This window comes from Nostoc sp., assembly GCF_036917975.1.
Lineage (GTDB): Bacteria > Cyanobacteriota > Cyanobacteriia > Cyanobacteriales > Nostocaceae > Nostoc.
The window spans coordinates 1-110,173 of the sequence record NZ_JBALEJ010000013.1 but is presented as its reverse complement, the minus strand read 5'-3'; the positions used below and the strand labels follow the sequence as shown (position 1 = coordinate 110,173).

The 110,173-nt window shown below is 43.0% G+C and carries 101 protein-coding genes and 3 pseudogenes; 59 read left to right on the top strand and 45 right to left on the bottom strand.

Going from position 1 to position 110,173, the window contains the following annotated elements; all coding sequences use genetic code 11:
• On the bottom strand, nucleotides 1-211 hold a 211-nt coding region (locus V7K76_RS04765), incomplete at its 3' end, for a hypothetical protein (protein WP_335029696.1).
• A gap of 348 nt (nucleotides 212-559) precedes the next feature.
• Between V7K76_RS04765 and V7K76_RS04760 the strand changes: the two genes are divergently transcribed.
• Nucleotides 560-1,003, top strand: a complete 444-nt coding sequence (locus V7K76_RS04760; protein ID WP_334777326.1) for a hypothetical protein — start codon at nucleotides 560-562, stop codon at nucleotides 1,001-1,003.
• A gap of 127 nt (nucleotides 1,004-1,130) precedes the next feature.
• On the opposite strand, the gene V7K76_RS04755 is transcribed toward V7K76_RS04760, so the two are convergent.
• Both V7K76_RS04755 and V7K76_RS04750 read right to left on the bottom strand, forming a co-directional pair.
• On the bottom strand, nucleotides 1,131-1,646 hold the full coding sequence (locus V7K76_RS04755; RefSeq protein WP_334777324.1) for a general stress protein: 516 nt from the start codon (nucleotides 1,644-1,646) through the stop codon (nucleotides 1,131-1,133).
• Nucleotides 1,647-1,736: 90 nt separating this feature from the next.
• On the bottom strand, nucleotides 1,737-2,162 hold the full coding sequence (locus V7K76_RS04750) for a hypothetical protein (protein WP_334777323.1): 426 nt from the start codon (nucleotides 2,160-2,162) through the stop codon (nucleotides 1,737-1,739).
• A 798-nt stretch (nucleotides 2,163-2,960) separates the two neighbouring features.
• On the opposite strand from V7K76_RS04750, the gene V7K76_RS04745 reads away from it, so the two are divergent.
• On the top strand, nucleotides 2,961-4,106 hold the full coding sequence (locus tag V7K76_RS04745; protein ID WP_335029697.1) for a SpoIID/LytB domain-containing protein: 1,146 nt from the start codon (nucleotides 2,961-2,963) through the stop codon (nucleotides 4,104-4,106).
• A 7-nt stretch (nucleotides 4,107-4,113) separates the two neighbouring features.
• Here the strand turns inward: V7K76_RS04745 and V7K76_RS04740 are convergent, their stop codons facing one another.
• On the bottom strand, nucleotides 4,114-5,172 hold the full coding sequence (locus V7K76_RS04740) for a serine hydrolase (protein WP_335029695.1): 1,059 nt from the start codon (nucleotides 5,170-5,172) through the stop codon (nucleotides 4,114-4,116).
• Between the two features lie 502 nt (nucleotides 5,173-5,674).
• Here V7K76_RS04740 and V7K76_RS04735 point away from each other — a divergent pair.
• The 5 genes from V7K76_RS04735 to V7K76_RS04720 all read left to right on the top strand — a co-directional run bounded on the left by V7K76_RS04735 (nucleotide 5,675) and on the right by V7K76_RS04720 (nucleotide 14,012).
• Complete coding sequence (locus V7K76_RS04735) at nucleotides 5,675-6,586, top strand: polysaccharide deacetylase family protein (RefSeq protein ID WP_334777320.1); 912 nt, start codon at nucleotides 5,675-5,677, stop codon at nucleotides 6,584-6,586.
• A 487-nt stretch (nucleotides 6,587-7,073) separates the two neighbouring features.
• Complete coding sequence (locus V7K76_RS04730; protein ID WP_335029694.1) at nucleotides 7,074-8,855, top strand: SWIM zinc finger family protein; 1,782 nt, start codon at nucleotides 7,074-7,076, stop codon at nucleotides 8,853-8,855.
• 128 nt (nucleotides 8,856-8,983) lie between these two features.
• Entirely contained in the window at nucleotides 8,984-13,198 is a 4,215-nt protein-coding gene (locus tag V7K76_RS04725) for a DEAD/DEAH box helicase (protein ID WP_334777317.1), read from the top strand.
• A gap of 449 nt (nucleotides 13,199-13,647) precedes the next feature.
• Nucleotides 13,648-13,803, top strand: a complete 156-nt coding sequence (locus tag V7K76_RS34555; protein ID WP_199349854.1) for an element excision factor XisI family protein — start codon at nucleotides 13,648-13,650, stop codon at nucleotides 13,801-13,803.
• The gene (locus V7K76_RS04720) at nucleotides 13,773-14,012 is read left to right on the top strand and encodes a XisI protein (RefSeq protein WP_442936741.1); all 240 of its coding nucleotides are present in this window, start codon (nucleotides 13,773-13,775) and stop codon (nucleotides 14,010-14,012) included. Before V7K76_RS34555 ends, V7K76_RS04720 begins: the two co-directional genes overlap by 31 nt.
• A gap of 130 nt (nucleotides 14,013-14,142) precedes the next feature.
• On the opposite strand, the gene V7K76_RS04715 is transcribed toward V7K76_RS04720, so the two are convergent.
• From V7K76_RS04715 to V7K76_RS04695, 5 genes are all read right to left on the bottom strand, one after another.
• Complete coding sequence (locus tag V7K76_RS04715; RefSeq protein WP_335029693.1) at nucleotides 14,143-17,784, bottom strand: leucine-rich repeat domain-containing protein; 3,642 nt, start codon at nucleotides 17,782-17,784, stop codon at nucleotides 14,143-14,145.
• 440 nt (nucleotides 17,785-18,224) lie between these two features.
• Complete coding sequence (locus tag V7K76_RS04710) at nucleotides 18,225-18,827, bottom strand: superoxide dismutase (RefSeq protein WP_334777111.1); 603 nt, start codon at nucleotides 18,825-18,827, stop codon at nucleotides 18,225-18,227.
• A gap of 580 nt (nucleotides 18,828-19,407) precedes the next feature.
• Nucleotides 19,408-21,015, bottom strand: coding sequence for a bifunctional pantoate--beta-alanine ligase/(d)CMP kinase (locus tag V7K76_RS04705; RefSeq protein WP_334777110.1), 1,608 nt, complete (start codon nucleotides 21,013-21,015; stop codon nucleotides 19,408-19,410).
• Nucleotides 21,016-21,312: 297 nt separating this feature from the next.
• A complete protein-coding gene (locus tag V7K76_RS04700) occupies nucleotides 21,313-23,433 on the bottom strand; it encodes a serine/threonine-protein kinase (protein ID WP_334777109.1) in 2,121 nt (706 codons plus the stop codon).
• An 85-nt stretch (nucleotides 23,434-23,518) separates the two neighbouring features.
• Nucleotides 23,519-25,210: a serine/threonine-protein kinase gene (locus V7K76_RS04695; RefSeq protein WP_334777108.1), complete on the bottom strand. Its 1,692-nt coding sequence runs from the start codon at nucleotides 25,208-25,210 to the stop codon at nucleotides 23,519-23,521.
• A gap of 183 nt (nucleotides 25,211-25,393) precedes the next feature.
• Here V7K76_RS04695 and V7K76_RS04690 point away from each other — a divergent pair, with 183 nt between their 5' ends.
• The gene (locus V7K76_RS04690) at nucleotides 25,394-26,908 is read left to right on the top strand and encodes a phenylacetate--CoA ligase family protein (RefSeq protein WP_334777106.1); all 1,515 of its coding nucleotides are present in this window, start codon (nucleotides 25,394-25,396) and stop codon (nucleotides 26,906-26,908) included.
• Here the strand turns inward: V7K76_RS04690 and V7K76_RS04685 are convergent.
• Nucleotides 26,893-27,297, bottom strand: coding sequence for a hypothetical protein (locus V7K76_RS04685; RefSeq protein WP_335029692.1), 405 nt, complete (start codon nucleotides 27,295-27,297; stop codon nucleotides 26,893-26,895). The genes V7K76_RS04690 and V7K76_RS04685 overlap by 16 nt on opposite strands.
• 120 nt (nucleotides 27,298-27,417) lie before the next feature.
• Here V7K76_RS04685 and V7K76_RS04680 point away from each other — a divergent pair, with 120 nt between their 5' ends.
• Nucleotides 27,418-27,558, top strand: coding sequence for a hypothetical protein (locus V7K76_RS04680; protein WP_334951606.1), 141 nt, complete (start codon nucleotides 27,418-27,420; stop codon nucleotides 27,556-27,558).
• Between the two features lie 101 nt (nucleotides 27,559-27,659).
• On the opposite strand, the gene V7K76_RS04675 is transcribed toward V7K76_RS04680, so the two are convergent.
• The gene (locus tag V7K76_RS04675) at nucleotides 27,660-31,163 is read right to left on the bottom strand and encodes a HEAT repeat domain-containing protein (protein ID WP_334951604.1); all 3,504 of its coding nucleotides are present in this window, start codon (nucleotides 31,161-31,163) and stop codon (nucleotides 27,660-27,662) included.
• 156 nt (nucleotides 31,164-31,319) lie between these two features.
• Between V7K76_RS04675 and V7K76_RS04670 the strand changes: the two genes are divergently transcribed.
• Entirely contained in the window at nucleotides 31,320-31,580 is a 261-nt protein-coding gene (locus V7K76_RS04670) for a hypothetical protein (protein WP_334951602.1), read from the top strand.
• 438 nt (nucleotides 31,581-32,018) lie between these two features.
• Here the strand turns inward: V7K76_RS04670 and V7K76_RS04665 are convergent, their stop codons facing one another.
• Nucleotides 32,019-32,303 carry a pentapeptide repeat-containing protein gene (locus V7K76_RS04665; protein WP_334777100.1) on the bottom strand — a complete coding sequence of 95 codons (285 nt, stop codon included), beginning with the start codon at nucleotides 32,301-32,303 and terminating at the stop codon, nucleotides 32,019-32,021.
• A 371-nt stretch (nucleotides 32,304-32,674) separates the two neighbouring features.
• On the opposite strand from V7K76_RS04665, the gene V7K76_RS04660 reads away from it, so the two are divergent.
• From V7K76_RS04660 to V7K76_RS04575, 18 genes and pseudogenes are all read left to right on the top strand, one after another.
• Nucleotides 32,675-33,013 carry an ATP synthase subunit I gene (locus V7K76_RS04660; RefSeq protein WP_334951600.1) on the top strand — a complete coding sequence of 113 codons (339 nt, stop codon included), beginning with the start codon at nucleotides 32,675-32,677 and terminating at the stop codon, nucleotides 33,011-33,013.
• A 206-nt stretch (nucleotides 33,014-33,219) separates the two neighbouring features.
• Complete coding sequence (locus tag V7K76_RS04655; RefSeq protein ID WP_334777098.1) at nucleotides 33,220-33,897, top strand: F0F1 ATP synthase subunit A; 678 nt, start codon at nucleotides 33,220-33,222, stop codon at nucleotides 33,895-33,897.
• Nucleotides 33,884-34,192, top strand: coding sequence for a F0F1 ATP synthase subunit C (locus tag V7K76_RS04650; RefSeq protein ID WP_094346123.1), 309 nt, complete (start codon nucleotides 33,884-33,886; stop codon nucleotides 34,190-34,192). The genes V7K76_RS04655 and V7K76_RS04650 overlap by 14 nt, the downstream gene beginning before the upstream one ends.
• A 4-nt stretch (nucleotides 34,193-34,196) precedes the next feature.
• Nucleotides 34,197-35,009 (top strand): F0F1 ATP synthase subunit B family protein, encoded by an 813-nt coding sequence (locus V7K76_RS04645; RefSeq protein WP_334951597.1) that lies wholly within the window; start codon nucleotides 34,197-34,199, stop codon nucleotides 35,007-35,009.
• A gap of 191 nt (nucleotides 35,010-35,200) precedes the next feature.
• Nucleotides 35,201-35,623, top strand: coding sequence for a DUF6640 family protein (locus tag V7K76_RS04640; RefSeq protein WP_334777096.1), 423 nt, complete (start codon nucleotides 35,201-35,203; stop codon nucleotides 35,621-35,623).
• Nucleotides 35,624-35,872: 249 nt separating this feature from the next.
• The gene (locus V7K76_RS04635; protein ID WP_334777095.1) at nucleotides 35,873-37,651 is read left to right on the top strand and encodes an alternate F1F0 ATPase, F1 subunit alpha; all 1,779 of its coding nucleotides are present in this window, start codon (nucleotides 35,873-35,875) and stop codon (nucleotides 37,649-37,651) included.
• Between the two features lie 2 nt (nucleotides 37,652-37,653).
• Complete coding sequence (locus V7K76_RS04630; protein ID WP_334777094.1) at nucleotides 37,654-38,574, top strand: F0F1 ATP synthase subunit gamma; 921 nt, start codon at nucleotides 37,654-37,656, stop codon at nucleotides 38,572-38,574.
• Nucleotides 38,575-38,861: 287 nt separating this feature from the next.
• Complete coding sequence (atpD, locus tag V7K76_RS04625) at nucleotides 38,862-40,298, top strand: F0F1 ATP synthase subunit beta (protein WP_334777093.1); 1,437 nt, start codon at nucleotides 38,862-38,864, stop codon at nucleotides 40,296-40,298.
• Nucleotides 40,295-40,705 (top strand): F0F1 ATP synthase subunit epsilon, encoded by a 411-nt coding sequence (locus tag V7K76_RS04620; RefSeq protein ID WP_334777092.1) that lies wholly within the window; start codon nucleotides 40,295-40,297, stop codon nucleotides 40,703-40,705. The genes atpD and V7K76_RS04620 overlap by 4 nt, the downstream gene beginning before the upstream one ends.
• Nucleotides 40,702-41,064, top strand: coding sequence for an AtpZ/AtpI family protein (locus V7K76_RS04615; RefSeq protein WP_334777091.1), 363 nt, complete (start codon nucleotides 40,702-40,704; stop codon nucleotides 41,062-41,064). Before V7K76_RS04620 ends, V7K76_RS04615 begins: the two co-directional genes overlap by 4 nt.
• Before the next feature lie 804 nt (nucleotides 41,065-41,868).
• Nucleotides 41,869-42,162, top strand: a complete 294-nt coding sequence (locus tag V7K76_RS04610) for a hypothetical protein (RefSeq protein WP_334777090.1) — start codon at nucleotides 41,869-41,871, stop codon at nucleotides 42,160-42,162.
• Between the two features lie 206 nt (nucleotides 42,163-42,368).
• On the top strand, nucleotides 42,369-43,067 hold the full coding sequence (locus V7K76_RS04605) for a hypothetical protein (RefSeq protein WP_334777089.1): 699 nt from the start codon (nucleotides 42,369-42,371) through the stop codon (nucleotides 43,065-43,067).
• A gap of 445 nt (nucleotides 43,068-43,512) precedes the next feature.
• Nucleotides 43,513-43,959 (top strand): DUF1269 domain-containing protein, encoded by a 447-nt coding sequence (locus V7K76_RS04600; RefSeq protein ID WP_334777088.1) that lies wholly within the window; start codon nucleotides 43,513-43,515, stop codon nucleotides 43,957-43,959.
• A gap of 160 nt (nucleotides 43,960-44,119) precedes the next feature.
• On the top strand, nucleotides 44,120-44,542 hold the full coding sequence (locus V7K76_RS04595) for a YggT family protein (protein WP_334777087.1): 423 nt from the start codon (nucleotides 44,120-44,122) through the stop codon (nucleotides 44,540-44,542).
• A gap of 286 nt (nucleotides 44,543-44,828) precedes the next feature.
• Nucleotides 44,829-45,173 carry a hypothetical protein gene (locus V7K76_RS04590; RefSeq protein ID WP_334777085.1) on the top strand — a complete coding sequence of 115 codons (345 nt, stop codon included), beginning with the start codon at nucleotides 44,829-44,831 and terminating at the stop codon, nucleotides 45,171-45,173.
• A gap of 252 nt (nucleotides 45,174-45,425) precedes the next feature.
• On the top strand, nucleotides 45,426-45,578 hold the full coding sequence (locus V7K76_RS04585) for a hypothetical protein (protein ID WP_335029691.1): 153 nt from the start codon (nucleotides 45,426-45,428) through the stop codon (nucleotides 45,576-45,578).
• A 194-nt stretch (nucleotides 45,579-45,772) separates the two neighbouring features.
• Nucleotides 45,773-45,976 carry a hypothetical protein gene (locus tag V7K76_RS04580; RefSeq protein WP_334777084.1) on the top strand — a complete coding sequence of 68 codons (204 nt, stop codon included), beginning with the start codon at nucleotides 45,773-45,775 and terminating at the stop codon, nucleotides 45,974-45,976.
• Nucleotides 45,977-45,996: 20 nt separating this feature from the next.
• Nucleotides 45,997-47,145 (top strand): annotated as a pseudogene (locus tag V7K76_RS04575) (phosphoketolase); the annotation flags it as partial.
• 410 nt (nucleotides 47,146-47,555) lie between these two features.
• Here V7K76_RS04575 and V7K76_RS04570 read toward each other — a convergent pair.
• From V7K76_RS04570 to V7K76_RS04520, 11 genes are all read right to left on the bottom strand, one after another.
• A complete protein-coding gene (locus V7K76_RS04570) occupies nucleotides 47,556-48,395 on the bottom strand; it encodes a metal ABC transporter permease (RefSeq protein WP_334777081.1) in 840 nt (279 codons plus the stop codon).
• On the bottom strand, nucleotides 48,392-49,171 hold the full coding sequence (locus V7K76_RS04565; protein ID WP_334777080.1) for a metal ABC transporter ATP-binding protein: 780 nt from the start codon (nucleotides 49,169-49,171) through the stop codon (nucleotides 48,392-48,394). The genes V7K76_RS04570 and V7K76_RS04565 overlap by 4 nt, the downstream gene beginning before the upstream one ends.
• A 161-nt stretch (nucleotides 49,172-49,332) precedes the next feature.
• Nucleotides 49,333-50,418: a metal ABC transporter solute-binding protein, Zn/Mn family gene (locus V7K76_RS04560; RefSeq protein WP_334777079.1), complete on the bottom strand. Its 1,086-nt coding sequence runs from the start codon at nucleotides 50,416-50,418 to the stop codon at nucleotides 49,333-49,335.
• A gap of 7 nt (nucleotides 50,419-50,425) precedes the next feature.
• Nucleotides 50,426-50,746: a DUF308 domain-containing protein gene (locus tag V7K76_RS04555; RefSeq protein ID WP_334777078.1), complete on the bottom strand. Its 321-nt coding sequence runs from the start codon at nucleotides 50,744-50,746 to the stop codon at nucleotides 50,426-50,428.
• A gap of 39 nt (nucleotides 50,747-50,785) precedes the next feature.
• Complete coding sequence (locus V7K76_RS04550) at nucleotides 50,786-52,060, bottom strand: FAD-dependent oxidoreductase (protein WP_334777077.1); 1,275 nt, start codon at nucleotides 52,058-52,060, stop codon at nucleotides 50,786-50,788.
• Nucleotides 52,061-52,371: 311 nt separating this feature from the next.
• Nucleotides 52,372-53,913, bottom strand: coding sequence for a phytoene desaturase family protein (locus V7K76_RS04545; RefSeq protein ID WP_334777076.1), 1,542 nt, complete (start codon nucleotides 53,911-53,913; stop codon nucleotides 52,372-52,374).
• 39 nt (nucleotides 53,914-53,952) lie between these two features.
• Nucleotides 53,953-54,156, bottom strand: a complete 204-nt coding sequence (locus V7K76_RS04540; RefSeq protein WP_334777075.1) for a hypothetical protein — start codon at nucleotides 54,154-54,156, stop codon at nucleotides 53,953-53,955.
• Nucleotides 54,153-54,506 carry a DUF5335 family protein gene (locus V7K76_RS04535; protein ID WP_334777074.1) on the bottom strand — a complete coding sequence of 118 codons (354 nt, stop codon included), beginning with the start codon at nucleotides 54,504-54,506 and terminating at the stop codon, nucleotides 54,153-54,155. The genes V7K76_RS04540 and V7K76_RS04535 overlap by 4 nt, the downstream gene beginning before the upstream one ends.
• A gap of 132 nt (nucleotides 54,507-54,638) precedes the next feature.
• Nucleotides 54,639-55,181, bottom strand: coding sequence for a general stress protein (locus tag V7K76_RS04530; protein ID WP_334777073.1), 543 nt, complete (start codon nucleotides 55,179-55,181; stop codon nucleotides 54,639-54,641).
• Nucleotides 55,182-55,219: 38 nt separating this feature from the next.
• Nucleotides 55,220-55,645, bottom strand: a complete 426-nt coding sequence (locus V7K76_RS04525) for a hypothetical protein (RefSeq protein WP_334777072.1) — start codon at nucleotides 55,643-55,645, stop codon at nucleotides 55,220-55,222.
• 682 nt (nucleotides 55,646-56,327) lie between these two features.
• Entirely contained in the window at nucleotides 56,328-56,477 is a 150-nt protein-coding gene (locus tag V7K76_RS04520) for a hypothetical protein (RefSeq protein WP_334777071.1), read from the bottom strand.
• Here V7K76_RS04520 and V7K76_RS04515 point away from each other — a divergent pair.
• Together V7K76_RS04515 and V7K76_RS04510 are read left to right on the top strand one after the other, a co-directional pair.
• Entirely contained in the window at nucleotides 56,476-56,835 is a 360-nt protein-coding gene (locus tag V7K76_RS04515) for a hypothetical protein (RefSeq protein WP_334777070.1), read from the top strand. The genes V7K76_RS04520 and V7K76_RS04515 overlap by 2 nt on opposite strands.
• Nucleotides 56,836-56,847: 12 nt before the next feature.
• Complete coding sequence (locus V7K76_RS04510) at nucleotides 56,848-57,270, top strand: type II toxin-antitoxin system VapC family toxin (RefSeq protein ID WP_334777069.1); 423 nt, start codon at nucleotides 56,848-56,850, stop codon at nucleotides 57,268-57,270.
• 256 nt (nucleotides 57,271-57,526) lie between these two features.
• On the opposite strand, the gene V7K76_RS04505 is transcribed toward V7K76_RS04510, so the two are convergent.
• From V7K76_RS04505 to V7K76_RS04490, 4 genes are all read right to left on the bottom strand, one after another.
• Nucleotides 57,527-57,916: a helix-turn-helix domain-containing protein gene (locus tag V7K76_RS04505; protein WP_334777068.1), complete on the bottom strand. Its 390-nt coding sequence runs from the start codon at nucleotides 57,914-57,916 to the stop codon at nucleotides 57,527-57,529.
• Entirely contained in the window at nucleotides 57,882-58,172 is a 291-nt protein-coding gene (locus V7K76_RS04500; RefSeq protein WP_334777067.1) for a BrnT family toxin, read from the bottom strand. Before V7K76_RS04500 ends, V7K76_RS04505 begins: the two co-directional genes overlap by 35 nt.
• Before the next feature lie 139 nt (nucleotides 58,173-58,311).
• Nucleotides 58,312-60,564: an FUSC family protein gene (locus tag V7K76_RS04495; RefSeq protein ID WP_334777066.1), complete on the bottom strand. Its 2,253-nt coding sequence runs from the start codon at nucleotides 60,562-60,564 to the stop codon at nucleotides 58,312-58,314.
• Between the two features lie 549 nt (nucleotides 60,565-61,113).
• Nucleotides 61,114-61,683, bottom strand: a complete 570-nt coding sequence (locus V7K76_RS04490) for a Uma2 family endonuclease (RefSeq protein ID WP_334777065.1) — start codon at nucleotides 61,681-61,683, stop codon at nucleotides 61,114-61,116.
• A gap of 213 nt (nucleotides 61,684-61,896) precedes the next feature.
• Between V7K76_RS04490 and ureE the strand changes: the two genes are divergently transcribed.
• The 3 genes from ureE to ureG all read left to right on the top strand — a co-directional run bounded on the left by ureE (nucleotide 61,897) and on the right by ureG (nucleotide 63,706).
• Nucleotides 61,897-62,343 (top strand): urease accessory protein UreE, encoded by a 447-nt coding sequence (ureE, locus tag V7K76_RS04485; protein ID WP_334777064.1) that lies wholly within the window; start codon nucleotides 61,897-61,899, stop codon nucleotides 62,341-62,343.
• Nucleotides 62,318-63,010 (top strand): urease accessory protein UreF, encoded by a 693-nt coding sequence (locus tag V7K76_RS04480; protein ID WP_334777063.1) that lies wholly within the window; start codon nucleotides 62,318-62,320, stop codon nucleotides 63,008-63,010. The genes ureE and V7K76_RS04480 overlap by 26 nt, the downstream gene beginning before the upstream one ends.
• A 99-nt stretch (nucleotides 63,011-63,109) precedes the next feature.
• A complete protein-coding gene (ureG, locus tag V7K76_RS04475; protein WP_334777062.1) occupies nucleotides 63,110-63,706 on the top strand; it encodes an urease accessory protein UreG in 597 nt (198 codons plus the stop codon).
• 187 nt (nucleotides 63,707-63,893) lie between these two features.
• Here ureG and V7K76_RS04470 read toward each other — a convergent pair whose 3' ends face one another.
• The 3 genes and pseudogenes from V7K76_RS04470 to recA form a co-directional block, all read right to left on the bottom strand.
• Nucleotides 63,894-65,759, bottom strand: a complete 1,866-nt coding sequence (locus V7K76_RS04470; RefSeq protein ID WP_334777061.1) for an ABC transporter ATP-binding protein — start codon at nucleotides 65,757-65,759, stop codon at nucleotides 63,894-63,896.
• 117 nt (nucleotides 65,760-65,876) lie between these two features.
• Nucleotides 65,877-66,032 (bottom strand): annotated as a pseudogene (locus tag V7K76_RS04465) (RRXRR domain-containing protein); the annotation flags it as partial.
• A gap of 395 nt (nucleotides 66,033-66,427) precedes the next feature.
• Nucleotides 66,428-67,507 carry a recombinase RecA gene (gene recA / locus V7K76_RS04460; protein WP_012409437.1) on the bottom strand — a complete coding sequence of 360 codons (1,080 nt, stop codon included), beginning with the start codon at nucleotides 67,505-67,507 and terminating at the stop codon, nucleotides 66,428-66,430.
• Nucleotides 67,508-68,001: 494 nt separating this feature from the next.
• Here recA and V7K76_RS04455 point away from each other — a divergent pair, with 494 nt between their 5' ends.
• Complete coding sequence (locus tag V7K76_RS04455) at nucleotides 68,002-68,295, top strand: type II toxin-antitoxin system Phd/YefM family antitoxin (RefSeq protein WP_334777060.1); 294 nt, start codon at nucleotides 68,002-68,004, stop codon at nucleotides 68,293-68,295.
• 26 nt (nucleotides 68,296-68,321) lie between these two features.
• On the opposite strand, the gene V7K76_RS04450 is transcribed toward V7K76_RS04455, so the two are convergent.
• Together V7K76_RS04450 and V7K76_RS04445 are read right to left on the bottom strand one after the other, a co-directional pair.
• Nucleotides 68,322-68,675, bottom strand: a complete 354-nt coding sequence (locus V7K76_RS04450; protein ID WP_334777114.1) for a PIN domain-containing protein — start codon at nucleotides 68,673-68,675, stop codon at nucleotides 68,322-68,324.
• A gap of 46 nt (nucleotides 68,676-68,721) precedes the next feature.
• Complete coding sequence (locus V7K76_RS04445; protein WP_334777059.1) at nucleotides 68,722-68,976, bottom strand: hypothetical protein; 255 nt, start codon at nucleotides 68,974-68,976, stop codon at nucleotides 68,722-68,724.
• 141 nt (nucleotides 68,977-69,117) lie between these two features.
• On the opposite strand from V7K76_RS04445, the gene xseA reads away from it, so the two are divergent.
• From xseA to V7K76_RS04425, 4 genes are all read left to right on the top strand, one after another.
• Entirely contained in the window at nucleotides 69,118-70,386 is a 1,269-nt protein-coding gene (gene xseA / locus V7K76_RS04440; RefSeq protein WP_334777058.1) for an exodeoxyribonuclease VII large subunit, read from the top strand.
• Nucleotides 70,379-70,606, top strand: coding sequence for an exodeoxyribonuclease VII small subunit (gene xseB, locus V7K76_RS04435; RefSeq protein WP_099102361.1), 228 nt, complete (start codon nucleotides 70,379-70,381; stop codon nucleotides 70,604-70,606). Before xseA ends, xseB begins: the two co-directional genes overlap by 8 nt.
• A 228-nt stretch (nucleotides 70,607-70,834) precedes the next feature.
• Nucleotides 70,835-70,981: a hypothetical protein gene (locus V7K76_RS04430; protein WP_334777057.1), complete on the top strand. Its 147-nt coding sequence runs from the start codon at nucleotides 70,835-70,837 to the stop codon at nucleotides 70,979-70,981.
• 75 nt (nucleotides 70,982-71,056) lie between these two features.
• Nucleotides 71,057-75,211 (top strand): PAS domain-containing protein, encoded by a 4,155-nt coding sequence (locus V7K76_RS04425; protein ID WP_334777056.1) that lies wholly within the window; start codon nucleotides 71,057-71,059, stop codon nucleotides 75,209-75,211.
• Nucleotides 75,212-75,217: 6 nt separating this feature from the next.
• Here V7K76_RS04425 and V7K76_RS04420 read toward each other — a convergent pair whose 3' ends face one another.
• Entirely contained in the window at nucleotides 75,218-75,922 is a 705-nt protein-coding gene (locus tag V7K76_RS04420; RefSeq protein WP_334777055.1) for a Uma2 family endonuclease, read from the bottom strand.
• 285 nt (nucleotides 75,923-76,207) lie between these two features.
• Here V7K76_RS04420 and V7K76_RS04415 point away from each other — a divergent pair, with 285 nt between their 5' ends.
• The 3 genes from V7K76_RS04415 to bioF all read left to right on the top strand — a co-directional run bounded on the left by V7K76_RS04415 (nucleotide 76,208) and on the right by bioF (nucleotide 79,020).
• A complete protein-coding gene (locus V7K76_RS04415; protein ID WP_334777054.1) occupies nucleotides 76,208-76,969 on the top strand; it encodes a sucrose-phosphate phosphatase in 762 nt (253 codons plus the stop codon).
• Complete coding sequence (ruvA, locus tag V7K76_RS04410) at nucleotides 76,969-77,601, top strand: Holliday junction branch migration protein RuvA (protein WP_069069384.1); 633 nt, start codon at nucleotides 76,969-76,971, stop codon at nucleotides 77,599-77,601. The genes V7K76_RS04415 and ruvA overlap by 1 nt, the downstream gene beginning before the upstream one ends.
• Nucleotides 77,602-77,838: 237 nt before the next feature.
• Entirely contained in the window at nucleotides 77,839-79,020 is a 1,182-nt protein-coding gene (bioF, locus tag V7K76_RS04405) for an 8-amino-7-oxononanoate synthase (RefSeq protein ID WP_334777053.1), read from the top strand.
• Between the two features lie 624 nt (nucleotides 79,021-79,644).
• On the opposite strand, the gene V7K76_RS04400 is transcribed toward bioF, so the two are convergent.
• The 3 genes from V7K76_RS04400 to V7K76_RS04390 form a co-directional block, all read right to left on the bottom strand.
• Nucleotides 79,645-80,721: an AI-2E family transporter gene (locus V7K76_RS04400; RefSeq protein ID WP_334777052.1), complete on the bottom strand. Its 1,077-nt coding sequence runs from the start codon at nucleotides 80,719-80,721 to the stop codon at nucleotides 79,645-79,647.
• Nucleotides 80,722-81,151: 430 nt separating this feature from the next.
• Complete coding sequence (locus tag V7K76_RS04395) at nucleotides 81,152-81,988, bottom strand: LssY C-terminal domain-containing protein (protein ID WP_334777051.1); 837 nt, start codon at nucleotides 81,986-81,988, stop codon at nucleotides 81,152-81,154.
• Between the two features lie 234 nt (nucleotides 81,989-82,222).
• Nucleotides 82,223-83,215 carry an ABC transporter substrate-binding protein gene (locus V7K76_RS04390; RefSeq protein WP_334777050.1) on the bottom strand — a complete coding sequence of 331 codons (993 nt, stop codon included), beginning with the start codon at nucleotides 83,213-83,215 and terminating at the stop codon, nucleotides 82,223-82,225.
• Between the two features lie 385 nt (nucleotides 83,216-83,600).
• Between V7K76_RS04390 and V7K76_RS04385 the strand changes: the two genes are divergently transcribed.
• Nucleotides 83,601-83,990, top strand: a complete 390-nt coding sequence (locus V7K76_RS04385; RefSeq protein WP_334777049.1) for a DUF120 domain-containing protein — start codon at nucleotides 83,601-83,603, stop codon at nucleotides 83,988-83,990.
• Between the two features lie 132 nt (nucleotides 83,991-84,122).
• Here V7K76_RS04385 and pgeF read toward each other — a convergent pair whose 3' ends face one another.
• A complete protein-coding gene (pgeF, locus tag V7K76_RS04380) occupies nucleotides 84,123-84,908 on the bottom strand; it encodes a peptidoglycan editing factor PgeF (protein ID WP_334777048.1) in 786 nt (261 codons plus the stop codon).
• A 60-nt stretch (nucleotides 84,909-84,968) separates the two neighbouring features.
• Here pgeF and V7K76_RS04375 point away from each other — a divergent pair, with 60 nt between their 5' ends.
• Nucleotides 84,969-85,790 (top strand): biotin--[acetyl-CoA-carboxylase] ligase, encoded by an 822-nt coding sequence (locus tag V7K76_RS04375; protein ID WP_334777047.1) that lies wholly within the window; start codon nucleotides 84,969-84,971, stop codon nucleotides 85,788-85,790.
• Between the two features lie 90 nt (nucleotides 85,791-85,880).
• Nucleotides 85,881-87,419 (top strand): M23 family metallopeptidase, encoded by a 1,539-nt coding sequence (locus V7K76_RS04370; protein ID WP_334777046.1) that lies wholly within the window; start codon nucleotides 85,881-85,883, stop codon nucleotides 87,417-87,419.
• A 70-nt stretch (nucleotides 87,420-87,489) separates the two neighbouring features.
• Here the strand turns inward: V7K76_RS04370 and V7K76_RS04365 are convergent, their stop codons facing one another.
• The gene (locus V7K76_RS04365) at nucleotides 87,490-88,170 is read right to left on the bottom strand and encodes a riboflavin synthase (protein WP_334777045.1); all 681 of its coding nucleotides are present in this window, start codon (nucleotides 88,168-88,170) and stop codon (nucleotides 87,490-87,492) included.
• A 340-nt stretch (nucleotides 88,171-88,510) separates the two neighbouring features.
• Between V7K76_RS04365 and V7K76_RS04360 the strand changes: the two genes are divergently transcribed.
• Together V7K76_RS04360 and V7K76_RS04355 are read left to right on the top strand one after the other, a co-directional pair.
• Complete coding sequence (locus V7K76_RS04360) at nucleotides 88,511-89,008, top strand: bifunctional nuclease family protein (protein WP_012406891.1); 498 nt, start codon at nucleotides 88,511-88,513, stop codon at nucleotides 89,006-89,008.
• A 97-nt stretch (nucleotides 89,009-89,105) separates the two neighbouring features.
• Nucleotides 89,106-90,236, top strand: a complete 1,131-nt coding sequence (locus V7K76_RS04355; RefSeq protein ID WP_334777044.1) for an aldo/keto reductase — start codon at nucleotides 89,106-89,108, stop codon at nucleotides 90,234-90,236.
• A 168-nt stretch (nucleotides 90,237-90,404) separates the two neighbouring features.
• On the opposite strand, the gene V7K76_RS04350 is transcribed toward V7K76_RS04355, so the two are convergent.
• The gene (locus V7K76_RS04350) at nucleotides 90,405-90,623 is read right to left on the bottom strand and encodes a hypothetical protein (RefSeq protein WP_334777043.1); all 219 of its coding nucleotides are present in this window, start codon (nucleotides 90,621-90,623) and stop codon (nucleotides 90,405-90,407) included.
• 26 nt (nucleotides 90,624-90,649) lie between these two features.
• On the opposite strand from V7K76_RS04350, the gene V7K76_RS04345 reads away from it, so the two are divergent.
• Nucleotides 90,650-90,856, top strand: coding sequence for a hypothetical protein (locus V7K76_RS04345; protein WP_334777042.1), 207 nt, complete (start codon nucleotides 90,650-90,652; stop codon nucleotides 90,854-90,856).
• A 3-nt stretch (nucleotides 90,857-90,859) separates the two neighbouring features.
• On the opposite strand, the gene V7K76_RS04340 is transcribed toward V7K76_RS04345, so the two are convergent.
• Complete coding sequence (locus tag V7K76_RS04340; protein WP_334777041.1) at nucleotides 90,860-91,087, bottom strand: hypothetical protein; 228 nt, start codon at nucleotides 91,085-91,087, stop codon at nucleotides 90,860-90,862.
• 2 nt (nucleotides 91,088-91,089) lie between these two features.
• Complete coding sequence (locus tag V7K76_RS04335; protein ID WP_334777040.1) at nucleotides 91,090-91,563, bottom strand: type II toxin-antitoxin system VapC family toxin; 474 nt, start codon at nucleotides 91,561-91,563, stop codon at nucleotides 91,090-91,092.
• An 88-nt stretch (nucleotides 91,564-91,651) separates the two neighbouring features.
• On the opposite strand from V7K76_RS04335, the gene V7K76_RS04330 reads away from it, so the two are divergent.
• The 4 genes from V7K76_RS04330 to V7K76_RS04315 all read left to right on the top strand — a co-directional run bounded on the left by V7K76_RS04330 (nucleotide 91,652) and on the right by V7K76_RS04315 (nucleotide 96,746).
• Nucleotides 91,652-91,885, top strand: coding sequence for a hypothetical protein (locus V7K76_RS04330; RefSeq protein WP_334777039.1), 234 nt, complete (start codon nucleotides 91,652-91,654; stop codon nucleotides 91,883-91,885).
• Between the two features lie 275 nt (nucleotides 91,886-92,160).
• A complete protein-coding gene (locus V7K76_RS04325; RefSeq protein ID WP_334777113.1) occupies nucleotides 92,161-93,969 on the top strand; it encodes an ABC transporter ATP-binding protein in 1,809 nt (602 codons plus the stop codon).
• Nucleotides 93,970-94,743: 774 nt separating this feature from the next.
• Nucleotides 94,744-96,099, top strand: coding sequence for a GTP-binding protein (locus tag V7K76_RS04320; RefSeq protein WP_334777038.1), 1,356 nt, complete (start codon nucleotides 94,744-94,746; stop codon nucleotides 96,097-96,099).
• A gap of 386 nt (nucleotides 96,100-96,485) precedes the next feature.
• A complete protein-coding gene (locus V7K76_RS04315; protein WP_334777037.1) occupies nucleotides 96,486-96,746 on the top strand; it encodes a Calvin cycle protein CP12 in 261 nt (86 codons plus the stop codon).
• A gap of 114 nt (nucleotides 96,747-96,860) precedes the next feature.
• On the opposite strand, the gene V7K76_RS04310 is transcribed toward V7K76_RS04315, so the two are convergent.
• Nucleotides 96,861-97,679 carry a TlyA family RNA methyltransferase gene (locus V7K76_RS04310; protein ID WP_334777036.1) on the bottom strand — a complete coding sequence of 273 codons (819 nt, stop codon included), beginning with the start codon at nucleotides 97,677-97,679 and terminating at the stop codon, nucleotides 96,861-96,863.
• Nucleotides 97,680-98,114 (bottom strand): DUF29 family protein, encoded by a 435-nt coding sequence (locus V7K76_RS04305; protein WP_334777035.1) that lies wholly within the window; start codon nucleotides 98,112-98,114, stop codon nucleotides 97,680-97,682.
• Between the two features lie 193 nt (nucleotides 98,115-98,307).
• Between V7K76_RS04305 and V7K76_RS04300 the strand changes: the two genes are divergently transcribed.
• From V7K76_RS04300 to V7K76_RS04290, 3 genes are all read left to right on the top strand, one after another.
• Complete coding sequence (locus V7K76_RS04300) at nucleotides 98,308-98,583, top strand: hypothetical protein (protein ID WP_334777034.1); 276 nt, start codon at nucleotides 98,308-98,310, stop codon at nucleotides 98,581-98,583.
• Nucleotides 98,580-98,948 carry a clan AA aspartic protease gene (locus tag V7K76_RS04295; protein WP_334777033.1) on the top strand — a complete coding sequence of 123 codons (369 nt, stop codon included), beginning with the start codon at nucleotides 98,580-98,582 and terminating at the stop codon, nucleotides 98,946-98,948. The genes V7K76_RS04300 and V7K76_RS04295 overlap by 4 nt, the downstream gene beginning before the upstream one ends.
• A 430-nt stretch (nucleotides 98,949-99,378) precedes the next feature.
• Complete coding sequence (locus V7K76_RS04290) at nucleotides 99,379-99,501, top strand: hypothetical protein (protein WP_334777032.1); 123 nt, start codon at nucleotides 99,379-99,381, stop codon at nucleotides 99,499-99,501.
• A 27-nt stretch (nucleotides 99,502-99,528) separates the two neighbouring features.
• Here the strand turns inward: V7K76_RS04290 and V7K76_RS04285 are convergent.
• A pseudogene (locus V7K76_RS04285) lies at nucleotides 99,529-99,732 on the bottom strand (transposase); the annotation flags it as partial.
• Between the two features lie 155 nt (nucleotides 99,733-99,887).
• Complete coding sequence (hmpF, locus tag V7K76_RS04280; RefSeq protein WP_334777031.1) at nucleotides 99,888-101,651, bottom strand: pilus motility taxis protein HmpF; 1,764 nt, start codon at nucleotides 101,649-101,651, stop codon at nucleotides 99,888-99,890.
• A gap of 377 nt (nucleotides 101,652-102,028) precedes the next feature.
• Between hmpF and V7K76_RS04275 the strand changes: the two genes are divergently transcribed.
• The 5 genes from V7K76_RS04275 to V7K76_RS04255 all read left to right on the top strand — a co-directional run.
• Entirely contained in the window at nucleotides 102,029-103,207 is a 1,179-nt protein-coding gene (locus V7K76_RS04275) for a response regulator (protein ID WP_334777030.1), read from the top strand.
• Between the two features lie 324 nt (nucleotides 103,208-103,531).
• Nucleotides 103,532-103,897, top strand: a complete 366-nt coding sequence (locus V7K76_RS04270; RefSeq protein WP_069073698.1) for a response regulator transcription factor — start codon at nucleotides 103,532-103,534, stop codon at nucleotides 103,895-103,897.
• Nucleotides 103,898-103,910: 13 nt separating this feature from the next.
• Nucleotides 103,911-104,441, top strand: coding sequence for a chemotaxis protein CheW (locus tag V7K76_RS04265; RefSeq protein ID WP_179068518.1), 531 nt, complete (start codon nucleotides 103,911-103,913; stop codon nucleotides 104,439-104,441).
• 14 nt (nucleotides 104,442-104,455) lie between these two features.
• Nucleotides 104,456-107,383: a methyl-accepting chemotaxis protein gene (locus V7K76_RS04260; protein WP_334777029.1), complete on the top strand. Its 2,928-nt coding sequence runs from the start codon at nucleotides 104,456-104,458 to the stop codon at nucleotides 107,381-107,383.
• Nucleotides 107,384-107,492: 109 nt separating this feature from the next.
• Nucleotides 107,493-110,173 (top strand): Hpt domain-containing protein (locus V7K76_RS04255; protein WP_335029690.1); only part of this gene is annotated, 2,681 nt, incomplete at its 3' end.

Below are 110,173 nucleotides of genomic sequence, written 5' to 3'. Positions count from 1 at the left end.
CACGATATTTGAGTACTTCAACACGATATTTGAGTACTTCAACACGATATTTGAGTACTTCAACACGATATTTGGGTACTTCAACACGATATTTGGGTACTTCAAAACGATATTTGGGTACTTCAACACGATATTTGGGTACTTCAACACGATATTCAGACGCTTGTGGACTTGCCAACGCTTTGCTATCACCCAGTCTTATAAAATTCATAGAGACTTCAAAGAAATAAATTATCCAATCTTGTGGGGTGGGCAACATGAGCGCCTTTGGTTACTGGGCGGGCGAGACGCCCACCCCACAATAAATAGTTGGATATTTTTTTATTTGCAAGTCCCATACTGAATTCTGACTCTTGAGTTCTGAATTCTTCTTATCAAATTTTTTATACAAATAATTTTAAAGATTTCAAGTGAAATTAGGGAATAAATATCAGATTTTACCGTAAACTTCACTTTAGTTTTGGTGGTTTTTACTCAGGGGAAGAAGAATGACAAATAGCTAAAGTGGAACTACAAGTCTGTACTAATTTTCACATAAGTTTTTGCAGGAGAAGCATTCATGGCGCGACTGAAACGCAGTTCTACGGTATTGGATAAGGCAACGCTACGGATATCGGGGATGAGATCGATTAGCGAAACGCTTGAGTTTAGTGATAACTTGAATTTAGCGGAGTATGAAAAGCGGATTCAAATCTTGCAAACGAAGCTATCGAGCTACAATACAATGCTTTCCACGGTTGATGAAGCGGTAGGGCAGATTGAATTGCTAGAGCAGGATTTGAGAAGCTACTCGGAAAAAATGTTGATGAGTGTGGCAACGCGCTATGGTAAGAACAGTTTGCAGTATATACAGGCAGGGGGTAAACCACGCAAGAGTAGTAAGCGATCCGTGGGGAATACTGCACTAAAGACTACGCCAACAACGACGATCGCAGCAGTGATGACACCAAATATAGAGAATGCAACGACAAATGGTGATGGCAAGAAGGCGTTGGTAAATTAAATAAATTAAGCGAGCGCTACAAACAATGCCATCTCTGCTATTGCAAATAGAATCAGAGCGATCGCACTCATAATTTGCAGTTTAGCTATATTGTAAACTTTCCCACCCACCTACTTAGTTCAAAGCGTTAGACAGGGATCGAAATGCTTATTCCATGACTGATTCTGTCTAGCATCTGCCTTGCCTGACTGACATCTTTATTGCTGCCTGTCATAAGGATTATGAACTCGCCTGCTTGGATTTGAGTCTCGTGCTTGGGTATTCCTAACGCTCTTAAAGCACTCGCCAGTCCTCCGACAGCAGCAGCATCAACAAGCGTTCCTTCCAACCAACCCGCCAACACTCCCGCAATGGGGCCAGCAATGATGATTGGAGCGATTCCGGGAATAAACAACACTCCAGCGCTACCTAAAATGCCAAATAAGCCTCCGACGAAGCTACCCAAATAACCACCTCCTACGGCTCTAGCTTTGGCCGTATCTTTCCAAGTGAGAAATCCCTGCACATGTTCAGTGGTTTGGTAGTCTTTGCCAATGATTGAGAGCTTTTGCAGATCAAAGCCTGATTTTTGCAACTCCAATACAACCCTTTCTGCTTCTGCATAGGAGGGGAAATTAGCAACAACCCTATGTGTATATGTCACGTCGCTTCGCTCCGAATTCAAAATTCAAAATTTAAAATTCAAAATTAATGATCCCCATAAATAAATTTAGTTGCTCTGTAAACGGACTTCTTATTTCTTCGTAGTTAGGGCAGCAGCTTCAGCGTCTAGTCTGGCGGCGATCGCTTCTAAGGTTGCTTTTTCAGCCTCTTCAATGGTGGCGATCGCTAGGAAGGTTGCCGTAACTGCATGGTTTTCAGCTTTATCTGCCCGATGTTCGAGTTTCTTTACTTTGCGACTTGTTTTCCATTCTTCTACGTGGGACTTCACCTCAGATTCTTTTTCCTCGAATTGAGCTTTCAGCTTTGCCCGATACTCATCGAATTCTTGTTTCTTAGCGTCCAGCTTTGCTTTTGCTTCATCAAGTTGAGATTCAATCTCAATTTGAGTTTTCTTCGGCGCAGATTGAATACTTTCCCTCAGCGATTTTACCCGTTCTTCAACCACTTCTAAATTGTCATGCAGATTTTTGGTGAAGTTATCAATTGCAGTAGTCATGATAATTGCTCTAGTTTGTTAAATTTCTGAAATATGGCTATATTATTATCAAGTTTAGATTTACAGCAGTTTTCATGTATTTGAATCACATCTGTAGTCAGGGCACAGCATTGCTCATTAGTGTCAACTTAACGTGAAACGGGCGGTTATAAACCGCGTTTATACAAACAAAACCCACCGATGCTGGGTTTCAAACCCTTAATTTGACTTTCAGTCCGAGGAGGCGGACAATGCCAGTGTAGCCAGCAAATTCTATTCGCCAGGTCTTAGTCTTAAGTTGACACCTATCAGCATTGCTGTGCCCCTACGGCGTGGTCTATTTGAAAATAGCTGTAATCTCAACTTGAGTTTTTTAGTCACACATCTAATAGTTACAAATTTTGCTCAATATAACCTCTACCTTTTGAAGGTTTTAGTAGAAGTTATACAATTCATACACTATTTCAACCCTTACTAAAACATAACTACCCTTACCAACGATTGTAGGGTAAGCGCTTAAGATTATCGCCATCATTACTAACTTTCAAGTAAGAATTCAAGTCTAGGAATAATTAGTAATTAATTAACGCCGACGTTTCACAAGGATGAATAGAGCGATCGCACTTTGTGATTTAAAACACTGGTGATATTTGACATGATTGCACTCTGCACAGTACCTTAGTGCGATCGCCTTCCCTAAAGGTAAAAGATAAGTCCGCGATCGCCCATGTCAGCTTTGTGGGAGAAACCCTATACGCACAGAGCAGTATTAGCGATCGCATTTTTTGGAAACTGAACACTGTGGATAAAATGCTAGATATGAAATGCCAATCCTTACTAAACGCCTTGTTCGCACAGATGAAAGCAGGGCATTGGTGGATCAGTGTCTTATTATGGATAACTTTAGCTACCCCAAGCAAAGCATCTGTAATTTTGCGAATCGCAATTGAGAGGGGAGTTAATCAGGTAACAGTTGGCAGTTCTACAACTGCGTTGGTTAAAGATAGTACTGGTCATACTCTCGGAAAATTACCAGCAATGAGTTCATTTTATGCCCAAGCAGTTCCAGGCGGTGTGGCTTTAGATAAATGGCAGTCTGGTCTATTTTGGATTGAACCCACAGGCAAGGGATTCGTTTACATTGGCGAACACTGGTATCGAGGCAGAACTCTCGTTGTCCCAACAGGCACAGGACTAACTGCCGTTAACTGGGTTGATGACAAAGAATATCTCTACAGTGTTGTTGGTGGCGAAATGGATACTGAGTGGCCTGCTGAAGCTTTGAAAGCACAAGCAGTTGCCGCCCGGACTTTTGCTCTCTATGAGCGAGAAAAACAACGCAATAATCCTGTTTACGATTTAGGCGATAGTCCAGATCACTGGCAGAATTATAAAGGAGTAATCAATGAAACTCCTAGTACTTATGCCGCCGTCGATGCAACTGATAAACAAGTACTAACTTATAAAGACAGTGTTATTCTCTCAGTTTTTCATGATTGTTCTGGAGGACATACTGAAAATGTTGAAGACGTTTGGGGAAGCCACGAGCCTTACTTGCGTGCTGTTGAAGATTACGATCAAAATGTTAGCGAGTGCAAATGGGTGAAAACTTTCTCCCCTAGAGAAATTAGCGCCAGAATTTCTGATGTCGGCAACGTTAAAGACATGATTGTACAAACATACTCACCTTTTGGTAGTGTTAAAGTCTTAAAAATCGTTGGTGACAAAGCAACTAAAATACTGATTGGCGAAAAAGTACGTACAGCCCTGAAGATTAAAAGTACTCACTTTATCCTTACCAAAGCCGCAGATGGTAGTTTTGTACTTCAAGGACTTGGCTATGGTCATGCTTTAGGCATGAGTCAATGGGGCGCATACAATTTAGCTAAAAGAGGAGTAAACTACCTGCAAATTTTAGGGCATTATTATCAGGACGTAGCTTTAAGTACCATTAACGCTAAATAACATGAAATTAATACTTCTGGGATAATTTTGGTTGATCTAGATACTGATAAACTAGATGAGAAACTTGGCGTACAAACTCCCTTCCTCGCTCATCATCATGGGGTCTAATCACAAAAATACCTGCCAAGTAATGCTTCCCATTTGGCAAACTAATAATTCCTGCATCCCCAACCAAAAATCCAATATCTCCAGTTTTATGAGCAATAGTTCCACCTTTACCCACACCAGCCGCAAGTAACTTATTATTATGACAATGACGCAAGATATCTAAAACTTGTCCTTGACTACCCTCTGAAATCAATTTATGTTGGTCAACCAAGGCTGACAACCGGACTAAATCTGCCGGACTAGTGGTATTAGTGCCTTTAAAATCTCCTAACATATTACGAATGACTGTGTTTTTTAATCCCCAACTGTGGAAACGCTGATTAAGTTTTGCTTTTCCACCTAGACGATCGATAATCATGTTACTAGCAGTATTATCACTGATCGTAATCATTTTGTTAACAGTTTCTATTACACTCAGTTTGATTCCTGCTCGTTTATACTGTAAGTCACCGGAACCACTCGCTACTAAGTCACGTCGCATTACTAGCTTTTCATCGAGTTTGATGTTCCCAGCGTCTACTTGTTCAAATAAAGCAATCAAAATCGGATATTTAATAGTGCTAGCTGCGGGAAATACCTTTTCACCATCAATATTCAAATAGTTTCCTGTTTCTATATCTAAAAAAAACATTCCCGGCTTGAGAAACCTGTAATGAGCCATTAATGCTTTAACTTGAGACTTTAGCTCTGGTATTTCTTTTCCTAATGGAATAATTCCACCAAATAAAGAAGTATCGTTTGTCTTATTGAAAATTTCCGGTTTATTGAGTTGAGGAAGCAACTTTTTCTGCACAGTTCCGGGACTTTCAAAGCTAGCCAATAAATACTTCCAATTCCTTGTTGACTCTAGATAATTCTGAGTTGAGTCAATTTTTTGAGATTTTAATCTTGCTGCCAAACTGGGCGATGTTAGTAATAAAGTAGTAAGAATAGGTAGTACAAGCCAGCGTAATCTCATTGATTTATTTCCGTGATAGCTTAATTTAATTAGACAGTCTTTTGGACAATTTATGTACTGTATCTCTAATCTGACCAGATTGTAGTTATATTTATTTACAATGTCAAGATTTCTATTGATTATCTTGTTATCTAAATAATTGACAGCTATAGCAGTCCTAAATCATTCATGAACAATAAGATCCCCGACTTTTTTGAGAATTCGGGGATTTGAGTCTCTCGATTTTTACAACTCATTTAGGACTAGAATCGACAATTTAGACTCAAGATTATTACATACTTTCTTGATAAAGAAATTACAAAATTATGACAGAAGTATGTTTGATTTATCTGAATTGCACTTCCAAGCATCAACTGTGAACAATTAAGTGGCGCGGATAAGCGATCGCACTCTTGGCAATCTCTCAATAGATAGTTATACTTTCTCTAAAAGTAAGCAGATCAATACTCTAAACTTACTATCAATAGTGTGACTGATTATTTGACCATTGCAGGAAGTTGATGTGATCAATAATAAGCAGAGTCTTTGGACTCCAGGTAAATTAGTTGGGCTGCTTATCTTATTATGTGGTGGCTTTAGTCTGGGTTTAATCATCTTGAGCAAAATAAATCTGTTTCAGTTTGATTCAAAACAGACTATAAATGTAAATAATGTAGCAGCAAATGTCGGCACTCAACAGCGAGTTGAAGAATTAAAGACAGCGATGCTAAAAAGTTGGCAAGGGGAAGCACAAGTAAAGGGTTTTTCTGACTCTATTCCATCAAGTTTTCAAGGTGCGATAATTGACTCAGTAAAACTCTCTCCATCTCAGAAAGTCATTGCTCTCACCTTCGATGATGGTCCTTGGCCTGAAAGTACAGCAGAAGTGTTAGATATCCTGAAAAAAAATCAGATTAAAGGGACGTTTTTTGTAGTTGGAGAGAATGTAAAAAATTATCCCAACTTACTCAAGCAGGAAATTGCTGAAGGTCATGTTATTGGCAACCATACTTGGCATCATTGGTATCAATTCTTGAATCCACAAGCTGCTGCTTACGAAATTGACCACACCGAAGATATTATTTTTAAAACTACAGGCTTAAAAACAAATTTATTTCGACCACCTGGAGGAGTGATGCATAATGGGGTAGTTGACTATGCTAGAAATAGTAAATACGCTATTATTTTGTGGTCATCTGACTCTGTAGACTATTCCCGTCCTGCGGTTCCCAAATTAATCAGTAATATATTCAGAGAGGCCAAATCTGGTGGAATTGTGTTGATGCATGATGGTGGTGGTAATCGTTCTAGAACTGTACAAGCTTTACCAGAAATTATAGACAACTTTCGCAATCAGGGATATCGCTTTGTCACTATCCCTGAACTCTTAGAAATTCAAGATAAAAACCAAAAATTGATCGAAAATAAAAAGTAAAGTAACCCTGCTTATAGCGGTTCCCATTCAGATGCGGTACAACATTACATCACGAGGTGTAGGGGCACGGCAGTGCCGTGCCCCTACGGGTGTACCTCAGGTAAATGAGAACCGCTATAAGAAACTCCAAGAAATAAATTATTCAATATTGTCCAATATTGTGGGGTGGGCAACATGAGCGCCCAGTCCATAGATAGGGCGGGCGAGACGCCCACCCCACAAGAGTTAAATAAGAGATGAACTTATTGTGGGCCAGACTGTGACTTTATCCGTTGCGGTAGAGAGATAGTAGTTAGTGAGTCACCACCGGAGGTAGCACTGTGCTGCACTCTGAGTTGTCCCCTGTGGCGACTCCATCTGATAGGAAGTTAAAGGAAGTGAAATAATGCTTACAATAATCAGTCTTTTGTAGAGACGGCGATTTCTCTTGGGATACAGACCCAAGAGAAAATAAACCCAATTTTTCGGTAAGCTAAAAATAAAAGACTTGGGTGCTGGTACTATGTCGATTCCAGGAATTTCTGAGGCAATAATCCGCCATAACTCCAACGCTTCATCCTACAGTCGTGGTGAAGAATATTATCGCAGGGGTGCGATCGCTGATCTCAAAAAACGCGGTAATCTGATTCAAGCAGAGGTAGAGGGTGGCGAAATTACACCATATCAAGTCAGTATTCGTTTTGATGCAGGTGGAATTACCTCAGCTTGTTGTACCTGTCCTTATAATTATGATGGTTGGTGCAAACATATCGTTGCCACCTTATTAAGCTGTTCGCGTCAATCAGAGATCATTGAAGAACGTCCAACGCTAGAACAATTATTAAATCGCCTCGATATTCTTCAAACTCAGCGATTATTGCAAGAACTGGTGGAAAATAGACCAGAAATAATTGATGATATTGATGAGTTTGTCAGTTTGATAGAATTGCCGAAACCGCAAACAAAACAGCCTTCTACCCGTCAAAGCAAAATTGACACATCACCTTTTCGCTCTCATGTCAAGCGGGTTTTGCGGGATGGATTGAAAGAATTAGAGTATGGTACAGAAGATGACCCATTTACAGATGATTTGCTGGCTGTAATTGAGAAAGCGCGAGAGTTGGCAGAAAATGGAGATGGTAATAATGCGATCGCAATTCTCGAAACTATTACCGAAACTTATGCCCAAGAATGGGACGAGTTACTAGATTACGGTGGAGACAGTTATTCTATCGCAGAACCTCTTGATAGTGCGTGGACAGAAGCAATTTTGTGTGCAGAAATGTCTCAAGGAGAAATAGTAGATTTGCAGTTGATGTTGGAATCCTGGCAAGACGAAATCAGTGCAGACTTTAGTATGAGTCTAGAAGCATTGCGTCAAGGTTGGAATTATGAACCACTGCAAGAGATTATGCAAGGAGATGATACCGCAGAACTTTGGGAAAATGAACGACCAAGCTTTGCTGATGATTTAGCATTGATTCGTTTGCAAATTCTTGAACGTCAAAATCGTTACACAGAGTATTTAAATCTAGCTTTAGCAGAAGAAATGACTCTGCAATACCTGACGCAATTAGCAGCTTTGGGAAGAGTAGAAGAGGCGATGTCTGCGGCTAAAATCCTGATGGAAAAAGCAGAAGAGGGTTTTGCCTTAGCAAAAATATTGCGGGAAGATGGGTATTTAGTTGAAGCTTTAGAAATATGCCAAGCAGGTATCAATTTACCAGGTAACTGTTTACATGAATTTGCTACTTGGACGAGTGATTTAGCCCAAGGATTAGAAGATAATGCTACTGCCTTAACTGCTAGCATCATTGCTTTTAAAATCAGACCATCGTTTCGAGACTATGGTAAAATTCAAGACTATGCAGGAGAAACTTGGTTGACGCTCAAGCAAGATTTGCTGCAAACACTACGAGATCAGCCCGATTGGGGAATACGAGAAGCTCAAGTTGATATTTTCCTCCATGAAGGATTAATTGATGATGCAATTAAAACAGTAGAAAGAGATACTTACTATGATTCAAAACTAGTTCATCGAGTCATGGATGCAGCAGTTTCCCATCGTCCAAAGTGGGTGATTGATAACGCTCGCAGACGGGCAGAACCAATAATGGAACAAGGAAAAGCTGACCGTTATGACGCTGCGGTTAATTGGCTCAAAAAAGTAAAAGCTGCGTATCTTCAACTAGGACAAAAAGCTGAATGGTCTGCTTATCGCTCACAACTAGAAGCGGCTCATGGACGGAAACGTAAATTAATGGAATTATTTAAAGAACTGAATAAATAGTAGTCTGTCAAGCTAACTTTGACGGGTGAGACACTTCTTAAACATCTCTTTTTTCTCTGACTCTGTGCCCTCTGCGCCTCTGTGGTTCGTTCCTTTACCCTTCAAACTTCACTTAACAGACCAATAGTATGATTAATTTAGCAACTGATACCACAAAATTGCAAACACAACTCGCTGATAAATACTTCAAGTTACATCCTTCCATACAAAAAATTATTCAGTTATTTTCGGTAATTTATGCACCGATAGACAAAAATTCCTTCGTAAGTTGTCTTAGTAAAACTGACGCTTTAGATGAAAACAATAAACCTTGGGTTACTAAAACTCTCAGTCCCCAAATTGATAAATTGTTAAAAGTAGGCTTGTTAGTTCAGGAAAGTAGAGCGGGTGCTGAATGTCATCCGTTAGTCACAGAAATTGCCACTCGTCATGCTGTACAAACCGGACAGTTTGAAATCCTCGTCACAGCAGTAGAGGAGAAGCTACCCATACGTACTCACTGGAACAGGGATTCTCGAATTTTCTACAGTCTGCGCCAGTGTATCAGAGAAATCCGCATTGGGATTTATCGTCAAGATCCTAGTTTTATTAATCAGCAAATTGAAGATTACCAGAAGTACGCTGATAGTGAAGAAAAAATATCAATACAAAATATATTTGAGCAGATATACAATAATCCATTTGATGCAGATTGGTTTAACACCCTACCACAAGGATTGTATGAAAGTGGCATATCAAGTATTCTCTTCAATTCAGCCTTAAAATTATCTGCGTCGGAAGATGCGTTGACGCTGTTAGAAGAAGAATGTTCTACACCTGGAAAACATTGCTCAGATTATCTGCATCTGATTTTGACAGAACAACTGCTTTTACAGGGTTGTACCCAAGAAGCACAAGAAAGTCTAGAGCGAATATCGAATGAATATCAAAATAACGCTGCTATTTTTTGGGGTTGGTTAAGTTTTCTGCGGGGTGATAATGAACAAGCTATCAAATATTATAAAGATGCCCTGAAAGCCATCAAAAAGGCTACAGGCAAACGCCAAATGTATTTCAATACAATTGGGGGCTTATTTTTCATCCTTGCACTTTTAAAAGATGGTTCAGTGCAACACCTCCAAGAAGCAGAAGAGTACACCAGTTTGATGTCCCGTCAATCAGATCATTGGCTTAGGTTCACTTATGGCAGACTGGAAAAGGTACTACAAGTTCATCAAGGTGATATTATCCAAAAACAATTTGTAGTCAGTGGTCATATTTCTTCTGTGGAAGAAGACAATAGCTTACAAACATTGTTTTGTTCACTATGCCTTTACTGGATGGATACTGAGAGTGCTAAAAAACGCTTACCTAATTTATTAGAACCATTGTATCGGCGATCGCTCGCTTCCGGTTATCACTGGTTGGCAATGGAAACCGCAGAACTCCTATCCAGACTCAAACCCAGCAGTAACTATAAACAACTTGCAGAGGCACTGCGAGAAGATAGCAATATCCAAACCATCGTAGACTTAATTCGACCCCAAGAAGCTTGGGAAATGTGCCTCAATGCCCTGGCAAATCTCCAATCAAGACCACAAACACCAGGAAAACCAGAATCAGAACTGCGTTTAGCATGGTTCCTTACCTTCTATCCCAGCAGATGTGTCTTGCAACCACGAGAACAAAAAGTTAATGCCAAAGGTGAGTGGAGTAAAGGTCGCCCCATAGCCCTCAAGCGTCTGAACAGTGCATTATCTGAGTTTGATTACATTACACCCCAAGATATGCGGGTATGTAGTTGTATTGAGGTATATAATGATGGCTCATATTACGGCAAAGTTGATTATACCTTCGGTGAAAAAGCCATCTCTGCTTTAATTGGCCACCCGTTGGTTTTTTGGGAGGATACACCCACTATCCGTGTAGAAATTGTCAAGGCAGAACCGGAACTACTGGTTAAAAAAGAAAAACAAGGTCGTCTCACCTTAGAATTTTCTCCCAAACTACCAGAATCACAGAATATTCTGCATATCAAAGAAACCCCAACCCGCATCAAAGTCATTGAAATTACTACCGAACACAGACGCATTGCGGAGATTATTGGTAAAGATAACAAATTAAATGTGCCTGCGATCGCAGAGAAACAAGTTTTGGCAGCCATTAATGCCGTCTCTGGCATCGTCACCGTACATTCTGACATCGGTGGCGGTTCCGAAGGTGCAGAAGAAGTACCCGCCCTAACTCTACCCCATATTCACCTTTTACCTGCCAATGCCGGCTTGAAAATCAGTCTTTTGTCGCGCCCATTTGCCCAAGGTGGCCCCTACTATCGTCCTGGTACAGGTGGTGAAACTGTAATTGCCGAGATTGACGGTAAACGTCTCCAAACCCGACGAAATCTGTCTGAAGAGAAGCAACTTGCCAAAGAAGCTGTAGCCGCCTGCGCCACCTTGACTCAAACTGAAGAACAAGATGGTGAATGGATTATGGACGATCCAGAAAACTGTTTAGAACTGCTGCTAGAACTGCAAGCACTGGGAAATAACGTAGTCATCGAATGGCCACAAGGAGAAAAACTGCGTGTTAGCCACAATGCCGACTTGAAAGACTTTAATTTATCAATTCAACGTCAGCAAGACTGGTTTGCAGCCACAGGGGAGTTGAAATTAAATAACGACCTAGTGCTGGATATGCAGCAACTACTAGAACTATTAGAGAAAACTCCCAGCCGTTTTATCCCTCTTGGTGATGGTCAATTTCTGGCTTTAACTCAAGCTTTTCGGAAACGCCTCGACGAATTGCGGATGTTTTCGGAAAAACATAGTAAAGGTATTCGTTTTCACCCCTTAGCAACATTAGGGTTAGAGGATTTTGTCGATGAGGTAGGTAAGGTAAAAGCAGATAAACACTGGAAAACACATATCCAGCGTCTTAAGGAGGTGCAGAACCTCCAACCAGAACTGCCATCTACGTTTCAAGCAGAACTACGTGACTACCAGATGGAGGGTTTTTGTTGGCTGGCGCGTCTGGCACATTGGGGTGTGGGCGCTTGTTTAGCAGACCAAATGGGATTGGGTAAAACCGTGCAAGCATTGGCGGTCATTCTCAGAAATGCTCATGAAGGACCAACCCTAATTATTGCCCCCACTTCCGTGTGCATGAATTGGGTGAGTGAAGCGCAGAAGTTTGCCCCAACTCTCAATATTATTCAATTTTCTGGTGCTAACCGCCAAAAATTATTGGATGGGTTACAACCTTTAGATATGTTGGTATGCAGTTATGGTTTATTACAGCAAGAAGAAGTAGCACAAATGCTTTCTGCTGTACAGTGGCAAACAATTGTCCTGGATGAAGCCCAGGCGATTAAAAATATGACCACTAAACGTTCTCAGGCAGCTATGAACCTAAAATCTAATTTTAAGTTACTGACTACTGGGACTCCCATTGAGAATCACCTGGGTGAGTTGTGGAATTTATTCCGTTTTATTAATCCTGGATTATTGGGTTCTTTTGAAAGCTTCAATCAACGCTTTGCTACCCCCATTGAAAAATATCAAGATAAACTTGCACGTAATAAACTCAAAAAACTTATTCAACCATTTCTGTTGCGGCGAACAAAAAATCAGGTATTAGAAGAGTTGCCATCTCGTACCGAAATTCTCCTTCATGTAGAGTTAAGTCGAGAGGAAAAGGGATTCTATGAAGCGTTGCGTCGTCAGGCAATATCTAAACTCACTGAAAGTGATGCCGAGGCAGGAAAGAAACATTTGCAAGTTTTGGCTGAGATTATGAAACTGCGTCGCGCTTGCTGTAATCCCAGCCTCATTATGCCTGGTACTTCATTACCCAGTTCCAAGTTGCAACTTTTTGGTGAGGTGCTGGGTGAACTGCTGGAAAATCGTCATAAAGCATTAGTGTTTAGTCAATTTGTTGACCATTTGCACATCATCCGTAATTATCTGGATCAGCAAGGTATTAATTATCAATATCTAGATGGCAGCACTTCCGTGGCAGAGCGCAAAAAACGGGTAGATGCATTTCAAGCTGGTTCAGGAGATGTCTTTCTCATTAGTCTCAAGGCAGGGGGTACAGGACTCAATCTGACTGCGGCTGATTATGTCATCCATACAGACCCTTGGTGGAATCCCGCAGTGGAAGACCAAGCCTCAGACCGCGCCCATCGCATTGGGCAACAACGCCCAGTGACAATTTATCGCTTGGTAGCAAAGGATACTATTGAAGAAAAGATTGTGGAATTGCACCACCACAAGCGAGATTTGGCAGATAGCCTGTTAGAAGGTACTGAGATGAGTGGCAAGATATCAACGGAAGCCTTGTTACAGTTGATTAGTGAAGGTTAAGCTTTAATATAGCGGTTCCCACTCAAATGAAGTACAAAATTATATCGTAAAGTGTAGGGGCAATTGATGAATCATTGGTGTCAACTTAAGCTGAAAATAGCTGAACTGTTGGCTTCCATCCCCGCCCGGAAATAAATGAGTAATGAGTAATAAGTAATAAGTATTACTTATTACTTCAAAAATAAATTCTTTGGCTAATAGCTTAAGTCTACTGAAGTAGACTGGAGATTTTTGGTGATATTTAGTCATCTTCAGATGACTTTGGCTATGAGACGGGAATTTCAATTCCCGGCGGACGAGCGGTTTCACGTTAAGTTGACACCAATGGGCACTGCCGTGCCCCTACACCTTGCTGTATAATATTGTGCTTCATCTGAATGGGAACCGCTATAGCGATCGCTCAAGTTCCTCAACACAATCCATGACTTAGAAAAGGAGACGATTGAGCAATGGATAAAGTAGCTCTCTACAGGCAATATATTCAACAACTAATCCAAGCAAAAGCCGATCGCTCGATGAAATCGGCAAAAGATGTTGAGGCTCAACCTATTTTTGATACGGAGCGCGTTGGGCTTTGCCCCGCCGCAGGCATCGCTATCAATTAGTGTATGTGGGTTGGAAGCAGAATGATATTAGGGATTATGGATGTTTGCTACATTTGGATATTAAAAATGGCAAAATTTGGATTCAATATGATGCTCCGGAAGATGGGATTGCCTATGAGTTATTAAAATTGGGTGTACCACATGAAAATATAGTTTTGGGTTTTCAACCTGCTAGAGTGCGCTCTGATACTGAGTTTGCTGTAGGTTAGGTTTAAATATTGATTGATGAATAGCGATCGCTAGTTCAATTTTCATCAAGTCAAAGGCGGGTATCATTTCAACCTATGCGATGGTCGCTTTGCGAACCGGCGAAGCCATCGCCCCTAGAGTTAGAAAAGTCTATTTGCCAGGGGGAAGCTTTAGTTCTATACCTAATTTGCTTCCTATTTCCATAACATCCTTTGTAAAGCTTGTCATACTTGCAATGGGGGCAGCGACTACAGTAGCAGCAGTTAGTAAAGCTACTAGACGCTTTTTGAGTTTGGGTAAATTGCGTTCTTTTTCTGGCTTTTGAATTTCTACTTCTACATCATCAATATCGATGATAATGTCGTCGTGGGTTTCTGGTGGAAATTGGGCAGCAGTTTGGCGTAAGTTGCCGATCAGTTGCATTAGTTCTGCTACGCTTGCGCCGCTTGTTTGGTTGAAGTTAGAGGCTTGCTGACTGGCGTTGTCTTTGACTTGGTTCGCAACGTTGGCGATGTTTGCGCCTTGAAAGTTGTTTGTGAATTGAGGATTTTCTGACATAGCATTTGCCTCGGCTTTATTATTATTATTAATTTTAATTTCTCTGCTGACAGCTAGTTTAGCAATATCTCGCATATCTTCATAAGCAGTCCTATCATCTAAATCATTATCTGCTTTTTGTGATTTTCGACGCGATTCTAGTGATTCATAGCCATCTAAAAGTTGACGTAAATCGAGTTTTAATTTTAGTTTGCCGATGGTTATTATGCTTTCACCCATTGATTCGAGTCCGAGGAGTTCTTGGTAGTCGAGGGGTGGGTGGTTGGGATGGTTGGGGACAGGAACCCATTCGGTGATTTCGAGATTGGGGAGACTTTTGTGGATTTTTTGGAAGACATCGCGGAGAATGCCGAGAAATAAGCGGCGGGTTTCTTGGCGTTCGCTAATGGTGATGAAGATTTTTTTGTCTTCGGGATCGGCTTTGATCCGAGCAATGTTGTAGATTTCATTGTTTTCTTGATATTGCAGCATTACACCACTGCGCCAATAGATTTGCTTATGGATTTTTTCGTGGGTGTTGACGATGAAGCGGGAAATGATGCTTTCGGGGAGAACTTTGTAATGGTATTGAAATTCCAGGGTTTCGCCTTCTAGTTCTGTTTTGTCTGGTTGGTCTTTGGGCAAAAGTCCCGCAATCAGGAATTGTGGTGGTTTACAATCTAATTCAAAGCAAAGCTCAAATTCTTTCATTAGCCCGATCAAATAGTCGTGACGCTTGATGGGATAACGTTCTGGATTGAGGATGCGGGTGAGATCGGCGGGGGTGAAAATGCCTTTGGTTTGAGTTTTGAGGTTTTCATCGCTCAGGAGGGCGTAAATGCCTTCTGTAACCCAGTTGGGTTTGAGGACGTTGGTATCTTTGAGGATGGGATGATCGCGGAAGTTGAGAACTAAGCCAAGTCGATGCAGCAAGTCAATCAGTTGGTCATGGTTTTGTTCTTCAGGGATTTTGTTGTCGTAGCAGATGCCGATGTAGCGATTGTAGCTGATGAAGTCTTGGGGCATGGATTCGAGTTGTTGTTTAACCTCAAACCATGTCAGGGGTAGAAGGTCGTAAACTTCTTTTAGGTTGCCGACTTGCTGCAAAATGGCGGTGCGAAGTTCATCAATGCCGATATTGTCTTGGCAGGAGGTTTCGATAATCGCTTGGATGTTAGAATATTTTTCGCGTAATGCCTTGCGGTTGATGTCGAGGGGTTGTTCGTCTTTTTTGTTGCCAACGATAATTACGGGGGACTGTCCGCCGAAGCTTTCGATTAGTTTCAGCCAATATTCGATGCGGTTTTCTTCTTCGCTGGTGCGACAATTACAAACTAGGAGATAGAGGCTACGCTTAGTCAGAAAAAATTGATGGGTAGCATGATAAATTTCCTGTCCGCCAAAGTCCCAAACATTGAGGCGGATGTCTTTACTATTGACCTGCACGTTCCAAGTTTCCACATTGAGTCCGTCAGTTTGGGATTGATTTTTATCATATTTATTGCGGATTAGTCGCTCGATGAGGGATGTTTTACCGACGCTGCCTTGTCCGATGAGCAACAGTTTGGCTTCGTGTAATGGTCGAGTTTCAGTTGTGCGAATTTGCCTCAAGTAATTAAAAATCTTTTTTACATCTTTTGAATTAAGAATTTCTAATGGAATCTGGGTAATTTGGTTGTAACTGAGGTCAAGCTGCCTCAGATTGGTTAATTTAGCGATCGCCTCTGGAATCTGGGTTATTTTGTTGACACTGAGGGAAAGCTGCGTCAGATTAGTTAATTTAGCGATCGCCTCTGGAATCTGGGTTATTTGGTTGTAAACGAGGTAAAGCTGCGTTAGATTGGTTAATTTAGCGATCGCCTCTGGAATCTGGGTTATTTGGTTGCTATTGAGGTGAAGCTGCGTCAGATTGGTTAAATTAGCGATCGCCTCTGGAATCTGGGTTATTTGGTTGCTATTGAGGTGAAGCTGCGTCAGATTGGTTAATTTAGCGATCGCCTCTGGAATCTGGGTTATTTGGTTGCCACGGAGGTTAAGCTGCGTCAGATTGGTTAATTTAGCGATCGCATCTGGAATCTGGATTATTTGGTTGCCACCGAGGTTAAGCTGCGTCAGATTGGTTAATTTAGCGATCGCCTCTGGAATCTGGGTTATTTGGTTGTAACTGAGGTGAAGCTGCGTCAGATTGGTTAATTTAGCGATCGCCTCTGGTATCTGGGTTATTTGGTTGTAACTGAGGTAAAGCCCCGTCAGATTAGTTAATTTAGCGATCGCATCTGGAATCTGGATTATTTGGTTGCCACCGAGGTTAAGCTGCGTCAGATTGGTTAATTTAGCGATCGCATCTGGAATCTGGATTATTTGGTTGCCACCGAGGTTAAGCTGCGTCAGATTGGTTAATTTAGCGATCGCCTCTGGAATCTGGGTTATTTGGTTGTAACTGAGGTGAAGCTGCGTCAGATTGGTTAATTTAGCGATCGCCTCTGGTATCTGGGTTATTTGGTTGTAACTGAGGTAAAGCCCCGTCAGATTAGTTAATTTAGCGATCGCATCTGGAATCTGGATTATTTGGTTGCCACCGAGGTTAAGCTGCGTCAGATTGGTTAATTTAGCGATCGCATCTGGAATCTGGATTATTTGGTTGGAACTGAGGTCAAGCTGCGTCAGATTGGTTAATTTAGCGATCGCCTCTGGTATCTCGGTTATTTGGTTGTGATAGAGGAAAAGCAAATTCAGATTGGTTAATTTAGCGATCGCCTCTGGAATCTGGGTTATTTGGTTGCGACTGAGGGCAAGGTGCGTCAGATTGGTTAATTTAGCGATCGCCTCTGGAATCTGGGTTATTTTGTTGGAACTGAGGTGAAGCTGCGTCAGATTGGTTAATTTAGCGATCAGATCAGGTATTTCAGTTAGCTCTACTCGAATTAAGGTAAGTTCCTCTAGATGTAGTATTTGCGTTACCACATCGGGAATGCTCTCTAAAGGATTACCACTAATATCCAACTTACGCAAATTAGGCAAACCCAATAGTTCGAGTGGAAGCGTTTTTAAATTGTTGCCTGAAACCTTTTCGAGATGGCGGTTTCCTACTTCTTCATAACCTTCAACCTTCTTTCCCAAAATCAAAGACTCAAGCTGCTGCAACTTACCAATTTCCACAGGTAACTCAGTCAACTGTTGCCCCGACAAGTCTAACTCTCGCCAACCCTCAGCCACGGCGCGATCTATCAGTTGCAATAACTCATCCTGCGTCATAATTCCAAGGAGAAGGGTAAAAGGAAAGAAGATTGATGAAGATTATCTTAACTGATTAGGGAAAATGCTAGACCATCATTTTTTGGCGATCTGTCAGTTCGCTGTTTGGGATATTGCGGATTTAGGCGATGCCTGGGTTGGGCTACGCCAACGCGCCTTGAGATGATGGGAAAAGGCGATCGCATAACTTTAAATCTGGTTTATGGCTATCTCTGTTATTATACCTGCGATCAATTTTTGGCATTCTTTACAAAATTTACTATTACGTTTCATCGTCATCAAAACAAACATTAGGACTTGCACAGTCCCTTACCCAGATAATTAAAAGCAGCCACGACACTAGTCATGACTGCTATCATTATTGATAAATTAACTGGTTGTCTCCGCTTTACATATTTATTAAAAGCTACTGTTACAACCAATTTAAGATTGACAGATGATTAAGCTTTAGCAAAGTTTTCAGCAGCAAAGTCCCAGTTAGCCACTTTGTCTAGGAAATTCTTGATGAACGCTGGACGGGCATTTCTGTAGTCAATGTAGTAGGCGTGTTCCCAAACATCTAAGGTTAGGAGTGCTTTTTGTCCATGAGCTAGTGGATTTTCTGCATTTGGTGTTTTAATCACTTTCAGCGTACCACCATCATCAATTAACCAAGACCATCCGCTACCGAACTGAGTTGTAGCAGCGTTAGAGAACTCTTCTTTGAATTTATCAAAGCTACCGAAGTCTTTATCAATTTTGGCTGCAAGTTCACCAGTGGGTGCGCCGCCACCGCCTGGCTTTAAGGAATTCCAGAAGAAGGTGTGGTTCCAAACTTGGGCGCTGTTGTTGAAGATTCCCGCCTTAGAGGAGTCTTTGAAGGAAATTTGGATTACCTCTTCCAAAGATTTATTGGCAAGTTCTGTACCTTCAAGCAGCTTATTCAGGTTGTCTACATAAGTTTTGTGATGCTTGCCATGATGATACTCTAAGGTTTCGCCTGATATACCAAAAGGCTCTAAAGCATTCAATTCGTAGGGTAGGGCGGGTAGTGTAAATGTCATTTTATGAAATCCTCTCTTTACCGGTTTCCAGTTGAAAGCTATTGCAGAAGCTTAGGAAATTAGCAGCTTTTGTTTTTGACAGTTTTATGCTTTTTATGGTGAAACATAAAACTTAACATCGTTATTCTACTACCAAAGTGAAGATGAAAACAAAGTACTTTTGTGATAAGTTAAATCGCTAGTAATTGCTGACTATAAATAAAAATGGCTAATATTTCACAAATTCTAGAGACTAATAAGTAATTAGCATTTAGCAATTCAGGCTTTCATACTTCCATCTTTGGTACGATTATGGCGATGTGAAAAATCAGTCTAAAGCTAGATGATTTAATACTTAATAAATCTAAAGAATGTAGAGACGTAGCACTGCTACGTCTCTACAAGGGTTCTGGATAACGCATATTTAGTTTCTGGAGATGTCTAATATTTTTAGTACAAGGCTCAAAGCTTGATTTTCAATCAAGATAGCCAATTCTCAAATTAGCTATTTTGTTTTTAAATGCAGTTTTGAGGATGGTAAGTGAATAATCATTCACCCACCACCTTTTGAAATTAAACAACTAACAGCAAACAACGGTGATTACCACCCAGATAAACGCTGCTGGTAATAGCTAACGATTTGTGCTGTGACTTCAGACACGTCTAAACCATCGGTTTGAACTTCGATCGCATCTGCTGCTTTTTGCAAAGGAGAAACTTTGCGAGTGCTATCTTTCCAGTCACGTTCGGCGATGTCGTGTTCTAGCTGCTCTAAACTCACTTCGGGTTGACCTTGTTTGTTAAAGTCTTGCTGGCGACGACGGGCGCGTTCGCTGACTGAAGCGGTTAAGAAGATTTTCACTTCGGCATCGGGGAACACGTGAGTACCGATATCCCGACCTTCAGCGACTAAACCACCTCTTTTACCCCAGTTTTGCTGTTGTTTAACCAGTGCTTGACGGACAGCGCTTTGTGCTGCGATCGCCGATACAAGAGAAGTTACCTCAATGGTGCGAATTGCCTGGGTAACATCAAGACCGTCAATCCAAACCTGCACAGACGTTTGTAAGTCTTGGGTAGGAGTAAGTTCAATTTTGCACTGATTAGTTAACTCAGCGATCGCACACTCATCATCAATCGCAATCCCCTTTTGCAGTACTAACCAAGTGACAGCACGGTACATCGCTCCTGTATCTAAATACACTAAACTCAGATTTGCTGCCACTTGCCGCGCCACTGTGGATTTTCCAGCCCCGGCTGGGCCATCAATGGCGATAATAGGTTGACGATCGCGCAATATCGTATTGTCAATCAAACGTGTAGCACCAAGACGAGCTGCGATCGCCAACATTCCTTCCTCCTCAACTTTTTCTAAAGACATCAACGTAGTCGGTTCAACCAATTCAATATATTCCACTAAAACCGTACTGACCATTGCCACTTCTTGCTGTACCACTGCTATTAACTTGTTGCTATTGCGATCGCCTGCTTGAAACGCGGCTTCAGCCCGTCGCAAGCCGCGATATAATACAGCTGCTTCCTCTTTTGCCGTTGCAGTCAAATATTGATTACGAGAACTGAAGGCAAGACCCGAAGCTTCGCGCACTGTTGGACAAGCAACAATTTCTACTGGCAAATTTAAATCAGCTACTAAGCGTTTAATAATTGCTAGTTGCTGACCATCTTTTTGACCAAAGTAGGCACGATTAGGCTGCACCAAATTGAAAAGTTTGGTAACAATCGTAGCTACACCCTGAAAGTGACCCTGGCGAGAACGACCACACAAGCCTGTTATCATAGCAGATGGGGGGATAACTTGTGTAACCTTTGATTCTTGTATACTCTTCTGGGGAACGGCCATTTCTTCCGGAGTCGGTGCAAAAATGGCATCTACCCCAGCTTGTTCGCAAAGTTGTTGGTCTTGCTCTAAAGTGCGGGGGTAGCGTTGATAATCCTCATTGGGAGCAAATTGCAGGGGATTGACGAAAATACTCACAATCACCGTAGAATTTTCTTGTCGCGCCCGTTGGATCAAGCTTAAATGACCTTGATGCAAATTTCCCATCGTTGGCACCAGGCCGACTGCCGTCTGATACCAGCCAGTAATGTCATCTAGTTTCAGATCCTCAGTAACCGCTATCTGTTTGTTTTCTAAGCAGCGTTTAGTTAAATAGCAGCGTAAAGCTGCCACTGTTGTCAGCAGGCGCACAAAAATACCCCTAGTTCTTATCGATCCCTCCCCCGTTAGTTTATATCTGAAATCGAGGGAAGAGTTAAGCTTTTCATCTCATGTCTGGCTGAGGGGAGTGGAGGAAATACGGTTCGGTTAAAGCAAGAGACGCGATGAATCGCCGTCTCTACAAAAGATTGATTAATTCTGATAGGTAAATCAAATTTCAATTTCTCTTCTTTCCTTCTTCCTTTGCGTCCTTTGCGTCCTTCTCTAACGAGACGCTGCGCGAATGCGGTTCGTTCTCTTATCCCTCAAATTTAATGCGATACACCACTATAGCTTTGTCTCCGGCGTCGGTGTCGGAGTGGCAGTTTCTATGGGAGTTGGTGTGGGAGTTTCTGTAGGCGTTGGTGTGGGAGTTTCTGTAGGCGATGGGGTGGAAGTTGGCGTTGGAGTGGGAGTTTCTGCTGTGATGGTGAGTTGATAATCTACTGGTTTTGTTGCTGTGGAAACCACGACAAACTCGTAAAATCCGCTTTCTGGTAATTTAGTTGACAAACTACGCTTGGTAGAATCTTCTAGAAATTGAATTTTCCCAGAGGGTGAATAAACTGATAATAAAACTTGAGAATTTCCTTGTAGTTTCAAGTCCAGAAATTGGTCTTTGGCAAGTCCAGCAATAAATACCTTACCACCACCAGGTTGAAGAGTACCGTTAACCGTTTTGCCGATCGCACCTGGATCAAAGACAAGTTTCTGGAAAGTGCTACCGGCAAGGATAGTGCTGAGTTGATCGCTAACAAAACCGTACCAAACTTGTCCAATGGGCTGACCTTTAAATTTTTGACCCCGTTGTTCAGGAAATACACTGAAAAAAGCAGCATCTCCCAAATCATATAAAGAACGACTACCAACGTTGATTTTATTGACTTCCACTTTCCAGCGATCGCGTTCAGCAGTTGTGTAACTTCCCAGTTGTCGGCGGGCATTGGAACTCAGTGGTGCAAGTTTTTCTAGTAATTCTGAAGCGGTTGTATCCCATTCTACGCGCAAACTCTCATCTTCAGAACCATTGCTGAGAGTGCGTCCCCGTAAACTGGGGTTTTTATCCCAAAAAACTTGATTTACCAAGTTCACGTAGAAGTTAGAGTCAATACCCAATTGTTGACGGCGATCGCTTAATTTTTCTTTACGCTGCCGTTCTGCTGGTGAATATTGCGCTAAGGGATCGGTTGGTTGTTCACTGGTTGGAATTGGGCTGGCTGTGGGATTAGGTTTGACTTCCCCGATCTCGCTGCGGCCAGTCACTCCCCACCAAATTAATCCAATACTACCAGCTGCTAGCACGGTTATTAGAAAGGTTTTTGTTGGTGTCCACCAAGGGGGAGATGAGGGAGGGGGGGGATATGAGGGAGTTGGGGAAGGTGGAGAAATGGCGACGGTGGCGGATGTGGGTTGTGGTGGAGTGGGGTATTGAGTTGGAGGATAGTTTGCTGGGGGTGAGTTGATAGCTTGGAGTACTTGACGGGCTGATTGATAGCGATCGCCTGGTCTGGCAGATAGCATTTTATCTAATACTTGTGCCAAAATTTGACTCAGGTTAACTTCACGCCGCCACTGCCAACTGAGAGTATAAGTATCAATTAATTCTTGAGGTTGTTTTCCTGTCAGTAAAACCAACATTGATGCTGCCAAGGCATACAAGTCGCTATGGGGAGATACTAACCCAGTTTGCATCTGTTCTGGAGGGGCAAAACCTATTTTACCTAATAGGGTTGGTGATGGGGAAGATGCAACCATACCGGGTTGGTAATATTCGGAAGCAACGGTTGCTACTACTTGTTTGACACCACCAAAATCAATTAACACTGGCAGTTTGTCAACAGTGCGAAGCATTAAGTTATCTGGAGAAATATCTCGATGAATAACGCCAATGGAGTGAATATATTCCAACACTGGCAAAATTTGCTGCAATAATTGGCGTACTTCCGCCTCGGTAAAGCGCAAACCCTGTTGTATTCGGGCATTTAACAACGAGTTGTAAGTTTCCCCTTCGACATAATCTTGCACCAAAAACAGATATTCTTTGCCGCCTAAATTTAGCCGCAACAGTTCCCGAAAGCGGGGAATTTGGGGATGTTGCAATTTATAAAGAACACTCGCCTCTCTTTCAAACAATTCTTCAGCTTTTTGGACAACGTAAGCGGTTTGAACTTGCGGAGAAAATTCTTTTAAAACACAAAGTTCGCGAAAACGGTTGACATCTTCAGCTAAATAAGTGCGTCCAAAGCCACCTTGGCCAATTTGACGTACAATCACATAGCGATCGCCTAAAGTTAATCCCGGCTGGATACTATAACTCATGGACGCACCCGACAATTTTTCACCACACTGGAGACAAAAGCGACTACCTGGGGAATTTTCATGTCCTTTAGAACAATATATTTTAGTCATTAGTTATTAGTCATTGGTCATTAGTCATTTGTCATTAGTTATTAGTTATTTGTGACTCTTCCCCAGTCCCCAGTCCCCAATCCCCTTACTTGCCAGATTGTACTTTACTGACTTGATCGGCTGCGATCGCATACCAAACTTGACCAAAAGTCTGTTGATTCAGTTTCCCACGCTGCTGACCCGGAAACAACCGATCAAATTTTTCATTTGTATCTTTGGTCAGCTGATCGATTGTATAATTCCCAAACTGCCCCGATCGCGCTTGTCGTCTCCATGTTTCGTAATCTTGTGCCGTATATTTACCCAGTTTTCGACGAGATGCTGTACTGATATCAGCCTGTTCTATTTTATTCAATAAATCGTCAGCGACACCAGACCATTCATCTCGTAAACCAGCATCTTCAGGTTTAGATGTCAGGCTACGTCCTTTTAATTCAGGTTTTTTTGTATAAAATAAATCATCTACAAAGCGAATAAAAAATCCTTCAGGAATTTCTAGCTGTTGACGACGACTGATAATTTCTTGGAGGTTGCTATTTTTTCCTTTGTCGCTGACTGGCTTACTACCTGGAAAGTGGGGGATTTGCGGTAATGAAGGTAATGAAATTGACGGGATGCTGATTGAAGTTACAGCCCTAATGGCTGCATTTCCTGCCGCTAAAGTTAATCCCACTAAAGCCGTCCCCCCTAAACTCATCACAAAAGGGCGAATCCAAACAGGCCAAGACATCGGTTTAGCAATTGCTTGCGTTTTGCTCTGAAATCTACTCACAATAGCACTGGCGCGTTGTCTTCCCGGAGCAACTACCATCGTCTTAATCTTGCTAGTAATATAATTACCTGGGGATTTAGTCGCAGTTGGCGATGGTAAATCTTTGAGGATTTGCTCGGCTCGTTGATAGCGATCGCTCGGTTTATAAGCTAGCATCTTTTTTAACACCGCTTCTAGTTGCGGGCTAACTTGGATTTCCTTTCCCCATCCCCAAATTCCTTGATAGCTGTCGTATAATTTTTGTGGTTCTTTACCTGTGAGCAACACTAATGCAGTCACAGCTAAAGAATATAAATCGCTACTAAAAAAGGCTTGTCCTTGCCGTAGTTGTTCTTCTGGAGCGTAGCCTTTTTTACCCAGTATAGTGTTATTTCCAACCAACTTGGTGCGCCAAAAACCTTGAGAAGCCGGCAACTGCTTGACACCGCCAAAATCAATCAGTACTGGCAAATTATCAGAACGCCGCCAAATCAAGTTATCAGGAGAGATATCACGATGAATGACATCTTGCGAGTGGATGTAGGATAAGACTGGTAAAATTTGTTGCAGGAGGGTGATTACTTCCTCTTCACTAAAGGTTTTGCCTTGACTTTCACGCTGTTCTAACAACTGGTAGTAATTATCCCCATCCACATAATCTTGGACGAGAAAGAAAAAATCTTTAGCGCCTATTTGCACTTGTAGCGAGGCGTGAAAACGCGGAATCTGTGGATGCTGGAGTTTTTTCAGAACATTCGCTTCTCGTTCAAATAACTCTTTAGCTTTTTGTAAATCTTGTTGTTCTTGTACTTGGGGTGCAAATTCCTTCAGCACACAGGTTTGATGGGATTTCTTTCTATCCTCCGCCAAATAGGTGCGTCCAAAGCCACCTTGTCCTAGTTGACGGATAATTTGATAGCGATTATCTACAACCTGTCCCACAGCCAGAGGTAATGGTTCACCGCAATGGGTACAAAAGCGGTTATTACCATTATTTGTGTGTTGTTTACTGCAATAGAGCTGCATGGTGCTGAAGGATAAATTAAGGTTTTATTGAATAACTACAACGCGCCTATCCCCATTTTCGGATATTCTACGAATTACGCCAGCGAGTCCACGTTTGCTTTTAGCGTCTTGTAGAGAGCGTCATTACGAATTACGAATTATTTTAACGATGTTGATTTTACTTCAGGATAAACAACAAGGGTCATGAACCGGAAATCAAGACAACAGCAAGTAATCAAAGCATTTGAAGATTTTTTGTCTACCCCCCTAGAAACGATATTGCAACGGCATCTCAACACTCAAACTTCGGCAGTTTTGAGTTTATTTCACGATGTAGCGGCTAATGTACCTGCCTACAAGGCGTTTTTAGCAGAAAGAGAAATTAATCCCGCAACTATTCAAACCTTGGAGGAGTTTCAAAAACTCCCAGCGATCGCTAAACAAAATTATATCCTGCGTTATCCCTTAGCTGATTTGTGCCACAACGGACAACTAGAAGCGTGCGACATGATAGCTGCTTCATCAGGTTCTAGTGGTAAACCGACATTTTGGCCTCGTTTTTTCACAGATGAACTCCAAATCGCCACACGCTTTGAACAGATTTTTCACGATAGTTTTTATTCAGATACTAGACGCACTCTAGCAGTGATTTGTTTCACTTTAGGCACTTGGGTAGGTGGGATGTTTACCACTAATTGCTGTCGTTATCTTGCTAGCAAAGGTTATCTCATCACCGTAATTACTCCTGGTAACAATAAAGAAGAAATATTGCGAGTTGTCCAAGAACTTGGTTCAGAATTTGAACAAGTGGTGTTATTGGGATACCCACCATTTTTAAAAGATGTCATTGATACTGGTATCGCTCGTGGTGTGGAGTGGCAGCAATATCAGATTAAATTAGTGATGGCGGGAGAAGTATTTAGTGAAGAATGGCGGAGTTTAGTTGGTGAAAGAGTTGGTTCACCAAATCCTTGCTATGATTTTGCATCACTCTACGGCACTGCGGATGCCGGAGTTTTAGGTAATGAAACCCCGTTAAGTATCTGTATTCGCCGTTTTTTGGCAATAAATCCCGATGCCGCTAGAGCTTTATTTGGGGAATCGCGTTTACCCACGCTAGTACAATACGATCCTTACAGTCGCTTTTTTGAAGTTCAGGATGGCGGATTGCTGTTTTCGGGAGATAACGGTATTCCCTTAGTGCGTTATGACATTTTAGATACTGGCGGAATAATTAGTTATGATGCCATGCTGCAATTTTTAGCAGAATGGGGATTTAACCCGCTTGAAAATCTCCGTTCTGACACTCAACAATCAGCTAGAGGTATTCATCAGCTACCTTTTGTTTATGTCTTTGGCCGTTCTAACTTTACAGTTTCTTACTTTGGTGCAAATATCTATCCCGAAAATGTAACGGTAGGATTAGAACAACCAGTAATTCAAGAATGGGTAACGGGTAAATTTGTGTTGCAGGTGAAAGAAGATGCAGACAAGAATCGATTTTTATCTGTGGTTGTGGAGTTAGGAGCAGGGGTAGAGGGTAATGAAGAGAGAAAGCAAGCGATCGCATCTTCTATTCTTTCACAACTGCTACGCCTAAATAGCGAGTTTGCTAATTATGTTCCCGCAGAATATCAAATACCACAGGTTACGTTAGCGCCAATGGGGGATGCAGAATATTTTCCGATTGGGGTGAAACATCGTTATACGCGTAAATAGGGAATGCGATGATGAATCAGGAAGAAGACGCGATGAATCGCGTCTTCTTCCTGTGTTCGTGGATTCATCGCGTCTCCTTCTAGTATTTGATTAATAAGCCAAATCCCATGAATATGATTCGGCATGACGCAAAACGAATCTATCTGACAATTAGAAAAATGATTAGGAATCTCGTACCACAATTTATGAGCGATTTCTCCAATTGGCGATCGCTGCATTTCACCCTGCACAATCTCACCAAAAAAGCATTTTTTACCGTCGGTGCAAATAGTAATGAAATATCCGGCATTACTAGCATAACTCCATGCTGGTAAACGTGTTGAATCAATTCGATATTTACCTTTGTATTTGGGTTTGTTGTTTTGTGGTTGAGGATCGTCATTATTCATGATTATATCTTTGGTTGATACAAAAATTTATGCAATTATTGCTTTGCATTGATGTAATTGCCAACCCAAAAAACTCGGAATTATTCTCACTATGTAAATGATGGCAAGGAGGAAGACGCGATGAATCGCGTCTCTACAAGGGGCGATCGCAAAAACGATGCCTGCGGCGGGCTACGCCTACGCATTCCCATTCTGTTCACAATATCTGTTTTATTAGGTGCGATCGCATTCCCTGGATTGCGGAAAGATCAGAGGCGATAGATTTACGAGACGCTTACGAGATGCGATTCATCACGTCTTTACAAGGGATTGCTGCTTCCACATTTCGCTTATGTTTTGGCTGGAGGAAGTATTTTTCTTTCCTACTCTCCATCTTTCACTTTCTCTTGTTGATGCCAAGCTTGATAAAAAGCGGGGTAGGGCATACTTTGGGCGCACTTCCAGATAACTTTGTAGCAATTATCAAATCGCTCAAAGTCATTTTTGTAAGTTTCAGGTGATAAGTAATCCTTCAACACGGTGACAACACTCGGCATTTGTTCCTGTAACATAATTTGCCCTAAGCTTTCTGTCGCTAGCGATTGGGTATCATCATACAGTTGTGGTTTGCCGATTAACTCGATTAAGGCAGCGATGGCTTCTTGATTGCCAGGGTCAATTTGTCCTAAGCTATATGCCGCTTGGCATCGGGTATCATCATACAGTTGTGGTTTACCAATTAACTCGATTAAGGCAGCGATCGCTTTTTGATTGCCAGAGCCAATTTGCCCTAAGCTTTTTGCCGCTTGCCATCGGGTAGAATTATTCATTTTTGGTTTGCTGATTAACTCTACCAAAGCATCAATTGCTTTTTGGTTGCTAGGGTCAATTTGCCCTAAACTTTCTGCCGTTAGCCATCGGATATCATGATCCAGTTGTAGTTTGCCGATTAACTCCATCAAAGCATCAATCACTTTTTGGTTGCCAGGGTCAATTTGCCCTAAGCTTTCTGCCGCTTGCCATCGGATATCATCATCCAATTGTGGTTTGCCAATTAAGTCCACCAAAGCATCAATCGCTTTTTGATTGCCAAAGCCAATTTGCCCTAAGCTAGATACCGCTAGCCTTCGGGTATCATGATCCAGTTCTGGATTGCCGATTGACTCCACCAAAGCATCAATCGCTTTTTGATTGGCAGAGCCAATTTGCCCTAAACTTTTTACCGCTTCCCATTGGATATCATAATCCAGTTGTAGATTGCTGATTAAGTCCACCAAAGCATCAATCGCTTTTTGGTTGCTAAGGTCAATTTGTCCTAAGCTTTCTGCCGCTTGACATCGGATATCATGATCCAGTTGTGATTTGTCGATTAAGTCCACCAAAGTATTAATCGCTTTTTGGTTGCCAGGGTCAATTTGCCCTAAGCTAGATACCACTTGCCTTCGGATATCATGATCCAGTTTTGGATTGCCAATTAAGTCCACCAAAGCATCAATTGCTTTTTGGTTGCCAGAGCCAATTTTCTTTAAGCTTTCTGCCGCTTGCCATCGAGTACCATCATCCAGTCGTGATTTGCCGATTAACTCCACCAGAGTATCAATCGCTTTTTGGTTGCCAGGGTCAATTTTTCCTAAGCTATATGCCGCTTGCCTTCGCGTAAAATCATTCAATTGTGGTTCTTGCCTTCGCGTAAAATTATTCAGTTGTGATTTGCCGATTAACTCAATTAAGGCATCAATCGCTTTTATGCGATTTGTCTGAGGCAATGCTGTCTTTGCTCCCTCTGGAATTGGTTCAAGAAATCTCACCCACTTGTTTTGTTCACCCTTAAACTCACCAAAGCCCCATTTAACGATCTCCGCCACAATAGCATCTGAGTTGCAAGAATTTTTCCACTCATCAACCCCCGCAGCAGCGAGAAAATAAGCGCGAAACTCGTAAAATCCCCTTCTGACTTTATCAATAGCTCTGCATTCTCCGCACCCATCATCAAATTCCACCAACGCCTGAATAAACTTTTCCTTCTTCTCCTTCCCCACATCCTCACGTCCCAACCACAGCAAAATCACCTCTTTCCACTGCGGGGCAAAAATGCGATAAACACCTAACGCAGGGTTGTCGGGAACATGATTCAAAAACTCGTGCCAATCAGCGATCGCCAACGCTGCAAAATATTCCTCAAATGTGGGATGGTAGAAAGCGTAAACTTTCTCTTTTGCTGATTCCGCAGCCACTCCAACTTCATTTAGCCATCCCAACTTTAACGCTAACCAAAATAAAGAATTTTGCTGTTTTGCATCACCTAATTCGTCACGCACAAACTTATGTTGTAGCCGAAACCGTGACGTTTCTTGATCAATTGCCCGTTTTGCCAAACGTCCCAAGGCTGCGTTTAATTCCTCTTGCTGCTGTTCAGTGGTAGGGAAGCGCTTTTCCCACTTGTAAAACTCTTCCACAAAATGCTGATAAAGTTCAGCTTTCGTTTCCGGTAAACCTTTATCGGAACTTTGCCAAGTGCTACACAACAGCGCCAACCGCAAAGGATTTTTAACTAAATCTTGGATGCGCTGACGTTCAGGTTTATCTAATTCCTGCCATAATCTTTCCCCTTTGTTTGCATCCTTGTGAAACCAACGCCCAATAAACTCTTGCACATCTTGTGGATATTCAAAATTGAGTAACCGATACGTCTCAAAATTTTCTAAAGCGTTGGCGTTTGCTTCCCAAACATTCACCCGACAAGTCAGCACAACCCGCGCATATTTCACCCATCCCGTCAACTGCTGGGAAATCTCAGTTAATGGTTGGGGTGAAGACATTTCATCTGCTGCATCCAACAACAACCACACACGATTATTCTTGAATAAATCTGCAAAAGTGTTTTCCTGTTCTTCTTTTACACGCACCACTTCTAAAGCATTCTTCAGCCAATCTTGCAGCAGATAGTTTTCTACATTCTTTCCTTGCAAGTCTGCTAAAGAAATCCAAATTGGTAAACCCAGATTGTTGTTTAATATCCAAAAAGCTATAGTTTGCAACTGAGTAGTTTTTCCCGCACCTGGTTCCCCAATTAAAGCGATGCAGTGTCCTTTAGTTTTACCAACACCATCACGGATAACTTGCTCTAAAAAAGCCTCATGTTTAAATCGCTGCTTCTCTTCATAACTCGGTTCGTAAAGTCGTGAACCTTGTTCTGCGGAAATATCCTCGCTGCACTTCTTCGGTTTGTTACGCTCCACCAATGCTAAAGGGACATGAATTTCCTTTAACTCAAATTTCATCTCATCATCAGCAAACAGCAACTCATTTGTGGTGAGACGCTTGTGCTTTTCCAGCATAACGCCGCAGATTTCTTGCCAATCCAAGCTATTATCTGGTGTTTGTACCTGGAATGTTTCTTTTAAATTCGCCTTTTGGTATTCCTTCCACTTCTGCTTAACCACCTCCAAATTATCTTTTATCGTCGCTGTCTGATGTTTTAGCGTCAGGGTAAATTTCCAATAACCTTGATTTTTTGCAGATTTTTGGTCTTCTCGCACTCCCAACTTTTCCAACCAGTCAAGTGCAGTTTGAAGCTCGTCTAATTCTCTTTCTTTCTGAGAAACGTTAGATTCTGCTTTTTGCCGGGGAAGTTTTAAACTTTTGTGAGCATCTTTAATTTGTTTGAGTAAATATTCCTTCTTTGTACCACCTTCAGTTGTTTTGCTTCTGTTTCCTGTTGTCTTTTTGATTTCATATCCGGTAATTTGCAGCTTATCAGCTTCCCAGACAACGCAAAGCGGAAGTTTTGATTCACAGTCTTGCTCTTCTGAAAGTTGCAACAATGCTTCTACCAGAGCGAGTACATTTTCTAAAACTGATTCATCTCCCCGAATATTTCTTGACATCAGTCTGAAATAATTTTGAATTACCCAAACAAAGAAGCTTCCCCAAGCCGCAAAAGCTGACGATACAAGCATTATAGACGCTGCGTGGGGGATTTGTATGGGGAAATACCCAAAAAAATAATTGACCTTGTAAACCCAAAAACAAGGTGAATTCAGATGTCAGCTAAAAAACCTGGTAAAAGTGCAAGTCAAAGAGCTATGTCTACGATGGGCTACGCCTACGCTTTCTTGCTAATTGTGCAAATAGTGTTAATTGGCATAAATGCCGAAAATCGCCTTCAGCAAGGAGACTCACCAATCGACGTTTTAATCTGGATGATTAACCAGTGTATCCCAGTTCTTAAACAAGCCAGCAGTCTCCAAGAAAAACAGAAAAAGATCCTGTTACCCACACATCACCGTTCTGAGGGTCAATAATATCACAAGCCCCTCTCTGCAAGCAAAGAGGGGCTGTGGCTATATTGGTTGATTTATATAGAAATCCGGTTTAATTGCGTGAAAAAATCTAATAACATTTTAATTAATGATTGCAACACATTCTTGGTTTAAGACGCGATGAATGGTGGGATGAAGACGCGATTCATCGCGTCTCTACAAGATGTATGGTCTATTTGTTACGTTTCTCGATTGCGTGCAATCCAGTTCGGATCGGGTTTTTTGATAAAAATTATAATAATAGATGACAAAAACGCCTTGTAGAGACGGCGATTTATCGCGTCTCTCTTGTTCGACCTTTACAACAGACAGTGCTTATAGTATTTTTGTTGAGCAAAAATAGCTAGAGTTAATGCTAAATTTCCATAAAAAACCACGTCCCTTGTAGGCGTGATTTTTATCTACTTATCCACTGGGATATTAGGCAAAATAATTGGCAGACTCTAAGCGATCGTTGTGCATTCTTCCATCAGGCATTTTTGCCCCTTTCAGATTAGCACCGCTGAAATTGGCTCCTTTGAGTCCAGCCCAGTTTAAATTAGCATCACTTAAATCACAGTTTCTCAAATCTGCGTTGTTCAAATGTGCCCCAGTCAAATCTACCCCACTCAAATTTGATTTAGCTAAACTGATCCCTCTCCAGTCTGCCTGTCTAAAATTCCTTTCTCCGACTGCATATCGTCTTAAAACTTCATTGGCATCCATATTGGTTGCCTCGCAACGTGTAGCGTTGTCGCTGTGAATACATTTATTCTAACTCAGAATGTGCGACTGTAACATCACAAATTGACTCTTTGCGATGCCTGCGGCGGGCATAGCCATCGCATCTTGTAACGTCTCATGGTTTCGCCTTCGGATAGAAAAAATATGTCACCCACTCACTCAGTGGGTTTTCACGTTTTGCTAAAGAATCATCATTTTGGTAACGATTTATATCGTAATGAATCAATTCAATCAATAAATCAAGCCATAGCCCCTCAGAGTAGTTAACAAGGAGAGTTATGTGAAACCTTGTCCAACATGGCATAAAATTTACCCGCGCATAACTCTTCAAACAGCCTCTAAGGAGATTTAATATGAATAGCCTCTTCTTTTTACCTGTTACTTTATTGTTAGGAATTTTGCTGGGAAATCTCTACTTTCGTGGCTTGTGGACAACGGTGCAGAAATTATCTACAACCCAAAACCCAATTCTATTAACGTTAGGCAGCTTTTTTGGGCGGTTAGCGATCGCACTCACCGGATTTGCTTTTGTACTAGCGATCGCCCAAGAGAACGCACTTTGGCATCTGAGCGTTTGCTTAGGCGCGTTTATTTGGGTAAGGAATCGCATTATTGAAACTCATATTCTACACTTCAAAACGTCATATTTTAATACTTCAACAAATCTTACAAAAAACTGGCCACATTATTAAACATTAATGGTGATATCTTATCGGGTCAATCAATTTTGGATTTTAGATTTGCAATTTTGGATTGAAAATTTTTGATTTGTTCCGCCCACAAACAAGGGGGAGCCACTGCGGTGGACGGGAAACCCTGCATAAAGCAAGTGGCATCGGGGTATGAAGCGAAATAATCTAAAATCTAAAATCTAAAATAGGTACGTCAAGGAGACTCAATGCAGATTAGTCCAGATGAAATCGTGTTTTGGAATTGGGGATTTGTGACGATCAATGCCACGTTGGTATTTACATGGATGATCATGCTACTGTTGGGCATTGGTGCTTGGTTGGTGACGCGCAAACTATCCACTGACACACAGCTATCCCACTGGCAAAATCTGCTGGAAGTTTTAGTTGTGAATTTACGCGATCAAATTCAGCAAACCAGTGGACAAAATCCCGATCGCTATTTGCCCTTTATCGGCACCCTGTTTGTTTTTATTGCTACCGCCAATTTATTAGCGATCGTTCCTGGTTATCACCCGCCCACTGCCTCACTATCTACCACTGCGGCCCTGGCGATATGTGTATTTTTTTCCGTTCCCGTTTTTGGTATCAGTCAGTCAGGAATCTGGAAATATCTCCACCACTACATAGAGCCAATTCCCATCCTATTTCCCTTTTATATAATTAGTGAACTCTCACGGACTTTAGCTTTAGCAGTGCGTTTGTTTGGCAATGTGATGAGTGACGGCATGATTGGGGCGATTTTAATATCGATCGCACCATTCTTCTTTCCAGCCATTATGCAGGCTTTAGGATTGTTGACAGGCTTAATTCAGGCATATATTTTCGCGGTTTTAGCAGTTGTTTATATTGGTTCTGCGAGTAATGAAGACTATGGCTCAAAATGAATCGCTATCACTTGTACTGGGAATTGTTGGCACTGTGTCAATCTTAACGGCAGGTCTAACTATGGCCATCGGCTCTATCGGCCCAGCCCTTGGCGAAGGTAAATCTGTTGCTCAAGCACTCAGTTCCATCGCCCAACAACCCGACGCAGCAAACACAATTACTCGCACATTATTTGTGGGATTAGCATTTATCGAATCCGTGGCAATTTATTGCTTTGTAATCGCGCTCATTCTCTTATTTGCTAATCCATTCTGGAACTATGTGATTGGTGCGATCGCCAAAGCAGGAGCCTGATCAAGTGGAGATTAACTGGTTTACTTTCGGGGCGCAAATCCTCAACTTTTTTGTCTTGATATTTGTGCTGCAACGGTTTTTATATAAACCGATTACCAAGGCAATGGCACGCCGCGAGAAGACAATCTCCGATCGCTTGTCGTCGGCATCTGAACAAAAAGAAGAAGCAGAACAGGAGGTTAAGCATTATCAGGAAATGCAACAGCAATTCACAGACCAAAAGACAGAATTGCTGACTCAAGCAAAATCAGAAGTGGAAGAAACCCGCCAACGCTTGTTGAAGGAAATGCGTGAGTCAGTGGCGAAGGAGCGATCGCAATGGCAAAGCAATTTACAACGTCAGAAAGACTCTTTTTTGCACGAAGTAGGCGAGCGTACAATGCAGCAATTACAAGCAACCGTGCGGCGGGTGTTGACAGACTTGGCAGAGTCGGAACTAGAAATGCAGATTGCGAGGGTGTTTTTGCAGAAATTGCGCGATCTCACCGAAACAGAACGTGCCGAACTGGTGACAACTTTAACTACTTCGACAAAAGATAGCATTCCATTGACGTTGGTTAGTACCTTCACCCTACCGCCGGATATCTGTACAGCGATCGCTACGGTTTTACAAGATTACTTTAAGGCGGTGGGTTCAGGGAAAATCGAATCGAGTTATGAAATTGCAGGGAAAATCGAACCGACTTATGAAATTGAATCTAGTTTGATTTGTGGGATCGAACTACGCGGCACGGGCTACAAACTAGCGTGGAGTATGGATACTTACTTAGATAGCATCACCGAAAATTTGGTTACGGTTTTTGCAGAAGAAGCTTAAAGGGACTTTAGTCCTTAACTCTAAAGCACTGAAGTTCGTAGTCAGGACTTTAGTCCTTAATTATAGAACCCATTTGGGATCTTGTATACCCTACCAGTAAACGCAATCGTTTTTGAAGACCTCATTATGGCTCAAACACGAACAGACATTTTTGGAAATGGAGAATCAAAATGAAAAAAATGAGAATGCCAATGTCTAGCCGACTTATCTTTACAGCGATCGGGATTCTCTTGCCCGTTGGTGCGCATATCGCGGACTACAACAAGACACATATCTTCAACCCAAATTGGCCTCCCCATGCAAAATTCCACGGGGGGCAAACCCTCATGTTTTCAATCCTCCTGGGAGCCATTTCGATTTTCTTCGCTTGGAGGAAAACCAGGGATCGATTGAATGGGGTATTGGCTGCTTCTAGCTTTGCAGCAGTTTATTGGGTTGCTCAAGCGGGCGCGATTCTTTATCCCGGCACAGCTCCTTTCGACCCTGACACAATCACGCCGATGAGTTATTTAATGGGACTTCCCCTTCAAACTTACTTCCAAATCATTTTCCTCATCTTGACTGGTGTCGCCACTTGGCTCGCGTTGAAGCCAAATGCAAAATGGACTGACTGAGCCATCAACCTACTTTAGCTATTAGCCCGCAATCTGCTTCTTGGTTGGTAATATCTCTTGCAATAAAGGTTCAAAAATTTCCCATTCTGCATCAGTGGGGTCGCTGGAATACGCCATTAGCATTGGATTTTAGATGCTGAGGAGTACCTTAATTCAAAACCTCATAAGATGTCAAATGGGTTCTATAAAGCACTGAAGTGCTTACTACAGACTCATTACACTAGTCACCAGTCCCTACTCAGTGGAAGTATGATGCAACAGACTGAAGAAGGTTTACAGACAGTTTTACAAGATACTTTTGCACTTTATACTCAAGCTCTCGATCAGCAGGAAGCAAAATTGCGATCGCAGGAGATCGGCATTGTGCAATCGATTGGTCAAGGAATTGCCAAAATCGCCGGTTTACCGAATGTGCAGTCAGAGGAAATTGTCTGTTTTACTGGCGGTAGTCTGGGGTTGGTGTTTAACCTCGATCCCGAAGAAGTTGGCGTAGTTTTGCTTGATTCTAGTGAGCAACTCCAATCAGGTACTCAAGTGCGGCGCACTGGCAAAGTGCTTGATGTCCCTGTGGGTGACACGTTGTTAGGAAGAGTGATCGATCCTCTCGGTCGCCCCCTTGATGGTAAAGGTGTGGTGCGAACTTCCCAACGCCGTCCTGCTGAACGCGATGCCCCTAGTATCATGGATCGTGCGCCTGTGAATGTGCCTTTGCAAACTGGAATTAAAGCGATCGATGCCCTGATTCCTATTGGACGGGGACAGAGAGAATTGATTTTAGGCGATCGCCAAACGGGTAAAAGCGGTCTTGCCCTCGATACGATCATCAATCAAAAAGGCAAAAATATTCTCTGTATCTATTGCGCGATCGGACAGCGTAGTGCGGCTGTTGCCAAGGTAATTGCCGACCTCAATGAGCATCAGGCCTTTGCCTACACAACCGTCGTTATGGCAGCAGCAGAAAAGCCGCCGGGGTTACAATATATCGCTCCTTATGCCGCTACTGCGATGGCGGAATATTTTGCAGATCAAGGGCGCGATGTGCTTATTATTTACGATGACCTCACCAACCATGCCCGCACCTATCGAGAAATATCTCTCTTAATGCGCCGCCCACCTGGACGCGAAGCTTATCCAGGGGATATTTTTTATATTCACTCGCGCTTACTGGAACGCTCTACACATTTCAACGACAAACGAGGTGGTGGTTCCTTAACTGCGTTGCCAATCATCGAAACAGAAGCACAAAACATTGCTGCGTACATCCCGACTAATCTAATTTCAATTACCGATGGACAGATTTATCTCTCACCAATCCTCTTTCAAAAGGGAGTATTACCTGCGATCGATATCGGTAAGTCGGTTTCGCGGGTGGGTGGTAAAACCCAACTTCCTGCTTATCGCACTGTTTCAGGAGATTTACGTCTTTCCTATTCTCAATTTGAAGAATTAGAGGCTTTCTCTCGCTTTGGTACGCGTTTAGAAGAATCGACTCGCCTCACTTTAGAACGCGGACGACGGGTACGTGAGATTCTCAAACAAAAGCAATATGCGCCAATGCCGGCTGCTGTGCAAATAGCTGTAATGCTCTCGGTGACGGCAGGCTTGCTCGATTCTGTCCCCATAACTAAAATTGCCATTGCAGAGCTTGCGATCGCCCAAGCCATATCCACCGAGTTAGCCGATCTTTGCCTGCAAATCGAAAGTGGAGCCGCATTGAAGGATGCCGATCGCGATGCCTTACTAAAGGTTGCCACAACTGCGATCGCTACAGTTGTAAAGGATACAACAGATCCCAAGGATACGAAAGATACAACAGATCCCAAGGATGCGAAGGATACAACAGATCCCAAGGATACGAAGGATACAACAGATCCCAAGAATGCGAAGGATACAACAGATCCCAAGGATACGAAGGATACAACAGATCCCAAGAATGCGAAGGATACAACAGATCCCAAGAATGCGAAGGATACAACAGATCCCAAGAATGCGAAGGATACAACAGATCCCAAGGATACGAAGGAGTAGCCATGTCATCCATTGAGCTTCTGCAACGCCAAATCCACACTGCCCAAGACCTGCAAGCCGTGGTGAAAATGATGAAAGTATTAGCAGCATTAAACATCCACCAATACCAACAGGCGGTTGCCTCCCTCGCTGAGTATAACCGGACAATCGAAATGGGTTTGCACGTAGTATTGAAGGCAGCACATACACATGATGCTTCCCTCCCAGATGATAACGGCGATGGCTTCAAAACTTACTCACAATCCCTTTCGACTGACCTTGGTCGTTGCGGCGTAATTATTTTTGGCTCTGAGCAAGGGATGTGCGGTCAATTCAACGAACAGATTAGCCACTATGCGATCGCTGAATTAGAGAAGTTGAAGCTCTCACCCGAACATCTGGCGATTTTTGCCGTCGGATCGAGATTGATCTCCCATTTAGAAACCGCAGGCTATGGAATTGAGCAAACTTTCGCCATGCCAGGTTCGCTAGCTGGGATCACATCAATGGTTCAAGAAATCTTGATGCACATTGCCACATGGCGCGATCGCGAACAAATTGGCCAAATTACATTATTTTACAACCACTTGCATTCCAATACATTATGGGAGCCATATAAGCTGCAACTATTACCACTTGATGGCGAATGGCTACAACATATCGAAAGCCAAGAATGGCGATCGCGGACTCTATCAACTTTTACGATGCCGAGCGATGTTTTGGTTGCATCTTTATTACGACAATATTTTTTTATTTTGCTTTATCGGGCTTTTGGTGAGTCCCTCGCAGGTGAAAATGCTAGCCGTCTCGCTTCTATGCAAGTTGCCGAGAAAAACATTGAAGAGCGGCTGACAGAATTTACTGGTCAATTTCAGCAAAAACGCCAAACTGCAATTACAGATGAATTACTAGAAATTATTTCAGCCTTTGAATTAAGCCATTAATAATTCGTAATTCGTAATTCGTAATTCGTAATTACGAATTCGGATTTAGCGAAAATTGCAGTCCTACCCTTTTGGCAGAGGCTAGCGTCAAGAGGAAACCCCAACAGGATCAATTTTTCAAGACAGACATCAAGCATAATGAGCGAAACTTATCTGCAAGAAGTTGCGCCAACAACAAGCTCAGTGACCACCTGTAGAAGTCGGGGACTCTGACCCGTTTTTTAAGTTGAGCGGAGTCGAAACTTTAATTACGAATTACGAATTACGAATTACGAATTACGAATTATATGGAACCAGATATTAAATCATCTTCCCAATCAAATCATCCCCAAGAGCAAAATCTTGGTTCTATCCTCTCCGTGCGGAGCAGCATCATCGATATCCATTTTCCCAAACGCTTGCCATATATAAATAGCCAGTTACAAACAGGGAAAGGAGGTAATCTGTCCATCGCGGTGGTTTCACATCTGGGCGCTCAGGTGGTGCGGGGTGTAGCACTTGCCCCAACCGCAGGTTTGACACGCGGTGAGATTGTGATTGATACTCAGCACCCGTTACAAGTTCCAGTGGGCGATCGCCTTTTAGGGAGAATGTTAAACCTATTTGGCGAAGCGATCGATGAGAAAGAGGCGATCGCAGGTGGCGAATGGCGATCAATTCATGCCACGCCAATTGCGATGTCAGAACGAGTTACCAAAGCCGAAATCCTCAAAACTGGGATCAAAGCCATCGATCTACTCACACCTTTAGAGCGAGGCGGTAAAACAGGTTTGCTTGGCGGTGCAGGCGTTGGCAAAACGGTGCTAATTACAGAAATGATCCACAATATGGTTAAGCAGCACCAAGGTGTAAGTTTATTTTGTGGGATTGGTGAACGCTGTCGAGAAGGTCTTGATCTATATCAAGAAATGGCAGCAACAGGGGTTCTCCCAAATGCAGTCTTAGTCTTCGGACAGATGAATGAACCACCGGGAGTCAGATTTTGGGTAGGACACGCGGCGCTAACAATGGCAGAATATTTTCGCGATCGCTCCCAAAAAGATGTATTGCTTTTAATCGATAATATCTTTCGCTTTATCCAAGCAGGTTCAGAAGTATCGGGACTGATGGGGATAATACCTTCGCGGGTGGGTTATGAACCAACCCTCGCCACTGAACTCGCTCAACTAGAGGAGCGGATCTGCAATACATCGGCAGGGGCGATTACTTCCATTCAAGCGGTTTATGTACCTGCGGATGACTTCACCGATCCCTCTGCTGTCGCTGTGTTTTCCCATCTGTCAGCCGCAATTGTGTTGTCACGTAAACGGGCGAGTGAAGGGCTTTATCCCGCCGTGGATTTGATGGAATCGAATTCCAAAATGCTGATGCCTCATATTGTTGGCGATCGCCATTATCAGATCGCTCAAGCAGTCCGCAAAACCATCAGCACCTATGAAGAACTAAAAGATATCATTGCCATGTTGGGCTTAGAAGAATTATCGCCAGGCGATCGCCAGGTGGTATCCCAGGCGCGACGTTTAGAACGTTTTCTCACTCAACCCTTCTTTTCCACCGCCCAGTTTACAGGTTTGACAGGGAAATTAGTCGAATTAGACGATGCTCTAGAAGGATGTGAACGCATTCTCAATGATGAGTTTGCTGATACACCAGAGCGATCGCTCTACATGATTGGCTCAATTGATGAAGTCGTACAAGCTCCAAAAGAGGGCAAAAAATCATGACCGAGCCATCCTCAGAAATGCGACTCAAAGTTGTCTTACCAACTAAAATTCTGATGGAAACAGCCGCAATCAAAGTGATTGCAGAAGCGGAGAATGGGATATTTTGCTTGCTACCTCACCATATAGATTTTGTGGCAACACTGATACCAAGTTTGTTATCCTTCGTCCCACCCCAAGGACAAGAACAATTCCTCGCCATCGATCAAGGAATTTTGATCAAGTATGGGGATGAGATAACAGTTGCTACCCAAAATGCAGTTCCAGGTGGCGATTTGGAAATATTGAGAAAAACCGTTGAGGAGGAGTTTCATTTAATCGATGAACGCGAAAAAACAGCACGTTCCGTTTTAGAAAACCTAGAGATCAACACAATTCGGCACTTTATCGAGTTAGGTGAATATCCATGAAAATCCCACCCTCTCGTCAGTCTCGCTCCCAAACGCATCTTAACGCCAAAGCGATCGCTAATCAAGCACGCCGCAAACTTTATGCTCGCCAAGCGAAACCTTATGGTGGCGTTTTGTTTGGCTTAGGTTTCGTTGGCTTGGTCGGTTGGTCAGTGGTCGTACCAACTTTATTAGGAATGGCACTAGGCATCTGGCTCGATTTCCAATTTCCCAGTCGCTTCTCATGGACATTGGCACTGATGCTGGCAGGTTTAACCATTGGTTGTTTGATTGCTTGGGAATGGGTATCGCAGGAGCAACAACGTATGGCAAGAGATCAACCACCCGATGATTCTCCTAATCAGGAAGAAAGAGACTGAACCGAATTGGCACTAAGAAAAGCCCAAAGGCTTGTGTCACCTCGTTCCCAGCCTGGAGGCAATACAGTTCAGTTAAGCTTCTCTTCCTTCTCTTCCTTCTCTTCCTTTGCGTCCTTTGCGCCCTTTGCGGTTCGTTAAAAAAAAAGAATTTTAGCCTTAACTGAACCGTATTGAGCCTGGAGGCTGGGAATGTATTCAAAGAGGCTCTGCCTCTCGTCAAGCTACTGGAGGCGGAGCCTCCCAGAATGGGTTCCCAGCCTCCAGGCTGGGAACCAGTCAGAAACCAATGGCACGCTTGATCAGGCAAGAAGCAGAAAGAAATAAAAGCCCCAACAGCTTGCAGCACAAGCTTTGAGAACATAAATAATTGATGGATGAAAAACTCCACGCCACTTGCGGGATGGAGTTTTTGGGCATGGGGAACAGGGCATGGGGGAGGCAGTGCGGTCTTGGGGTTTCCCCAAGTGGAGCAACTGCCGTCATGGGGAAGAAGTTACCAATGCCCTATGCCCGAAGCGGCGGGGCGGCTGTCCCTCTCCACGCCACTTGCGGGATCGAGTTTCCCGCCGCTTTCAATGAATTTGGTAACGATTTATATCGTAATGAATCAATTCACTCAAGAAATCAAGCCATAGCCCCTCAGAGTAGTTAAGGAGGAGCAACAATATTGCCTGATTGACTAACTTCCTCCAAAAAGAGCGCAATTAATCGATGAGTATCAGCAATGAACTTGTCAGTGTGTCAAGCAGGCAGGAAATTCCAGTTTAATTCTAGCTACTCTCAACTTATCGAAAGGAACATCTAATGAAACGCATAATCGCTATCCTGATGCTTGCTCTTCCCCTTGGAGTCTTGGCAAAATCTGCCTCAGCCGCACAGTTCAATGTTAATGATGGGCAGAATTCAACTCGTCCTGGTGTCGTCGAGGCAGGCCGGGTTGCACCAGAGCTATTGGCTCAAAACCAGCGCGAACAAACTCGGCGCAATACTACACGCCGCGCTCGTTATCGCCGGGTCTGGGTGGCAGGACATTACCAACCGACCTCTCGCGGTCATCGGCGATGGGTGGCAGGACACTGGGTAAACCGTCGCGTTTAGCATCATGCGCCTGAAAGATTGGATTGGGCGATCGCTTAACAAACCGCCCTAACCAGCTTTCAGGAGGACAACAACAGCAAGTTGCCAAGTTCGTATTGTAATTTAATCAATTCATCCATTCACTCAAACGGTAGTCGCCCAGAGTAGTAAATGAGCAGAGTTGTTTATAAGTTAATAACTGGTTTAACAAGACCAAGGAGAAATTAATGGAAACGCAGATGTCCCGGATTCATCAAACCACTTATAACGCTATTTTTCAGCACCCAGTAGTCCGCAACCTTCAGTGGCACGATGTGCGATCGATGCTAAATGCGCTGACCGACGAGACTCAGGAACATAACGGCAATCTGAGATTTACGCGGAATGGTGAGACGCTGACAGTTCACCCCTCGAAGCACAAAGATTTATCTGATATCCATGAATTAATGCAGATTCGCCACTTTCTCGAGCATTCTGCTGTCCCCGCCCAGCCAATCATCACCGAGGGTGTCCACCTGCTGGTCGTTATCGATCACCGTGAGGCGCGTATCTATAAAACTGAACTGCACGGCTCAGTACCAGAACGGATCGTTCCTTACGACCCGGATGGCTCTCATCGGCATCTGCACAATGTGGATGACGATGCCAACGGTCAGCGCCAGCCGGAACTAAAACCTTTCTATGAGGCAATAGCGCGATGTCTACGACGGGCTACGCCTACGCTAAGTGGCGCAAAGAAGATTCTGATCTTTGGCAGTTCAACCGGATCGAGCAGCGCGATGGATTATCTGCTGGCGGATCTCAAAGAACATCATCCAGATATCGCCCAGCAAGTTATCGGTACAGTCGTCGTCAATGAACAACACATGAGCGAAGACCAGTTACTAGCACAGGCGCGGACGTTCTACGCGACAACCGAGCATTAACAATTCAAAATTCAAAATGACGCTCTCTGCGAGACGCTAAAAGCGAACGTAGACTCGCTCTAAGCGAAGCCATGCCGTTCGCGTAGCGTCTCGTAGAGAAGGCTTTACGCTGCGCTAACAAAATTCAAAATTAAAGAAATTTCAGACGGGGATTTAGCGAGAAACGCGGTCTTGGGATGCATCCCAAGTGGAGCGATTTCTCAAGACAAACCCCAACTGAAATGGGTGCTACATGTAGATTGCAGGTTCTTAAACCCTTTAATTTACGATAAGATATACTGTCTTGCGATCGCTTTCCCATTTACGCCAAGTTTATTCGCAAAATCAGTAAATGCAGTAGCAGCGATCGCAGGTATCGTAAACTAAAAATCAGCAGTTTATCAGGTAAAATGCAGATACAGTAAAAAGTCATTTTTCCTTTAAACAATTACAATCTGAAGAGAGTATGAGTGAATTAGTTGTAGTCAACTTCGATGACAAATATAAAGCAGATGAAGTAATTTTAGAACTACTCAAACTTGAGCAAGAAAACTTAGCAGATTTGAAAGATGCAGTTGTGATTACCAAAAATGCAGATGGTAAGATTAGGGTTAAACCATATCACGATTTGGTTGAACCTGGAGACCTGAGTAATGAACTCTGGGGTGGCATCATTAGCGCAGTTTTCTTTCATCGCACTCTTACTATTAAAGAGGGCACATTTGATAGTAGTTTTTTAACCGAAGTTGAAGAATCTTTAAAACCAAATTCTTCATCATTGTTTGTTCTAATTTACTCCGCTAATCTAGAGAAAATAATTGCAGAATTTAATCGTTTTGGAGGAAAGCTAATTAGAACAAGTTTTTCTCAAGACAAAATTGAGAACTTGCAAAAAACTCTTAGTCCTGCTTAGAGGTTGTTTGAAAAGTTGACAGCTAGCTGATAAAAAAAGCTCTCAGGGGATAACCTGTAGATATAAAGTTGTGTTACAGAACAAATCTGTACGAGCGAGGGAAAATTATATTATCGTCCATTCTGATTGAAGTATCACTTATCAATTTGGAGATAGATCAATGAATAAAAATCCTCATGAAGAGAGCAATTCTGAGCGGAGGCAAGAACTTCGGAATGATGAAGAATCTTTCCGACTTCAACAGGAAGAGAGACGGCTGGAAACTAGCAAACGCGGCGCTACGTTTACCTGGATTATCAATAGTATTTACTTTCTAGTTGGAACGCTGGAAATTCTACTGACGTTACGCTTCTTATTGCGTTTTTTCGGAGCAAATACAAAAAATGCCTTTGCTCAGTTTATTTACAATCTTTCCGATCCATTCATTAGGCCTTTTTCCACCTTATTTATCAGTCCCGTTTTTGGTGGCGGAGTAAACATTTTTGATGTCAATGTCCTAATTGCAATCATCGTGTATTCTCTCTTAGGCTGGCTCGGTGCATGGGTAGTTAGATTTATCTATGCTGGACAGAGAGCAGTTTAACAATTCAAAATTCAAAATGACGCTCGCAGACTCGCTAACGCTGCGCTAACAAAATTCAAAATTAAAGAAATTTCAGACGGGGATTTAGCGAGAAACGCGGTCTTGGGATGCATCCCAAGTGGAGCGATTTCTCAAGACAAACCCCGACTGAAATGGGTGCTACATGTAGATTGCAGGTTCTTAAACCCTTTAATTTACGATAAAAACCAGATGATTTAATGACTGTGATATTAAATATCTTCATTTTGAACCTATTTATAACAGAATATAGGAGCGTAATGGAGTCATGGAAGAAAAATCGATCACAACTTTGCCAGCTAATTCACTCCTTCTAGATCATCGGGGAGTTGAAACTCTTTCTATGCTAGATATGGGTTTCCTGATAGTAGTCAGCACTATGATTATTTCGGCGATCGCTACTTTAATTTATGCCTTCATTCCTAAGCCGGTGCAGCAGTATTTATTTAGCCTCAAATTGCCTCAGAAAGCCAAGTGTCCTCAATGTCGATATTTTAGTCATAATTCATATCTCAAATGCACCGTCCATCCATCAACGGTGCTAACCGATCAAGCCATTAATTGTTTAGATTACAGTCCACATAATCAGGTGAAACTAGTTGAAGAAGATTAGAGAAGACTGTTAACAATTCAAAATTAAAAATGACGCTCTCTACGAGACGCTTCGCGAACGCAGACTCGCTAACGCTGCGCTAACAAAATTCAAAATTAAAGACATTTCAGACAGGGATTTAGCGAGAAACGCGGTCTTGGGATGCATCCCAAGACCGCGTTTCTCAAGACAAACCCCGACTGAAATGGGTGCTACATGTAGATTGCAGGTTGTTAAACCCTTTAATTTACGATAAAATTAGGAGTCTTAACCATGAACTGGAAGCAGTTGACAATCGTGTTTATCTCTACGATAGTATTTCTGTTTGCCGGAAATGCGATCGCACAGACTGATCTAAATATTAATAAACTCCGTGGGTTTAAGTCCCCCGGTTCAATAACCGGCAAGTTTTGGGTCGGGGTCTAAATCCCCGGACGCGACGCTCGATTACTCGCTAACGCTGCGCTATCGCAGACTCGCTAACACAAAACTTACTTCCGACTTCCGACTTCCGACTTCCGACTTCCGACTTCCGACTTCCGACTTCCGACTTCCGACTTCCGACTTCCGACTTCCGACTTCCGACTTCCGACTTCTTTAATAATACCAATCTGATTCGATTGGGCACAAATGTCACGGTTGTAGAAAAACAAGTTGTAGAAAATGTTATTGCCATTGGTGGTTCGGCCATCGTCCAACCCAATGGACGGGTGACACAATTAGGAGATGGATTGCATGAAGGAGCGATCGCATCTGCCTTTGAAGTTGCTCAACTCATCAGTTCACCTTTAGCACTCTCTAAATTACTAATTCATAATTCGTAAACCCTAACTTCTTACCTAACATGATACTGACTACTGCGACCGCACCAAAAACCCTGACAGCAGACGAACTCCATAAGATTCATGCCTACTGGTGTGCTGCAAACTACCTTTCAGTGGGACAGATTTACCTTCTGGATAATCCCCTGCTGCGTGAACCGTTAAAACTAGAAGACATCAAACCTCGGCTGCTTGGACATTGGGGTACAACTCCAGGTCTTAACTTTATTTACGCTCATCTTAACCGTGCGATCAAAATACACGATCTGAATGTTATCTATGTTGCAGGGCCAGGTCATAGAGACCCAGGTATCGTTGCCAACACTTATCTAGAAGGGACTTACAGCGAGTTTTATCCCAACATCTCCCAGGATGTTGAGGGTATGAAGCAGCTTTTCAAACAGTTCTCGTTTCCTAGTGGGATTCCAAGCCATGTTGCTCCTGAAACTCGCGGTTCCATCCATGAAGGAGGAGAATTAGGCTACTCACTGCTTCATGCCTACGGTGCTGTTTTTGACAATCCTGACCTATTTGTTTGCTGTGTAATTGGAGATGGCGAAGTTGAAACGGGCGCTTTGGCGACTAGTTGGCATTCAAACAAGTTTATCAATCCCTTTTGTGATGGTGTTGTTCTGCCCATCTTGCATTTGAATAGCTATAAGATTGCGAATCCAACAGTATTAGCCAGAATTAGTAAAGAAGAACTGAAAAGCCTATTGATTGACTACGGTTACAAGCCTTATTTCGTTGAGGGAGACGACCCGGAAATTCTGCACCAACAAATGGCAGAAACTTTGGATGCGATCGTGCATGAGATTAAAGCCATTCAATATGATGCCCGGACAAATGGCTTCTCTAAGCGTCCTGAATATCCGATGATTGTGCTGAAAACTCCTAAAGGTTGGACGGGGCCTAAAGTTGTCGATGGTGTCCCCGTTGAAGGGACGTTTCGCTCTCATCAGGTTCCCTTGGCAGAACTAGCAACCAAGCCTGAACACATCAAACTGCTAGAAGAGTGGATGAAGAGTTACAAGCCAGAAGAACTGTTTGATGAAAACGGGAGATTGATCGAAGAGTTAGCAGAATTAACTCCGAAAGGCGATCGCCGTATGGGTGTAAATCCTCATGCAAACGGCGGGTTATTGCTCAAAGATTTGAAGTTACCGAATTTTTATGATAGACCACTAGCTGGCATCGTTGGCTCAACAAATAATTACGAATTGCAAATTGTTAATACAGTCTTTTGAGGGTTATTTAATAGACATCTCCAGAAATTAAATATGCGTTACCCAGAAACCTTGTAGAGACGTAGCAGTGCTACGTCTCTACATTTTTTTTCGGAGATGTATAATGCAATACAGTTCAGATAAGCCCAAAACACTTGTAGAGACGGCGATTTATCGCGTCTTGAGAACCCAAAAATGTTGCCAGTAGCCCTTAACTGAACCGTATTGATGTATAATGACAAATTAAGATAAAATAAACGGCTGTTAAGCAAAAAAATCCTAAATTAGTATTATCATTTCTGAAACACTATCAACAAATTAATGTAATTTCGTTCTGTAGTTTCAGGCAATAATACTTAGTGAGCCAGTGAGTGCAAACGAGGTAACAGCATTGCAGTGAGAAAAATTACCAATTGCGTCGCCACAATACTAGGACCGGATGGCAAATTAAACCAGGCGGAAATCACCATTCCGAACACAGCACTTAACACTCCTAGTCCGACTGATATCATCACGTAATTGGTGAATGTGCGACTTAACAATTGGGCGGCACAGGCGGGAATCACGACAAACGCACTCACCAACAACACGCCGATCCCTTTGATGGAAATGCCCACTACTAATGACAGTAGTACAATGAATACCATGCGATGGGTTGATACTGACACACCACGCGCGATCGCCAATGACTCATCCACAGTCAATAACATCTGCGTTCGCAACGTCAGCCCAATGTACAGAATGGAGACGCTTAATAGTAAACCGCTTAACACTAAATCCATTTCCTGGATTGCCAAAATATCGCCAAACAACAGGTTATCGAGTCCGCCTTTGTACTGCCCCACAAAGCTGAGGGTAATGATGGCGATCGCCATTGATGAGGAAGAGATGATATTGAGCAGCGCATCAGTCCATAAACGAGTGCGTTCTAAGAGGTAGGATACAAATAAGGCCAGGATAACCACAAAAGGTAGTAAAACCAGGGAGGGATTGAGTCCTAATAAATAGCCGATGCTGATGCCCAGCAAAGCTGAATGACCAAGGGCATCAGAGAAGAAAGACAACTGCCGTAAAATGGTAAAGCTGCCCAAAATTCCACCCATAATCCCCGTCAGGATGCCGCCGATTAATGCCCGTTGCATAAAGGGGAGTTGAAACAGTTCAATAAAGTGGGTGAGTTCTGTTTGGATGATCATGGTGACTGGGGTTGATGGGAATGCTTGTATTGCAGAAATTCGGTTCCGTAAAGAGCAGAGAGACTGGCATCCGAGAGCGCCACTTTTGGGGTTCCTTGACAGCGTAAAGTGCGATTTATACAGAGGACGCGATCGCAATGCTGCCGCACCATATCCAAATCGTGGGAAATCTGTAAAATTGTCCAGCCTTGTTCTTGCTTAAGTTGATACAGCAGTTGATAAAACTCTAACTCGGCACGTATATCTAACCCAGCTGGGGCTTCATCGAGAATCAGTAAGCGACGTGGGTAAACTAAACAATAAGCCAGTAACACTCGCTTGGTTTCACCACCAGAAAGCCCGCCAATTAGTTGATCTCTGAGATGGATGGCATCAACCCGTGCCAAAGCATCTCGAATGGCATGACCCCGTTTTCTGTGGTTTGCCCAGGGCAACTGAAACCCCAACCCGTCCCAACCTAAGCCCACCAGTTCATCTACTGTCATGGGAATGCGGCGATCGACCAGAAAGTTTTGTGGTAGGTAAGCGATTTGCTGACGGAGGCGCGGTGGGAGAAAGCCTTTTATAGTCAGGGGTTGACCCAGGATAGATATTTTACCTGAATGTCTGGGCAAAATTCCCAAAATGGCTTGCACCAATGTCGTTTTACCTCCCCCATTCGGACCGACGATCGACGTATCCGTTCCTGACTCCAGAGAGAACGAAACATCTTGCACTGCTGCGTAGATTTCCCGATAAACGGTGAGTTTCTCAACTGATAAGACGATTTCTTTCAAGACAACCTCCTAAAATCTTAAACTGACCGAATTTTAGATTTTAAATTTTGGAAAATGGAATTGAAGATTCAAAATCCAAAATTTAAAAAGGGTTACAGAGCAAGCGAATTTAAACGCGCAAACAATTCTATTATCCAAAATCTAAAATTGGCACGGTCAATCTAAAATCTAAAATCTAAAATCCAAAATTGTGTGACAGGTTGCGGCACATTGGCAAGAAAACTGGCTGGGCATGGGTTGGGTAAAAATGACTGAGTAGATTTGCTCCCAAAAGCAGTTTCCAAATTAGTCAAGTTCTGACGCATGACAGTAAAGTAATAGTCGGGCTGCACACCTTCGCCACTCGCCGTCTCCATCGGATCAAAATTGCCGACCTGCACATGCAAATCCTTTGCGAGGGCTGAAAAGGGATTGCCGGCAGCCTGCGGTTCCGTTAATAGGGTTTTGAGTTTTGAGTTATTAGCTGAATCGATCACTCGTTTGACATCTGCTGGTGAGGCGTTTTCTTCGGGAATACCAACCAAAAATTGCGCTTTTAAGTGGTAACTTTGGGCGAAGTAGGGGGCAAAGTCGTGGTAAGTCACAAAGGTTTTGCCTGCAAAGGGCTGAAGCTTTTGGGTAAATTCGCTATCTAATTGCTGAAGTTTAGCGATGTAAGCAGCTGCATTGGCGGTATAAACCTCTTTCCCACTTGGATCGGCAGCAATCAGTCCATCACGAATGTTTTCGACTTGGTGGATGGCTCGTTTGGGATCAAGCCAGATATGAGGATTGAGTTCTATTTGTTTGGCTTGAGCCTGTTTTTTGCCCTCAAATGCTGCTGTAGAGATTGTTTGCACTCCTTTGCTAGAGTCAATAATCTTCAAGTTTGCATTGCCTGCATTTTTAACCAAATCATCCAGAAATTCCTCCATTCCTAAGCCGTTTTCGATCAATACATCAGCTTTTGCCAGCTTCTCGGCATCCTCTGGTTTTGCCTGAAAGTCATGGGGACCAACATTAGTTGGCAGCAGTTGGGTCACTTGGGCACGATCGCCTGCAACTGCTTTTGTAAAATCTGTAATGGGAATGAAGGTTGTCACAACCTGCAATTCTTTTCGACTAGTAGCAGATTGGGAAGACGCGGAATTGGTTGCAGGTGTATTCGACGTGCAACTTCCTAAACTGAGGGCGAACGCAGACACAACAACTACAGACAACTGGTGAATAATTCCCCTGGGTCGTTGTAATGATGAAAGGCGTGTCATGATTCACCTAACCGATGGAGATGAGCGGATACGGATTTACCACCACGAGAATTCCAGATAGGAGATACAACAGACCTAGAATCAGCTTCCCGATAACTCTACCTGTACCTCTTGATTGAAAGGCATAAACAATTTGAGTAATTCCAGCAAAGATGAATATCCAGCCAAACATTAAGGTTGAAGCAACACTAGCAAAGAAAGGAAATGCAATCGCAATGATACTCAACACAATCATGAGAATAGCGATGCCTACGGCTACCAAGGGTATCGCGGTTGTCCATCCAGAACTAACAACTTGCTCATCAATTTTAGGCTCAATAACTCTCATCTTGATCTCCTTTTAAATTTATATAAAAAATTTGATGGATCAATGTTGTACAAATTGTGGTAATAAATTGCGATTTGTGATATCAATCGAGCCTTGGCTTAACCCAACCAGTTGAGCGACTCGCAAGGCAGAAGTTATAGCTCCTTCATGCAAGCCATCACCAAGATAGGCTCCTGCATGGTAAGTGTTGTTCTCGCCATTAGTGGCAACTACTTCATCTCGGTATTGAAAAGATTCAGTGGTATATAATGGGGTGTGATGTTCCTGAATATGAATAATGCGATCGTTAGCAATTAACTCCTCTAGTTGGAACGATAAAAAATAATTTGGTGGCGATGAAATATCACAAATCTGATTCAGACAACTGTTATAACCCCATCGGCTTTTTGCCTGAAAAAAATCAAATTCTGAGGGTTGTTTAATGCCATAGCGGGCGTATATGGAACTATCTGTATGCAGTAAGGTAGTCGCATAATTGGCTTTCCAGGCAGAAAACCGTTTGATTTCGGCATCAGTTGGATCTGCTAACAGCGCCATCACTTGGTCGGGTGGCGTAGCAAACACGACTTTATCAAACTCCTGAATTTCACCTGTTGATCGCACAATTTTTACAGCATCCGAACTTCTGGAAATCCGCTCAATCTCTACATTCAGCAAAACCTCACCCTGGAATCGCGCCAGAATTTTTTCAATGTAAGAATACACACCGCCTTTAATCCTGACCCAGTTGACTGCAACATCGTTGAGTAAAACAGGCATTGCCAATTCTGCCGGAAAATCATCAATCAATTCCAACGGCATTGAATAGCTATACATAACTAGCAATTTTAGCCAAGTATTGCCAGTAAAGGCGCGTTTCAAGTATTGCGACAAAGGCTGATTGTAGAAATCTTGCAGGTGAGCAAATCGTATTCTTAGCCATAATCCAGCAGAACGGGCATAGAGGGTATCGAGGCGTAAATATTCGATCAGGCGGCGAATACCTGTGAAGTTCTTCTGGATTGTGACTCCCGATAGATAGTGGCTGCCATTTCTGAAAAACAGCGCTGAACCCATATTCACAGGTTCTAATTCCACCCCTAGTTCTTCCATGAGGGCGATGAAGTTATGGAACACAGTCGGAAATTCCAGCACTCCATTTTCCAAAATTTCCTGACAATCGGATTGGTTCGGCTGAACGTTCTTGTTCAGTGTCCGAATATGTCCACCTAAAGTAGGTTGCCGTTCAAACACAGTGACGTGATGGCCTTGTTTATTGAGTAGGTAAGCTGTCACCATGCCACTGGCTCCCCCTCCAACGATCGCGATTCTCATGATTGACCTCTCAATTAATAGATAAAGTACGACGCCGAATAGCCCGTTGTAGATATCGCCTGTTTAGTTGTTGCCTAAAATCACGTCACCGAATTTTGGATTTTAAATTTTGGATTTTGGATTGAATAAGAGTAATCCAAAATTTAAAAAGGTCTGAGGGTGAGAGCGTCTCTAACAGTTGCCCACGAATTTAAAACAAGTCGCAAGTCGCAAGTAAGTTTTGTGACGGGGATCTAGACCCCGACCCAAAACTTACCGGTTATTGAACCGGAGGACTTAAACCCACCGTACTCTGTTAAACAATCTAAAATCTAAAATCCAAAATCCAAAATTGAGTCACCTGATAACCGTTGATACAGCAGTGCGCCTGTCCAAAAAGTGGCAGCAAAGCCGGGATAGCCAGATGAGGCATTGCAGAAATAGAAATGGTTGAGTGAGGTTTCGTGATTCAGTCGCCCCATACCCATATTGCGCGGTGTCAGACTGGAGCCGTAGGAATTCCCATTGGGACACCAGCAAAAACGCTCATTAGTAGTAGGGCTACCTGTGATATGGAAGACCATATGTTTTCTAAAGTTCGGTACATAGTTTTTTTCCACAACATCGAGGATGGAATCTAATATTTCTTGCTTTTTCTGGTTGTAAGCTTTGCGGTCATTATCTCGTAATTCCTGGAAGTATTTATAATTGGCAACGGTGAGGAATTCCACAATCTGGCAGTCTTCTGGGCAATCTCGACTTGCTGTAGTTAATAAAGTGGGTGTTGTGATGGCAAAACTAGGATTAGAAAAGTCATTGCGATCGTACATCTGCGCGAATGCTTCATTTAGATCGTGATGCCCTGTATGAAAGAGATTCCACTTGCCAAATCCATACTCTCGCAGATCGATATCTTTGACGACGCAATAAGCCATGTAGTTAGATGCCGAATATTCATAGTTGAGTTTTCGACGCACACTTTGAGAAAACTGCGATTCCCCGATCATCTTGGCGGCTTTTTTGGGGTCAATATTGCAAATTACGGTGTCGCCTGTAAATTCATGGGTTTGATGGGTGGTGAGATCCATCGCCTGAACTCCCGTAACTGTTCTGTCTGTGACTCTAAAATTCGTAACTTCATGGTTGAGCAATACCTGTCCCCCATGTGATTCGATGACATTGACCAACGAATTAATCACATGCTCAAAATGCTGGGTTGGGTAAAATGCGCCTGCTTGATAGCCTCGGAACAATATAACCCAAGCATAGAATGAAAGTTGATTGGGAGGCAGCAAAAAATCAGGCCATTGCAGGGCTAATAAGGTTTGAGCAGCTTGGGGTAGCTGGAATTTGTCAAAGACATCCTGAAGTGTGCTGTTGAGATACTGGACGGCAGAAAATACCTCATTTGGATGTTTTAGCAGTTCAATTGGCTTGACCGGTGGAGAGAGTTTTTTCAAGCCTTCACCAGTCTTTTCCACTTCGTTGACGAATTGGCGAATTAGATCGCTATGAGCCGGAAACAGATCAGACAATCGCTGGATCAGTTCTTCTGGCTCCGAGGGAATATCCAACTTATGCTCTGGCATTCGCATGTGATCAAAGCCTTCCGAGTCATAACGTTCAAAAGTTACTTCTTGCTCTAACCCTAGTTTTTTGAGTACCCCATTGACGGTTTGTCCTTCACCGCAGTCCCAGACGTAGTGAAATTGAGCGTTAAACGTATATTTCTTAGCCATTGTAAACGTATGCCCAAAGCCTCCGGGATGCTCATGGGCTTCAAGAATTTGCACAGTCTTGCCAGAGTTGACCATCAAAGCGCCAAAGACTAATGCTGATAAACCACTACCGACAATCAGGTAATCTGGTTTCATAAGAGAGTTCCTCGAACAATAATAGGACTAAAATATCTCTCAAACTCTGATTTCTCTGCGTCCTCCGTGCCTCTGCGGTAGCCTGCGGCAAGCCGTTCGCGTAGCGTCTCGTAGAGAAGCGTCTACGTTATTCCATAACTCTTGTATAAGTCCTAAATAAAAATCTGAGTTCTGTCCCGTTGAAACGCCCGTTAGTAGATTAATTCCTGCTGCTGTGTCTTTATCGGTAATGGTGGTAGTCAACTAGCTTGTAGCTTGATCAACGTTTTTCTCCCAGCAGCGTCACTAATCCAAACCGCTATCATCACACCGTTGGAGTTCTGTCCTGTTAAAACTTCAGTTGGTGAATCGACGCTGTGAGCGTATGTCATTTCATCTTTACCGACTTCGATCGCCAAATTATCACCCTTACCGGGGCGATCGTAAATTATCGCCATCAAAGGTGCGTTCTGAATCAGTTCTTCGTCACCAAGTTCTGAATCGATGATTTCGATTGAAATATTCCGTCCACGATTACCACTTGAAAACTGATCAAAAAATTCACCCCATTGCTCACGCGGCACAGATTTGTTGATGTCAATTTTACTTACCATGATCATTCCTTTAAATATTTCCAGAAGTTAAATATGCGTTATCCAGAATCCTTGTAGAGACGTAGCACTGCTACGTCTCTACATTCATTTTCACTCCTATGTCTAATGTTGGCAGGTTAGGAGTTCAAAGCCTTAGACAGGGATCGAAATGCTTATTCCATGACTGATTCTGTCTAGCATCTGCCTCGCCTGAGTGACATCCTCGTTGCTGCCTGTCACGAGGATTATGAACTCACCTGCTTGGATTTGAGTTTCGTATTTCAGGATCTCGTGCTTGGGGATTCCTAACCCTCCTAAAGCACCCGCCAGTCCTCCGACAGCAGCAGCACCAGCAGCGCCAATAAGGGTTCCTTCTAACCAACCCGCCAATACTCCCGCAATGGGGCCAGCAATGATGATCGGAGCGACTCCAGGAATAAACAACACTCCAGCGCCAGCTAAAATGCCAAATAAGCCTCCGACAAAGCTACCCCAATAACCACCTCCTGCGGCTCCAGCTTTGGCCGTATCTTTCCAGGTGAGAAATCCCCGCACATGTTCAGTGGTTTGGTAGTCTTTGCCAATAATCGAGAGCTTTTGCAGATCGAAGCCTGATTTTTGCAGTTCCAATACAACCCTTTCTGCTTCTGCATGGGAAGGGAAATGAGCAACAACCGTATGTGTTGTATATGTCATGAGTTTGTCTCCTTTATCTATGTCAAGCGAATTACGAATTAGTTCTTTGTAGTTACTGCTGCGGCTTCGGCATCTAGTCTGGCGGCGATCGCTTCTAAGGTGGCTTTTTCTGCTTCTTCGAGCGTTGCGATCGCTAAGAAGGTCGCCGTAGCTGCATGGTTTTCAGCTTTATCTGCCCGATGTTCGAGTTTCTTTGCTTTGCGACCCGTTTTCCATTCCTCGACATGGGACTTCACTTCCGATTCTTTTTCCTCGAATTGAGTTTTGAGCTTTGCCCGATACTCATCGAATTCTTGTTTTTTAGCGTCTAGCTTTGTCTTCGCTTCATCAATTTGAGATTCAATCTCAGTTTGAGTTTTTTTCGGTGCAGATTGAATACTTTCTCTCAGCGATTTTACCCGATCTTCAACCGCTTCTAAATTGTCATGAAGATTTTTGGTGAAGTTATCAATTGCAGTACTCATGATAATTGCTCTAGTATGTTGAATTTCTGAAATTTGGCTATATTATGTTTCAATTTGAGATTTAATCTCAGATTGAGTTTTTTGACCGCACACTTAATAGTTACAATTTTTGACTTTCTTTACCTCTACCTTTTGAACGTTTTAGTAGAAGTTATACAATTCACACAGTATTTAAAACCTTATTAAAACATAATTGGTCTTATAAACTTTTCCTGTTGAGTAAATCCATATATAGCAAGCTTTTTGGCTTTTTTTACCGTCGAACTCACGTTAATTTTAAAGGAATCTAGAATCAGGGCGATCGCACCTTTGAGCAAACTATGTTGTAGGGCGATCGCATTTTGTTTGAGCTAATAAATGTTGGGTTTCCTTCGCGTTAGCGGTTTCACCCTGGTTGAATAACAACTGGCTGAGTTAAAGCTAAGAACGCCACAGAGCAAAACAGAGATAGTCCTTCGCAGAAAAACAACATTTGTAACAAATAGAAAAGTAATGATACCAATAAAAATAAAACGGATCTGTCGCATATTAAAGCTTTAATAGACTGAAATAATATCCAAAGTGACAATACAATGCTGCTTTAGATTTAATCCAGTGATTTTACATATCTTAATTAGATGTGCTTTATTTACATGATATTAACCGTATCATTGCTGAGTCATAGCAGCTTTCGTAGGGTGCGTTAATGAAAGAATAAAATTGCTCCAATTTGAATGGCGATCGCCACTTTCCTAGCTACTGTCTTGAAAGCAATCGTCGAAATAGCGCGATCGCACTCGGATGCTTCATTCTGACGGTAGAATGAGAAAGACACTTTAAGTGTTTCAAACATGGTTATCAATCTGAATGTACCCCAATCCCAGCCAGCCATCAACCAGAAGGTGACACTGCTAATAGAAACCCTCAAAAATGGTCAATTTGCCGCATCTATTTTTGAGTTCCCCAACTTTATTGTCGTTGCACAAACACGGGAAGAAGCGATCGCCCAACTGCAAGCTACCTTTTTAGAACGACTCAACCACATCGAAACTATTTACTGGAATGTGCCACTTTCTGCTTCACCACCTACTTGGCTGCAATTTGCTGGTGTCTTTCAAGACGATGGAGATTTTCAGGAAATCATGGATGGAATTCGAGCGGAACGAACCTCAGATGATGACACTGAAGTTGACTCCTCATACTACTTGTAGAGGAAGCTTAACGTGTCTCGATATATTCTCGATACCGACCATGTTTCACTAATTCTTTGCAATCATCCCCAAGTTACCGCCAATGCTTCTCTACATCAAATTGCTGTTACAGTAATTACGGTTCAAGAACTGTTTAAGGGCTGGATTGTGAAAATTAACGATCCGTCAGCAGTGCATAATCTACCTACGCTGTACTCAAAACTTTGGACAACCGTCAAATATCTCCAAACAGTTGAGATCCTAGATTTCACAGTAGACGCTGATGACTGTCTCAAACACCTGCTTAAAGAGAATCCTCCCTTGCGAAAAAATCGCTTGCAAAAAGATATACGAATTGCAGCAATTGCATTATCTCTTAATGCCACAGTAGTTACCCGTAACCAACGAGATTTTAGTCTAGTACCCAGACTAGCGATCGCAGATTGGACGCTGTAAGCAATGGAATCTCATCAAACATTGTAGTGCGATCGCCAAAATAACAATTGCTGTCTCAATATCTATTTTGGTGATTCCCGAAATAGCTTTTGCGATGCCTGCGGCGGGCGGCGCCTACGCTAATCTTGTAAGTTGGGTTGAAGCAAATAAACGTTCGGTTAGTAAGTGTTGTGAGTCTTTGGAAGAATCAAATTAAAACTTAATACTGAATCACCTAACTGCTGTAACAGTAGCAAAATTTGGCGGACAAAGGCTTCTAATTGCGGGAGTGTAATGCTTGGTAAACTGCTTCAGGATTCCCAGCGATCGCCTTAAGATAGGCTTGTGCGGTCTGGTCAGGTTCACTGCGTCCCTGTTCCCAATCCCGTAGAGTACTAAGGGGGATATGGTAACGCGCTGCAAATTCCTCCTGCGTCAGTTGCAAGGCGCGGCGCATTGTCTTGACACGAGGAACACGGCGAGCCTTTTGTATCTCTGCTTCCGTCATGGGAATAGCATCAGGGTCGCTGAATGCAGCAGCTACAACTTCTTCTTCCGTCATGGGACGCATAGGCTGTCGGGAAATGGAGCATTCACTACCGTCCGGTAATATTTCAACCACCGTCCCGTCCTTATGCATTCTGGCGATAGTAGTCTTCTCTCTCATGTTTTGTTGCTCTTCGCGCCGATATTAACCGGATACGGTCACTACGTTCAGTGTAGGTCACGTGGAGGATTATCCCATTATATATGCCGATAAGGTTTATCCGTTCTTCGCCGTAATCCATGCGGTCATCCACCCTCTCAACGGCGAAAGGGTCACGAAACGCTCCAATCGCCTCTTCAAATGAAACACCATGCTTTTGCCAGTTGATAACCGCCTTGTCCTTGTCCCATTCAAAATTATCCGCATTCTGCATCATGTACGGAATACCAGTAGTTCTGTCAACTGTCAACTGTCAACTGTAACTAGAGTTTAGACTAACGTATGACGAAATGACCCAGGAAGACTGAGTTGACAAGCTACACACCTCAAAGGACGGCGGGAGATAAAAATGTGCTTTATTTACTTGACATCAACCGTACCATCGCGGAGTGCATCGCAGTCAATCGCCGAACAATCTGATCAATCTCCAAATCTAATATGCTGTAATCAATGACTGCCTGACGAATCGGTGTATGTCCTAGATTGACGGCTAACTCTTCTATCCGGGCTGTACGTATTGCTTGCAGGTGCGGTTGGATTTTTTGCAGCGTTTCTTCTAAGTCAGGTAAGGGCGGTGGGGGAATTTCCTGCTGTATTGAATCAGCTAATTGCTCTAACATTATCGAAACTTGGCGAACAAAGGTTTCTAATTCCGGGAGTGGGACTGTTCCTCGAAAATGTTCGAGATGTACTGCCAAAACTGTCACAGCGTTAGTAAAACGTCCCATGTAAAGCAGCAGCGTCATTACTGGTTCTACTAATTCTTTGTGCATTTTCGGTTCGCGCAGCAATCCTTGAAAGGAGGCTTGGGCATTGCCAATTGCCAGTCCAGTTTGTCGCCGTTGACTGATAATGGTAGAGTCACGCTCCTTTGTACCCTGGTAAACAGCCATCACATCGCTAAAGTATTTGTGACATTCTCGTAGCGCCGTGGCGAGTTGACTGGGTAAGCGATCGCGTTCCCAGTTTGGCCAGATAAAATAATGACTTGCAAAAGCCAGTCCCGCGCCAATTAATGTATTTAATACCCGAAAGCCTGCAAATTGCCAACTAATGGGATGACGAATATCGATAATCAGTAAGACAAATATTGACAAGAAAACTACTGAATACCCATAGTTGAAACGGATCAGGGAAATGCCAAAAAATACTGTCAGCAGAATGATTATGTCTAATACAACCTTACTCGTGATAGTTGCAAGTAGGACAGCAGCTAAGATAGCTCCCAAGATAGTGCCGCCAACTCGCTGAAAAAACCTCTGGAAAGTTGCACCCAAGTTCGGTTTGAGGACTAGCATGATTGTCAGTGTTACCCAATACCCCATTGGTAAATTGGTAACGCTGTATAATATTACGCCTACAGCCAGACTCACACCAATGCGGAGAGCATGACGAAAGATTGCTGAGTCTAAGGTGAGGTTGTCTTTGAGTAAACTTAAGAGCGATCGCTGTTCCTCTTCAACTAAAAGAAGTCTATCTACATCTGGGCGACTAATTTTACTACGATCTTCCAGAGATTTAGCTGTCTGAGCCGTGTATTGCAATTGCTTGATCAGCTTTTCGATCGTTAGCACCAGGTTAGTGAGAGCAACAAGATTTGTGTAGTCTGTCTCACTCCCCGCAATTGCTTTTCTTCGTAGAGTTTCTTGTTCCTTTAGAGCCTCATAGATGCGCTGAAGATTTCCGAGATCGATGCTAGCAGACTTGCGAGATATGACTTTCGCTATGGCTTGAAGAATAACTGATATTTCTGCGAGTGCATCGTCTACTAACTGCTCGACTGCGTGATATCGCTGATTTTGGAAGTTAGTTTCTAGTAACTCTGTTAGGGCAATCACTGAACCGAGCAAGCGATCGCCATCTTGAATTAGCACCAAAAACTGCTGATTTATCCAACTTTGAGCCGACTGTCCAATCCGTAATGTACCTAAAGTAGTGCGTGCTGTCTCTAATGCCTTTCTAATTTCGAGAATACTTTCAGGTGTTGCTACTTTATCTACAAATTTTTGATCTACAAATTTTTGAATGTAGTTAGCGATACCTCCGGTGAGCTTCGCTAACGCATTTAAGCAATCAGCTAAGGCTACCCGTAGTGGTTCGTAAGGTCTAAAGGGCCACATTACTAAAGAAAGTAGCATCGCCCATGCACCTGCAATTAGACATAATAGCGATCGCATCAGTGCAGTTTCTAAGTTTCCTGGTTGTGCGATCGCGGTAATAAATGATATCCCTACCACCAGACCAACATTTGCCCCAGCATTACCATACAGCGACGCAAAACCTGAAGCAAGTCCCCAAATAAACGTCAGCACCACAGCTAGTACTGGAACTTTAGCGACTAGAGTCCCCACAAATAGTGAAACAGCTATTCCCACAGTCGCCTGTGCCATCGCCTTAGCTTTGATTTGGTAAGGGCCACCAACATTTGCTAAGTTAACAAAATAAGCCATTAAACCAACCAATAATCCGCTTTCCCTTTGGTTGATCAGTTGCCCAATTAGCATGGGAACCCCCAATCCTAATACAGCTCGTAAGCCATTGGATATTGCTGGTTTTCCTGGTTCTGACTGAATCAGAAACTTGAGGAAATTACTTCGATTCAACTGCATTATTTTTGTTAATAAAACAAAATTTCTATCTGAATTTTCTTAATATTCTGATATATTCAGATTTATTCTAATTCATCGTGTGCAAGTAAAAGCTTTTTCAAAAACTAGACATCTCCAGAAATTAAAGATGCGTTACCCAGAACCCTTGTAGAGACGTAGCACTGCTACGTCTCTACATTCTTTTTCGGAGATGTCTACTGAATATTAGGATGCACATTTCGTCACTTTATAATTCATCCTTAATTATTCGTTAGCAGATGTAAGCTTTACCGAAGGCAACAGTACAATTACTGCCATTGGCGTATAAAAAATATTGTATTGATGTAAATATAGCAGTCTTAAATCATTCGTGAAAATTTAAAACCTCGTTTCCAGTCTCCGGCTGGAAATGCAACTCAAAAGCGGCTCTGCCGCCATTAAGAGAGGCGGCAGCCCCAATGACGGGCATTCCCAGTCGGAGACAGGGAACGAGATGAAAGGGAGTAGGGAGTAGGGAGTGGGGAGTAGGGAAACGCGGTTAGATTTCCAAAAATCTTCTCGACTTCGCAATTATTCAGGAAAAAATAAACTGATAGAACAACCAAATCCCGGTAAAAGTGGCGATGTGATTTCATCATCGCCTAGCAAAGTAGCAACTAAAACTAACTGTGCTTTTTCTCGCCGATAAACTTCAACTTGTTTAGTGAAGCGATCGACAATCCAATACTCACGCACACCTTGAACTGAATAAAGTTTCAGTTTTGCTTCCTTGTCTCGAAGTTCGTTTTGTTTACCAGGGGATAAAACCTCTACTACTAACTCTGGTGCGCCTGTCAAATGTCCCGCTTCATCTTCAATTTGCGCCAGTCGTTCTCGACTAACCCAAACTACATCCGGTATAACACTATCCGCTTGCGAAAAAATTACCCCTGGAGCGAAAATTGTTTCTCCTAAACCACTCGAATCTGACCAAACATCGAGTTGTCGGAATATTTTGCCACAAACTTGTTGATGACGGCGGTGAGGAGTGCGAGTCACAAAGAGTTCTCCATGAATAATTTCATAGCGTGTCCACTCATTTTCGGGTAGAACCTCTAAATCGTGAATTGTCCAGCGTACTCCCTCAATGGCTTGGTTCATAATTGTCCCAGTTTGGCTTGCTGCCTTCTTTGCTTAATTTTATCTTTCCTTTAGACATCTCCAGAAATTAAATATGCGTTACCCAGAACCCTTGTAGAGACGTAGCACTGCTACGTCTCTACAATTCTTTTTCGGAGATGTCTTTTGGGCAAGGCAGTTATGGTATTTAAATTAGAACCATAATGAAAAGCTGAAGATCAAACGAAACTCTGTATGCTGACATTTACCGAACTTAAACCACCTAATAGCAATACTGCGGTTACTTTTACTCTGGCGCTGACAGCAGAGGAACGCACCCGCAGTCGTCATCGCTTTGAAACTGAAGATGGTAAGGTTGTGTTTTTACATTTACCCAGAGGAACTGTCTTACACGATGGTGATATTCTGCAAGAAGAAACCCATAGCAATTTAATCAGAATTACTGCTAAACCAGAACTAGTTTTGACTGCCTTTGCCCAAACACCACTTTTACTATTACGGGCAGCATACCATCTGGGAAATCGCCATGTACCTGTAGAAATTACTCAGACTTATTTACGCTTGTCTTCAGATTCGGTTTTACGCACTATGTTGGAACAGCTGGGGTTAGAAGTTAAAGAAGAAATTTTACCATTTCAGCCAGAATTAGGAGCTTATGGACAACACCATCATGCTCACTGATAGTCATCTTTTGAGTATTTTACAGTTGGCTAGCCCCGCTTTGCCTGTGGGAGCATATAGTTATTCTGAAGGCTTGGAAATACTGGTGGAAAATGGTATGATCGCTAACCACACACATCTCAAAGATTGGTTAAAAGCAGAGTTGCTCTACGGGGCAATTCGGTTAGAGGCGGCGGTAATGGTACGATCGCAGCAAGCCGCCAAAATTCCTGATGTTGAGTCCCTATGCCGTTGGAATCTGTGGTTATCCGCCGCTAGGGAAACAGAAGAATTACGCGCCTCTAGTTGGCAGATGGGGCGATCGCTGATCCAATTACTTGGTAAACTAGAACCGCAGATTGTACCTACTGCCAATGCTGTCGGTAATCCTTGCAATTATGCGATCGCTTTTGGCATTGCCATTGCCCATTGGGAAATTAATATCAAAGCCGCATTACTGGGATATCTGCATAGTTGGGCAAGTAATTTGATTACTGCTGGTGTGAAACTGATTCCCCTGGGACAAACAGCAGGACAACGGTTATTGCTAGATTTGCAACCATTACTCAGTGCTGCGACATTGGAAATTCTCGCGTTGGAGGACGATCAACTCGCCTGTTGTAGTTGGGGTTTGTCACTAGCGAGTATGCAGCATGAAACGCAGTATACAAGGTTGTTTAGGAGTTAGGGCAGAAGAATTTTGGATTTTGGATTTTGGATTTTGGATTGAACAATCTAAAATCTAAAATCTAAAATCTAAAATCTAAGATCCAAAATGGTATGACTTATGAATGCATTTAGAGTGGGAGTTGCTGGCCCGGTGGGTTCGGGGAAGACGGCTTTGGTGGATGGTTTGTGTAAGGGGTTGCGTGAGCAGTATCAGATTGCGGTGGTGACAAATGACATTTATACTCAAGAGGATGCTCTGTTTTTAGTGCGTTCTCAGGCGTTGGCTAGCGATCGCATTTTGGGTGTAGAGACTGGTGGTTGTCCTCACACTGCTATCCGCGAAGATGCTTCGATGAATTTGGCGGCAATTGAACAGTTAGAGGAACGTTTTCTCAATTTAGATTTGGTTTTTTTGGAAAGTGGCGGTGATAATCTAGCTGCTACTTTTAGTCCCGAATTAGTGGATTTAACAATTTACGTCATTGATGTTGCAGCAGGTGATAAAATTCCCCGCAAAGGTGGCCCCGGTATTACTAAGTCTGATTTGTTGGTGATTAACAAAACTGACCTTGCGCCTTATGTTGGTGCAGATTTAAATGTGATGGAACGAGATACTAAAAAAATGCGCGGTGATAAACCTTTTATTTTTACTAATTTGAAAACTCAGTCTGGACTTGCAGATGTAATTAACTTTGTTTGCACAAATATCTGTTGAAGAAGAATTCAGGAGTCAGAATCAAGACAACTAAATATGCATATTTAGTGGGAGTGCAAAAACGCTGTTTATTCAGATGTTTGCAGACTCCCTACCCCTTGGCTATCCGCCACTTGTACCGAATTCATGCTGTTAGCGGATAGCTAAGGTTTAGCCCATTCTGACTCCTGACTCCTGAATTCTGTTTCTATAAAGTCCTCAGATGCCGACTTCGCAACCGTTCCGCACTACCAGTAGGAATCGCAGCAATTAATTTTTGCGTGTATTCCTCTTTGGGTTCTTGGTAAATGCTTTCGGCTGTGCCTTCTTCAACAATTTGACCGCGATTCATCACTAAAATGCGATCGCTCATAAATTTCACTACACTTAAATCGTGAGAAATAAAAATATAAGTCAGCTGAAAGTCTGACTGTAATTCTTTGAGAAGATTTAATACCTGCGCCTGTACAGAAACATCCAGCGCTGAAACTGATTCATCGCAGATGATAAACTTAGGCTTTAACGCCAAAGAACGGGCTATGCAAATCCGTTGGCGTTGACCGCCAGAAAACTGATGCGGATAGCGGTTACCTGCATCTGCACTCAATCCCACCCGTTCTAAAAGTTCCACTACTCGCTGGCGTCGTTGTTGCTTAGTCTTCTCAACGGCGTGAATTACCAAAGGTTCCATCACCGCGTCCCCAATCCTCATCCGGGGATCGAGGGAACTAAAAGGATTTTGGAAGACTATTTGCATTTCCCGCCGCAGTTTTTGCAACGGTTCTCCTTTGAGGCTGGTAATATCTTGTTTTTCAAAGATAATCTGACCACTCATCGGCTCAATTAATCGTAACAAGGTTCTACCAAGGGTGGTTTTACCGCAACCAGATTCTCCCACCAAACCTAGTGTTTCCCCTGGTTTGACATCAAAAGAAACGCCATTAACTGCCATATTGTAGCGTTTTGTCCCACCAAACACCCCGCGCACTGGAAAACCAACTTTCAGGTTGCGGATTTGCAGCAGGGGTTCCTTTTGATTAAAGCTTGCTAATCTTGCAGCAATCTCTTCGGTAGTGACTTCTATGGGTTGTGCGGGTTCTTTCGCCTGAATTACTACTTGTCCCGTTGCTGTCTCTTCTGCACTCATGTAATCAGAAACAGTGAGTAATTTTTGGGGACGGCGGTTGAGCGTGGGGCGACAAGCGATTAAACCTTTAGTATATGGATGCTGGGGACTGCTGAAAATTTGCCGAGAAGTACCAGATTCGACAACTTTACCTCTATACATCACTGCTACTTCGTCAGCAATTTCTGAAATTAGCCCCAAGTCGTGGGTGATGAAAATCATTGCCATGTCACGCCTTTGCTGTAATTCTCGTAACAAGTCCAAAATTGTGGCTTGCACCGTCACATCCAAGGCTGTGGTTGGTTCATCGGCAATTAAAATTAATGGGTTACAAGAAATTGCCATTGCAATCATCACGCGTTGCAACTGACCCCCAGAAAGTTCATGGGGGTAGCGTTCTAGCATGGCTTCTTTATGTTCTTTAACCAACTGTGACAACTTTGATGGTGCTAGTTTCGATGAAGTTTCGGTATACTGCTGTTGGATCTCCTCATCGCTAGGTAGAAGTTTAACCTCTTGCAGACCTGCGATCGCAATTTGTCGTGCTTGGGCTGCTGACACATTTTGATGTCGCACAATCGCTTCTATTAGCTGAAACCCTATGTTATAAACCGGATTAAGCGAACTCATCGGTTCTTGAAAAATCATGGCGATGTCGCCACCCCGGTGTAACTGCATTTGTTCAGGAGGCAATTTTACCAAATCGATGGTGTTGCCATTCTCCTGCGGACGAAACCAGATTTCACCGCCAGTAACTATACCGGGAGTTTGCAACAAGCCCATCACAGCTAGGGCTGTCACCGATTTACCACTACCCGATTCTCCTACTATTCCTAGAGTTTCACCTCGATGTAGCGCAAAAGAAATACCATCCAAAGCTCTGTTAATGTTGCCATCACCGGGAAATTCAACTTGGAGGTTGCGAACCTCTAGGACAGTTTCTCTCATAGGAGTTAGGTAGAAATATTAACTTAAAATTATTTGGATTTTAACAATAGTTTTGATCTATATGTCGGTAAATTTGGTTTTTATACTTTTTGGCAGTTTTTCACATACTTTCACCGCTATTTGAGTAATTGGTGCATAACGGCATAATCGCTTTACCCAAGTCTCAATTGTTAAAACGCGGTGCATCAATGATGGAGCTAACCATTCTTCTTTGCGTTTGCGGTTATCAAAACGGGGTTGACGATACCGAGTTTTACGACTGCTTGCACCCTGTCCCCAGCTTCACCCTCCAGAAACCGAGTCTGGTCAGTGTGGGCAGATAAGGAGTCAAATCTGAGTTTGATTGGTAGGGCTTTCACCTACATCTGACCGAGAGTTCAATCTGTTACCCATCGTTGGGTTGAGATTGGATTAGTTATGTACGGGCTGGATACCGGGATTCACTAATCAACGAATCGCACAAACGGTTAGTCTGGTCAGGTGAAGTATCCTACAACAAGCCCCTAGCTTCAGCTATGGGGTTGGTACTCAACTAGAGAACCCTGACTGTCTAGATTTAGGCTTGCATTCAACATACTAAAATAGAGATTTTGAGAAAAAATAAGGTGCGTCATCTATCTTGGTAACGCACCATCTATTAGCAATTGCAGATTAATGAATCCACATTTTTATTCTTCTGGCTCTAAATCGACTTCTTCCTCTTCATCTTCTTCACTGGCTTTAGCTACAGAGTTAGCAGAAACAACAGCGCCTTTATCTAGCTTTTCACGCACCAGTTTCTTAATTTCTTCAGCAAATTCAGGCTTTTCTTCTAGATACTTAATGGCGTTGTCTCGTCCTTGGGAGATATTATCGCCGTTGTAACTATACCAAGCTCCTTTGCGGATAATAATGCCAGTTTCTTCTGCTAGGTCAACAACACAACCCAAGGTAGAAATACCTTTACCAAAAATAATGTCAAATTCCGCTATTCTAAAAGGCGGCGCTACTTTATTTTTGGCGACTTTGACCTTAACGCGATTACCATATTCGTCTGTACCTTTTTTCAAGGTTTGAATCCGACGAATATCCAAACGCACCGAAGCATAAAATTTCAATGCATTACCACCAGTAGTAGTTTCTGGGCTACCATAAGTAACACCGATTTTTTGCCGCAACTGGTTGATGAAAATTACTGTACAACCAGATTTACCAATGTTGCCAGTAATTTTACGTAGAGCTTGGCTCATTAACCGCGCTTGCAGACCAACGTGAGCATCACCCATATCGCCTTCAATTTCAGCACGGGGAACCAGCGCTGCTACTGAGTCAATGACTACAATATCAACCGCAGCAGAGCGAACTAGCTGATCGACAATTTCCAAAGCTGATTCGCCAGTGTCAGGTTGGGAAATCAGCAAATTGTCAATATCTACACCCAATGCGGCAGCATAAGTAGGATCAAGGGCGTGTTCAGCATCAACGAAGGCAGCAATACCGCCATTTCTTTGCACTTCAGCGAGGGCATGTAGCGCTACTGTAGTTTTACCGGAACTTTCCGGCCCATAAATTTCTATTACCCGACCTTTGGGTAAACCACCACCCAATGCTAAATCTAGGGTAAGCGCTCCACTAGAAATTGTTTCCACCCGCATCCGGGTAGCATCGCCCAGGCGCATGATTGCCCCTTTACCAAAGCTGCGTTCAATCTGGTTAAGCACCATAGTCAGTGCTTTTTGCTTGCCAGAAGTATCGGTGTTGATAGCCATTCCTGTCTCTAATGCCTCTTAATATATGGTTTTAAGGAGTGTTGGTTTTGGAGTTTGAGTAGAACAGATATACTATTTTAACCAGAAAATTCTGGAATAGGACTTCTCAAATCAAAAAAGGGGTGTGACAAGATCGTAACTCGATCGCTACCAGATTAGGGTAGTTTTGCACAATCATACCAACTTGCATTCAGAGATAGCTTTTTTTGCCTGGGTAAGCAAGGGTTTTCAAAGAAAAAATAAATTACCTAAACAACACTGTCAGTAGAACCGGACTTGTGAGCATTTGCGAAGGTTGCTAAATTAGGAGCGATCGCCATGCCAATTAGCATATCATCTACAGCGACTTCATTGGGTCGGGGTAAGCTGTAGAAAGCTTCTATGGTAAGTTATATTCATTGCTGAATTAACTATATCTATTTACATCAACGAGCAACAAGTTCTGTGAAGCCAGAATTGAGATGAGAAGAGTTATTCGCTAAAATATAGTCAAAATGTCTAAAATAGTCAAAATTGCTATGCAGACCTACACTCTTACAGATGCTCGTAACAAACATGGTGAGGTTTTTGATAAGGCTACTACTGAGCCAGTTCTACTAACTAAGCAATCACGGCCTAGCCATGTGATTATCTCAGCAGAGAGCTACCAAAAATTAATTAATCGGCTGGAAGAATTAGAGGATATGGTTTTTGGTCAAGCATCTGAAGTTGATCTGAGTCAGTCTAAAATGATTGGTACAGAGGCTTTTACATCTGCATTAGAGCATTTAGCTAATGGCGAAGCTTGAGGGCACTTCATATATCACCATTGTTGCTATAAATGCCAGTTATCTAGCTTTAGTAAATAATTTAAATCCTGAATTCTTTGATAATGAGATAAATTACCCGTAACTAAAGTTAGATTATGACGGATGGCAATTGCAGCAATCATACAATCAGGATAACCAATTCTTTTTCCGGTTGTCTCTAAATCAGCGTAGATTTTCCCTGCTAATACTGCTTCTGCCAAATCAAAGGATAATATCTCCTGTGAATTCACGATAGTTAAAAATTGCTGAAGACGTTTTTCTTGCTTACATTTTTGCCAACCTTCTACAATTTCCATGACTGTAATTGCAGAAATTGTATATTTATCAAACTGATTTAAGTAACTATTGGCTTTGACAATAATACGAGGATTTACTCGTTTAATAATTTATGAAAGAATATCCGTATCAAGTAGAGACTTTTCTAATTAATTCATCTGTTCCAGTACATCCTCTTTTTTCCATCGCCTCAGCAACAATTTCATCAACAATTTCTGGACCATCAGCATATAATCCCATTAAGGGATCGTTTTTCTCCTGAACTTCTGCTAAATGTTCAATTACGTGACTGATCAATTCTGATAAAGTTGATTGATTTACTATTGCCAGAGTTTTTGCTCGTTCAAAGGTGAGTCTGTCTAGTTCAAGTTCTATTTTTTCCATTATGGTTTTAAACTCTGTTTACTGATTAATTTAAGTCTAGTAGATTTTTTGGATATTTTCAGTTTGATTATTCAACAAAATAGCTATCAATTAATGTTATTTGCTAAGATTTGATTAGGTTTTTGCTTTCGTATATCTTTGATGACTTTCGACCTTCCCGACTCTCTGATTCTCGATACGGCGCTTTCGGTATCTGGATTAACTGACTATATCCGCTTGCTGTTAGAGCAAGATGAACAATTACGGCAAGTTTGGGTAACTGGCGAAGTCTCCAGTGCTAACCATCATCGCAGTGGGTTATTTTTCACGCTGCAAGATCCCGATCGCACCGCCGGAATTAAGTGTGTAGTATGGAATAGCCAATTGCCAAAACTCGCCCAAATGCCTGTTCCTGGTGAGCAAATAATCATTTTGGGTAGTATTCGCCTGTATCCGCAACGGGGAGAGTATCAGTTATCAGTTTGGCAGACTCTACCTGCTGGTGTTGGTTTACAGGCATTGCGCTATCAACAACTCAAAAATCGCTTGCTGGCTGAGGGGTTGTTCGACGCGCAAAGAAAGCGATCGCTCCCAACTCACCCCCAAACGATCGCTGTCGTCACTTCCCCAACGGCGGCTGCTTGGGGTGATATTCAAAAAACTCTCAAGCAAAGGTATCCAGGTTTACACGTTTTGTTTTCTCCCGCTACCGTACAAGGTGAGCAAGCACCTGAATCTATCGTTAAGGCAATTGAGCGCGTGGAAAGAGATGGCCGCGCCGAAGTGCTAATTTTATCGCGGGGTGGTGGCGCGGTGGAAGAGTTGGCTTGCTTTAATGATGAACGAGTGGTGCGATCGCTTGCTTGTTGTTCTATTCCTGTAATTACTGGGATCGGCCATCAACGAGATGAATCTTTGGCAGATTTAGTTGCAGATGTATGTGTGCATACACCAACTGCGGCGGCGGAAACGGTTGTACCCGCACTTTCAGAGTTGTATATTGAGCATCGGCAGCGAGTTGTGGCTTTACATGAGGCGGTGCATGACTTTAAAGAAAATGCTGAGAATAAACTGCAAGTATTACGGAATCGTTTGCGACGTTTGCGCTTAGATCGGCAAGTGCAGCAGGAGGTGGAAAAGCTAGCTTGGAAGCGTCAGCATTTGGTGCAAATTACGACGGGGCGATCGCAGCAAGCAACGCAGCATTTAGAATTATTGCGGCAGAAGTTGGCTAGTCTTGACCCGAAAGCAGTGTTGCAGCGTGGTTATGCGGTGGTGCGAAGGAAAGATGGGGCGATCGCTCGTTTGGCGGCGGAGTTGGAAGTGGGAGAAGAGTTAGTGATTCAGTTGGGGCAGGGTGGGGTTAAAGTGAAGGTTATGGAAATAAACGAACCACAGAGGCGCAGAGGACGCAGAGAGGTTAATGGTTAAACGTAAGGGTGCTTCTAGTTCTGAGGAAGGTTGGAATTATGAGGCGAAGGTGGCTGAGATTGAGGGAATTATTACTCGCATTGAGGCGGGTGAGTTGGAATTGGAAGCTGTGTTTGACCAATTTGCAACTGCTGTGGAGTATTTACGTCAGTGTGAAGGTTTTTTGCAGCAGCGACAACAGCAGGTAGATTTGTTGATTGAAACATTAAGCCAAGAGTAGATGCCGGAGACTCTAGTTTGAGTCTAGGCTAGTGTGAATACAGGAGTTTGCTTTTTAAGTGAGGTACAAAATAGAGGACTCAAAATCTCATATATAAAGCAATACAGTTCAGAATGAGCAACAAAACACTTGTAGAGACGGCAATTTATCGCGTCTAAATCCCCGTCACAAAACTTAATTACGAATTATTTAAGCCAGAGTTCTAATGAAGAGTTGGATACACAGAGAATGACTGATGAATTAATTGATTTGACAAACTGCGATCGCGAACTGATCCACATTCCCAGTTTGATCCAGCCTCACGGGGTTTTACTGGTTTTGCAAGATCCCACGCTTCCCTGTAAGGGTACATGGGTAGAGAATTCTGAATTCTGAATTCTGATTCTGACTCCTTTTTATATGCCAACCTGCGGAATGTGGGTTAACATCTACCTGATTAATTAATTCACAATGTCTCAGCAACAGCGCATTCTCCTAATTGTCGATGATTCCCCAGAAGATCGAGAACTATATCGGCAGTATTTGCTGCGCGATCGCGAATCTTCTTACACTATCCTAGAAGCAACGCTGGGACAACAAGGGCTAAAACTTTGGCAGCAACATCAGCCCGATGCTGTGTTGCTTGATTATCGACTGCCCGACATGGACGGACTGGAATTTCTGGCACAATTGCAACCCTCCACCCAACAGCCTTGCCTACCTGTGATTGTCGTCACTGGGCAGGGCAATGAGGCGATCGCAGTTAAGGCAATCAAAGCGGGCGCACAAGATTATATTATCAAAGAGCAAATCACCCCAGAAGGGCTGCAAATAGCAGTCAATGGGGCAATTGAAACCGTGCGGTTACGCACCCAACTACAACAGCGTATTGAACGAGAGCGCGTAGTTTCACATATTACCCAGAAAATTCACCAATCGCTGAATTTGGATGAAATTCTTCAGACAACCGTAACCGAAGTGCGAGATTTTCTGCACACCGATCGCGTCTTGGTTTTTCAGTTAAAACCTGACGGGAATGGCACAGTAATAGCAGAATCAGTTGGGGCAGAGTGGCGATCGCTGCTCTCGTCTACTATGTATGATCCCTGCCTCGCTGAGAACTACCTTGCATGGAATCCGTCGGAAACTGTCAGCTACGATCCCGCCTTTGTCGAGAATTATATCCAACGCTATCGTCAAGGTTACGTAACAGCGATATTTGATATTCAGGATAGCAGTATCGATCCCTGCCACGTTGAATTGTTGGCTCAGTTTCAAGTGAAAGCTAATCTGGTCGTGCCGATTATTTACGATGACCACTTTTGGGGGTTGCTAATTGCTCATAACTGTGCAATTCCTCGAAGGTGGCAACCCTTAGAGATCGACTTGCTCAAAGAACTGGGGATTCAAGTTGGCATTGCAATTCGGCAGGCGGAACTCTATCAGCAGGCGCAAAATGAACTGATCGATCGCAAAAGGGCAGAAGCAGAATTACGGCAGAGTGACGAACGGCTGCGATTGGCACTATCAGCTTCTCGAATGGGAACGTGGAACTGGAACATCGAAACCGGAAAAATTTCCTGGTCGGATAACCTGGAAGCCTCATTTGGACTGGAGCCAGGAGAATTTGACGGCTCATTCGAGATGTTTGCCGCGCGAGTCCACCCTGACGATCGCGATCGCGTTTTAGCAGCCGTCAATCGTGCCATCGCCACCGGAGAACACTATGACATTGAATTTCGAGTGGTATATCCTAATGGTACGATTCGGTGGGCACTGAGTCAGGGTAAGGTATTCTACGACCAACACGGGCAACCGATTCAGATGGCAGGTATCGATCTCGATATCACCGAACGCAAACGATCAGCCGAAACTCTGCGCGAGAGTGAGGAACGTTTTCGGCAGCTTGCAGAAAATATTGATGCGGTGTTCTGGATCAGAGAAGTGTTGGAAAATCGAGTTAGCTATGTTAGTCCTGCATATAAACGCCTGTGGGGATTGAACCCGCAGGAATTGTATCAAGGACAACAAGCATGGGTCGATCGTATCCACCCAGAAGATCGAGAAGCGACAGACAGAGCGTTTGATGAAAAAGCTGTTGCAGGTAAATTTGATGAAGAATACCGGATTATTTTAGCCGATGGTAGTATTCGCTGGGTTCACGATCGCTGCTTTCCCCTTCGAGATGAAACCGGAGAGATTTATCGGTTTGCAGGTATTGCCGAAGACATCAGCGATCGTAAACAGGCAGAGCAATCCCTGCGAGACAGTGAAGAACGCCTGCAAATGGCACTGGAAGGTTCTGGTGGCGGTCTCTGGGATTGGAACGTTGTTACCAATGAAGATTATTTAAGTTCCCGATGGCTAGAAATGCTGGAATATGAGCCAGGAGATTTACCTGGGGACTTTAGCGGTTGGGAGCGACTGATTCATCCTGAGGATAAAGTTTGGGTGATGGAACGGTTAAATGCCCATCTTCAGAGCGATTCAGTATCTTACAAATTTGAATATCGAATGTTAACCAAGTCTGGGAAGTGGAAATGGATTGCCAACCACGGAAAAGTAGTTTCGCGCGATCGACAGGGCAATCCACTCCGTCTTTCAGGCATCCATCATGATATCAGCGATCGCAAACAGGCAGAACTTGCTCTGCGAAAGAGCGAAGAACGTTTCCGCACCTCAGTTGAAAATATGCTGGACTGCTTTGGGGTATACCGTGCTGTACGGAATGAGCAAGGACAGATTGTCGATTTTGTGACTGAATATGTCAATAGTGCGGCTTGTTTCAACAATCAAATGACTTATGAGCAGCAGATTGGACGGGGGTTGTGTGAATTACTACCAGGGCATCGTGAAAGTGGATTGTTTGATGAATACTGCCAGGTAGTAGAAACAGGGCAGCCACTCATTAAAGACAGCCTAGTTTATGAGGATGATTACGGAAAACAACGCTTAGTTAAAGCCTTTGATATCCGCGTGGCTAAATTTGGAGATGGATTTGTTGCCACCTGGCGAGATATCACCACTCGCCAACAAACTGAAGAAGCCTTGCGCCAGAGTGAAGAATTTAAAAATCGCATTTTAGACAGCAGTTCTGATTGCATCAAGGTATTAAGCCTTGATGGGCGGCTGCTGTACATGAATACAGGTGGACTGTGTTTGATGGAAATTGATGATTTAAATTCCTATCTCAATAATCAATGGCTCTGTTTCTGGGAAGGCAGTTCTCGGCAACAGGCAGAGGAGGCACTCGCTGCCACTAAAACAGGCAAAGTCAGCATTTTTAGCGGCTACTGCCCAACTGTAAAAGGCACTCCGAAATGGTGGGAAGTGGTCGTTAGCCCGATTTTGGATGCTTCCGGGCAGATGGAACGAATCTTATTGATTTCACGAGACATTACCGATCGCAAACAAACTGAAATCGAACGCGATCGCCTATTGCAGCTAGAACAAGCAGCCAGAGCCGAAGCCGAACGCGCCAATCGCATCAAAGATGAATTTTTGGCGGTTCTCTCCCACGAATTGCGATCGCCTCTTAACCCAATTCTCGGCTGGACAAAACTGCTGCAAACCCGCAAATTTAGTGAAGCCAAAACAGCCGAAGCCTTAGCCACCATTGAACGCAACGCCAAATTGCAAACTCAACTGATTGATGACTTACTCGATGTCGCCAAGATTCTGCGCGGCAAACTCAGCATCGAGGCTACTCCTGTGAATCTGGCATCTGTGATTGAATCTGCGATCGATACAGTAAATACAGCAGCCCTTTCCAAATCAATTGTGTTGCATTCCATACTGCCAAATATTGGGCAAGTCTGTGGAGATTCCAACCGCCTTCAACAAATTGTTTGGAACTTACTTTCTAACGCGATCAAGTTTACCCCCAAGGGAGGACGCGTAGAAACCCGACTAGAGCGAGTCAACGATCAAGCACAAATTACCGTCAGTGACACTGGTAAAGGGATTAACTCAGACTTTCTCCCATATATTTTTGAATCATTCCGTCAGGAAGATGTCTCAATTACCCGCAAGTATGGGGGGTTAGGATTGGGGTTAGCGATCGTCCGGCAGTTGGTTGAGGCGCACGGCGGCACGATCGCAGCTGATAGCCCTGGTGAAGGCTTGGGAGCCACCTTTACAGTCCAGTTACCACTGCTGAATATTGAACCGGAAATCAAGCAGCCAGATGAATTGCCACAACCAGCACTTGAACTTACGGGGATTCGAGTCCTCACAGTTGATGATGATCCCGATGCTCGTGAACTACTAACAGTATTGCTTACTGAATACGGAGCTACAGTCCTAACTGTTACTTCTGCGGCAGAAGTTTTAGCAAACCTGGAGTCTTTTCAACCCGATGTTTTAGTCAGTGATATCGGAATGGCCGGAGTCGATGGCTATTCCCTGATTCAACAAATCCGCACCTTAACGCCCGAAAAAGGGGGAGAGATTCCCGCGATCGCTTTGACTGCTTATGCCAGAATTGATGATTACGAACGAGCTATAACCAGTGGTTATCAACGACACGTTACCAAGCCTCTCGATCCAGAAGAGTTAGTTCAAGCTGTGGTGGCACTGGCGCAGACTCAACTAAATAATACCATTCCTCAAAATGATTCGGTTTAACTCTTTTTAAATACTTATCTGCTGAATAAACGTCTGATGTTCTGCTGAACTTAGCCCTTTCTGCAACACTGCTAAAACTTGTTGCATATTTCCCGCAACTAATGCTGATACATCAAGCCACAATCCCGGAAAGACTTGACTTTGAATTATACCTGACGCATTTGGTATCAGTGCTACGTATTCACCATTTTGCAAGCTGAACCAACTAACAGTCCGCTCAAAAACCTGCCAAACAATATATTCCTGAATGCCATTGCGACGATAGGCACGTTTTTTATCATACAAATCTTTGCTAGCACTGCTGGCGGCAACTTCTGCTACTAATTCTGGCGCACCTTCGACGTAACCATCAGTACCCAGATGAGATGATCCGCCACACGCTGCATCAATTAACAAAATGGCATCAGGTTGGGGTTCATTGTCTAAATCTAGCCGTACAGTTGGATTATCGCCTAGTCTGACACCAGGGGTGGCTACTTTATAATTTCCCAGCCAAATCATTAAATTACCATGCGGTTCGGCGTGTGGTTCAAAGCGCAAAGGTGATCCCACGTAAACGACTCCTTCAATTAATTCAGCTTTCTTGAGGTTGGGCATGGCATTATAGCGACGCTCAAACTCTGGACGAATGAGGCGATCGCCACTCTCAAGAGGCGGAATGTCGGAGGTAGAATCAGTTGGAGTTGGATGTTGTGGAGACGTGTTGACCACGATCGCAGGCAGTAGAGATAGGTGGTTTAATTGATTGTATCGTAGTGCATTAAGCGAAAGAGACGTAGCACTCGGAATTCATTCCCAGCCTGGAGGCTGGGAACGAGGCTACATAAGCCTTTGGTCTTTACAAGCGTGCCATTGCTTATAACCCTTTGCTGACAATCATTGCAACTACCCTTAACCCCGAATTGAATCTCTGGCATATTTTGTTTTCAACAAGCAAGCTTCTCGCAAAATTCTCTTCACACGTTAGAATAACGAAATTTTGCAAGAGGTCTAATCATGAAAAAAGCATTTCTGTTTGTAACTGATTTAGATGACACCCTCGTATATCGCACCGTCGGTGATGATAGCGCTTTACCAGAACTGAATCAACTGCTGAGTCAACATCGCCAAGAATACGGGACTAAAATAGTTTATTCTACGGGGCGATCGCCTCTACTTTACAAAGAACTCCAAGCTCAAAAAAATCTTTTGCAACCAGATGCCCTCGTACTTTCTGTGGGTACTGAAATTTACCTCAATGGTACTGACACACAAGACTCAGATTGGGCAGAAATCTTATCTCCGGGATGGGAACGCGAAGCAATATTATCTGTTACAGACAAATACCATGACTTAGTACGGCAACCAGATTCAGAACAGCGTCCTTTTAAAGTCAGCTTCTTTTTAAAACAAAAAGCATCTGCAAATGTTCTACCACAACTTGAAGCGGAGTTGCAGAAATATAAATTAAATGTAAAGTTAATCTACAGTAGCGATATAGACCTTGACATTGTACCCCGCACCAGCGATAAAGGTCAAGCAATGCAATTTTTACGCCAGAAGTGGAAATTTGCAGCAGAACAAACAGTTGTCTGTGGTGATTCAGGTAATGATATTGCTTTATTTGCTGTAGGCAATGAACGGGGAATCATTGTGGGGAATGCCCGCAAAGAGTTACTCCAATGGCACAATGAGTATCCCGCAGACTACCGCTACCTGGCAAAAAGTTTTTGTGCAGGTGGAATTATCGAAGGCTTACATTATTTTGGTCTCTTGTAATGATTAGTTATCTAAAAGGTATAGTCGCTGGTATCCAAACAATTGGCGCTAATCGCGTGATTCTGACTCTGGAAGTGAATGGCTTAGGGTATGATTTGCAAGTTCCCCAACGGCTAGCAAACCAGTTACCAGAGTCAGGAGGAGTGGCGCAAATTTTTACCCATTTGCAAATTCGGGAAGAAGTGCCCTTTCTCTATGGCTTTGCTTCACCATCCGAACGCGATTTATTTCGCCACTTGCTGACTGTCACGGGTATTGGTGCAGCCTTAGCGATCGCCCTCCTGGATACTCTGGAACTACCAGATTTAGTCCAAGCAATTATCGCTGGCAACACACAAATCCTCATTCAGGCTCCAGGTGTGGGCAAAAAAATCGCTGAACGCATCTGTTTGGAACTGAAAAGCAAATTGGTCGAGTGGCGCAAATCAGCCGGGTTCTTCGTCGCCACAGGCGGGCCAGCACCCGGAATTCTCGAAGAGGTACAAATGACCCTCTTCGCCTTGGGATATACTGCCCATGAGGTCAGTCACGCCCTGCATGTAGTCAGCGAAGACATCGGACTACCCAAAGATGCCTATGTTGAAGACTGGATTAAACAAGCGATCGCTCATCTCAGTAGCGAACAAGTTTAATGGTCATTGGTCATTGGTCATTGGTCATTTGTCTATTAGTTATTTCTTATTCTTCCCTTGCCTCCCCTGCCCCCCTTATGCCCACTGACCAAAAACAACTCATAATACAAGCCCCTAAATTTATTTATTATTTATGGGGATCATTAATTTTTAATTTTGTTAGCGCAGCGTTAGCGAGTCTGCGTACCCTTTCAGGGAAGCAAGCTACGCTTTTAGCGTCTCGTAGAGAGCGTCATTTTGAATTTTGAATTCGGAGCGAAGCGACGCGACCCTTATGCCTGGCTAGAACAGTCCTTAGCAACAATTCATCGGGCAAACTGGTATCGTTCAGTACAATCTATCGATGGTCGTCCGGGTGCAACGGTGGTTTTAGCTGGGCAAGAGGTAATTAATTTTGCCAGCAATGACTATTTGGGATTGGCTGGGGATGAGCGGTTGATGGCAGCGGCGACGGCTGCGATCGCCCAATTTGGCACTGGTAGTACTGGTTCTAGATTACTCAGTGGGCATCGAGAATTACACAGGGAGTTAGAGGAGGCGATCGCATCTACCAAACAAACAGAAGATTCCTTGGTATTTAGTTCCGGGTATCTAGCCAATTTAGGTGCAATTACTGCTTTGGTGGGCAAGCGTGATTTAATTTTCTCTGACCAGTACAATCATTCCAGTCTGAAAAATGGAGCGATTCTCAGTGGTGCAGCATTTGTAGAATACCCGCACTGTGATATAGAAGTCCTAAAAACTCAGTTGAGTCAACAGCGACAAAATTACCGACGCTGTTTGATTCTTACTGATAGCGTCTTTAGCATGGATGGCGATTTATGTCCATTGCCTGCACTGTTGGATCTTGCTGATGAATTTAACTGTATGCTACTAGTCGATGAAGCTCATGCCACTGGCGTACTAGGAAAAACTGGCGCTGGGTGTGTGGAACATTTTGGGTGTACGGGAAAGCCATTAATTCAAGTTGGTACCTTAAGTAAAGCTTTGGGTAGTTTAGGCGGATATGTGGCAGCAAGTAGCGCCCTAATCGACTTTTTGCGGAACCGTGCACCCACTTGGATTTACACCACTGGGCTTTCACCTGCTGATACGGCGGCAGCCTTAGCAGCCATCAAGATAGTGCAACAAGAACCGCAACGCCGGGACAAATTGTGGGAAAACGTACATTACTTGAAAAGTTTGCTGCAACAACAGTTACCCAATCTAAAATTACTGCCTTCAGAATCACCAATATTATGTTTTCAATTGCCTAGTGCCACAGATGCCCTCGAACTTGGAAAACAGCTAAGAGATGCTGGCATTTTTGCCCCAGCAATTCGTCCTCCCACAGTGCCCACAAGTCGGATCAGAATATCTTTAATGGCAACTCATGAAGCAGTGCATATTGAAAAGTTGGTAGCAGTGCTAAAGGATTAATTAAAGATAGTCTTATAGCGGTTACCATTCAGATGAGGTACAACATTATACCGCAAGGTGTAGGGGCACGGCAGTGAAACCGCTTGTCCGCCGGGAATTGAAATTCCCGTATAATAGCGAAAGTCATCTGAAGATAACTAAATATCGCCAAAAATATTTTTATGGAGTTTTTACGGATTGTTAATTACCCAACCGGCTGAACCATCTCAACAGGAACAATTTTCATGCAGCAACAACCTAAGAGTGTGTTGTGTACGCCGATGTTAAATCAAGGTAAACTTATCGGGCTGCTATAAGTAGGTGGGTGAGAAAATTTATAACTATGTCATTGCGTTGGCGTAAGCCTTCCCGCAGGGTATGTAACGAAGTGGAGTGAAGCAATCGCAAGGTTTTCAACGCTTTTACTTTTCATGAAAAAAGTGAAGGTTTAAAACCCTACTTCTCTACGAGACGCTACCGCGAACGTCCCGCTACGCGCTAACGCCTGCAAGTGGCGCGTTCGCGCTAGCGTCTCGTCAGAGAAACAGTCCTTGTATCCCAAGGGTTGTTGAAACCCCTCTTCCCGTTGTGTCTGTCTTGATTCAATTGCGAATTGCGAATTGGTTTCATTTGGAAGTCCCTTATTTAATCGTTCGATTGAACATCTATTCCAGTTTCAACTCCGACTGACTCTATCAGCTTTTCTGACGGAGTAAACTCATCAATCAGCGTAATTATCACTGCTGCCGCAGGCACTGCAAGTAGCACACCAATAAATCCAAATAGCTTACCCATTACCAAAAATGTCACAATCACCATCACTGGATGGATATTAACTTGCTGACCCATCACTAAAGGCTGAACAACATGGGCATCTATTTGATTCATTATAAAGAAAAGTATCAACACAAATACTAATTTTAGCGGTGAAATACTCAATCCTACTAATGCTGGTAAAAAAGCACCAATAATCGAACCAAAATAAGGAATTATTTCAAATAAACCTGCAATAATCCCAAATGGTAGAGCTGACGGAATCCCCAAAATCAAAAGTCCAAACGTTGCTCCAGCACCGAGAAATATCATCGCTATTCCTGTCCCAAAAATCCAGCCTCGCAATCTTGTCTCACAAGCCTTAAGGATTCTTTTAGATCGTTGATGATGTCGCCTTGGGACTAATCTTAAAATCCCTTTCACTAAGGAATTAGGATCGTAAGCCATGTAAAGCGCTAAAATTAACGTCGCTACCAACTCAACGGTTAAACTTAAAGCTTCACCTAAGAAAACTGGTACTCCCCCTAGTAACTGGTGGGTCAAATTCCGTAATTGTATTAGTGCTTGAGAGATGTCAGGAATAAAACTGAATCTCTGACGCAGTTGCTCAACATCTCCTGTCAATCTATTGAGATAAGTTGGTAATGTTCTAATTAATTTTTGAGATTCAAATGTCACACTAGGTAGGACTACAGTAGCTAATACTACAACAAATCCGATGATTAATCCAATTAGTAGCAAAACAGCAACATCCTGTGATTTGACTAACTTTTGCAAAAACCTTAATAGGGTTCGCAAAATTAAAGCAATCAATGCTGCAACAACTAAAAGTTCTAATACTGGTAAAAGTTGATATAAAATGTATAGTACTGCCGCTACCATTACTGCCAATGGCGCACCACGAGTTAACTGCGACCATCCATTGTCTGTATCTCTGGGATTCGCCATTACTATCACTTATTTTTCTGTTTTAATTTTACAATTTTAATGCCTGAGATGGCGCAGAATTTTTATTTTTAAGAGTAGCTGTAACCCTGATTACCACAAGTCTCGTTTTTTTCTCTTGTTTGTGCCCATATATAGGACTCATATTTGATTTCTGAAATATACGTAGGGTGCGTTACGCCAAAGGCTAACGCACCAGTTAACGATTTAGGTGCGTTAGGCTACGCCATAACACACCCTACAGATACTTAGATTTTTTCAGAAATCAAATCGCACTCCTAATAGTCAAATCAATTTTCATTTGTTCAGATATTTCACTCCCTAGCTAAAATTTTATTTTATTTACCCTCACAGAGGTCTAGAAATTTAAATTATCTTTCTTGAGAAATCAGTTTAAGATTTTGTAAGTCTTATCCTGTTTTCTTGAGTCGAGCTATTTCAAATAGTGTCGCAGCCATGACCACAGTTGATTTTTGAACTGAACAGGCTCTGGTGATGGTGAATAAGTTGATGGTTTTGTTTGAGCAATATTATTCATTGAAAGTACACAAATAGTTAGTTCGCCATCTGTATAATATCCGTCACCTCCTCCGTTACGACCAACCCATGTGGCCCCTATACCTGTGACTTGATATAATTGGGCAATCTGGTGTGTCTTTTCAATACTTTTAATTACGTTATCTCTTTCTTGATCAATGTCTGCATCAATATGGTGAGTAATCTGTCCTGTGCGGTGGCTAAGTTCCACGCTTTGGTCAAATGTTGCTGAACCTAACCATAAGGGTCTACTATCAGTATTCAGGTTGTTTGATTGCCACAAGCGAACGTGATGTCGCTGTTTAGCTGTGTTTCCTATAGGTAGTTCAAAAGCTAAATCCTGTTTGCGTCCCCATAGATATAAATTACTTACAGGCGCAGTTGGGTAAGAATGCTTGAGGAGAACACTTTTAGCAATTCCAACACTTGAGCGTAAGGTGATCGGGTCTGCTGGATACCAGCCTGCTGCCAGTAGCGCCTGCACCACTTCAGCTGTTGTACCGACAAATCCAATATTCAAAGGATCTCCAGAGATCCCTTCTGCCGTTTGCGTCGTTTTCGGAGAATGTTCCAGTTTGGGGTTATGTTCGTAGTGACGCCACAGTGCTGGTAAAACGACATAACTCACCAGTCCATATAAGCCGAATAAACCAACTAGCGTCCCAAAAATATACCAAAACCAATGTCGATGTTTTGGGCGTTCATTACTATTTGAGTTAGAGGCTTGTTGCATTTGAATCCGGCGACCAAGCTATATTGACTTTTTCAATTAATCATCGCACTCTTGTCAACAATGTTTTGAAAAAACTTTGCAAGTGTTCATTGAAAGCGACGGGAAACTCTTTTCCCAAGAGTTAAGTGGAGAGGGATAGTTGCCCCGTCCCTTGGGCAAAACAGGGCATTGGGCATTGGTAACTTCTTCCCCATGCCCCATTTTCAATTCTGCACGATTCGCTAACGAAGCTACTCAAGAGGCGACTGCTTTAGCGATCGCTGTATCAATTGCTTTATCCCAGTTTGGCTGTTGTTTGATCAGTCCCAGACGAGCCAGCAGTTGGGATTGTGTGACAAGTTCTTGGCGGTATTCCTGATTAGGCGGCTCAAACAGTAAGTTACGACGACCCAAAGTTAAAGCCGCGGCCTCTGGTGAAAGCTTATTTTCTTTAACTAGGATATCCACCGCCGCCTGACGGTTATCTTGAACCCAGGTTAGCGCTTGCTTATAGGCTTGAAGAAACCTCTGTATTGTCTCTGGGTTTTGTTCTATGTACTCTGTGCGCCCAAACAGAGCGACATAGTTCAACACATAGTTGCCGCCGTCTACTAATGGAACTACTTCTTTGGCAACTTCAGCACTGGCATAAAAAGGGTCCCAAGTTCCCCATACATCGATCGCACCTGAAAGTAATGCGGCTCTACCTGCATCGTTTTCTATCTGAACCCATTGCACATCAGTGTCTTTTAGTCCAGCCCGTTCTAGTACTTGTACTGCAAAAAAGTAGCTTTTTCCCGATGGGTTGCCGATTTTCTTACCCTTTAAATCAGTTACCTTCTTGATGGGTGAGTTAGGTAAAACTAGCAATCCGTGGGTCTTTGGGCTACGTTCAACTAAGGCGATGACACGGATGGGCTGACCTGCGGCGATCGCAGCTACAGGTGTACCCCCTAAACCCAAATCTAAGGCTCCAGCAGATAATGCTTCGGTAACTGGCTTGAGCGAGAGTAGGCGACGGAACTCAAAGCTGGTTGATTGTCCTGCAAATGCCTTCTCTAAGAATTTTTGTTGCCGCAGCGCAAACACTGCAACATAGGGTGGCTGAAAGCCTAGACGTAGCTTGCTTGTCGCCGCCACAGGAGCCACACTAGGTGTTGTTGATGGGGCATTGGCAATCTTTCCACAGGCTGCCACGGCTGCTGTTGATATGCCCATTCCTAGTAAGTGACGGCGTTTAATGCTCATACTAAATTGCACTAATAATCTACGATAAGTCGATTGGCTTGCAGATGTTTGCAACTAATATTGACATAGCTACTAGCAAAAAGCAAGACACTAGTACAAGAAGGCAAAAGTAAAAAGGCAAAAGTAAAAAGAAAGAATGCTTATTCTGTCAGTATTCTGGCTATTTTAAATGGGTGGTTTATTTACGCCGTATTGTACTAGTACCGCAAGGCGGAATTAAAAATTATAATACTTTGACTTTTAAAACAATCTCTAAGGGAATTCCAAATAAAAAAATATCCAATTAACTCTTGTGGGGTGGGCGTCTCGCCCGCCCTATGGACTGGGCGGGCAGGATGCCCACCCCACAATATAAATATCAGCTTATTTACAAAAATCAGGATATATGAAAATCTTAAAAGGCAAGGTCGTCAGTGGTTTTGGAAACTTTTCTTACTGGATTGAGAAACTCCAGGAATATTACTTGAGAAAAACGGGAATGAAATTCTTCCCTGGAACTTTAAATATTCATTTAGATCAACCTTACTATCTGCCAACAAATGTAATTCGTCTGGAAAAGGAAGAATATGGAGGGACTGTTTCTGTGAGCATTGTTCCCTGTAAGATATTTGGCAGAAATGCTTTTATCTTAAGAACAGATAAAAATAATACCGAAAATGGAGATCATCCGAGAACAATTATTGAAATAGCTTGCGATGTGAAACTTCGAGAGCTATATAACCTTAAAGATAACGATTTGATTGAAGTTGAGATTCACGATGTCAGATTTATCTGAATTAAAAATCTGTTTGGAGATGAAGCGTTAATCCATTAAGCGGTCGTATTTTTGTTCCGCAACATGGCAAATTCATATATTGAATCCAAGCTGATAAAGCGATCGCTCTATCAGCCAAAACACATTTGAATGCTACTGACTCGTTTTGCCACTAACAATCCCTGACCACTGAACTTTTTTTTCTTTCTCCCGGCGATAAGAAAAGAAATGCTCTGGTGTTTGGAAAGTACAATAAGGTGCGATCGCAATTTGTTCTGCACTAATCCCCAAATTTTCCAGTTGTAAGGTATTCACTCGCCGCACATCCAGCCTTACCTTTCCGGGAGCGGGGTCTTCTAGTAAAGGTGAATTTGGTAGCTCATATAATGCAGTGAGAATTTTTTCTTCGCTATTATGTGATATAATACTAGCCCCAATTTCGGCAGCTACTTCAATGGAGACTTGGTAAACCTCACCAGCGATCGCTGGCCCCATCGCAATGCGTAAATCATCGAGTTTACTACCTTGAGATTGTAATCGAGCGATCGCTTGGGGCACAATCTTCTTCGCAGTTCCCCGCCAACCCGCGTGTAATGCTGCCACCCGTCCAGTTTGCACATCCCCAATCAACACGGGTGTACAATCTGCGCTAGCGACCCAAACAGCTTGTAGAGGCTGCTCACTCATTAAACCATCTGCCGATGCTAAATCCTCCTCAGCAGAGCTTAAAAAGCTTTCAACCTCTTGAGGGGTGAGAACAGTATTGCCATGAACCTGCTTTAAGCGATAGACTGATGCCTCTGGTTGCAATACTTCTGTGATAACTTGTGGCGATCGCGGCCAGAACTGCTGGGTAAAAAAGCCGTGATGCCAACGTTCCAAAAGACTACAAGTTAGATAGGGCAGTCCTTCCCAATTGTGCCAGTGCCAAGTGTGCATCTTGAACCAAACCTAAACAAATCAATGCTAACTTGAACAACGGAATTTGGGTTAACTGCTGTGGGATTTAATCTGCAAAACTTGGAAGCAGCCTTGCAAGAAGCAGGGCGTAAGCATACATATTTACCATTTTCCCTTCACTTTTTTGAAAGCGTCTCCTCAACCAACCAAACCCTCTGGGACTTACTCAACCAAGGGGCTATTTCAGGAACAGCAGTAATCGCAACTGTGCAATCTGCTGGGCGCGGACAATGGGGCCGTCAGTGGATTTCTCCGATTGGCGGATTATATGTTTCCGTGGCGATTTGTTTCGACCACAAAATAGAAGCTACTGACAGCTATCAGCTAACTTTCGCCACTGCTTGGGGAATTGCGTCTCAATTGCGCCAACTCGGCATAGATGTTGGGATAAAATGGCCCAACGATTTAGTGCTAAATGGTCGCAAACTCGGCGGCATTTTGACAGAAACCAAAGTCAACAAAGGACAAATCACCCAAGCAGTAATTGGTGTTGGTATTAACTGGACAAACCCAGTACCCGAAACTGGAATCAATCTGGAATCGTGGCAAGCATCCCAAAATTTCAGACCAATCTCTTGTCTGGAAATGTTAACCTCTAAAGTCTTGCTGGGAATAGAATCCGGTATGGAGTGCCTGGAACAAGAAGGAGTAAAGGTACTCTTGTCTCGCTATCTAGATTTGCTTACAAACATGGGCGATCGGGTGTACGTCAATAATCTTTCAGGTACAGTAGTTGGAGTGACATCTCAAGGAAATTTACGAGTTGATTTAGAAACACATGATACAAAGGAACTAATTACACCGGAAATTTATATTGAACCCGGTACAATCAGTTTGGGGTACCATAAATCTTCCGTTTAAATTTGAGGTTTGTTCAAAATTTCGCTCTTTGGGCAAGACAAACCATTAGCATCATCTCTTTAGGCTAATTACACACAACTGAGAGAACAAATGACGCAACGCAAAAATTCTGCCCCTGATAGTTTGCATTACTTATGGCAGCAAGGTCTGACAAAAAAACGTTTTGCCTCAACACTACCAGCCCAAAGCCTTTGTTGGCTGAGTAGCCTTAGCCTCCTTAGCGGCGGCTTTGTGTTTGCCCAAACGGAAACACAAATAGACAACATCGTTCCCACTGCTGAAAGTTCTCAACCAACAGCAGTTATAAATCCAGTCAAAAAACAGGCTGTTGTACCGGAAGCCACTCAAGGGCAACCAGAATTTTCTCAACGACGAGCCAGACTTAGACAGAGACTAGGCAAACCAGAGGTTGCTCAATCAAAAGATCCAGTTAGGCAGTCTACACCCAAAATCGAAGCTGCCCAACCTGTTGTGATTACCAGACAGTCAAAGCCCAAAGTAGAAGCCTCCCAGGTGACTCCTGCAAGGGTAAGCCCCACCCGCTCTTTACCTGACAAACTCCCAGAAGTTGCTCAACCATCAAATAACTCGAACAGCTCTGTCAGTGCAACTGCGGGGAAAACCAAGGATTATAATAACGCCTATATTGATCCTAATAGTTATGACAGTGGTGCTACAGGTACTTATCAAGCACCAAACTCCGTAATTCTCACAGAACGCTCTAGTGGTTGTCGAGCCATTTTGCCTTCAGGGCAAAGCGTATTAGGCGGCGTTTGCGCCAAAGCACCCGAAAGGAGTGTAGCTGATTCTAATGGTAAAGCAGCACCTACTTGGCTCAGAAGAAGTGAAAACGCCCAATTACCAGTAGTTTCACCCGTGCGGCAAATTGCAAGTACTGGTAACACTAGCAGGTGGCGTCCTACTGAAAGTGGTTCTACTGGTGACACCAAGAGCGCATTTCGCCCAAATCGGTTTATCCCGAATCCTGGCGAGTTCAGCCCCACAACAGTTAGTGCAACTCCCATTACGCCGAGTGGTGGTACTTTACCTCCACCAATGGCAGATGGTAATATTGCACCCCGCCCCAGCAACGTAGCTTACGACTTTTCACTGGCATCAGTATTGCCACAAATCCCCTCTATGGGACGAGTCGCCTATAGTGGTACGGGAATGATGTATCCCTTGTCTATTCCCGCTCCCATTACTTCCTTGTTTGGTTGGCGAATTCATCCCATTACAGGAACCCAACGCTTCCACGCTGGTACAGACTTGGGTGCGCCCACAGGAACACCAGTTTTGGCGGCGGCGGCTGGTCAAGTAGAAACTGCTGACTGGATGGGTGGTTATGGTTTAACCGTTATCCTAAATCACAAATCCGCTGAACAAACTCTCTACGGCCACATGTCAGAAATCCTTGTGAAACCTGGTCAATGGGTACAGCCTGGAACTGTCATCGGGCTAGTTGGCAGCACCGGGTTATCCACAGGGCCTCACCTGCACTTTGAAGTCCGTCACCTAACACAAGATGGTTGGGTTGCTGTTGACCCAGGCGTACAATTACAAAGCGCCCTCAGCCAGTTAGTGCGAGGCTTACAAACCGCTCAGGTTAGTCAGCAACCAGGTAGCTAGATTGGAAATTTTGGATTTTAGATTTTAAATTTTAAATTAATCTAAAATCCAAAATCCAAAATCCAAAATGTCAGAGATACCCGTGTTCTGCTAAGAATGCGGATGTAATGCCATCCATACTATTTTCATCATGGGCAGTGGTGTGTGGGTTGCCAGAGTAAAGGAATTTTTCGACGTATTTGCCAAGAATATCTCCTTCTAGATTTACCAAACTCCCAGGAAGCAAATAACGGAGATTTGTCTCGCTGTATGTGAGGGGAATTACCGCCACCTTGAATTGAGAGAGTTCTGGCTCATAAGCGGCAACTGTGAGGCTGATGCCATTGACGGTAATGCTACCTTTGGGGACAATGTACCGTGCGATCGCCTCGGATGCAATAAAGGTCATTTCCCAAGAACTAGCCGTTTGTTCTGCCACTAGCAATCGACCGATGCCGTCTACATGACCCATCACGAAATGACCGCCAACTTTGCTGCCTACCCTGAGCGATGCTTCTAAGTTGACATATCTCTGTTGTGTTTGCTCACCTCCCAACGTCGTGCGGCGTAGCGTTTCTGGTGAAGCCGTGGCGATAAACCCGTTCTTTAAAACTTTTTCTACTGTCAAGCAGACACCATCGACAGCAACACTGTCACCATAAGCCAAATCTTGCATAATTACTTCACCCGACTGGCTCACACAAGTAATTTGCCAAGAATCGCCCCCTAAGGGTTCCATCGTTCCTAATGCCTGGATTAATCCTGTAAACACGGCTTTTTTGTCAAACTAACTCTATTTATTGCCTAATTTTGGCTGAAGTCAATTGGTAATTGTCACATAAATCTCGAACATTCAAGTATATTTTCTGACTTTTTTTCGTATAGGGATATTAACACATTAGCATCCTTCACGAGGCATACTTGGGTAAGAAGGTTATTGTCTAAGAAGATCAGTTTGACTTACTCTGGTTTTCACCACAAGTTCGGAGTTTAATAGAAGCAATTATAGAGAACGAATGCTTATGTTTATTACTGTCGCCAAACCGCCGAGAAAGGGGTACTATTTGTTACACAGCACCCAAGGCTCTCAAAGCATTGTAGAGGCCTAGCCAATGATTGAAATGAAAGTTGCTGGCATAGCATTAGATGCCATAACCCGCAGCCCGATCGTACTTTTGAAAGATTCTTCAGATCGGCGGGCTTTGCCAATTTACATCGGTCAGGAACAAGCTAGGGCGATTATGGGCGCACTGGAAAATCAGAAGCCTCCCAGACCCTTAACCCATGACCTGATTGTAAATCTTCTAGAGACTTGGAACATGACTCTAGAAAAGGTAATTATCCATTCCCTGCAAAAGGATACATTTTATGCAGCTTTAATTGTCCAGCAAGGTGAAGTCAAAAAAGAAATTGACGCGCGTCCTAGCGATGCGATCGCTATTGCCCTGCGTACAAATACTCCCATTTGGGTAATGGAAGAAGTCATTGCCGATGCTTCTATCCCTGTTGATCGTGATGCAGATGAAGCCGAACAGCAAGCCTTCCGTGAATTTATTTCCAATCTCCGTCCTGAAGACTTGATCAAGCGCTTTGGTAATGGTGACAGCTAGGCAATTGCAATTTTAGATTTGGAATTTTAGATTTTAGATTTTTCCTTCAATCTAAAATCTAAAATCTAAAATTGAATGACTCCTAACTTTGTTAAAGATGCAATACCGACGCTTTGGGAAAACGAATCTGCGCCTCTCGGTTTTTTCTTTGGGAACAATGCGCTACTTGGCTTCTTTTGAAAATGCTCACCAAACCATCGAAAAAGCCTTAGCATTAGGAATTAATCATCTAGAAACCGCCAGAGGTTACGGCAAAAGCGAGGAGTATCTTGGTAGGGCGCTAAAAGCTGGGTTATCAGTACCCCGAACGAAGCTTTACATCACTACCAAAATCTCAGCCACAGCAGATGGTGACTTCATGCGTCGGTGCATTGACGAATCCCTAGAACGATTACAGCTAGATTATGTAGATTGCTTAAGTGTTCATGGTTTAAACACTTGGCAACATTTGGAGTGGGTGCAAGCCAAAAATGGCTGTATGCAGGCCGTTGAGGAAGCTATTGCCGATGGACGAGTCCGACACGTTGGTTTTTCTACCCACGGTTCATTAGAGGTAATTCAGGCTGCAATTAACACAGATTTCTTTGAATTTGTCAATCTGCATTATTACTATTTTTTTCAACGGCACGCACCAGCGATTCAACTAGCTGCCGAAAAGGATATGGGTATTTTCATTATTTCCCCTGCTGATAAGGGAGGACGCCTCTACACGCCACCTCAGACCTTAAAAGACCTCTGCTATCCGTATTCACCCCTAGAGCTAAATTATCGATTCTTACTTGCTAATCACCGTATTACTACTTTGAGTATAGGGCCAGCCAACCCAGAAGAATTAATAGAACCTTTGCAAGTTGCTGACCATGATGGAGAGTTAACATCAGCAGAAATTTCTACTTTTTTGCGTTTAGAAAATCACCAAAAAGTTGCTTTGGAAACTGATAATTGTAGCCAGTGTTATGCTTGTTTGCCCTGTCCAGAAAACATCAATATTCCAGAGGTATTACGGTTACGTAATCTTGCAGTGGCATACGACATGAAAGACTATGGCCAATATCGTTACGGAATGTTTGAAAATGCCGGTCATTGGTTCCCTGGAATGAAAGGCAATCGTTGTACAGAATGTGGTGATTGTTTACCTCGGTGTCCAGAAAAGTTAGATATTCCAGCTTTATTGTCAGATACTCACGAAAGATTAAGTGGTAAAGCAGGTAGGAGATTGTGGGGTTGACACTCTCCGGTCTAAAGACTTACTGTGTACACACAAGTCGGAAAACCTCATCCACATTGGCTTGAATCTGGTAGGGTGCGTTATGGACATTAGTCCTAATGCACCGAAAATATGAGATGGTACGTTAGTAGGGTGTTGACTATTATTTTGTAGGGAAATTTTTGAGTGTCAACCATTCTTCTCTTGCTGCTTTGTCGCCAGAAGATTCATCAAGACATTGGTAACCTCAGAACAATTGTACGGCGACCAGACTGGATACTCCCGGTTCGCAACAAAGAAGTTTGCATCTTCTTCCTTGACCAGTTCTGTGGCAAGGAACTGCATTAGCCGAAGCTTGTCAATTTTTGGAAGTTCCTGGATTTGTGACATGAGTTCAGCTAATGGCATTTGAGAATCTCCTCGTCTGAGGGCTGGTGAAAGGAAGCGATCGCCCTCTCATTTTAGCCTCGCGATCGCATCCACGGTTGCAGCTTCAAGTGCAATCTGGCTTCTGGTTAGTACTGCCAGAGAAAAGTGATTCTGGGTTTCCTGTTGTCAACCCAGCCTACGACGATAGGCGATCGCCCTACTTTGACCTGTGCAATTCCACCCTCTGGAGCTATATGTATAACGACGTATAACGGCTAAGTTGAGCGGCGGCTAGTATCCTTTGCATCCTCGCCAATCTCTCTCACCCGTCCGCTCCAACGTGTTGTTAGACCGGGCTTTCGCGATAAGCTCACAACTTCTCTTCCACCTTCAGCTTGCTGCTTTTGTAAATCAGCAAAGATGGCTTTCAAATCATGATTGAATGAACAAGAGTATTCTTCACGAATTCTGTGGATTTCTTCGACAATCTCATCCTGATACATGATTAATCTCCAAGCAGTTCGTAGGGTGTACAAAGAATCGGCAAATCATATCCAAAATCAAAACTGATTTCCGCCAATTTTCTCTGAATTTGGGCATTGGCTATGTGCTTACAGTTCCATGTGAGTAGGTAATCCATGCCGTGAACGGTCGCGGCTGCGATATGAACAGCATCAACATCCGCTTTTGTGGGAAGGCTACTGTGTCCCAAAAATTGCTCTGCTAAATCAAGCACACATTGGTTCAAATCGAGTAACGCAAGATCGCGAATGATTTCAAGTCGTTTAGATGCGATTTGAGCATCTCCTTGGGAGGTTTCTTTTACGACTGCTTGGGAGGAGTAGAGTTGGAAGTCACTGCGGCGCGTATCCCACCACTCCCTCGTTATCTCAATATTTGCAGCCACCACAATATCTCTGCTGGGTCGAGCAGTGAGATAGCCTAAGATACTCGTCTCGATGTAGACGGTTTCACTCATGCGGGAAATGGGCGACAGCTTTTTCTATCCATTTTAGTCCACACCACTGCTTGTCCGTCTCAATGCCTTGTTAGCCTCGCAAAGGCCTATGATTGTTGGGTTTTGTGCCTCAACCCAACCTACAATATCGGCGATCGCACTGGTGAAAGGAAGCGATCGCCCTCTCATTTTAGCCTCGCCATTGCATCCCCACCAATATCTCTCGCCCGTCCGCTCCAACGTGTTGTTAGACCGGGCTTTCGCGATAAGTTCACAACTTGTCTGCCGCTTTCTGCTTCCTTTTTGCGTAGGTCTGCAAATATCTCGTCCAAATCATAGTTGAAGGACTTCGCGTATTCTTCACGGATTCGGTGAATCTCTTCGACAATCTCATCTGTCCACATAACCTAATCTCCCATGAGTTCGTTGGGTGTGCACTAGTGCGTTAGCCTACGGCATAACACACCCTACAAAACTAGTTTTTAGGTTTCAACTTCGGGGTTTTCAGCGAACATTCTTAGAAAAATGTAAAATTAATAAAGATTTAATAGAGTCAGGAAGATCCGCCTAAGCTGGGGTATCTCGCCCAAAAAAGATGAAAATTAAAAAAAAAGAAATATCCTACGTCAATCGCTGACGGTTTTTCGCTACAGTGGACGGGCTGTAAGCTTAGTATGGACTACTAGCCAATCGCTTACTATTCTTCTGGCTAGTTTAACTTTAGTGGCTGGTCTTTTACCGGCGGCAATATCCTACATCAGTAAATTAATTGTTGATGCAGTGGTATTTGCATCTCAAGTTAACTCACAAAACAATGGTTTTGTCAATATTAATCCCTCGCTATTTTATGTAGGATTAGAAGCGATCGCTGTAATTTTACTAGCAGGCAGTCAGCGAGGAATTATCATTTGTCAATCTTTATTGCGGGCGCTAATGGGTCAGCGAGTAAATGTACTCATCTTAGAAAAGGCGCTGACACTGGATCTTAGGCAGTTTGAAGACTCAGAGTTTTATGACAAACTGACCAATGCCCGACGAGAAGCATCAGTTCGTCCTCTTTCTTTAGTAAACCGCACCTTTGGATTAGTGCAAAATGCCCTTTCCCTGATTACCTACGGGATTTTGCTAGTAAATTTCTCAGGTTGGGCGGTAGTAGTACTGATTTTGGCAGCTATGCCTGTATTTATTGCCGAAACAAAGTTTGCTGGAGAAGCCTTTCGCTTATTTAGTTGGCGTGCATCAGAAACTCGTCAACAGCACTACTTAGAAAATCTCCTAGCAAGAGAAGATTTTGTCACAGAAATCAAACTCTACCAGTTGGGAGAGATGCTGCTAGGACGTTACCGCAACTTGTTCGATCAACTCTATGGCGAAGACCGCGATTTGACTCTGCGGCGAGGATTGTGGGGATATCTTCTGAGTTTAGTTAGTACTGGTGCTTTTTACCTAGCTTATGCTTGGATTGTCTTGGAAACAGTACTAGGTAAAATTTCCTTGGGAGATATGACCATGTATCTTACCGTTTTTCGCCAAGGACAATCTACTTTCTCCAATGCCCTTACTTCTATTGGCGGGATGTATGAGGACAACCTATATCTATCAAATCTCTATGATTTTCTGGAAGAAGAAGTACCAAAATCTTGGGGTAAAGCAACCATTGGTTTAAATTCCCAAGATGGTATCCGTTTTGAGAACGTATCATTTACTTATCCGGGAAGTTCCAAGCCAGCATTGAGAAACATTTCGCTGCATTTGAAGCCTAGAGAGAAACTGGCTATTGTCGGTGAAAACGGTTCCGGTAAGACTACCTTAATCAAACTACTTACCCGACTCTACACCCCTGACTCTGGGCGAATTTTCTTAGATGGCTTGGATTTACAGGAATGGGATGTGGATGTGTTGCGGCGTCGCGTTGGTGTGATTTTTCAAAACTTTGTCCGCTACCAGTTCACAGTGGGTGAGAATATTGGCGTGGGCGATGTAGAACATCTCGAAAATAAAACCCGTTGGCGAACTGCTGCTGAAAAAGGCATGTCCCAATCTTTTATTGACCAATTACCCCAAAGCTTTCAAACTCAACTTGGTCGATGGTTTAAGGGAGGACAGGAACTTTCTGGGGGACAGTGGCAGAAAATTGCACTGTCTCGTGCATTTATGCGATCGCAAGCAGATATCTTAGTTTTAGATGAACCAACATCAGCAATAGACGCCCAAGCTGAGTTTGAGATTTTCAATCATTTTCGCGCTATTACTCAAAATCAGATGGTACTTTTGATTTCCCATCGCTTCTCGACAGTACGAATGGCTGACAAAATCCTAGTTATAGAAAACGGCGAAGTTATAGAACAGGGAACTCACGAAGAATTGTTACAGCTAGGAGGACGTTATGCCAAGTTGTTTCTGTTACAAGCTGCTGGTTATCAATAGGATGTGATCTACTTTGTGAATTTAGATAGCGATGCCTAGTTTGGGCTGCGCCTACGCTCACTTTGTACAAAGCTCATAACACCTCTATCTAACCACGTTAAACTGTTCAGTAAAAATGGCTCACTAGACCCTCCCTATCGTTAAATATTGCTACCTGATTTTAGTACCGTGATAGCGAGAGAAACTGTTTGGACTCTATCGAGTTAAATGGCATCTGGATACAGCATTAGAGATCCTGGGAATGTTCTAAATCACTAATGCACCTAGTCCCTAAGAACTTTAGGGATATAAGATAGAGGTGTGTTCACTTTCTCAATTCTGGTAACAGGGTTGAGAAAGTCACGTCGCAACTCTTGGAGACGCCAAGGGCGAACGCTCCGAATTCAAAATTCAAAATGACGCTCTCTACGAGACGCTAAAAGCGTAGCTTGCTTCCCTGAAAGGGTACGCGGACTCGCTCATAGCGTTGCCATGCCGTTCGCGTAGCGTCTCGTAGAGAAGGCTTTACGCTGCGCTAACAAAATTCAAAATTAATGATCCCCATAAATAAATTTAGGGGCTTGTATCCTTTTCGTTGGGAGCATCCCAAATGTGCAAAAACCTTGATAGCCCTCATCCCCTAACCCCTTCTCCCATCTTTGGGAGAAGGGGAACTAGAGTTAATGTCTCCCCTCTCCCATCTTTGGGAGAGGGGCTGGGGGTGAGGGAAAAGATTTAAGCTCTCATTGGGATGCTCCCTTTTCGTTTTCGGTCAAAGCTGAAAGTGCTGGTATTATGTCGGTTTATCGTAATCTGCAAGAAACTCATTTGAATCGTGCCCGCGCCAGTCTCAGACAAGCGCTTTCTTGGTATGGATATCTCCGTAAGTCAGGACAGTTATCATCTAACCCAGAATTGCTAGGGTTGGTGAAACCGGAATTAGAAGCTTTGAACGCCACACTCAACAAGCTAGATTCTAACGTGATTAGAATTGCCGTCTTTGGTTTGGTGAGTCGGGGAAAGTCAGCAGTTTTAAATGCCTTGCTGGGTGACAAGATTTTGCAAACTGGGCCCCTGAATGGTGTCACTCAATGGCCCCGTTCTGTGCGGTGGCAGACCGATGGCAAGGTACTAGTAGAGTTAATTGATACCCCTGGATTAGATGAAATTGAGGGTGAATCACGAGCGGATATGGCACGAGAAGTCGTGCATCAGGCGGATTTGATTTTGTTTGTCGTGTCTGGTGATATCACACGCACTGAGTATCAAGCATTGCTTGAGTTGCGGCGATCGCAAAAACCCCTGATTTTAGTGTTTAACAAAATAGATTTATACCCAGATACCGACCAAGGAGCGATTTACCAAAATTTACAACAACTGGGTGCTGGACATCCTGAAGCGAAACCTCTACTACCTGATGAAATTGTCATGGTGGCGGCGGAACCAGCAGCAATGGAAGTCCGGGTTGAATGGCCTGATGGGCGTGTCAGTTATGAATGGGAGACACCACCACCGCAAGTAGACGAACTCAAAGAGACAATTCTGAACATTCTGAATCGGGAAGGGCGATCGCTTCTGGCTTTAAATGCACTCATCCAAGCACGAGATGCAGAAGCCGCGATCGCTCAAAAAACTATCGACTTACGCGAAAAAGAAGCCGAAGATATCATCTGGAAATTTACCAAATACAAAGCTTTGGCAGTAATGCTCAATCCCATTGCTTTTTTAGATATCCTGGGCGGAACTGTTGCCGATTTGGCTTTAATTCGCGCTCTAGCTAGATTGTATGGTTTGCCGATGACTAGCTATGAAGCGGGGAAAATTTTAAAAACGATTTTATTTAGTTCTGGTGGTTTACTACTGGGGGAATTAGGCAGTAGTTTTATTCTAGGTTTAGGTAAAAGTACGGCAGCAATCACCAGTGGTGATAATCCCAGCAATATTACTGCCTTTGCTGGCAGTGCGATCGCTCAAGCTGGTATTGCTGGTTATGGCGCATACTCTGTTGGTAAAGCCGCCCAAGTCTATCTCGAAAAAGGCTGCACTTGGGGACAGTTGGGCGCTAGCAGTGTCATTCAAGAAATTCTCTCTCAAGTTGACCAAAATACAATTCTGTATCGTCTGCGACAAGAGTTAGGCATAAAATATTGAGAATAAATAAGAATTGTTTCCCTATTGTTACCGTTTATAAGTGTTTATCAACTTCTATCAAGCTCCTCTGACAATTGACTGACATTCCCAATTTGGGATGCAAGATTGAGAACATGACCGCCTCTACTAGTGATTACAACTAGTGGAATTCCCTTAGCTTTTTGAATCAAAGATGATAAGAGGGTAATTCCCACTCAAATTTGCTGAAAAGATGGCGGTGTTTACCACTACCTCTTTTGGGAAGCCTATCTAAACTGGAAATGTGAGCTTCCTGGGGTCATTGAAAGCTCACAGTCGTAAGGGCACAGCAATGCTGTGCCCCTACCGCGTGGTCTATTTACTTGAAAATAGTAATATCTCTGTCTGTAAATTAAAGGTGAAAGTACATGACAACAACCCTAAACTCATTTGAAACTGCTGGGGCAGCAAATATTGAAGAAGCCATTATTGAAGCCATTGCTGAAGCGCGGACAACTTGTGAGCTAGATGGCAGTAATTCGGCTGGTTGTGCCGTAGCTTGGGATATTGTAGAAGAATTACAAGCTGAAAAAGCCGATCAACAGCAAGCAAAACAAAAGAAAACCTCTTTGGAAAATTACTGCGATCGCCATCCAGCTTCCGTAGAATGTCTAATTTACGACGTTTAACAAGAAAGAATTCAGGAGTCAGTAGTCAGAATTCAGTATGAATTTGAGCCCGAGTGCAGATGAATATCTGGGTTTAAGTCCCCCACTAATTGATTCTGAATTCTGAATTCTTCTTTAACTCTTCCGTAAATCAGTTGTTGCTGATTGCGTTATTTGCTTAATTGCCTCTAAATCAAGTGATGGCGTTTCACTTTCCATTCCCAACCATAAAAGATATTCGATATTCCCAGCAGGGCCAGTGATCGGCGACCAAGTTAAGCCTTTGTATTTCCATCCTAATTCGTGGGCGGATTGCAACACCTGGAAAATGGCATCAGCTTGGTCGTTTGGATCGCGCACAACACCTTTTTTACCCACACGGGATCTGCCAACTTCAAACTGTGGCTTGACTAACAATACAGCTTCTCGGTTAGCTTGAGTTAGTTGCCACAAAGCAGGCAGAATTTTAGTTAAAGAAATAAACGATACATCAACTACCGCCAAATCAGGAATCGCGTCATCCTCGCCATATAACTCATCTGGTTGTAGTTGCCGTAAATTGGTGCGTTCCCGCAAAATCACTCGTGGATCATTTCGCAATCGCCAGTCAACCTGTCCGTAACCGACATCAACACCGTAAACTTTTTTTGCTCCAGCTTGCAAAAGACAATCAGTAAAACCACCAGTAGAAATCCCACCATCTAAACAAATGCGCTCGACTACGGGAATGGCAAATACTGACAAAGCTTTGGAGAGTTTTTCACCACCTCTAGAAACAAAAGGCGATCGCTCTTTAATATTTATTTGAGCCGTAATATCAACTTCAGTACCAGGTTTATCAACTAACTGCTGATTAACAGTAACTTCCCCCGCCTGAATTAATCTCTGTGCTAAGGCGCGAGAAGCACATAAATTTAACTCTACTAATAGTGTGTCGAGTCGCTGTTTAGCCAATTAATTAGACTCTCCTGGTAAGATTAAAGCCAAAGCACGATTGATTAATTCTTCCTGGTTAACCAGCTTTTCTAATTCTTGGACTTCATAACGACCTTCTTCTACTTCTAAGGAAGCCTCATCAATGGCATTTAAATAGGCTTCTGCTAAGGTTTCTAACAATTCTTCTGGCGTCAGATAATAACCCCCCGCTTTGCGCCGCTTATTTTCTCGTTGAATTTCCCGAACCGAATTGCGAATAGAAACTTCCCAAGAGCGAGTCGTGCGATTTTCAGCTTGTTGTTTAATTAGATGCAACAGCAAAATCACTGCATAGCTACGAATCGTCTTGATTATGTCATTTCGGCTCATTTCTGTTAATTCTTCAACTATAGTCAATGCTCCTTGAACATCGCCCTTAACAAGTAAGTCTTTCAGGGTTAATAATTCTTCCATAATTAGCGCCTCAAACATCGGCAACTTCTATTGTGGCTTATAGCGGTTCTAGTCCAGATAAGATAGGCTAATGCATTTCATCTAGGAGCGATCGCACTATTAGCCAATCTAATTCAACTCTCCAGTTTACAATAAACGCTAGAGAAGTTTTTCCTTCCTAACCAGTGGTCTAAGACTACGGAGGAGATATTACATGGCATTACGGCAACCTCGTTACAGTAAAGAAGAATTTGCTCGTCGCGGTGATAAAATCTACGACTCTCAAGTGCGGCCACAAGTCGAAGCAGGTAATGATGGCAAGATTGTTGCAATCGACATCGAGACAGGTGGCTGGGAAATGGATACTGATGAAATCAATGCCTCAAAGCGTCTTGAAACTCGCTACCCAGATGCACAAATCTGGTTTGTGCGTGTTGGCTCTCGCTATGTCCGTCGGTTTGGGGCTGGGCGCATCCACAAAACAAAATGATTATTGGAAGTGTGAATGCTGATTACGAGCCAATTATCCTTTTAGGTATTTGTGGTGCTGATGCTAAAGTACATGAGCAAACCGCCATTGTTGATACAGGTTTTAACGGTTGGTTATCCTTACCGCCAGATTTCATTGCGGCATTAGAACTACCCTGGAAAAGACGAGGACGAGCAATTCTAGGAGATGGTAGTGAATGTGTGTTTGATGTCTATGAAGCTATTGTTGTCTGGGATGAGCAATTACTAACCATTCCGATTGATGAAGCTGAGTCAGATCCACTTGTCGGTATGTCAGTGATGGAGGGTTACAGATTAACAGTAGAGGCAATCGAAGGCGGTGTTGTAAAACTTGAGAAATTATGAGCAATATAATAGACATCTCCAGAAATTAAATATGCGTCACTCATAACCCTTGTAGAGACGTAGCAGTGCTACGTCTCTACATTCTTTTTCGGAGATGTCTAATGAGCAAATAAGCGATTGGGAGCGATCGCAACTCAATGTATTATTACTCAGCACTGAAAACTTTCAAATCAGCTAGAGCTTGTTTAAACTTCTTACATGAAAGCTAATAGCAACAATCCACAAGAAGCAAGCCATCACTGAAGTCAGCAGTTTAATTCTAGCTGGATAAAAATTACTGAACGAAGCAGGGGTGATCATTTGTGGAAATGTTTTACCATCACGAGTGATGTAGAGAGATTCATTCCAGCTATCTTTTGTCAGTCCAATCTGAGTGACTTTAGCAACTCCTTGTTGATCAAATTGCTCACATCCAATAAATTGAGGTTGGATGGCGAATTTCCCGGTTTTGCCAATATATCCACACTTATCGTCTTTGGCAACAGCAGCAAGCCATGAGAAAACCGATGTCGCATCACTTCGTTTAGCTCTAGCTGCTGAGGATACTTTTTAATGGTTCTTCGGTACTTGTTATGCCAAACTAACAATTAAAATGCCAATTTAATAAGCATCTAATTCGGAAGTTATCAAAGTTTCTAAATCCCTAAGCAGAACGTTTAATTAGCTTGAGTTTGTTATTAATACCTTCAACAGCACCACTATTAGTACCATTATCAAAGTAAGCAATAATTTCATCGAACCAACGAATAATAGTATTGTTGCTATTTGGGAAATATTTTTTAGCTATTTATAGAATAACTAAGCTCAGAGTAAAAACACACCTGCCCTGGCGAATAGAATTCGCGGCTATACAGACAAAACCCACCTCCGTGGGTTTCAAATTCTTTGAGTCCGCGTAGGCGGACGAAAGTTTGTGTAGCCGCGATTTTTAATCGCTTTTTAAGAAGCTAGTAATTCCGGCTGAGGCATTAAACCTTGGAGAGTATGACGCAACTGAGCGATCGCTTGGACTTGATAATCACCAGTTTCCTGGAATTGATCCAAAGATTCTCCAATTCCTTGCAGTTTTTGCCGTAATCCATCTAGAGAATCCTGAATTGGTTGTAGCGCTTCTTGGTAAAGATTCACTCGACCAGAGAATTCAGCAGTTGTTCTTCTTAGAGATAGCAAGTTTTCCTCGATCGCTTTCAGTTCTTGGCGCTTTTGATTTAGATCGTGAGTTTGATTGTCAATCATTCCCTGATTTAGCTCAACACCAGAACGAATTTGCTCAATCTCACGTTCCAGCTTTTGGATTTCCTGTGAATATTGTTGTCGCTGGGTTTCAATTTGTAACAGAATCGGTTCTAAATTAATTTTGTTGTTACTTCCTTCTTCATCAGTGACAGCATGTCCTTGGCGTCGCAGCATTACAGCTTTATGTTGCTTGAGAAACTTCTGATGCTGTAGCATATTGCGGCGTTGTCCCACCAAGCTGGAATTTAGCATCTGATAGAGGTCTTTTTCATCCGTTAGTTCCAGTTCCAAATTGATATGGTCGTTGTCAGATGCGTTATTTAATTTAGTTTGGAGTTCTTCTATAGCTTCTTGTTTATATGTCAGTTCTTGTTCTTGATCGTGAACAAAGCTAGCATCTATTTCTAACTTATATTCCAAGTCTTGTACAATCTTTTGCAGTTCTTCTAAAGGCATTTTCTCCAAAGCCTCTACATCAGCTTGCTTACCAAGAACTACATCACAAGATGTTGCAGCTAAAGAGTGCATCTGTTGATATAACTCTTCAGCGTTTCGTAACTGCTCTTTGATGATCTGAGCATACTCTTGCTTGCTGGTCAGGTTTGCGGTATTAATCTGCAATTGGGCTGTTTGCTGAACTAGAGAATTTTGTGCTTCTTGTAATGAATTTTGGCGATCGCTAAAAGTTTGTGACAATAGCTCAACTTCTTTTTGCTGTTGGGCGATCGCACTTTTATGCTCCTCCAGTTTTTGCCAGTGCGGGGTCAGAGTCGCTTGCTGCTTTTCAACCAATTCAAAGGCTATATGCAGATGTTCTCTAACTGTTTCTGTGGGAGTAACACGACTAGACAAGCGATCGAGTAACTCACTCATTACCCGACTTTGCTCCTCATCCAAAACCGTCCCTTGTTTAAAATCCGCTTGGCGTTCCTCTAGGCGACGTTGCTCACCCCGTAAATGATCCCAAGCGCCTTCCAACTCTTGACGGTTGCGCTCAACTTCTCCTTGCAATCGTTCAATTTCCTGGCGGGAGGTGTCAACTTCCTGTTTTTGCTCCTCTAAGTGTTGTAACTCTTCCTCCAGTTGTTGCAACTGTTCTGAGCGTACCTCCATATCCATTTCACGGCGATTCAACTCTTGCGCCTGAAACGTTAACGACTGTTTCCACTGATCGATTTCATCTTCCTTGAGCTTAAATTTCTCCAGCTGGCGGGAAAAATTCTGCAAAATGTTGACTAGTGGCCGCCCTGCTTCTTGAATCCGTTGTACTTGACGATTCGGATTCAGTTCAGCCAGTACCAAAGCGCCATCATTTAATTTGCTTGCATCCTCAGCGGCAATCACTTCTTCCGACACAGTACTCCAATTCTGGTCAGTTCGCTGACAAGCTAGCAGTTTCAGTTCGGTTTTAGCACCGCCACCGAGTAAACCACCTTTCTGTTTTTGTACTTCTGCTAAATACAGCACACCGTTAGTCCTTTATTGATGCACTTAAAGTTCATGTTTTGAGATATACCTTAAATAATTCTGTTAACTTGTCTCACTAAACGGAAGCTTAGAAGGACAAGACAGACAAAACTATAGACGCGAGATATTACGTCTTGATACTTATAGAAGCATCTGGTCGCGCCTTTATATTTTGTACTGATGACAGTGATGATGACTTCCGTGTTAACACTAGCTTTGTCGAAGTGTATTACGAAAGATTAAGGTTTATAGTTTAATGTATTCCCTAATGACAATAAGAAGAGAGTAACAATCTTTGCAATAATCCATAATCAATACTTAAAGAAGAGGTCAGAATTCAGCAATACTTAAATACTTAAGGAGTACTTTTTAGCTAAATGCAGGGAAATTTAAATGAAATTGATATTTGCAGTATCCTGCAATTGATTGAGTTGGGACAACGAACCGGTCAATTATGGGTTGAAGCTCATAGCTCTCACCATAACAACAAACTGGGTGGAGAGGGAGCAAACATTTATCGCCCCAAACAACAGTCTTGGTTTGTCTTTTTCTTGAATGGTCAAATTATCTATTGCCAAGAAGGCGAGAGTAGTTTATCCAGAATTAGCGATTATTTACGTCATTACCGAGTTGAGACGCGACTCACCGACAAACAAATTGCCTCCCTACCACCAACCGACGCGCCAGAGTATGCCTATCTTTGGGCACTTTTGGAGCGGAATATCATCAACCCAAAGATCGCTGGTAGTATCATTCAGGGCTTGGTGCATGAAACTCTCTTCGACTTGCTGAGTTTACGCCAAGGTAACTTCATTTTCCATCAAGGTGTGGCACTTGCTCCGCAATTAAACACTTTCGAGATTGCTCCATTTGTGACAAAAATTACGAAACAGGTGCAAGAGTGGAAGCAACTCTATCCACACATTCAGTCTCCAGAACAATTACCAGTGCTATCTGACAAAGTTCAGCTACAATCTTCCCTACCAGAAGCAACTGTAAATAAGCTACAACATTGGGCTGATGGTAAAACATCCTTGCGTCAACTAGCTCGCCATCTCAACCGAGATATTTTGACAGTCGCTAAGGCAATATACCCTTATGTGCAACAAAGTTGGCTACAACTAGTATATTCAGAAACAAATAGACCGGATACCCACACGGATAGCGGAGAATTGAAAGGAAAATCCAGGGGGCGGGTAGTATGTATTGACGATGCGATCGCCATCGGTGAGACTATAAATTCCATCCTACAACCACAAGGTTATGAAGCGATCGCTCTCACCAATCCTTTAGAGGCACTGAGTCTGGTTTTTCAACTCAAACCAGATTTAATTTTATGTGATATTGCCATGTCGGAATTGGAAGGGTACGAGGTTTGTTCCATGCTGCGACATTCAACAGCATTTCGGCTCACACCGATTATCATGCTTACTGGTAAAGATGGGTTTATCGATCGAGTCAAAGCTAGGATGGTCGGGGCAACAGATTATTTAACAAAACCGTTTACAGCCAATGAGTTACTCATGCTCATAGAGAAATATATCAACAACCAATGAAAATGGGGCATTGGGCATTGGGCATTGGGCATGGGGCATGGGGCATTGGGAAAGAGGAAGCAGGAGGCAGAAGTTCTTTAATTTTGAATTTTGAATTTTGAATTGATTTCTCTCTCATCTGTGAAGCATATAAAGAGATCAAAGATTTGTTGATCTACTAAAAGATGAGTTAAAAGATGTTATCACAGAGTCAGCTAACTCAGTGAAATATCAATCTCCGGGAAAATAGTGAAGACATAAAATTAATTTATACAGTTAATCCTTACGGAGGAATCAGGGAATGTTCCAATTAGGAACGTCTAAATCAGGAGGTAAATGACATTTATGAGTACAGTTCTGATTGTGGAAGACAGTATCGCCCAAAGGGAGATGATTACAGACCTCCTGAAAGCAACTGGCCTAACAGTTACCCACGCCAGTGACGGATTAGAAGCATTAGAGGCAATTCAAATAGCACCTCCAGATTTAGTGGTATTAGATATTGTCATGCCCCGAATGAACGGCTATGAAGTTTGTCGGCGGTTAAAATCCGATCCCAAAACCCAAAATGTTCCAGTGGTGATGTGTTCTTCCAAAGGTGAAGAATTCGATCGCTACTGGGGCATGAAGCAGGGTGCAGACGCTTACATAGCCAAACCGTTTCAACCAACCGAGTTGGTAGGAACAGTCAAACAACTGCTGCGAGGATAAGGATAAAAACAACATGGTCAGCAAACCGGACTTTTTAAGTGGCAGCGGTCAAGACCACTTCCGACCAGAATTACAAGTAGAAAGTCCTGAAGGTGAGTTACATTTGAGGTTTTACATTCCCTCGCATCAGGAGTTTGCACTACAAGCAACTGGCATCCGGGAGGTAATTGAACTAAGTCCTGATAGAATCACCCCGATTCCTAATGCTTCTCCTTTACTTTTGGGTACTCTAAATTTACGAGGTCGAGTTATTTGGGTGGCCGATTTGGGTCAATTTCTGGGGGAAGCAAGTGCATTAAACACGGATAGAGCTGAAATTTCGGTGATTGCCATTGAAGAACAAGACACAATTGTGGGTTTAGCAGTAGAGGAAATCGGTGGTATGGATTGGTTGGATGTCCAAAATCTCATGCCACCTACTAGTGTTCCAGATACTATGGCTCCCTTTTTACGTGGAGAGTGGTCATTAGGTGCTAAAAAAAATCAGTGCCTACGACTGCTCGATCAAATGGCAATTGTACGGAGTGCTAGGTGGGCAGGATGAAATTGGAGGAGGAAATGGCAGCAAGTATTGATAATTACGAGCCAACATATCAACAGGCGATGACCGCCTATGTTCAAAGGAATTATGAGGTTGCGGCCACTTTAGTTGACCAAGTGGTGCAAAATTTACCAGATGACCCTAACTCCCATTTGTTAAGGGGTCACATCTACTATGTTTTACAGCAGTACGATATAGCAAAAGAAGAATATCAACAGGTATTGAGCTTGACTAACGATCAAGAAATTATTGGTTTTGCCAATAATGGAATCGAAAATATCAATCAATATTTACAGTCATTTGGTGGGCAGATCCATACATCAGAAAGTCAAGAGCAAATAAATTCCTCAGAGATATCCGATCCACTGGCATATATTGAACCAGAATTAGAAGATTTGGGCGCTAGTGAGGAGTTTGACAGCAATAACCTTGATTTGAACTTTTTTGGAGAGCATCAAGAAACTGTGAATGGCGTTGAAGAGATATCTTCAAAAAGTCCATTTGACATCCCCACAGAAGATAGTATTGGAACAGTAAAAATATCAGATTCTTCTACTCCTTTTGGTGACGATCCTTTTGCTTTAGATGAAGAATTACAGCAACAAGAGTCAAATAATAAATGGGAGGAAAATACAGAATTAGAGTTGCCTGCTTTTTGGAAAGAAGATACATCAGAAGCTATTCTGGAAGAATCATTAGTAAATAGTCAATTTTCAGATAATGAGATAAATTCTCCTCACGGAAATTCAACTATTGACAATAATAACTCTTCAGCTTCTAATTCACTAACCGATAATAGCGAGAATAATTTCACTGATTTGTTGAGTGAGCCAAAGTCTCCAGAACAGAATATTGGAAATTTAGAATATAAAAAATCTAGTTTTCGAGACGAAACTTTACTGATTGTCTCAGAAGAACTGGGAAATGATTCGCCAATAACAAATAATGTGGAATCTGGCAGGCAAGAACCTTTGCCTGAAACGGAAGCACATAGTTGGTTAAAATCAGCAGATTTGGAATCAGAGTCAGCTTTTCAGCCAGATTTATCTAAGAAACCTTCATCTTTTGGTAGTAACTTACCTCAGAAAGAAAAGCAGTTTAAATCAACTGAATTCAGCAGTCAAAATAGCTTTGATGATAATGAAAATTTTGACATGGAAGCATTTGAATCTGCCTTTGGTTCAGATGGTTTAAGCTCTTATGAAGACTCAGCTACTATACTGAATGGAGAAAATTCTAAGAGCAATATCGAGTTTTTAGATGACTTTGAGGAATTTGACGATTTAGGCAATATTCCAGGGTTTGACATGATCGAAGGAGATTCTAACTTCAGCGATCTAGCAATGCATTCTGCTCCAGCAGAAACTCGTGACAGTGGACGCTCTCAAGGAGCAGCAAATACAGCCGATCGCGACGAAGAATTATTTTCGATGACTGGTTCCCATGAAGCCGTTCCAGTCTTTAGCCAAACAGATGTCTCGAAACTAGAACCCAATGTCAGCATCGAGCAAGGATGGTTAGCACCATTAGAGAATGCTTCCATTGAACGGAAACAATGGTTAATTGCTGGCAGTGTGGGCATTGTTTCGGCGCTGGTTGTAGCCACAGTTAGCTTTGTCGCTACCACATTTTCGCCACCGCAACAGCGAGAATCAGTCAGAAACACTGGTTGGGCAATGTCATTAGCTGCTGGGATTGCAGGTTTTGCTACCGCAGGCTTCATGGGAAATCTGGCACTGAAACAAATTCGGCGCACAACTGACGATCTCCAAAATCAGTTTGAGGCTGTACGTCAAGGAAATCTGAATGCTCAAGCCACAGTGTTTTCTGAGGATGAATTGGGGCATTTATCCACTGGCTTTAATGAAATGGCGCGGGTAATTTTTACAACCACAAGTGAAGCCCAACGCAAAGCCGATGAACAAGAGGAAGCCAAAGAAAACCTCCAACGCCAGGTAATTCGCCTCTTGGATGATGTGGAAGGTGCTGCTAGAGGTGATTTAACAGTGCAAGCGGAAGTGACAGCCGACGTACTGGGAGCTGTAGCTGATGCCTTTAATTTGACAATTCAAAACCTGCGGGATATCGTTCAACAGGTAAAAGTGGCGGCGAAGGATGTAACAAAAGGTGCAACCAACTCTGAAACCTTTGCCAGAGCCTTATCTAGTGATGCTTTGCGCCAAGCAGAAGAGTTGGCAGTAACGCTGAATTCTGTCCAGGTAATGACCGACTCGATTCAACGGGTAGCAGAGGCGGCGCGGGAAGCTGAAACCGTTGCCCGTGATGCTAGTACGATCGCTCTCAAAGGTGGCGAAGCAGTAGAAAATACCGTGGCGGGGATTTTAGAAATTCGAGAAACCGTGGCCGAAACCACTCGCAAAGTGAAGCGGTTGGCGGAATCTTCCCAAGAAATTTCTAAAATTGTGGCGTTGATTTCTCAAATTGCTTCCAGAACAAACTTGCTGGCACTCAATGCTAGTATTGAGGCGGCAAGAGCAGGAGAAGCTGGACGCGGGTTTGCGATCGTCGCAGATGAAGTACGCCAGCTAGCGGATAAATCTGCTAAATCCCTGAAGGAAATTGAACAAATTGTGATGCAAATCCAAAGCGAAACAGGCTCAGTAATGACCGCGATGGAAGAAGGCACACAACAAGTAATTAAAGGGACAAAATTGGCAGAAGAAGCCAAGCGATCGCTCGAAAACATTATTCAAGTGGCGAATCGCATCGATATTCTTGTGCGTTCCATTACCAGCGATACTGTGGAACAAACGGAAACCTCCCGCGCCGTCGCTCATGTAATGCAATCAGTAGAACTGACCGCCCAAGAAACCTCTCAAGAAGCACAACGAGTTTCAGGTGCCCTACAACACTTAGTAGGTGTATCCCGTGACTTAATCGCCTCCGTTGAACGTTTCCGAGTAGAAACTATGGAAACCAGATAAAAAAGTTAGGAATTAGGAGTGAGGAGTTAGAAATAAAAATCATAATTCATAACTCATAATTCATAACTCATAACTCATAACTCATAACTCATAACTGATAAATTTTGCTATGCTGCCGGAACAACAACAGCGGATTTTGGGTTACTTTATTGAAGAAGCCAGGGATCACCTGAATACCATTGAGCAAGGCTTACTGAATTTAGAGGGTACTTTGAACGACCCGGAAATGATCAGTGAAGTCTTCCGGGCGGCTCACTCCATCAAAGGAGGAGCGGCGATGCTTGGATTAACTAGCATCCAGCATACCTCCCACCGTCTGGAAGATTGTTTCAAAATTCTCAAAGATAATCCGGTTCAGATTGACCAAAAGTTAGAGTCTTTATTTCTTGGTGTATCTGATACCTTAAAATCGCTGTTAGAGCATTTGAGTGGGCCTTATGGTCTTTCCGAAGATGCAGCTAATACTTTGATGTCAGAAACAGAGCCAGTTTTTAAATGGCTGTATGAACATCTGGAACTACTTGTAGAACAAGCAAAGAGTGGAGTAGCCAGCAGTTCTGACGCCACAGAACTACATACAACCTCTGTAGAAAATGTCTCCACACTTACAGAACTTTTCCTGCGGCGAGATATTTCCAGTTTGGTAGAAGATACCCATCAGGAATCTCCAGACTCGGTAACACCCCAACCCCAGGAAGTACAAGACACCCACGGACTCGTTAACGCGGCGTTAGACGCTCGCGGACTCGCTAACGCTACGCTAGACGCTCGCGGACTCGCTAACGCTACGCTAGACGCTCGCGGACTCGCTAACGCTACGCTAGACGCTCGCGGACTCGCTAACGCTACGCTATCGCCAGTCACAGCTAAAGAAAATAATTGGGCCGAGTTTCAAGCCCAAGTGCTGCAAAGACTGCGGGAAATGTTGCAACTATTTAAGCAAACCACAACCCCTTCAACTCGGCAAAACCTCCAGCAATGCTGTCACCAGTTAGTCAAACTTGGTGAGACTTGGAATTTGCCTAAGTGGTGCGGTTTGTGCCAAGCAGCAGCCAGTGCGATCGCTAATCCCGAAAATACTTATCTGACTTTAGCTAAAATTGTCATTACCGAAATCAAACAAGCTCAAGAATTAGTTCTGCAAGGTAGAGAAGCCGAAATTGCAATCAGTCAGCAACTAGAAGCACTTTTGAGCTTTGCAGAAATTGAGTTATTAGAAATTACGCCTGATTTATTTGATGAAGAGTCTGCGGCTTTGACAGCATCAGAGCCAATTCTATCGGCTAACACCGAGCTGTTAACCCAGAAAACAGAAGAACTGAATCTAGAACAGGATAATAGCCGCGATCGCCCCTATATTTTGCAAGGGACACCACTAAACGCTGCAACTCATACCAGTCTTGCTTTCACCACACATGACGAAGCACATCCAATTAGTAACAATATTGACCCCCACGGGCCAGAGGTAGGAATAGCTGAGTTAAATACCCTTGCCGATTTATTTGAAGGTGAAACTCCCGAACTAGATGAAAGCTGGCATCAAGAAGAAACCTTAGATATTGTTGCTACCGATGACTTTGGAATTGATTTCAGCAGCACTGATGCTGCTGATGGCGATCTATCCGATTTACTCTCCTTTGATGAAGACACAAGTAACACGCAGCAACCAGCAACCACAACTGCGGCAGAAGATTTATCCCTGTTATTTGGCGACAATTTCCTAGAAAAAGAGAATTCCGAACCGCAAAATCAGCAAACGGCTGCTACGACTCTAGAGTTGAGTGATATTAACGTACTTGATATAAATTTAGACTCTTCTTCTCTCGAAAATTTACAAGAATTTATTGATATTCCTAGTGATATAAATCAAACTCCTGAAAATATTGACCAAAATAGTGTAGTTGAAGATTTATTGACACTGGCACTAGATGATGAAGAAGAACTATTGCCAACAGGCGAAGTGACTCAACCCGAAACTGAGGCGTTCGCCAGTGTGGAGCTATCTACCAACCAACAAAACACTTTTGATAACCTATTCTTAGAAACTAGAAATGCAAATTGGGTAGAAGAAATTACCCCTAGTGACTATATAGAATTACCCCAGCAAACAGACTTGTCTTTGGACAACCTATTTGCTGATATGGAAGAACAGACACTACTGCCGACAAGTGAATCAGAAATTGGTGACTTATTCGATACATCTCCAACAACCGCACCTGAGTTTTCTCAATCAGAAAACGATCTGAGCAACTTCTGGAGCCAGGAAAGCACAGAGGAAAAAGACGAATTTGATTCCTTAATTGAGCAGAATGTGGAAAGGGCGTTAGATGAGAGTTTGTTTACTGCGGCGGCTGATGATATTTTCGCCGATAGTCAGCAATCCATACCTTCTCCGATAACCAGTTTTGATCTAGAAGAAGATTTTAATATCAATTTTCAGCATCAAGAGCAGTTAAATTTGATATTCTCATCGGATTCTGGAGATGATTTATTTGATGAGTTAGCACCAATTAACTCAACTGCTTCCCCGATAATCAACGATGCCTCTACGACTGAAACGCCGTCGTTGGCGCAGCATCCAGAGGAAGAAATTATCAGGCCGCAACAACCAGAAGCTTTAGATTTTGTTCCAGAATTTACTAATCAGCCCTCAGAGATATTTGGTGTTGCTCTGGAAGCTAATTCATTAGACCCCTTCGATGAAAATCCGCAACTGCTGTTTGAAGATGTAGTTACAGACTCCACCTATATTCAGATGGAAACCACAGAATTATCTGTGGATGAACTATC

Bases quoted from the DNA above. Each gene is read 5' to 3' on its own strand.
- V7K76_RS04615 (WP_334777091.1), top strand. From the start codon at position 40,702: ATGAAAATCCCACCCTCTCGTCAGTCTCGCTCCCAAACGCATCTTAAC.
- pgeF (WP_334777048.1), bottom strand. From the start codon at position 84,908: ATGCACACTTGGCACTGGCACAATTGGGAAGGACTGCCCTATCTAACT.
- V7K76_RS04600 (WP_334777088.1), top strand. From the start codon at position 43,513: ATGAGTGAATTAGTTGTAGTCAACTTCGATGACAAATATAAAGCAGAT.
- V7K76_RS04680 (WP_334951606.1), top strand. From the start codon at position 27,418: ATGAATCGCGTCTCTACAAGGGGCGATCGCAAAAACGATGCCTGCGGC.
- V7K76_RS04590 (WP_334777085.1), top strand. From the start codon at position 44,829: ATGGAAGAAAAATCGATCACAACTTTGCCAGCTAATTCACTCCTTCTA.
- V7K76_RS04295 (WP_334777033.1), top strand. From the start codon at position 98,580: ATGATTATTGGAAGTGTGAATGCTGATTACGAGCCAATTATCCTTTTA.
- V7K76_RS04710 (WP_334777111.1), bottom strand. From the start codon at position 18,827: ATGACATTTACACTACCCGCCCTACCCTACGAATTGAATGCTTTAGAG.
- V7K76_RS04490 (WP_334777065.1), bottom strand. From the start codon at position 61,683: ATGAACCAAGCCATTGAGGGAGTACGCTGGACAATTCACGATTTAGAG.
- V7K76_RS04330 (WP_334777039.1), top strand. From the start codon at position 91,652: ATGATTGTTGGGTTTTGTGCCTCAACCCAACCTACAATATCGGCGATC.
- recA (WP_012409437.1), bottom strand. From the start codon at position 67,507: ATGGCTATCAACACCGATACTTCTGGCAAGCAAAAAGCACTGACTATG.
- V7K76_RS04545 (WP_334777076.1), bottom strand. From the start codon at position 53,913: ATGAAACCAGATTACCTGATTGTCGGTAGTGGTTTATCAGCATTAGTC.
- V7K76_RS04570 (WP_334777081.1), bottom strand. From the start codon at position 48,395: ATGATCATCCAAACAGAACTCACCCACTTTATTGAACTGTTTCAACTC.
- V7K76_RS04445 (WP_334777059.1), bottom strand. From the start codon at position 68,976: ATGGAAAAAATAGAACTTGAACTAGACAGACTCACCTTTGAACGAGCA.
- V7K76_RS04745 (WP_335029697.1), top strand. From the start codon at position 2,961: ATGAAATGCCAATCCTTACTAAACGCCTTGTTCGCACAGATGAAAGCA.
- V7K76_RS04550 (WP_334777077.1), bottom strand. From the start codon at position 52,060: ATGAGAATCGCGATCGTTGGAGGGGGAGCCAGTGGCATGGTGACAGCT.
- V7K76_RS04715 (WP_335029693.1), bottom strand. From the start codon at position 17,784: ATGACGCAGGATGAGTTATTGCAACTGATAGATCGCGCCGTGGCTGAG.
- V7K76_RS04360 (WP_012406891.1), top strand. From the start codon at position 88,511: ATGATTGAAATGAAAGTTGCTGGCATAGCATTAGATGCCATAACCCGC.
- V7K76_RS04480 (WP_334777063.1), top strand. From the start codon at position 62,318: ATGGACAACACCATCATGCTCACTGATAGTCATCTTTTGAGTATTTTA.
- V7K76_RS04320 (WP_334777038.1), top strand. From the start codon at position 94,744: ATGTCGGTTTATCGTAATCTGCAAGAAACTCATTTGAATCGTGCCCGC.
- V7K76_RS04370 (WP_334777046.1), top strand. From the start codon at position 85,881: ATGACGCAACGCAAAAATTCTGCCCCTGATAGTTTGCATTACTTATGG.
- V7K76_RS04400 (WP_334777052.1), bottom strand. From the start codon at position 80,721: ATGGCGAATCCCAGAGATACAGACAATGGATGGTCGCAGTTAACTCGT.
- V7K76_RS04595 (WP_334777087.1), top strand. From the start codon at position 44,120: ATGAATAAAAATCCTCATGAAGAGAGCAATTCTGAGCGGAGGCAAGAA.
- V7K76_RS04425 (WP_334777056.1), top strand. From the start codon at position 71,057: ATGTCTCAGCAACAGCGCATTCTCCTAATTGTCGATGATTCCCCAGAA.
- V7K76_RS04640 (WP_334777096.1), top strand. From the start codon at position 35,201: ATGTCTAGCCGACTTATCTTTACAGCGATCGGGATTCTCTTGCCCGTT.
- V7K76_RS04500 (WP_334777067.1), bottom strand. From the start codon at position 58,172: ATGATGCAGAATGCGGATAATTTTGAATGGGACAAGGACAAGGCGGTT.
- ruvA (WP_069069384.1), top strand. From the start codon at position 76,969: ATGATTAGTTATCTAAAAGGTATAGTCGCTGGTATCCAAACAATTGGC.
- V7K76_RS04655 (WP_334777098.1), top strand. From the start codon at position 33,220: ATGCAGATTAGTCCAGATGAAATCGTGTTTTGGAATTGGGGATTTGTG.
- V7K76_RS04305 (WP_334777035.1), bottom strand. From the start codon at position 98,114: ATGGAAGAATTATTAACCCTGAAAGACTTACTTGTTAAGGGCGATGTT.
- V7K76_RS04355 (WP_334777044.1), top strand. From the start codon at position 89,106: ATGCAATACCGACGCTTTGGGAAAACGAATCTGCGCCTCTCGGTTTTT.
- V7K76_RS04430 (WP_334777057.1), top strand. From the start codon at position 70,835: ATGACTGATGAATTAATTGATTTGACAAACTGCGATCGCGAACTGATC.
- V7K76_RS04470 (WP_334777061.1), bottom strand. From the start codon at position 65,759: ATGAGAGAAACTGTCCTAGAGGTTCGCAACCTCCAAGTTGAATTTCCC.
- V7K76_RS04675 (WP_334951604.1), bottom strand. From the start codon at position 31,163: ATGTCAAGAAATATTCGGGGAGATGAATCAGTTTTAGAAAATGTACTC.
- V7K76_RS04270 (WP_069073698.1), top strand. From the start codon at position 103,532: ATGAGTACAGTTCTGATTGTGGAAGACAGTATCGCCCAAAGGGAGATG.
- V7K76_RS04415 (WP_334777054.1), top strand. From the start codon at position 76,208: ATGAAAAAAGCATTTCTGTTTGTAACTGATTTAGATGACACCCTCGTA.
- V7K76_RS04300 (WP_334777034.1), top strand. From the start codon at position 98,308: ATGGCATTACGGCAACCTCGTTACAGTAAAGAAGAATTTGCTCGTCGC.
- V7K76_RS04620 (WP_334777092.1), top strand. From the start codon at position 40,295: ATGACCGAGCCATCCTCAGAAATGCGACTCAAAGTTGTCTTACCAACT.
- V7K76_RS04315 (WP_334777037.1), top strand. From the start codon at position 96,486: ATGACAACAACCCTAAACTCATTTGAAACTGCTGGGGCAGCAAATATT.
- V7K76_RS04695 (WP_334777108.1), bottom strand. From the start codon at position 25,210: ATGCAGCTCTATTGCAGTAAACAACACACAAATAATGGTAATAACCGC.
- xseA (WP_334777058.1), top strand. From the start codon at position 69,118: ATGACTTTCGACCTTCCCGACTCTCTGATTCTCGATACGGCGCTTTCG.
- V7K76_RS04740 (WP_335029695.1), bottom strand. From the start codon at position 5,172: ATGAGATTACGCTGGCTTGTACTACCTATTCTTACTACTTTATTACTA.
- V7K76_RS04535 (WP_334777074.1), bottom strand. From the start codon at position 54,506: ATGGTAAGTAAAATTGACATCAACAAATCTGTGCCGCGTGAGCAATGG.
- V7K76_RS04635 (WP_334777095.1), top strand. From the start codon at position 35,873: ATGATGCAACAGACTGAAGAAGGTTTACAGACAGTTTTACAAGATACT.
- V7K76_RS04505 (WP_334777068.1), bottom strand. From the start codon at position 57,916: ATGAGAGAGAAGACTACTATCGCCAGAATGCATAAGGACGGGACGGTG.
- V7K76_RS04495 (WP_334777066.1), bottom strand. From the start codon at position 60,564: ATGCAGTTGAATCGAAGTAATTTCCTCAAGTTTCTGATTCAGTCAGAA.
- V7K76_RS04690 (WP_334777106.1), top strand. From the start codon at position 25,394: ATGAACCGGAAATCAAGACAACAGCAAGTAATCAAAGCATTTGAAGAT.
- V7K76_RS04650 (WP_094346123.1), top strand. From the start codon at position 33,884: ATGGCTCAAAATGAATCGCTATCACTTGTACTGGGAATTGTTGGCACT.
- V7K76_RS04670 (WP_334951602.1), top strand. From the start codon at position 31,320: ATGTCAGCTAAAAAACCTGGTAAAAGTGCAAGTCAAAGAGCTATGTCT.
- V7K76_RS04290 (WP_334777032.1), top strand. From the start codon at position 99,379: ATGGCGAATTTCCCGGTTTTGCCAATATATCCACACTTATCGTCTTTG.
- V7K76_RS04530 (WP_334777073.1), bottom strand. From the start codon at position 55,181: ATGACATATACAACACATACGGTTGTTGCTCATTTCCCTTCCCATGCA.
- V7K76_RS04525 (WP_334777072.1), bottom strand. From the start codon at position 55,645: ATGAGTACTGCAATTGATAACTTCACCAAAAATCTTCATGACAATTTA.
- V7K76_RS04265 (WP_179068518.1), top strand. From the start codon at position 103,911: ATGGTCAGCAAACCGGACTTTTTAAGTGGCAGCGGTCAAGACCACTTC.
- V7K76_RS04605 (WP_334777089.1), top strand. From the start codon at position 42,369: ATGGAAACGCAGATGTCCCGGATTCATCAAACCACTTATAACGCTATT.
- V7K76_RS04350 (WP_334777043.1), bottom strand. From the start codon at position 90,623: ATGCCATTAGCTGAACTCATGTCACAAATCCAGGAACTTCCAAAAATT.
- V7K76_RS04395 (WP_334777051.1), bottom strand. From the start codon at position 81,988: ATGCAACAAGCCTCTAACTCAAATAGTAATGAACGCCCAAAACATCGA.
- V7K76_RS04385 (WP_334777049.1), top strand. From the start codon at position 83,601: ATGAAAATCTTAAAAGGCAAGGTCGTCAGTGGTTTTGGAAACTTTTCT.
- V7K76_RS04560 (WP_334777079.1), bottom strand. From the start codon at position 50,418: ATGACACGCCTTTCATCATTACAACGACCCAGGGGAATTATTCACCAG.
- V7K76_RS04750 (WP_334777323.1), bottom strand. From the start codon at position 2,162: ATGACTACTGCAATTGATAACTTCACCAAAAATCTGCATGACAATTTA.
- V7K76_RS04610 (WP_334777090.1), top strand. From the start codon at position 41,869: ATGAAACGCATAATCGCTATCCTGATGCTTGCTCTTCCCCTTGGAGTC.
- V7K76_RS04760 (WP_334777326.1), top strand. From the start codon at position 560: ATGGCGCGACTGAAACGCAGTTCTACGGTATTGGATAAGGCAACGCTA.
- V7K76_RS04660 (WP_334951600.1), top strand. From the start codon at position 32,675: ATGAATAGCCTCTTCTTTTTACCTGTTACTTTATTGTTAGGAATTTTG.
- V7K76_RS04515 (WP_334777070.1), top strand. From the start codon at position 56,476: ATGGTTATCAATCTGAATGTACCCCAATCCCAGCCAGCCATCAACCAG.
- V7K76_RS04630 (WP_334777094.1), top strand. From the start codon at position 37,654: ATGTCATCCATTGAGCTTCTGCAACGCCAAATCCACACTGCCCAAGAC.
- atpD (WP_334777093.1), top strand. From the start codon at position 38,862: ATGGAACCAGATATTAAATCATCTTCCCAATCAAATCATCCCCAAGAG.
- xseB (WP_099102361.1), top strand. From the start codon at position 70,379: ATGGTTAAACGTAAGGGTGCTTCTAGTTCTGAGGAAGGTTGGAATTAT.
- V7K76_RS04340 (WP_334777041.1), bottom strand. From the start codon at position 91,087: ATGTATCAGGATGAGATTGTCGAAGAAATCCACAGAATTCGTGAAGAA.
- V7K76_RS04275 (WP_334777030.1), top strand. From the start codon at position 102,029: ATGCAGGGAAATTTAAATGAAATTGATATTTGCAGTATCCTGCAATTG.
- V7K76_RS04585 (WP_335029691.1), top strand. From the start codon at position 45,426: ATGAACTGGAAGCAGTTGACAATCGTGTTTATCTCTACGATAGTATTT.
- V7K76_RS04725 (WP_334777317.1), top strand. From the start codon at position 8,984: ATGATTAATTTAGCAACTGATACCACAAAATTGCAAACACAACTCGCT.
- V7K76_RS04665 (WP_334777100.1), bottom strand. From the start codon at position 32,303: ATGGATGCCAATGAAGTTTTAAGACGATATGCAGTCGGAGAAAGGAAT.
- V7K76_RS04455 (WP_334777060.1), top strand. From the start codon at position 68,002: ATGTCTAAAATAGTCAAAATTGCTATGCAGACCTACACTCTTACAGAT.
- V7K76_RS04260 (WP_334777029.1), top strand. From the start codon at position 104,456: ATGGCAGCAAGTATTGATAATTACGAGCCAACATATCAACAGGCGATG.
- V7K76_RS04335 (WP_334777040.1), bottom strand. From the start codon at position 91,563: ATGAGTGAAACCGTCTACATCGAGACGAGTATCTTAGGCTATCTCACT.
- V7K76_RS04685 (WP_335029692.1), bottom strand. From the start codon at position 27,297: ATGAATAATGACGATCCTCAACCACAAAACAACAAACCCAAATACAAA.
- ureG (WP_334777062.1), top strand. From the start codon at position 63,110: ATGAATGCATTTAGAGTGGGAGTTGCTGGCCCGGTGGGTTCGGGGAAG.
- ureE (WP_334777064.1), top strand. From the start codon at position 61,897: ATGCTGACATTTACCGAACTTAAACCACCTAATAGCAATACTGCGGTT.
- V7K76_RS04390 (WP_334777050.1), bottom strand. From the start codon at position 83,215: ATGAGCATTAAACGCCGTCACTTACTAGGAATGGGCATATCAACAGCA.
- V7K76_RS04700 (WP_334777109.1), bottom strand. From the start codon at position 23,433: ATGACTAAAATATATTGTTCTAAAGGACATGAAAATTCCCCAGGTAGT.
- V7K76_RS34555 (WP_199349854.1), top strand. From the start codon at position 13,648: ATGGATAAAGTAGCTCTCTACAGGCAATATATTCAACAACTAATCCAA.
- V7K76_RS04555 (WP_334777078.1), bottom strand. From the start codon at position 50,746: ATGAGAGTTATTGAGCCTAAAATTGATGAGCAAGTTGTTAGTTCTGGA.
- V7K76_RS04520 (WP_334777071.1), bottom strand. From the start codon at position 56,477: ATGTTTGAAACACTTAAAGTGTCTTTCTCATTCTACCGTCAGAATGAA.